General features: G+C 59.3%; 99 protein-coding genes, 2 tRNA genes, 1 other RNA gene and 5 pseudogenes (2 of these 107 only partly in view). 67 read left to right on the top strand and 40 right to left on the bottom strand.

What is annotated here, in order from left to right; genetic code table 11:
- From AC0T4W_RS16505 to AC0T4W_RS16490, 4 genes are all read left to right on the top strand, one after another.
- Positions 1-129, top strand: the end of a protein-coding gene (locus AC0T4W_RS16505; protein WP_476320786.1) for an HlyD family secretion protein. 942 nt of this gene lie to the left of the window's left edge; 129 of the gene's 1,071 nt are visible here — the last part of the coding sequence; its start codon lies beyond the left edge, outside the window; the stop codon is at positions 127-129.
- Positions 126-2,855, top strand: coding sequence for a ribosome-associated ATPase/putative transporter RbbA (gene rbbA, locus AC0T4W_RS16500; protein WP_476320784.1), 2,730 nt, complete (start codon positions 126-128; stop codon positions 2,853-2,855). The genes AC0T4W_RS16505 and rbbA overlap by 4 nt, the downstream gene beginning before the upstream one ends.
- 1 nt (position 2,856) lies before the next feature.
- On the top strand, positions 2,857-3,981 hold the full coding sequence (locus AC0T4W_RS16495) for an ABC transporter permease (protein WP_476320782.1): 1,125 nt from the start codon (positions 2,857-2,859) through the stop codon (positions 3,979-3,981).
- 207 nt (positions 3,982-4,188) lie between these two features.
- Positions 4,189-5,088, top strand: a complete 900-nt coding sequence (locus tag AC0T4W_RS16490) for a DMT family transporter (RefSeq protein ID WP_476320780.1) — start codon at positions 4,189-4,191, stop codon at positions 5,086-5,088.
- Between the two features lie 93 nt (positions 5,089-5,181).
- On the opposite strand, the gene AC0T4W_RS16485 is transcribed toward AC0T4W_RS16490, so the two are convergent.
- Both AC0T4W_RS16485 and AC0T4W_RS16480 read right to left on the bottom strand, forming a co-directional pair.
- The gene (locus tag AC0T4W_RS16485; protein ID WP_476320778.1) at positions 5,182-6,342 is read right to left on the bottom strand and encodes an AAA family ATPase; all 1,161 of its coding nucleotides are present in this window, start codon (positions 6,340-6,342) and stop codon (positions 5,182-5,184) included.
- A gap of 129 nt (positions 6,343-6,471) precedes the next feature.
- Positions 6,472-8,841 (bottom strand): DNA polymerase II, encoded by a 2,370-nt coding sequence (locus tag AC0T4W_RS16480; protein WP_476323729.1) that lies wholly within the window; start codon positions 8,839-8,841, stop codon positions 6,472-6,474.
- Positions 8,842-9,118: 277 nt separating this feature from the next.
- On the opposite strand from AC0T4W_RS16480, the gene AC0T4W_RS16475 reads away from it, so the two are divergent.
- From AC0T4W_RS16475 to AC0T4W_RS16465, 3 genes are all read left to right on the top strand, one after another.
- On the top strand, positions 9,119-11,116 hold the full coding sequence (locus tag AC0T4W_RS16475) for a peptidase U32 family protein (protein WP_476320776.1): 1,998 nt from the start codon (positions 9,119-9,121) through the stop codon (positions 11,114-11,116).
- A gap of 294 nt (positions 11,117-11,410) precedes the next feature.
- On the top strand, positions 11,411-11,662 hold the full coding sequence (locus AC0T4W_RS16470; protein ID WP_476320774.1) for a type II toxin-antitoxin system Phd/YefM family antitoxin: 252 nt from the start codon (positions 11,411-11,413) through the stop codon (positions 11,660-11,662).
- Positions 11,659-11,913 (top strand): Txe/YoeB family addiction module toxin, encoded by a 255-nt coding sequence (locus AC0T4W_RS16465; RefSeq protein ID WP_476320772.1) that lies wholly within the window; start codon positions 11,659-11,661, stop codon positions 11,911-11,913. The genes AC0T4W_RS16470 and AC0T4W_RS16465 overlap by 4 nt, the downstream gene beginning before the upstream one ends.
- Before the next feature lie 74 nt (positions 11,914-11,987).
- Here the strand turns inward: AC0T4W_RS16465 and AC0T4W_RS16460 are convergent, their stop codons facing one another.
- From AC0T4W_RS16460 to yaaA, 4 genes are all read right to left on the bottom strand, one after another.
- Positions 11,988-12,374: a hypothetical protein gene (locus AC0T4W_RS16460; protein WP_476320770.1), complete on the bottom strand. Its 387-nt coding sequence runs from the start codon at positions 12,372-12,374 to the stop codon at positions 11,988-11,990.
- An 11-nt stretch (positions 12,375-12,385) separates the two neighbouring features.
- Positions 12,386-13,216, bottom strand: coding sequence for an SDR family oxidoreductase (locus AC0T4W_RS16455; RefSeq protein WP_476320768.1), 831 nt, complete (start codon positions 13,214-13,216; stop codon positions 12,386-12,388).
- A gap of 231 nt (positions 13,217-13,447) precedes the next feature.
- Complete coding sequence (locus tag AC0T4W_RS16450) at positions 13,448-13,912, bottom strand: multidrug transporter (protein WP_476320766.1); 465 nt, start codon at positions 13,910-13,912, stop codon at positions 13,448-13,450.
- A gap of 3 nt (positions 13,913-13,915) precedes the next feature.
- The gene (yaaA, locus tag AC0T4W_RS16445) at positions 13,916-14,695 is read right to left on the bottom strand and encodes a peroxide stress protein YaaA (RefSeq protein ID WP_476320764.1); all 780 of its coding nucleotides are present in this window, start codon (positions 14,693-14,695) and stop codon (positions 13,916-13,918) included.
- Positions 14,696-15,368: 673 nt separating this feature from the next.
- On the opposite strand from yaaA, the gene AC0T4W_RS16440 reads away from it, so the two are divergent.
- The 4 genes from AC0T4W_RS16440 (at position 15,369) to moaE (ending at position 18,309) form a co-directional block, all read left to right on the top strand.
- Positions 15,369-16,760 (top strand): PhoH family protein, encoded by a 1,392-nt coding sequence (locus AC0T4W_RS16440; RefSeq protein WP_476320762.1) that lies wholly within the window; start codon positions 15,369-15,371, stop codon positions 16,758-16,760.
- A gap of 214 nt (positions 16,761-16,974) precedes the next feature.
- Entirely contained in the window at positions 16,975-17,463 is a 489-nt protein-coding gene (gene moaC, locus AC0T4W_RS16435) for a cyclic pyranopterin monophosphate synthase MoaC (protein ID WP_476320760.1), read from the top strand.
- Entirely contained in the window at positions 17,460-17,702 is a 243-nt protein-coding gene (locus AC0T4W_RS16430; RefSeq protein WP_476320758.1) for a MoaD/ThiS family protein, read from the top strand. Before moaC ends, AC0T4W_RS16430 begins: the two co-directional genes overlap by 4 nt.
- Before the next feature lie 148 nt (positions 17,703-17,850).
- Positions 17,851-18,309 (top strand): molybdopterin synthase catalytic subunit MoaE, encoded by a 459-nt coding sequence (gene moaE / locus AC0T4W_RS16425; RefSeq protein ID WP_476320756.1) that lies wholly within the window; start codon positions 17,851-17,853, stop codon positions 18,307-18,309.
- Here the strand turns inward: moaE and AC0T4W_RS16420 are convergent.
- The 7 genes and pseudogenes from AC0T4W_RS16420 to AC0T4W_RS16390 form a co-directional block, all read right to left on the bottom strand.
- Positions 18,301-21,535 (bottom strand): annotated as a pseudogene (locus tag AC0T4W_RS16420) (EAL domain-containing protein). The gene moaE and the pseudogene AC0T4W_RS16420 overlap by 9 nt on opposite strands.
- Complete coding sequence (locus AC0T4W_RS16415) at positions 21,528-21,989, bottom strand: response regulator (RefSeq protein WP_476320754.1); 462 nt, start codon at positions 21,987-21,989, stop codon at positions 21,528-21,530. Before AC0T4W_RS16415 ends, AC0T4W_RS16420 begins: the two are co-directional and overlap by 8 nt.
- Complete coding sequence (locus AC0T4W_RS16410) at positions 21,986-25,405, bottom strand: PAS domain S-box protein (RefSeq protein WP_476320752.1); 3,420 nt, start codon at positions 25,403-25,405, stop codon at positions 21,986-21,988. The genes AC0T4W_RS16415 and AC0T4W_RS16410 overlap by 4 nt, the downstream gene beginning before the upstream one ends.
- A gap of 68 nt (positions 25,406-25,473) precedes the next feature.
- A complete protein-coding gene (locus AC0T4W_RS16405; RefSeq protein ID WP_476320750.1) occupies positions 25,474-26,025 on the bottom strand; it encodes a response regulator in 552 nt (183 codons plus the stop codon).
- The gene (nosR, locus tag AC0T4W_RS16400) at positions 26,025-27,374 is read right to left on the bottom strand and encodes a response regulator c-di-GMP phosphodiesterase, NosR family (protein WP_476320748.1); all 1,350 of its coding nucleotides are present in this window, start codon (positions 27,372-27,374) and stop codon (positions 26,025-26,027) included. Before nosR ends, AC0T4W_RS16405 begins: the two co-directional genes overlap by 1 nt.
- A complete protein-coding gene (locus AC0T4W_RS16395; protein ID WP_476323726.1) occupies positions 27,371-28,270 on the bottom strand; it encodes an ATP-binding protein in 900 nt (299 codons plus the stop codon). The genes nosR and AC0T4W_RS16395 overlap by 4 nt, the downstream gene beginning before the upstream one ends.
- A gap of 165 nt (positions 28,271-28,435) precedes the next feature.
- A pseudogene (locus tag AC0T4W_RS16390) lies at positions 28,436-28,654 on the bottom strand (PAS domain-containing protein); the annotation flags it as partial.
- A 147-nt stretch (positions 28,655-28,801) separates the two neighbouring features.
- On the opposite strand from AC0T4W_RS16390, the gene AC0T4W_RS16385 reads away from it, so the two are divergent.
- Complete coding sequence (locus AC0T4W_RS16385; protein ID WP_476320746.1) at positions 28,802-29,506, top strand: DUF6901 family protein; 705 nt, start codon at positions 28,802-28,804, stop codon at positions 29,504-29,506.
- Between the two features lie 92 nt (positions 29,507-29,598).
- Here the strand turns inward: AC0T4W_RS16385 and AC0T4W_RS16380 are convergent.
- A pseudogene (locus AC0T4W_RS16380) lies at positions 29,599-29,879 on the bottom strand (IS1595 family transposase); the annotation flags it as partial.
- Positions 29,880-30,127: 248 nt separating this feature from the next.
- Here AC0T4W_RS16380 and AC0T4W_RS16375 point away from each other — a divergent pair.
- The 5 genes from AC0T4W_RS16375 to AC0T4W_RS16355 all read left to right on the top strand — a co-directional run bounded on the left by AC0T4W_RS16375 (position 30,128) and on the right by AC0T4W_RS16355 (position 35,009).
- Positions 30,128-30,787, top strand: a complete 660-nt coding sequence (locus tag AC0T4W_RS16375) for a paraquat-inducible protein A (protein ID WP_476320744.1) — start codon at positions 30,128-30,130, stop codon at positions 30,785-30,787.
- Positions 30,774-31,397, top strand: coding sequence for a paraquat-inducible protein A (locus tag AC0T4W_RS16370; RefSeq protein ID WP_476320742.1), 624 nt, complete (start codon positions 30,774-30,776; stop codon positions 31,395-31,397). Before AC0T4W_RS16375 ends, AC0T4W_RS16370 begins: the two co-directional genes overlap by 14 nt.
- A complete protein-coding gene (locus AC0T4W_RS16365) occupies positions 31,390-33,702 on the top strand; it encodes a PqiB family protein (RefSeq protein WP_476320740.1) in 2,313 nt (770 codons plus the stop codon). Before AC0T4W_RS16370 ends, AC0T4W_RS16365 begins: the two co-directional genes overlap by 8 nt.
- 102 nt (positions 33,703-33,804) lie before the next feature.
- On the top strand, positions 33,805-34,188 hold the full coding sequence (locus tag AC0T4W_RS16360) for a nuclease-related domain-containing protein (RefSeq protein WP_476320738.1): 384 nt from the start codon (positions 33,805-33,807) through the stop codon (positions 34,186-34,188).
- Positions 34,189-34,211: 23 nt separating this feature from the next.
- Positions 34,212-35,009 carry a 3'-5' exonuclease gene (locus tag AC0T4W_RS16355; protein WP_476320736.1) on the top strand — a complete coding sequence of 266 codons (798 nt, stop codon included), beginning with the start codon at positions 34,212-34,214 and terminating at the stop codon, positions 35,007-35,009.
- On the opposite strand, the gene istB (AC0T4W_RS16350) is transcribed toward AC0T4W_RS16355, so the two are convergent.
- From istB (AC0T4W_RS16350) to AC0T4W_RS16330, 5 genes are all read right to left on the bottom strand, one after another.
- Positions 35,006-35,761, bottom strand: coding sequence for an IS21-like element helper ATPase IstB (gene istB / locus AC0T4W_RS16350; protein ID WP_476316371.1), 756 nt, complete (start codon positions 35,759-35,761; stop codon positions 35,006-35,008). The genes AC0T4W_RS16355 and istB (AC0T4W_RS16350) overlap by 4 nt on opposite strands.
- Before the next feature lie 16 nt (positions 35,762-35,777).
- Positions 35,778-37,298: an IS21 family transposase gene (gene istA / locus AC0T4W_RS16345; RefSeq protein ID WP_476315505.1), complete on the bottom strand. Its 1,521-nt coding sequence runs from the start codon at positions 37,296-37,298 to the stop codon at positions 35,778-35,780.
- Between the two features lie 185 nt (positions 37,299-37,483).
- Positions 37,484-38,101, bottom strand: coding sequence for a hypothetical protein (locus AC0T4W_RS16340; RefSeq protein WP_476320734.1), 618 nt, complete (start codon positions 38,099-38,101; stop codon positions 37,484-37,486).
- Positions 38,102-38,197: 96 nt separating this feature from the next.
- Positions 38,198-38,274: transfer RNA gene (locus AC0T4W_RS16335), tRNA-Met, on the bottom strand.
- Between the two features lie 228 nt (positions 38,275-38,502).
- Complete coding sequence (locus tag AC0T4W_RS16330) at positions 38,503-39,360, bottom strand: hypothetical protein (RefSeq protein ID WP_476320732.1); 858 nt, start codon at positions 39,358-39,360, stop codon at positions 38,503-38,505.
- Between the two features lie 151 nt (positions 39,361-39,511).
- On the opposite strand from AC0T4W_RS16330, the gene AC0T4W_RS16325 reads away from it, so the two are divergent.
- From AC0T4W_RS16325 to AC0T4W_RS16310, 4 genes are all read left to right on the top strand, one after another.
- Positions 39,512-40,882: a hypothetical protein gene (locus AC0T4W_RS16325; RefSeq protein WP_476320730.1), complete on the top strand. Its 1,371-nt coding sequence runs from the start codon at positions 39,512-39,514 to the stop codon at positions 40,880-40,882.
- Positions 40,883-40,938: 56 nt separating this feature from the next.
- Positions 40,939-41,169, top strand: a complete 231-nt coding sequence (locus AC0T4W_RS16320; RefSeq protein WP_476320728.1) for a helix-turn-helix transcriptional regulator — start codon at positions 40,939-40,941, stop codon at positions 41,167-41,169.
- 494 nt (positions 41,170-41,663) lie between these two features.
- Positions 41,664-42,362, top strand: coding sequence for an inovirus Gp2 family protein (locus AC0T4W_RS16315; protein ID WP_476320726.1), 699 nt, complete (start codon positions 41,664-41,666; stop codon positions 42,360-42,362).
- A gap of 98 nt (positions 42,363-42,460) precedes the next feature.
- Positions 42,461-42,994 (top strand): hypothetical protein, encoded by a 534-nt coding sequence (locus AC0T4W_RS16310; protein WP_476320724.1) that lies wholly within the window; start codon positions 42,461-42,463, stop codon positions 42,992-42,994.
- 29 nt (positions 42,995-43,023) lie between these two features.
- Here AC0T4W_RS16310 and umuC read toward each other — a convergent pair whose 3' ends face one another.
- Positions 43,024-44,298, bottom strand: a complete 1,275-nt coding sequence (gene umuC / locus AC0T4W_RS16305; RefSeq protein ID WP_476320722.1) for a translesion error-prone DNA polymerase V subunit UmuC — start codon at positions 44,296-44,298, stop codon at positions 43,024-43,026.
- On the bottom strand, positions 44,291-44,728 hold the full coding sequence (locus AC0T4W_RS16300) for a LexA family protein (RefSeq protein WP_476320720.1): 438 nt from the start codon (positions 44,726-44,728) through the stop codon (positions 44,291-44,293). Before AC0T4W_RS16300 ends, umuC begins: the two co-directional genes overlap by 8 nt.
- Positions 44,729-45,182: 454 nt before the next feature.
- Between AC0T4W_RS16300 and AC0T4W_RS16295 the strand changes: the two genes are divergently transcribed.
- Both AC0T4W_RS16295 and AC0T4W_RS16290 read left to right on the top strand, forming a co-directional pair.
- Positions 45,183-45,626 (top strand): hypothetical protein, encoded by a 444-nt coding sequence (locus AC0T4W_RS16295; protein ID WP_476320718.1) that lies wholly within the window; start codon positions 45,183-45,185, stop codon positions 45,624-45,626.
- 115 nt (positions 45,627-45,741) lie between these two features.
- Complete coding sequence (locus AC0T4W_RS16290; protein ID WP_476320716.1) at positions 45,742-46,419, top strand: uracil-DNA glycosylase family protein; 678 nt, start codon at positions 45,742-45,744, stop codon at positions 46,417-46,419.
- 81 nt (positions 46,420-46,500) lie between these two features.
- Here AC0T4W_RS16290 and AC0T4W_RS16285 read toward each other — a convergent pair whose 3' ends face one another.
- Complete coding sequence (locus AC0T4W_RS16285; protein WP_476320714.1) at positions 46,501-47,376, bottom strand: helix-turn-helix transcriptional regulator; 876 nt, start codon at positions 47,374-47,376, stop codon at positions 46,501-46,503.
- A 186-nt stretch (positions 47,377-47,562) separates the two neighbouring features.
- On the opposite strand from AC0T4W_RS16285, the gene AC0T4W_RS16280 reads away from it, so the two are divergent.
- Positions 47,563-47,919 (top strand): hypothetical protein, encoded by a 357-nt coding sequence (locus AC0T4W_RS16280; protein ID WP_476320712.1) that lies wholly within the window; start codon positions 47,563-47,565, stop codon positions 47,917-47,919.
- A 65-nt stretch (positions 47,920-47,984) separates the two neighbouring features.
- Here the strand turns inward: AC0T4W_RS16280 and AC0T4W_RS16275 are convergent, their stop codons facing one another.
- Complete coding sequence (locus AC0T4W_RS16275) at positions 47,985-49,076, bottom strand: hypothetical protein (protein ID WP_476320710.1); 1,092 nt, start codon at positions 49,074-49,076, stop codon at positions 47,985-47,987.
- A 121-nt stretch (positions 49,077-49,197) separates the two neighbouring features.
- Between AC0T4W_RS16275 and AC0T4W_RS16270 the strand changes: the two genes are divergently transcribed.
- The 5 genes from AC0T4W_RS16270 to AC0T4W_RS16250 all read left to right on the top strand — a co-directional run bounded on the left by AC0T4W_RS16270 (position 49,198) and on the right by AC0T4W_RS16250 (position 58,284).
- Entirely contained in the window at positions 49,198-51,336 is a 2,139-nt protein-coding gene (locus AC0T4W_RS16270; RefSeq protein WP_476320708.1) for a nuclease-related domain-containing protein, read from the top strand.
- Positions 51,337-51,627: 291 nt separating this feature from the next.
- The gene (locus AC0T4W_RS16265) at positions 51,628-52,848 is read left to right on the top strand and encodes a DNA cytosine methyltransferase (RefSeq protein ID WP_476320706.1); all 1,221 of its coding nucleotides are present in this window, start codon (positions 51,628-51,630) and stop codon (positions 52,846-52,848) included.
- Positions 52,849-53,050: 202 nt separating this feature from the next.
- Positions 53,051-54,571, top strand: coding sequence for an IS21 family transposase (istA, locus tag AC0T4W_RS16260; protein WP_476315505.1), 1,521 nt, complete (start codon positions 53,051-53,053; stop codon positions 54,569-54,571).
- Positions 54,572-54,587: 16 nt separating this feature from the next.
- Positions 54,588-55,343: an IS21-like element helper ATPase IstB gene (istB, locus tag AC0T4W_RS16255; RefSeq protein WP_476316371.1), complete on the top strand. Its 756-nt coding sequence runs from the start codon at positions 54,588-54,590 to the stop codon at positions 55,341-55,343.
- A gap of 397 nt (positions 55,344-55,740) precedes the next feature.
- Positions 55,741-58,284 (top strand): hypothetical protein, encoded by a 2,544-nt coding sequence (locus AC0T4W_RS16250; RefSeq protein WP_476320704.1) that lies wholly within the window; start codon positions 55,741-55,743, stop codon positions 58,282-58,284.
- A gap of 649 nt (positions 58,285-58,933) precedes the next feature.
- On the opposite strand, the gene istB (AC0T4W_RS16245) is transcribed toward AC0T4W_RS16250, so the two are convergent.
- Positions 58,934-59,689 (bottom strand): IS21-like element helper ATPase IstB, encoded by a 756-nt coding sequence (gene istB / locus AC0T4W_RS16245; RefSeq protein ID WP_476317799.1) that lies wholly within the window; start codon positions 59,687-59,689, stop codon positions 58,934-58,936.
- A gap of 16 nt (positions 59,690-59,705) precedes the next feature.
- The gene (gene istA, locus AC0T4W_RS16240) at positions 59,706-61,226 is read right to left on the bottom strand and encodes an IS21 family transposase (protein WP_476318161.1); all 1,521 of its coding nucleotides are present in this window, start codon (positions 61,224-61,226) and stop codon (positions 59,706-59,708) included.
- A gap of 172 nt (positions 61,227-61,398) precedes the next feature.
- Here istA (AC0T4W_RS16240) and AC0T4W_RS16235 point away from each other — a divergent pair, with 172 nt between their 5' ends.
- Complete coding sequence (locus tag AC0T4W_RS16235) at positions 61,399-61,767, top strand: 3'-5' exonuclease (RefSeq protein ID WP_476320701.1); 369 nt, start codon at positions 61,399-61,401, stop codon at positions 61,765-61,767.
- Positions 61,768-61,931: 164 nt separating this feature from the next.
- On the opposite strand, the gene AC0T4W_RS16230 is transcribed toward AC0T4W_RS16235, so the two are convergent.
- Positions 61,932-63,401 carry a Fic family protein gene (locus AC0T4W_RS16230; protein ID WP_476320698.1) on the bottom strand — a complete coding sequence of 490 codons (1,470 nt, stop codon included), beginning with the start codon at positions 63,399-63,401 and terminating at the stop codon, positions 61,932-61,934.
- Between the two features lie 399 nt (positions 63,402-63,800).
- Positions 63,801-64,191, bottom strand: a transfer-messenger RNA (tmRNA) gene (gene ssrA, locus AC0T4W_RS16225).
- A gap of 146 nt (positions 64,192-64,337) precedes the next feature.
- Here ssrA and AC0T4W_RS16220 point away from each other — a divergent pair.
- Entirely contained in the window at positions 64,338-67,253 is a 2,916-nt protein-coding gene (locus AC0T4W_RS16220) for a hybrid sensor histidine kinase/response regulator (RefSeq protein ID WP_476320696.1), read from the top strand.
- A 28-nt stretch (positions 67,254-67,281) separates the two neighbouring features.
- Here AC0T4W_RS16220 and AC0T4W_RS16215 read toward each other — a convergent pair whose 3' ends face one another.
- The 3 genes from AC0T4W_RS16215 to AC0T4W_RS16205 all read right to left on the bottom strand — a co-directional run bounded on the left by AC0T4W_RS16215 (position 67,282) and on the right by AC0T4W_RS16205 (position 73,074).
- On the bottom strand, positions 67,282-70,089 hold the full coding sequence (locus AC0T4W_RS16215; protein WP_476320693.1) for an FAD-binding and (Fe-S)-binding domain-containing protein: 2,808 nt from the start codon (positions 70,087-70,089) through the stop codon (positions 67,282-67,284).
- A gap of 69 nt (positions 70,090-70,158) precedes the next feature.
- Positions 70,159-71,304: an FMN-dependent L-lactate dehydrogenase LldD gene (gene lldD, locus AC0T4W_RS16210; protein ID WP_476320690.1), complete on the bottom strand. Its 1,146-nt coding sequence runs from the start codon at positions 71,302-71,304 to the stop codon at positions 70,159-70,161.
- A gap of 75 nt (positions 71,305-71,379) precedes the next feature.
- Complete coding sequence (locus AC0T4W_RS16205) at positions 71,380-73,074, bottom strand: L-lactate permease (RefSeq protein WP_476320687.1); 1,695 nt, start codon at positions 73,072-73,074, stop codon at positions 71,380-71,382.
- 325 nt (positions 73,075-73,399) lie between these two features.
- Here AC0T4W_RS16205 and AC0T4W_RS16200 point away from each other — a divergent pair, with 325 nt between their 5' ends.
- The 4 genes from AC0T4W_RS16200 (at position 73,400) to AC0T4W_RS16185 (ending at position 76,150) form a co-directional block, all read left to right on the top strand.
- Positions 73,400-74,170 (top strand): FCD domain-containing protein, encoded by a 771-nt coding sequence (locus tag AC0T4W_RS16200; protein WP_476320684.1) that lies wholly within the window; start codon positions 73,400-73,402, stop codon positions 74,168-74,170.
- Positions 74,171-74,330: 160 nt separating this feature from the next.
- Positions 74,331-74,744 (top strand): hypothetical protein, encoded by a 414-nt coding sequence (locus AC0T4W_RS16195; protein ID WP_476320681.1) that lies wholly within the window; start codon positions 74,331-74,333, stop codon positions 74,742-74,744.
- Positions 74,745-75,024: 280 nt separating this feature from the next.
- Positions 75,025-75,606 (top strand): DJ-1/PfpI family protein, encoded by a 582-nt coding sequence (locus tag AC0T4W_RS16190; RefSeq protein ID WP_476320678.1) that lies wholly within the window; start codon positions 75,025-75,027, stop codon positions 75,604-75,606.
- 241 nt (positions 75,607-75,847) lie between these two features.
- Positions 75,848-76,150 (top strand): ribbon-helix-helix domain-containing protein, encoded by a 303-nt coding sequence (locus tag AC0T4W_RS16185; protein ID WP_339412767.1) that lies wholly within the window; start codon positions 75,848-75,850, stop codon positions 76,148-76,150.
- Here AC0T4W_RS16185 and AC0T4W_RS16180 read toward each other — a convergent pair.
- Together AC0T4W_RS16180 and AC0T4W_RS16175 are read right to left on the bottom strand one after the other, a co-directional pair.
- Positions 76,147-77,157: a DUF4917 family protein gene (locus AC0T4W_RS16180; RefSeq protein WP_476320674.1), complete on the bottom strand. Its 1,011-nt coding sequence runs from the start codon at positions 77,155-77,157 to the stop codon at positions 76,147-76,149. The two genes, AC0T4W_RS16185 and AC0T4W_RS16180, sit on opposite strands and share 4 nt — an antisense overlap.
- 26 nt (positions 77,158-77,183) lie before the next feature.
- Positions 77,184-78,089, bottom strand: coding sequence for a DMT family transporter (locus AC0T4W_RS16175; RefSeq protein WP_476320672.1), 906 nt, complete (start codon positions 78,087-78,089; stop codon positions 77,184-77,186).
- An 81-nt stretch (positions 78,090-78,170) separates the two neighbouring features.
- Between AC0T4W_RS16175 and AC0T4W_RS16170 the strand changes: the two genes are divergently transcribed.
- Positions 78,171-78,683: a MarR family winged helix-turn-helix transcriptional regulator gene (locus tag AC0T4W_RS16170; RefSeq protein WP_476320669.1), complete on the top strand. Its 513-nt coding sequence runs from the start codon at positions 78,171-78,173 to the stop codon at positions 78,681-78,683.
- A gap of 48 nt (positions 78,684-78,731) precedes the next feature.
- Complete coding sequence (locus AC0T4W_RS16165) at positions 78,732-79,073, top strand: FKBP-type peptidyl-prolyl cis-trans isomerase (RefSeq protein WP_476320666.1); 342 nt, start codon at positions 78,732-78,734, stop codon at positions 79,071-79,073.
- A 117-nt stretch (positions 79,074-79,190) separates the two neighbouring features.
- Here AC0T4W_RS16165 and AC0T4W_RS16160 read toward each other — a convergent pair.
- The 3 genes and pseudogenes from AC0T4W_RS16160 to AC0T4W_RS16150 all read right to left on the bottom strand — a co-directional run.
- Positions 79,191-79,424, bottom strand: a pseudogene (locus tag AC0T4W_RS16160) (tyrosine-type recombinase/integrase); the annotation flags it as partial.
- Complete coding sequence (locus tag AC0T4W_RS16155; RefSeq protein WP_476320663.1) at positions 79,391-79,576, bottom strand: Arm DNA-binding domain-containing protein; 186 nt, start codon at positions 79,574-79,576, stop codon at positions 79,391-79,393. The pseudogene AC0T4W_RS16160 and the gene AC0T4W_RS16155, both read right to left, overlap by 34 nt.
- A 193-nt stretch (positions 79,577-79,769) precedes the next feature.
- A tRNA-Leu gene (locus AC0T4W_RS16150) sits at positions 79,770-79,853 on the bottom strand.
- A gap of 113 nt (positions 79,854-79,966) precedes the next feature.
- Between AC0T4W_RS16150 and queA the strand changes: the two genes are divergently transcribed.
- The 6 genes and pseudogenes from queA (at position 79,967) to AC0T4W_RS16120 (ending at position 86,028) form a co-directional block, all read left to right on the top strand.
- On the top strand, positions 79,967-81,016 hold the full coding sequence (gene queA / locus AC0T4W_RS16145) for a tRNA preQ1(34) S-adenosylmethionine ribosyltransferase-isomerase QueA (protein ID WP_476320660.1): 1,050 nt from the start codon (positions 79,967-79,969) through the stop codon (positions 81,014-81,016).
- A gap of 14 nt (positions 81,017-81,030) precedes the next feature.
- A pseudogene (tgt, locus tag AC0T4W_RS16140) lies at positions 81,031-82,145 on the top strand (tRNA guanosine(34) transglycosylase Tgt).
- Positions 82,146-82,184: 39 nt separating this feature from the next.
- Positions 82,185-82,520, top strand: coding sequence for a preprotein translocase subunit YajC (gene yajC, locus AC0T4W_RS16135; RefSeq protein WP_476320657.1), 336 nt, complete (start codon positions 82,185-82,187; stop codon positions 82,518-82,520).
- Between the two features lie 62 nt (positions 82,521-82,582).
- Entirely contained in the window at positions 82,583-84,451 is a 1,869-nt protein-coding gene (gene secD / locus AC0T4W_RS16130; protein WP_476320654.1) for a protein translocase subunit SecD, read from the top strand.
- A 9-nt stretch (positions 84,452-84,460) separates the two neighbouring features.
- A complete protein-coding gene (gene secF, locus AC0T4W_RS16125) occupies positions 84,461-85,366 on the top strand; it encodes a protein translocase subunit SecF (RefSeq protein WP_476320651.1) in 906 nt (301 codons plus the stop codon).
- 125 nt (positions 85,367-85,491) lie between these two features.
- On the top strand, positions 85,492-86,028 hold the full coding sequence (locus AC0T4W_RS16120; protein ID WP_476320648.1) for a glycine zipper 2TM domain-containing protein: 537 nt from the start codon (positions 85,492-85,494) through the stop codon (positions 86,026-86,028).
- Between the two features lie 60 nt (positions 86,029-86,088).
- On the opposite strand, the gene suhB is transcribed toward AC0T4W_RS16120, so the two are convergent.
- Positions 86,089-86,904, bottom strand: coding sequence for a type III secretion system regulator SuhB (gene suhB, locus AC0T4W_RS16115; RefSeq protein ID WP_476320645.1), 816 nt, complete (start codon positions 86,902-86,904; stop codon positions 86,089-86,091).
- 144 nt (positions 86,905-87,048) lie between these two features.
- On the opposite strand from suhB, the gene trmJ reads away from it, so the two are divergent.
- The 21 genes from trmJ to AC0T4W_RS16010 all read left to right on the top strand — a co-directional run bounded on the left by trmJ (position 87,049) and on the right by AC0T4W_RS16010 (position 105,679).
- Entirely contained in the window at positions 87,049-87,819 is a 771-nt protein-coding gene (gene trmJ / locus AC0T4W_RS16110; RefSeq protein WP_476320642.1) for a tRNA (cytosine(32)/uridine(32)-2'-O)-methyltransferase TrmJ, read from the top strand.
- On the top strand, positions 87,812-88,588 hold the full coding sequence (gene cysE / locus AC0T4W_RS16105; protein ID WP_476320639.1) for a serine O-acetyltransferase: 777 nt from the start codon (positions 87,812-87,814) through the stop codon (positions 88,586-88,588). The genes trmJ and cysE overlap by 8 nt, the downstream gene beginning before the upstream one ends.
- 155 nt (positions 88,589-88,743) lie before the next feature.
- Positions 88,744-89,235: a Fe-S cluster assembly transcriptional regulator IscR gene (gene iscR, locus AC0T4W_RS16100; RefSeq protein ID WP_476320636.1), complete on the top strand. Its 492-nt coding sequence runs from the start codon at positions 88,744-88,746 to the stop codon at positions 89,233-89,235.
- A gap of 48 nt (positions 89,236-89,283) precedes the next feature.
- On the top strand, positions 89,284-90,498 hold the full coding sequence (locus AC0T4W_RS16095) for an IscS subfamily cysteine desulfurase (protein ID WP_476320633.1): 1,215 nt from the start codon (positions 89,284-89,286) through the stop codon (positions 90,496-90,498).
- A gap of 47 nt (positions 90,499-90,545) precedes the next feature.
- Complete coding sequence (iscU, locus tag AC0T4W_RS16090) at positions 90,546-90,932, top strand: Fe-S cluster assembly scaffold IscU (RefSeq protein WP_090442874.1); 387 nt, start codon at positions 90,546-90,548, stop codon at positions 90,930-90,932.
- Positions 90,933-90,944: 12 nt separating this feature from the next.
- The gene (gene iscA, locus AC0T4W_RS16085) at positions 90,945-91,268 is read left to right on the top strand and encodes an iron-sulfur cluster assembly protein IscA (protein ID WP_090248639.1); all 324 of its coding nucleotides are present in this window, start codon (positions 90,945-90,947) and stop codon (positions 91,266-91,268) included.
- An 8-nt stretch (positions 91,269-91,276) separates the two neighbouring features.
- Complete coding sequence (gene hscB, locus AC0T4W_RS16080; RefSeq protein WP_476320630.1) at positions 91,277-91,798, top strand: co-chaperone HscB; 522 nt, start codon at positions 91,277-91,279, stop codon at positions 91,796-91,798.
- Positions 91,799-91,849: 51 nt separating this feature from the next.
- On the top strand, positions 91,850-93,715 hold the full coding sequence (gene hscA, locus AC0T4W_RS16075) for a Fe-S protein assembly chaperone HscA (protein WP_476320627.1): 1,866 nt from the start codon (positions 91,850-91,852) through the stop codon (positions 93,713-93,715).
- A gap of 2 nt (positions 93,716-93,717) precedes the next feature.
- Positions 93,718-94,059 carry an ISC system 2Fe-2S type ferredoxin gene (gene fdx / locus AC0T4W_RS16070; protein ID WP_476320624.1) on the top strand — a complete coding sequence of 114 codons (342 nt, stop codon included), beginning with the start codon at positions 93,718-93,720 and terminating at the stop codon, positions 94,057-94,059.
- 14 nt (positions 94,060-94,073) lie between these two features.
- Positions 94,074-94,274 (top strand): Fe-S cluster assembly protein IscX, encoded by a 201-nt coding sequence (gene iscX, locus AC0T4W_RS16065; RefSeq protein WP_476320621.1) that lies wholly within the window; start codon positions 94,074-94,076, stop codon positions 94,272-94,274.
- 94 nt (positions 94,275-94,368) lie between these two features.
- Positions 94,369-94,800 (top strand): nucleoside-diphosphate kinase, encoded by a 432-nt coding sequence (ndk, locus tag AC0T4W_RS16060; protein WP_476320618.1) that lies wholly within the window; start codon positions 94,369-94,371, stop codon positions 94,798-94,800.
- A gap of 23 nt (positions 94,801-94,823) precedes the next feature.
- Positions 94,824-95,987 (top strand): dual-specificity RNA methyltransferase RlmN, encoded by a 1,164-nt coding sequence (gene rlmN / locus AC0T4W_RS16055; protein WP_476320615.1) that lies wholly within the window; start codon positions 94,824-94,826, stop codon positions 95,985-95,987.
- Between the two features lie 13 nt (positions 95,988-96,000).
- Positions 96,001-96,759 (top strand): type IV pilus biogenesis/stability protein PilW, encoded by a 759-nt coding sequence (gene pilW, locus AC0T4W_RS16050; RefSeq protein ID WP_476320612.1) that lies wholly within the window; start codon positions 96,001-96,003, stop codon positions 96,757-96,759.
- A complete protein-coding gene (locus AC0T4W_RS16045; RefSeq protein ID WP_476320609.1) occupies positions 96,759-97,757 on the top strand; it encodes a RodZ domain-containing protein in 999 nt (332 codons plus the stop codon). The genes pilW and AC0T4W_RS16045 overlap by 1 nt, the downstream gene beginning before the upstream one ends.
- A 1-nt stretch (position 97,758) precedes the next feature.
- Positions 97,759-98,868 (top strand): flavodoxin-dependent (E)-4-hydroxy-3-methylbut-2-enyl-diphosphate synthase, encoded by a 1,110-nt coding sequence (gene ispG / locus AC0T4W_RS16040; RefSeq protein ID WP_476320606.1) that lies wholly within the window; start codon positions 97,759-97,761, stop codon positions 98,866-98,868.
- 18 nt (positions 98,869-98,886) lie between these two features.
- Positions 98,887-100,176: a histidine--tRNA ligase gene (gene hisS / locus AC0T4W_RS16035; protein WP_476320603.1), complete on the top strand. Its 1,290-nt coding sequence runs from the start codon at positions 98,887-98,889 to the stop codon at positions 100,174-100,176.
- A 100-nt stretch (positions 100,177-100,276) separates the two neighbouring features.
- Positions 100,277-100,858: a tetratricopeptide repeat protein gene (locus tag AC0T4W_RS16030; RefSeq protein WP_476323723.1), complete on the top strand. Its 582-nt coding sequence runs from the start codon at positions 100,277-100,279 to the stop codon at positions 100,856-100,858.
- Positions 100,851-102,002: an outer membrane protein assembly factor BamB gene (bamB, locus tag AC0T4W_RS16025; protein ID WP_476323720.1), complete on the top strand. Its 1,152-nt coding sequence runs from the start codon at positions 100,851-100,853 to the stop codon at positions 102,000-102,002. Before AC0T4W_RS16030 ends, bamB begins: the two co-directional genes overlap by 8 nt.
- Before the next feature lie 127 nt (positions 102,003-102,129).
- The gene (gene der, locus AC0T4W_RS16020; protein WP_476320600.1) at positions 102,130-103,602 is read left to right on the top strand and encodes a ribosome biogenesis GTPase Der; all 1,473 of its coding nucleotides are present in this window, start codon (positions 102,130-102,132) and stop codon (positions 103,600-103,602) included.
- Between the two features lie 120 nt (positions 103,603-103,722).
- On the top strand, positions 103,723-104,871 hold the full coding sequence (locus AC0T4W_RS16015) for a pyridoxal phosphate-dependent aminotransferase (RefSeq protein ID WP_476320598.1): 1,149 nt from the start codon (positions 103,723-103,725) through the stop codon (positions 104,869-104,871).
- Positions 104,872-104,959: 88 nt separating this feature from the next.
- The gene (locus tag AC0T4W_RS16010) at positions 104,960-105,679 is read left to right on the top strand and encodes an amidohydrolase (RefSeq protein ID WP_476320595.1); all 720 of its coding nucleotides are present in this window, start codon (positions 104,960-104,962) and stop codon (positions 105,677-105,679) included.
- Between the two features lie 174 nt (positions 105,680-105,853).
- Here AC0T4W_RS16010 and leuA read toward each other — a convergent pair whose 3' ends face one another.
- The 4 genes from leuA to xseA form a co-directional block, all read right to left on the bottom strand.
- On the bottom strand, positions 105,854-107,524 hold the full coding sequence (gene leuA / locus AC0T4W_RS16005) for a 2-isopropylmalate synthase (protein ID WP_476320592.1): 1,671 nt from the start codon (positions 107,522-107,524) through the stop codon (positions 105,854-105,856).
- A 366-nt stretch (positions 107,525-107,890) separates the two neighbouring features.
- Positions 107,891-109,147, bottom strand: a complete 1,257-nt coding sequence (locus tag AC0T4W_RS16000) for a mechanosensitive ion channel family protein (protein WP_476320589.1) — start codon at positions 109,145-109,147, stop codon at positions 107,891-107,893.
- Between the two features lie 106 nt (positions 109,148-109,253).
- Positions 109,254-110,078, bottom strand: a complete 825-nt coding sequence (locus tag AC0T4W_RS15995; RefSeq protein WP_476320586.1) for a peptidoglycan DD-metalloendopeptidase family protein — start codon at positions 110,076-110,078, stop codon at positions 109,254-109,256.
- A 52-nt stretch (positions 110,079-110,130) separates the two neighbouring features.
- Positions 110,131-111,510 carry an exodeoxyribonuclease VII large subunit gene (xseA, locus tag AC0T4W_RS15990; RefSeq protein ID WP_476320583.1) on the bottom strand — a complete coding sequence of 460 codons (1,380 nt, stop codon included), beginning with the start codon at positions 111,508-111,510 and terminating at the stop codon, positions 110,131-110,133.
- Between the two features lie 100 nt (positions 111,511-111,610).
- On the opposite strand from xseA, the gene AC0T4W_RS15985 reads away from it, so the two are divergent.
- The 3 genes from AC0T4W_RS15985 to guaA all read left to right on the top strand — a co-directional run.
- Positions 111,611-112,162, top strand: coding sequence for a sugar ABC transporter ATPase (locus tag AC0T4W_RS15985; RefSeq protein WP_476320580.1), 552 nt, complete (start codon positions 111,611-111,613; stop codon positions 112,160-112,162).
- Positions 112,163-112,278: 116 nt separating this feature from the next.
- Positions 112,279-113,748, top strand: a complete 1,470-nt coding sequence (gene guaB, locus AC0T4W_RS15980; protein ID WP_476320577.1) for an IMP dehydrogenase — start codon at positions 112,279-112,281, stop codon at positions 113,746-113,748.
- Between the two features lie 78 nt (positions 113,749-113,826).
- Positions 113,827-114,509, top strand: partial view of a glutamine-hydrolyzing GMP synthase gene (gene guaA, locus AC0T4W_RS15975; RefSeq protein WP_476320574.1) — the start only. 895 nt of this gene lie beyond the right edge of the window; only the first 683 of its 1,578 coding nucleotides appear in the window; the start codon lies at positions 113,827-113,829; the stop codon falls past the right edge of the window.

Below are 114,509 nucleotides of genomic sequence, written 5' to 3'. Positions count from 1 at the left end.
CGGATTGATCCAGAGCTGCTGCAGCGCCACCTCACCCAAGTAAAAACCGGCGTGCCCGGCGTGGCTTATCTACGGCTTGAGCCACAGGCTGAGTGGCCTGCAGAACTGGCGATCAAGGTTCCGCAGTGAGCGCGCCTGCAGCGCCAGTCGCGCAGCTGCATGATGTCAGCCTGCAGTACGGCAAAACCTGCGCCCTCAATGCCGTCAGCCTGGACATTCCCGCGCAGTGCATGGTTGGCTTGATCGGCCCCGACGGTGTGGGCAAATCCAGCCTGCTGGCACTGATTGCCGGCGCACGCAAAATCCAGAGCGGGCAGATCGAGGTGCTCGGCGGCGACATGGCCAGCCGCGATCATCGCCGGCAGGTGTGCCCACACATCGCCTATATGCCCCAGGGGCTGGGCAAGAACCTCTATCCGACGCTCTCGGTGATTGAGAACCTGGACTTCTTTGCCCGCCTGTTTGGCCAGGCCGAGGCCGAGCGCAAAACCCGTATTGCCGAACTGCTGCGCAGCACGGGCCTCAGCGAGTTTGGTGAGCGGCCGGCGGGCAAGCTGTCCGGCGGTATGAAGCAAAAACTTGGGCTCTGTTGCGCGCTGATCCATGATCCTGACCTGCTGATCCTCGATGAGCCCACCACCGGCGTCGATCCGCTGTCGCGTAACCAGTTCTGGGAGTTGATCGAACGCATTCGCCGGCAGCGCCCGCAGATGAGTGTGCTGGTGGCCACCGCTTACATGGAAGAAGCAGAGCGCTTTGACCATTTGTTCGCCATCGATGAAGGCGCTGTATTAGCCGCAGGCAGCCCGGCCGAGTTGCTGCAGCGCACTCAATGCACAAGCTTGGAAGATGCGTTTATCGCCTTGATGCCGGAAGCCAAACGCCAGGGCCATAAGCAACTGGTTATCCCGCCACGCCCGGCTGGTGAACAGGAAGTTGCCATTGAGGCGCGCGCCCTGAGCATGCGCTTCGGCGATTTTGTTGCGGTCGACCACGTCGACTTCCGTATCGAGCGCGGGGAAATCTTCGGTTTTCTCGGCTCCAACGGCTGCGGCAAAACCACCACCATGAAGATGCTTACCGGCTTGTTGCCCGCCAGCGAAGGGCAAGCCCTGCTGTTCGGTCAGGTGGTCAATGCTAACGACATGGCGACACGCAAGCGGGTCGGCTATATGTCGCAGTCATTCTCGCTGTACGGCGAGCTGAGTGTGCGGCAGAACCTGGCGCTGCACGCCCAGCTGTTTCACGTTGCGACCGAGCAGATTGACGCGCGAGTGGCTGAAATGGCCGAACGCTTCAACCTTGGCAGCGTCATGGAGCAGCTGCCCGAGCGCTTGCCGCTGGGCATTCGTCAGCGTCTTTCACTGGCTGTAGCGGTCATTCACAAGCCAGAAATTCTGATCCTCGATGAACCGACGTCGGGCGTCGATCCGATTGCTCGTGATGTGTTCTGGCAGCTGATGCTCGATCTGTCACGCGATGATGGTGTGACGATTTTTATCTCCACCCACTTTATGAACGAAGCCCTGCGCTGCGACCGTATTTCCTTGATGCATGCCGGCAAGGTGCTCGACAGCGACACGCCCAAGGCGCTGATGGCCAAGCGCGGCCTGCCAACCCTGGAGGCGACCTTTATCGCTTACCTGCAGGATGCCGTAGGCGAGCAAGCGCAACAGCCCGCACCAGAAGCGGCGGCTCCAGCACCGCAGGCCAATACGCAGAAACGCAAGCGCTTCAGCCTGTTGCGTCTGTTCAGCTATACCCGGCGAGAAACCCTGGAGCTGCGCCGCGACCCGATTCGCGGGAGCATGGCGTTGCTCGGCAGTTTGTTGCTGCTGTTTATCATCGGCTATGGCATCAGCCTGGACGTTGAGAACCTCACCTATGCGGTGCTCGATAGGGACCAGACCACCACCAGCCAGGCCTACGCGCTCAACCTGGCCGGCTCACGCTACTTTATCGAGCAAGCGCCGCTGCACGATTACGACGAGTTGGACCGGCGCATGCGCAGTGGTGAGATCAGCCTGGCGGTGGAAATCCCGCCCAACTTCGGCCGTGACCTCAAGCGCGGCGGTGTGCCGCAGATCGGTATGTGGCTCGACGGTGCGATGCCGATGCGCGCCGAAACCATCAAAGGCTATGTCATGGGCCTGCATGCCGGCTACTTGCAGGAGCTGGCTCGCAAGGACAGTGCGTCAACCCGCAGCACCCTGCCGACCCTGGAAGTGCGCTACCGCTACAACCCGGATGTGGAAAGCCTGAATGCCATGGTGCCGGCGGTGATTCCGCTGCTGCTGATGCTGATTCCGGCAATGCTTACCGCCCTTGGTGTAGTACGCGAAAAAGAGTTGGGCTCGATCATCAACCTGTATGTCACCCCGGTCACCCGCCTGGAGTTTCTGCTTGGCAAGCAACTGCCCTATATAGCCCTGGGTATGCTCAATTTCGTATTGCTGGTGATCGCGGCGGTGTGGGTGTTCGATGTGCCGCTCAAGGGCAGCCTACTGGCCTTGCTGACGGGTGGTCTGCTGTACATCAGCTGCGCCACGGCCATGGGTTTGCTGATGTCGACCTTTACCCGCAGCCAGATTGCTGCGGTATTCGGCACGGCTATCGTCACCCTGATTCCGGCCATCCAGTTCTCCGGGTTGATCTACCCGGTGGCGTCACTCGAAGGCTTTGGCGCGCTGGTTGGCCAGATTTATCCCACCTCGCACTTTCTCATCATCAGCCGTGGGGTGTTCTCCAAAGCGCTGGGTTTCACTGAGCTGTACAGCTATTTCATCGCGTTGCTGATTACCATCCCCGTCCTGCTGGCACTGTGCACCAGCCTACTGAAGAAACAGGAGGCCTGAGATGGAGCAGCTGGCGAATATCTTTCACCTGGGGCTCAAGGAACTGCGCAGCCTGCAACGTGACCCTGCGCTGCTGTTGCTGATTGTCTGGGCCTTTACCCTGGGCATCATTACGGCCGCCACCAGCATGCCGGAGAGCCTGCACAATGCCTCGATTGCAGTGGTCGACGAAGACCGCTCACCGCTCTCGGCACGCTTGATTGATGCCTTCCAGCCCCCGTTTTTTCGCACGCCGCAACGTATCGACCTGAGCGAAATGGATCACGGCATGGACTCCGGGCAGTACACCTTCACCCTCAATATCCCACCAGATTTCCAGCGCGATGTACTGGCCGGGCATAGCCCCGCGATCCAGCTCAACGTCGATGCCACGCAGGTGAGCATGGCCTTCACCGGTGCGGGCTATATCCAAATGATCGGTGCCGAGGAAGTCAGCGCGTTCTTGCGCCACTACCGGGCCGACCTGCCGCAGCAAGCGGAGTTGGCCGTGCGCGTCGCGTTTAACCCAAACCTGACGCGCAGCTGGTTTGGCTCGGTGATGGAGGTGATCAACCAGATCACCATGCTGTCGATCATTCTTACTGGCGCGGCATTGATCCGCGAACGCGAGCACGGCACCATCGAGCACCTGCTGGTGATGCCGGTGACGCCGCCCGAAATTATGCTGGCCAAGGTCTGGTCGATGGGATTGGTGGTGTTGCTGGCCACTGCGTTGTCGCTGTTGCTGGTGGTGCAAGGCTGGCTGCAAGTGCCGATTGCCGGCTCGCTGCCGCTGTTCTTGTGTGGTGCGCTGTTGCACCTGTTCGCTACCACCTCAATGGGCATTTTCTTCGGCACCATCGCGCGCTCGATGCCGCAGTTGGGCCTGTTGATCATTCTGGTGCTGATCCCGCTGCAGATCCTTTCTGGCGGCACCACGCCGCGTGAGAGCATGCCCGAACTGGTGCAGAACATTATGTTAGTGGCGCCGACCACCCATTTCGTCGATTTGGCGCAGGCGATTCTCTATCGCGGCGCAGGGCTTGCGACTGTCTGGCCGCAGTTCCTGGCCATCACTGCAATCGGCGCGCTGTTCTTTGCCGGCGCACTGCTGCGCTTTCGTAAGACGCTGGCACAGATGTCCTGAAGGCTGGTTGCACCGAGCAGCTGCCGCTGCGCTCAACGCCAACCTACCTCGTATGCAGCATCAAGTGGTGTAGTCATGTTTAATGTCGTGCCGCGATGGCCCGCAGGGTGGCCGCCAAGGGTGGCAGGCCATAATAAGCGCAAGTTTATGCAAGAGCGTCATGGCTGATCGGGCGCAGACTCTTATCCATCTACTGGGAGTCTGTTGATGAACCTGTCGCTCTATCTGTTGACCGTGCTGATCTGGGGTACCACCTGGATCGCCCTCAAGCTGCAACTCGGCGAAGTGGCGATTGCCGCCTCCATCGCCTATCGCTTCGCCCTGGCCGCTGCCGTGTTGTTCGCCATCCTGCTGCTTAGCGGCCGTCTGCAAAAAATGGACAAGCGCGGCCAGCTGATCTGCCTGGTGCAGGGGCTGTGTCTGTTCTGCATCAACTTTATGTGCTTCTACACCGCCAGCCAGTGGATACCCAGTGGTCTGGTGGCGGTTATTTTTTCCACCGCAACGCTGTGGAATGCGATCAATGCGCGGCTGTTCTTTAAGCAGCGGATCGCCGCCAATGTGCTGGCTGGTGGTGCGCTGGGGCTGGCCGGGCTTGCGTTGTTGTTCTGGCCGGAACTGGCCGGGCAGGAAGCCAGCCACGAAACCCTGCTGGGCATCGGCCTGGCGCTGATCGGTACCCTGTGTTTTTCCGCCGGCAATATGCTCTCCAGCTTGCAGCAGAAAGCTGGGCTCAGGCCCCTGACCACCAACGCCTGGGGCATGCTCTATGGCGCGCTGATGCTGGTGGCGATCTGCCTGGTCAGCGGCACGCCGTTCGGCTTCGAGTGGAATACCCGTTACGTCGGCACTCTGCTGTACCTGGCGATTCCCGGTTCGGTGATCGGCTTTACCGCTTACCTGACCCTGGTCGGGCGTATGGGCCCGGAGCGCGCGGCCTACTGCACCGTGCTGTTCCCTGTGGTGGCGCTGAATATCTCGGTGTTTGCCGAGGGCTACCAATGGACGGCCCCGGCGCTGTTTGGCCTGGTGCTGGTGATGCTTGGGAATGTGTTGGTGTTTCGTAAGCCAAAGGCCATGCCGATGGCAGTGGTGCGTGAGGCGTAGGGTGGATGACGCTTTTTTCATCCACCAAGGGGGAAGCAGTTGGTGGATGGGTGAAGCGTCATCCACCCTACAAACTGCCCTGGCTGCGAAGGCTTAATCCGGCCATTTCCAGGCGGGTTCATCCAGCATGCCCTGGCCTCTGATCACGGTTTGCCCCAGCTGTTTTTCCAGGACGATGGCGTTGCACTCTGGGTGTTGTTCCAGGGTGGCGATCAGGCGGCTGGCGTGGGATACCACCCAGACCTGGGTGTGCTGCGAGGCGGCGATAATTAGCCGGCCGAGGGCGGGCAGCAGGTCGGGGTGCAGGCTGGTTTCTGGCTCGTTGAGCACCATCAGCGATGGTGGCCGTGGCGTGAGCAGGGCGGCGACCAGCAGCAGATAACGCAGAGTGCCGTCTGACAGTTCGCTGGCCGACAACGGCCGCAATAAGCCTTCCTGCTGCAGTTCGACGGCAAAGCGTCCGCCGGCCTGCATATCGATGCGCAAACGCGCGCCGGGGAAGGCATCGCTAATGGCCGCGTTCAGCGCCTCTGGGTCGCCAATTTCGCGGATGGTCTGCAGCGCCGCTGCCAGGTCGCGGCCATCGTGGTGCAAAACCGGGGTGCGGGTGCCCAGTTGCGGCAGGCGTGCCGGCGCTTCGGCATCGCTGCGAAAATGATCGTAGAAGCGCCAGCGGCGGATATGTTCGCGCAGCTGGAACACTTCCGGGCAGGCGGGGTCATTGCCGATCTGGTCGAACAGGCTGTCGAAATGCGGCAGGTGCTGGGCCATTACCTGCCAGCTGCGGCCCTCACGTATACGCACCATCGGCCCGGCGCGATCCACCAGCAGCGAGGCGGGGCGATAGCTGGCACCAGCCCAGATGCATTCGCGCTTGATCTGCGGGTCGAGGGCAAAGGCCGACAAGCTCGGCTCGGGCAGCCCAAGGGAAATGGCATAGCTGAAGTCATCACCGGCAAAGCCCAGGCGCAGGCGTTTGGCCTCTTTGCGCGGACCGCCCTGCACCGGCACCTCGCCGCTGAGCATGTGCCGGCTGATGGTTTCCGGCCCGGCCCAGAAAGTGGAATCCAGCCCGCCTTCACGGGCCAGAGCATTGACCACGCCACCCTGGGCGGTTTCCGCCAGCAGGCGCAGGGCGCGATAAAGGTTGGATTTGCCACTGCCATTGGCCCCAGTGACCAGATTGAGCCGACCCAGCGGCAGCACCAGATTGTTGATTGAGCGGTAGTTGGCGACGGCAAGGGTGTGCAGCATGGGAGTCGTCCTGACGGTTGAAGAAGAAATGTTAGCCGGGTAACCGGGTAGGGTGGATGATGCTTTTTTCATCCACCATGGGGTCGCAACTGGTGGATGGGTGAAGCGTCATCCACCCTACAAACGTCTCTAAAACAACCCCAACTGCCCACCGATCAAGGTGGCGAAATCATCATCGACAAACGGCAGGATGGCGTCGGCCACCGGCTGTAGCTGGCGGGTCAGGTAGTGGTCGTAGTCGATGGCGGCGCTGCGGGCTTCCAGCGGTTGTGGGCCGGCGGTGGTGATCACATAGCTGATCCAGCCGCCACGCTGGTATTGCAGCGGGCGGCCGTGGGCGGCGTTGTATTCATCGGCCAGGCGTGCGGCGCGCACATGGGGCGGCACGTTGCGTTCGTAGTCGGTGAGGGTGCGGCGCAGGCGCTTGCGGTAGACCAGCAGCTCGTCCAACTCGCCATTCAGGGTGCGCTCGACATAGTCGCGCACGTAGGCCTGATAGGGCTGGTTGAGAAAGATCCGTTCATACAGCTCACGCTGAAACTGCTGGGCCAACGGCGACCAATCGCTGCGCACGGTTTCCAGGCCTTTGTAGATCATCTCGTGGCTGCCGTCGGCATGCGTCACCATCCCGGCATAGCGCTTCTTGCTGCCTTCTTCGGCACCGCGAATGGTCGGCATCAGAAAGCGGCTGTAATGGGTTTCGAATTGCAGTTCCAGGGCGCTTTCCAGGCCGTATTCATTGTGCAGATGCTCGCGCCACCAGGCATTGACCTTGGCCACCAGGGCGCGGCCGATCTGCGCGGCATCCTCCTGGGAATGCGGGCGTTTCAGCCAGACAAAGGTGGAGTCGGTGTCGCCGTAGATCACCGCATAGCCTTCGGCCTCGATCAGCGCGCGGGTACGGGCCATGATTTCGTGGCCGCGAAGGGTGATGGACGAGGCCAGGCGCGTGTCGAAGAAACGGCAGCCGCTGGAGCCGAGCACGCCGTAGAAGGCGTTCATGATGATCTTCAGCGCCTGGGACAGCGGCGCGTTGTGCTCGCGCTTGGCCGCCTCGCGGCCCTGCCATACCCGCTCGACAATCGCCGGCAGGCAATGCTGAGTGCGGGAGAAGCGCGCACCGCGAAAGCCCGGCACCGAGTGCGCGTCGTCCGGCTGGCGCAGGCCCTCGATCAGCCCCACCGGGTCGATCAGAAAGCTGCGGATAATCGACGGATACAGGCTCTTGTAGTCGAGTACCAGCACCGACTCATAAAGCCCCGGCTGCGACTCCATGACAAATCCGCCGGGGCTGGCTTGCGGCGGGTTGTCGCCCAGATTCGGCGCGACAAAACCGCGGCGGTGCATCAACGGCAGATACAGGTGCTCGAAGGCCGCCACCGAGCCGCCGTTGCGGTCGGCGGGCAGGCCGGTGACGGTGGCGCGCTCCAGCAGAAAGTCGAGGATTGCAGTTTTAGCGAAGATCCGCGTGACCAGCTCGCAGTCGCGCAGGTTGTAGCGTGCCAGGGCGGGTTTATCCTCGCGGAACATGCGGTCGATTTCGTCCATGCGCTGGTAGGGCGTAGAAATATCCTTGCCCTCGCCGAGCAGGGTTTGCGCGACGTTTTCCAGGCTGAACGAGGGGAAGCTCCAGGTCGCCGAACGCAGCGTTTCGATGCCATCGATAATCAAGCGGCCCGCCGCATCGGCAAAGAAATGGCCGTTGCCGCTGCCATGTTCGCGCCACTGCATCTCGCTGCCATCGCGGCCCAGGCGCAGCGGGATGGCCAGGCTGCGCGCATGTTCATGCAGCACGCGCAGGTCGAACTGCACCAGGTTCCAGCCGATGATCGCGTCCGGGTCGTGCTGCGCCATCCACTGATTCAGACGTTCAAGCAACTGGCCACGGCTGGTGCAGTATTCCAGCTGAAAATCCACCTCCGGCGGCTGTTCCGGCGTGCGGCCAAGCATATACACGTCGCGCTGGCCGCAGCCCTCGATGGCGATGGAGTACAACTCGCCAAAGGCATTGGTTTCAATATCCAGTGATGCCAACTTGAGGGTAGGGCGGTAGTCGCTACAGGGCTTGATCTGCGCATCCAGCAGCAGGCCATTGCCGCTTGGGTCCGGCGTGCCGGCAAACAGCACCGGCGCGGTGATAAACCGCTCCATCAGGTAGCGCTCCGGCGGGCGCACATCGCTCTCGTACACCTCGATGCCTGCGCGGCGCAGCAGTTTGCTGAGGTCGATCAACTGGTGATGCTGCTGGCAATACAGGCCCAGCACCGGGCGTTGGTGAAAGTCCTTAAGGCTCAGCGTACGCAACTCGAAGCCGCGTTCATTGCCGAGCAGCGCTTCGGCCTGCTCGCGCTGCGCCGCCGGAATAAAGGCCACGGATGGTTGATAGGGCAGGCGGATATGCCGTGGGCCGTTATCGGTAGCCAGCCAGAACTCCACCTGCGTGCCGGCCGGCGTATCACGCCAGTGCCGGGTCAGCAGAAAGCCCTGTTGTAAGTCCACCATGTATTTCTCGATTCAGTTTGATCGGACAATCCTAAGCGTTATGCCGCTCACTTAAACGTCGGTTGGTCGCTATCCGTCCCCTCTCCCTTCCGGGGAGAGGGTTAGGGAGAGGGGGCAGGGCGCATGGAATCTAAGTGAATAAATAGCCTGCGGATTCTACGCAGGCTTTGTCTGTATGCCTATACAGTGTTTGAGGTGACTGCCAAGCGGGCACAGACAAACCCGGTATAAGAGGTAAAATGCCCGCCCTGATTGACTGCCTGATACCCAAACCATGTCCCTGCCCAAGCACCACCTCGAACTCCTGAGCCCGGCGCGCGATACCGCGATTGCCAAGGAAGCCATCCTGCACGGTGCCGATGCGGTGTATATCGGCGGGCCAGGCTTTGGGGCGCGGCACAACGCCAGCAACAGCGTGGCGGAGATCGCCGAGCTGGTGCAGTTTGCCCACCTGTTCCATGCGCGGGTGTTTGTCACCCTCAACACCATCCTCCATGAGGATGAGCTGGAACCTGCGCGGCAGATGATCTGCCAGCTGTACGAGGCCGGCGTCGATGCGCTGATCGTGCAGGACATGGGCGTGATGGAAATGGACATTCCGCCCATCGAGATCCACGCCAGCACCCAGTGCGACATCCGCACCCTGGAGAAAGCCCGCTTCCTCGATAACGCCGGTTTCTCGCAGCTGGTATTGGCCCGCGAGCTGAACCTGCAAGAGATCAACAACATCTGCCGCAACGTCGATTCGGCGGTGGAGTTCTTTATCCACGGCGCGCTGTGCGTGGCGTTTTCCGGGCAGTGCAATATCTCCCACGCGCAGACCGGGCGCAGCGCCAACCGCGGCGACTGCTCCCAGGCCTGCCGTTTGCCCTACACCTTGAAGGACGATCAGGGCCGCGTGGTGGCGTTTGATAAGCATCTGCTGTCGATGAAGGACAACAATCAGACCGACAACCTGATCCATCTGGTGGATGCCGGCGTGCGCTCGTTCAAGATCGAAGGGCGCTACAAGGACATGAGTTACGTGAAGAACATCACCGCGCACTACCGCCGCGAGCTGGATGCGATTCTCGAACAGCGCCCGCACCTGGCCCGCGCTGCCAGCGGTCGCACCGAGCATTTCTTCACCCCGGACACCGACAAAACCTTCCACCGTGGTAGCACCGACTATTTCGTCACCGACCGCAAGGTGGACATCGGCGCGTTCGATTCGCCGACCTTTACCGGTCTCTCTGTTGGTTATGTTGAGAAAGTCGGCAAGCGCGACCTGATCGCCGTGACCGACACGCCGCTGTCCAACGGCGATGGCCTTAACGTGCTGATCAAGCGCGAAGTGGTGGGCTTTCGCAGCAATATCTGCGAGCTGAAAGGCGAGTTCGATGAGGACGGCGAGAAGCGCTACCGCTACCGCGTCGAGCCGAATGAAATGCCCGAGGCCATGCACCGCGCTCGCCCGCAGCAGCCACTCAACCGCAACCTCGACCACAACTGGCAGCAGGCCCTGCAGAAAACCTCCGCCGAACGACGTATTGCAGTCAGCTGGCAGGTTGCTGTGCACGGCGACCAGCTGAACCTGAGCGTCACCAGTAATGAAGGCATCAGCGCAACTGTCAGCCTGGCCGGCCCGTTTGCCGCCGCCAAGGATGCCGAACAGGCCCGCGAGCAGTTAGCCGATGGCTTGAGTAAGCTGGGCACTACCATTTATTACAGCACTGGCGCGCAGATCGACTGTGAAAGCGTGCCCTTTATCCCCGGCTCACAACTCAAGGCTCTGCGCCGCGAAGCCATCGAAGCCCTGACCCAGGCCCGCGTTGCCGCTCACCCACGTGGCGGGCGTAAACCGGTCAGCGTGCCCGCGCCGGTTTACCCGGAATCGCACCTGACCTTTCTCGCCAACGTCTACAACGACAAGGCCCGCACCTTCTACAAGCGCTACGGCGTGCAACTGATCGACGCCGCCTACGAGGCCCATGAAGAAAGCGGCGAAGTGCCGGTGATGATCACCAAGCACTGCCTGCGCTTCTCCTTCAATCTGTGCCCGAAACAGGCCAAAGGCGTTACCGGGGTGCGCACCAAGGTTTCGGACATGCAGCTGATCCATCAGGACGAAGTGCTGACCCTGAAGTTCGACTGCAAGCCTTGCGAGATGCACATCATCGGCAAGATGAAGGGCCATATCCTCCATCAGCCGCAGCCGGGCAGCGCCCAGAGCAGCGGCGGCGCGGTGGGCTATATCACCCCGCAAGATTTGCTCAAGACCATCAAGCGTTAAAGCCGATCAACGCCTCGTAGATGGGTTGAGCGCAGCGATACCCATCAGGCTTTCCATCAGGGCATCGGGCTGTGTTGACCTCGCGATTATCGATGGGTATCGCACTGCTCAACCGATCCTACGGGCTGCGCGGTCCGCCCCATCCGGGCTGGTGGACAAGCTTCGCGTTGTCCATACGCATATCCCCATGAATATTCTGGCTACGCCCTCCGCTCATCGGCGCTGAAGATAATCCCTAGACAGGCTTTGCTCTGTTTATGTACGGTATCGCGTACATAAACAGAGGGTATCTCCATGGACGCCATCAGCTACACCAACGTGCGCGCCAATCTGGCCCAGACCATGGACCGCGTATGCGAAGATCACGAGCCGCTGATCATCACCCGCAACCGCCAGCAGTCGGTGGTGATGATCTCGCTTGAGGATTACAAGGCCCTGGAGGAAACCGCCTACCTGCTGCGCGCGCCGAAGAATGCCAGGCGCCTGCTTGATGCAGTCGCCAGCCTGGAAAGCGGCCAAGGCCAGGAGCGGAGCCTGGCGCAGTGAGGCTGATCTTCGCCGAACAGGCCTGGGAGGATTACCTCCACTGGCAGGACAGCGACAAGAAGATCCTCAAACGCATCAACGCCCTGATCCAGGAAGCGGCGCGCAGCCCCTTTACCGGCACCGGCAAACCGGAGGCACTCAAGCACGCCCTGGCGGGTTATTGGTCACGCCGTATCAATGACGAGCATCGGATGGTTTATCGGGTGGAGGGTGATGCGCTGTTGATTGCGCAGTTGCGTTATCACTATTGAGTCGCGTCGGTTGCCAGCAATGCGCAGCAAGATGGGTATCGCGATGCTCAACCCATCCTACGGGTTATGGCTTCTTAGCTGCGAGTGCCGAATCCCTTGGCAAACACCACCCACGCCATCAGCGGATAACAAAAATAATGCATGCCGAAGATCAGCAGTCCCATCGGGCTGGGGTCATCCTGCAGCGCCATCATTGCCAATAAACCCAGATAGAGCAGGGCCAGGATGCCGCCATATAGCGCGAGCAAACGGCGGCGTTCGCCCTGCAGGGGGGCGCGGCGGTTGCGCCAGGCAAACCACAGGGCCATGCCACTGGCCACAACCGCAGCAACGACGAGGGTGCTGAGTACGCCGCCGAGTTTGACGAAGGTGCGCAGTAGCAGGTTAAGCACGATAACCGCCACCACGCCGCCAATGGCCAGGCGGGTAACCGGGACGCTGTGCACGCTTGGCTCGCTCATTGGGTGTGCTCCTAGAGGCTGCGATTAAGGCCGAAACGTTTTTTCAGTACCATCTCTAGCAATGCCTTGGGCACCAGGGCGGCCAGCAACGGCATGCTGCGGCTACCATTGCCGATGCGCAGTAGGCGCGGTCGGTTTTTTTGCTGCACAGCGGCCAGCAGGTTGCGGGCAAAGTGGCTGGTGGGCGTAGGGTTGTTCTGGGAGGCATTGGCACGGGCGCGGATGCCGTCGCGGATTGGCCACCAGGGCGAGGCTTCGTCAATCAGCTGTTCGGCCTGCTGGCTGGCGTTGGCGCCGAAGCTGGAGGCAATCGCACCAGGCTGCACTTCCATCACATCGATGGAAAAGGGCGCCAGCTCCAGGCGCAGGGCATCGCTAAGGGCATGCACGGCGGCCTTGGAGGCGCAGTAGGCGCCGGCAAAGGGGGTGACCAGCACGCCGGACACGCTGCCGATATTGACCACCAGGCCTTTGTTCTGTCGCAGCAACGGGAACAGCGCGCGGGTCACGCCGATGATCGAGAACACGTTGGTTTCGAATTGCTTGCGCATAGCTTCAACGCCGCCATCGAGCAGAGGGCCCATGGCGCCGTAGCCGGCGTTGTTGATCAGCACATCAAGGCCGCCGATCTCGGCCTTCAGGCGTTCGGCCAACTGACCCAGGCCCAGGCCATCGTTGACGTCCAGCTGCACGGCGTGAAAGCCGGCGGCGTTCAGGGCTGCCAGGTCTTCGGCTTTGCGCGCGGTAGCCCAGACTTGGTAACCGGCGCGCTGAAACACGTTGGCCAGGGCGCGGCCAATACCGCTGGAGCATCCGGTGATCAGTACGCTGGGCTGGGTCATGCAGGATTCCTTGTTGTGTTATAGCGTTTAAATATGACTATGCATCTGTTACGTGTTGTGAGGCGATAAGTCGTAGGTTGGCGTTGAGCGCAGCGAAGCCCAACAGGCAGCGGCATGTCTCTAGCCATTCGCCTGCATTCCCCACCCTCACCCCCAGCCCCTCTCCCGGAGGGCGAGGGGAGCAAATCGCGTCTGGCAATACAACGCGTAACGGGTACATAGCCTTAAATCTCAGCGGCTAAAGCTGCCGTGCAGGCGCTCGGCGCGAAACTCCAGGGTGCTGGCGCGGTAGCCGCTGCGCAGGGTGGGTAGTGGCAGGCAGCTTTGCCACTCGGCGCCGGGTAGCAGTTCGCCGGGACCGCTGTAGCGCGGCGATTCATACAGGCGCTCGGCCAGGTTGACGCTGTTGCCGGGTCGGTAGGCGGCAATCTGCCAGCGCAGTTCGAGCAGCGCGGCCTCACTACCGTTCTTCAGCTTCAGGGCCAGCGGGCGATCCGCCGGGCAATTGTCCGGGGCGTAGTCGAGGCGTAGTTCGAGGTGGGCCAGGTGGCGGTTTTCGCGGCTTTCCTGCCAGAGCACCCAACTTGTGACCAAGCCTAGGCCGATCAGCGCGCCGAGGGAGACCGGTAGGGCTTTGCTCGGGTAGCGGATCAGCAGGATCAGCCAACTCAGTACCAGGATTGCGCCAATCAGCATCACTCAGGCCTCGGGGTCGTCACGCAGGAACACCAGACTATCAGGCTTGGAGTGCTCGGCTGAATAACGATAGCCCTGGTCGTTGAAATCCTTGAGGCCGGCTGGGTCGCTCAGACGTTCCTTGATCACATAGCGGGCCATCAGGCCGCGGGCTTTCTTGGCGTAGAAACTGATGATCTTGTACTGGCCGTTCTTAAGGTCCTTGAACTCGGTGTCGATAATCCGCGCATTCAGCGCCTTGCGTTTCACTGCGCTGAAGTATTCGTTGGACGCCAGGTTGAGCAGCACCTCGTCGCCCTGGGCCGCCAGCGCTTCATTGAGCCAGCCGCTGATGCGCTCGCCCCAGAAGTCATAGAGGTTATTGCCGCGCGGGTTGGCCAGTTTGGTGCCCATTTCCAGGCGGTAGGGCTGCATCAGGTCGAGCGGGCGCAGCACGCCGTAGAGGCCGGAAAGCATGCGCAGATGCTCCTGGGCGAAGTCGAAATCGGCTTCGCTGAAATCCTCGGCGTTAAGCCCGGTGTACACGTCACCCTTGAACGCCAGCAGCGCTTGTTTGGCGTTGGATGGGTTGAATGGCCGCTCCCAGCTGCCAAAGCGCGCGGCATTGAGGCCGGCGAGCTTATCCGAGAGGTGCATCAGCTCGGCGATCTGCGCCGGGGTGAGGTCGCGCAGTTGTTGGATCAGGTCCTGGGCATGGTCGAGGTGCTCGGGCTGGGTAAAGCGCGGGGTCGCAGGCGGGGTGTCGTAATCGAGGGTCTTGGCCGGGGAAATCACCATCAACATAAGCTGTGCTCCTGAAAGTCTGCGGCGATTCTAGCAGGCCGTTGAAAATCGTTGGCGAGGCAGCCAGTACAAGGCCAAAACCGGCGAAAAGCGGAGTTTACGAGCTGTAAATGAGCATGTTGAGCCTGTTTCTAACGCCGCAATGGCAACGCAGATAGTTTTTCAACCGCCTGCTAGAAGCTGCTGGCGCTTGAGACTCCCTATAAGGGTGATTGGCAATACTGGCCTGAGCCCTGTTATCGGGCGTGAGGGCGCGCTTGGCGGTGGGTGTGGTCACTGAAGCGAGTCGTGCGGCGCTGTTAAACGCAACGCAGCCCAAGCCTGATAGAGCTTGTACATTCTGTGGGGAGGAGGTGCGCTGGAGCAGAAAGGAAAAAATATGTTGGCTCGAACGCCGGCGTGACTTCCGACTTTAACGGCGACCGCGCAGTGCGCCAAGCGCTATTTGTCGCGCCGACAAATAAACCTGTAAATGCTGAAAAATACGTTTTTCTGTCATCTTTTTTGGAGTATCTAAAAGGCAAGACCGCCGAACCCTGCAGACAGGTGGCGGCCATTGGCCCTCACCTTTTTGCAGCCTTCTCAGCCCCCCGTCCTGAGGAGTCGACAGTCCCTCTGCGGCGCAGACTCGCCCCTGCGTTGCTTGGCTGCTTAGTAGAAAAGGTGACCGAGTATGGATGACCACGGACGCTCCAAGCCCACCGCTCCAACCCTGTACGCCCTTGATACCAATGTGCTGATCCACGACCCCAACGCGCTGCTGAATTTTCAGGAGCACCACGTTGCCATTCCCATGACCGTACTGGAGGAACTGGACAAGCTTAAAACCGGTAAACAGGGCGTGGCCGCCGAGTGCCGCCAGGCCATCCGCCTGATCGACAAGATCCTCGGCAGCGCCAACCCGGAGGAAGTGGAGCACGGCGTGGCCATCCAGCGCGACAAGAGCGGCCCGTGCGGCTTCCTGTCGATTCTTATGAGCAAGAGCGCAGCCCCGGTGACCTGGCTGCCCGAAGACCTCAACGACAACAAGATCATCAACCAACTGGTTGAGCTGAAGTCTCGTCGCCCCGGTCTTAACGTGGTGCTGGTGACTAAAGACATCAACATGCGCCTCAAGGCGCGCGCCTGTGGCATCGATTCGGAGGATTACCACACCGACCAGTTGGTCGACGACGTCTCCTTGCTGTCGCAGGGTTACCACAACATGGACGGCTCCTTCTGGGACCGCGTGAACAAGGTGGAAACCCGTCAGGATCACGGCCGCACCTGGCACCGTGTGCAACTCATCGACAACCTGCCGGCGGTGCACATTAACGAGTTCATCATCGACGAACAGGGCTTTGTCGGCTGGATCAAGGGCATCAATCACGGTGAGCTGCTGATTCTCGACATGCACCAGGAACCGCTGATGCACCAGGAAGCCTGGGGCTTGCGCCCACGGGATATCTACCAGTCGCTGGCGCTGTTTGCCTTGCTTGATCCGGACATCCACCTGGTTAATCTGTCCGGCGCGGCAGGCTCGGGTAAAACCATCCTGGCTCTGGCGGCGGCCATTGAGCAGACCATGGTCAGCAAGCGCTACCGGCGCATTATCGCCACCCGCAGCGTGCAGGGGCTGGATCAAGAGATCGGCTTTCTGCCCGGCACCGAAGCCGAGAAGATGGAGCCCTGGCTCGGCGCGATCACCGATAACCTCGAAGCCCTGCACATGGACGACGAGAATACCCATGGCAGCGTCGACTACATCCTGCAAAAGGTCCCGCTGCAGTTCAAATCCCTCAACTACATCCGTGGCCGTAGCTTCCAGCAGAGCCTGATCCTGATCGACGAATGCCAGAACCTCACCCCGCACCAGATGAAAACCATCATCACCCGTGCCGGCAGCGGCTCAAAAGTGGTGTGCCTGGGTAACCTGGCGCAGATCGACACCCCTTACCTGTCGGCGCCCAGCTCGGGCCTGACCTACCTGACGGAGCGCTTCAAAGACTTCGAGCACGGCGTGCATATCACCCTGCAGGGCGTGCCGCGTTCGATCCTCGCCGAGTACGCCGAAACCCATATGTAATGGTCGTGACCGCCCTGCAGCGTTCAGCGCTGCAGGGCGTTTACCTGTAGCCCGGATGTAATCCGGGGATAGCTACAACCGTAAAACTGTCCCGGATTGCATCCGGGCTACGCGCCATTGCGCATAACCTCCCGTCTGAATCCCCTGGCATTCACAGGTGCCGAAACCTGACCCCTGGGTTTACAATCGCCGGACACCTGTCAGGAGCTTGCCCGTGTTAACCCATCTCGATTCTCAAGGCCGCGCCAATATGGTCGATGTCAGCGATAAAGCCCTGACCGTGCGTGAAGCCGTGGCCGAAGCCCGTGTGCGTATGCGCCCAGAAACGCTGCAGATGATTGCCCAGGGCGATCACCCCAAAGGCGACGTGTTCGCCGTGGCGCGCATTGCCGGCATTCAGGCGGCGAAGAAAACCAGCGATCTGATCCCGCTGTGCCACCCGCTGATGCTTACCAGCGTCAAGGTCGAGCTGACACCTGAGGGCGCGGACGCCGTGCGCATTACCGCGCGTTGCAAGCTGACCGGGCAGACCGGGGTGGAGATGGAAGCCCTGACTGCCGCCAGCGTCGCTGCGCTGACTATTTATGACATGTGCAAGGCGGTGGACCGTGGCATGGTGATCGAGAGTGTGCGTCTGCTGGAAAAAGTCGGCGGCAAGAGTGGCGCCTTCAAGGCAGAAAGTGCTGTGGGGGAAGACGCATGATTCGCGTGCAGTATTTCGCCCGTTACCGCGAGACTCTGGGTCTGGATGGCGAGCAGTTGAGCGGTGAGTTCGCCAGCCTTGATCAGCTGCGCCAACACCTGTTGAGTCGCGGCGGCGTGTGGGATGTACTGGCCGAGCAGAACCTGATGTGCGCGCGCAATCAGGAGCTGTGCAGCCTGGACGAACCATTGGCGGCTGGCGACGAAGTGGCATTCTTTCCCACTGTTACCGGCGGTTGAGTGAGTAGGATGGGTTGAGCGCAGCGATACCCATGCCGCCACTTACGTCCATGGTGGGTTACGCGGCGCACTAATTGCGCGGTAGTTTTGCCAGTCTGGCTTTGCGTCGCTAACCCACCCTACGCCCCTCCCACACGAGAGCATTTGCATGAGTATTCGCGTCCAGTCGCAACCCTTTGATCCGGGCATTGAGCTTAACGCCCTGCATGCCGCTAACCTAGGCATTGGCGCGGTGGTGAGCTTTGTCGGCTATGTGCGCGACTTCAACGAAGGTCGCGAAGTTGGCGGCATGTTTCTCGAGCATTTTCCCGGTATGACCGAAAAAGCCCTGGGCAAGATTGTCGAGGAAGCCACGCAGCGCTGGCCGCTGCTGGGTATTGAGGTTATCCACCGTACTGGCCGTCTGGAACCGGGTGAGCCAATCGTGTTTGTCGGCACCAGCAGCGCCCACCGCCAGGCGGCGTTCGATGCCTGCAACTTCGTCATGGATTACCTGAAAACCCGCGCGCCGTTCTGGAAGAAGGAAGACACCAGCGAGGGCCCGCGCTGGGTCGAAGGGCGTTGCTCTGATCAGGCCGCAGCCGAACGTTGGTTTTCCTCAAACTGAGCGGTGCTCGGGCGTCTGGCCGTCGCGCGTTATATCCTTGCTGCGGTACTCGCGAAAGGCCTGGGTAATAATTTGGCGCAGTTGTTCGTCGTCCCAGGGCTTGGTTAGGAAGCGATAGATGGCTCCTTGATTGATCGCGTCGGTGACTGATTTCAGGTCGGTATAGCCCGAGAGCACGATGCGCATGGTTTCAGGGTGCAGGTCCTTGACCCGGCTGAAGAACTCGGTGCCGCTCATCTCCGGCATGCGCTGGTCGGAAAGGATCACCTGCACCTCGTGCTTGGCCAGCAACTCGAAAGCATCTTGGGCGCGGGTCGCCATCAGGATCTTGTAGCCGTCGCGGCGCAGCAAGCGGGCCAGGGAGCGTAGGATGTTTTCCTCGTCATCGAGCAACAGCAGGGTCTGCGCCGGTTCGCTACCACTTAGCTGCGGCATGCTAGGGGACTGGGTCAGCATACGCTCGCGGAGAAACCCCTCGAGTTCCGCGAAGGGCATAGGTTTGGCGAAGTAATAGCCCTGGAATAGATCGCAGTGGCTCTTTTTCAGAAAGGCGAATTGCGGTTCGGTTTCCACACCCTCGGCGATCACCTTGAGGCGCAGGTGGTGGGCCATGGAAATGATCCCCTGGGTGATAGCGGCGTCGTGCTGGTCGCTGATGATTTCCTCGACGAAGGAACGGTCGATCTTGACCTTGTCGATGGGCAAGCGCTTGAGGTAGTTGAGGCTGGAAAAGCCGGTGCCGAAGTCGTCGATGGCGATCTTTACCCCGAGTTCTTTTAGTTGGTGCAGGGTGCTGATCGCTTGTTCGGCATGGTTGAGCAGCACCCCCTCGGTGATCTCCAGCTCCAGCCGTTCGGCATCGAGCTGATGCTTGTGAAGCACCGCCTGGATGGCCTCGACGAAGTTGCTGCGCTGGAAGTGGACCGAGGAGATATTCACCGCCACCGTCGGCCCGCTCATGCCCTGTTCACAGAGCTGGCGCATCTGCCGGCAGGCGGTGTCCAGCACCCAGACGCTGAGCGGGATGATCTGCCCGGTGTCTTCGGCGATGGGAATAAACAGGGCCGGTGGAATAAAGCCGCGCTCTGGATGGTTCCAGCGCAACAGGGCTTCGACCCCGACCACGCGACCGGTGCGGCCATCGATCTGTGGTTGGTAGTAGAGCTCGAACACTTGGTTGTCCAGGGCCTTCTGCAGCTCGTTGCGCAGGGTCATCCGCTCGCCGACCCGCTGGTTGAGATCGTTGGTGTACCACTGGTAGTTGTTGCGCCCTTCCTGCTTGGCCTTGTACATGGCCAGGTCGGCCTGCTGGATCAGCTGCACCGGCTGCTCCAGCAACCCGTCGCTAAGGGTGATACCAATACTGGCGGTAATATGCAGGTCGAGGCCGTCCACCCGATAGGGCCGGGCGATGTCGCTAAGCAGGCGCTCGGCCACCTGTAGCACGTCTTCTTCGCGGGCCAGGTCCGGCAGCAGCACGAGGAATTCGTCCCCCCATGCGCGCCACGGTATCGCCTGGGCGCACCTGGGCGCACATGCGCCGGGCTACTTCGATCAGGATCTGGTCGCCGGAATGGTGGCCGATTGAGTCGTTGATTGGCTTGAAGCCATCCAGGTCGATAAACATCACCGCCAGGCTGCGCTGATAGCGCTGGGAAATCTGGCAGCCCTGGCGCAGGCGGTCTTCCAATAGGGCACGGTTGGGTAGGCCGGTGAGCACGTCATGACTGGAGTTGAAGCTCAGCTCGGCCTGGTAGCGCTTTTGCTCGCTGATGTCGTTCTGTACGCCAATAAAATGGCTGACCTGGCCCTGTTCGTCGAGGACTGGAGAGATATACAGATCGTTCCAAAATGGGCTGCCATCCTTGTGGTAATTGCGCAGCACCACATGCACGTCGATCTGTTGCGCCAGGCTGTGGCGGATCAACGCCAAGGCTGGTTGATCGTGTTCGGCGTTCTGCAGAAAGCGGCAATTGCGCCCTAGAGCCTCGGCCTCGGTATAGCCGGTGATGCGCTCGAACGCGGGGTTGATGTAGATGATCGGCTGATCCTCGGCCAGGGCGTCGGTGATGATGACCCCGTTATAGCTGGATGCCAGGCCGCGCTTGAGCAGGCGCAGCTGTTGTTCCGCTTCTTTGCGTTCGCGGATATCGCGCAGCGACAGCAAGCGTACTTGGCGACCCTCCCAGTCGGTGTCGGATAGGTGGATTTCCACGTCCAGATGAGCGCCGGCCGGCGTGGTCAGGTGCCACTCGAAGAGTTCGTCGGCGTTTAGCGGCAGGTCGAAGACCTGTTCTTGCAGCTGCGCCTGGCTGGTCTTGAACAACCGCTCAGCCGCCGGGTTGGCGTAACACAGATGCCCTTTTTCATCGACCACCAGCAGGGCGTCGCGGGTGTCGTTGAGCAGCTTACGGAACGATTGTTCGCGGCGGGCCGCTTGCTGGCGGATTTTGTGCTTTTCCGTGACGTCAATGGCCAGCACCAGGCAGCTGGGCTGCTTGTCGAATTCGAAGTCATGCACCAGAACTTCGGTGTACAGCTCATGGCCGGCCTTGTGCAGGTAGGTCCAGACCCCGGCTTGCGGATCGCCAACCGGGAGGTTGCGTAAATTGACGTTGAAGTAGTCGAGAAAGCGCTGCTGCTCGTCCTGACTGCGAATATCCAGCACGCTCATGGTCATGAACTCGGCTTGGGAGTAGCCGAGCAGGCGGCTGGCGGCGAGGTTGGTAGCCTGAAAGCGCAGGGTTTTCTTGCTGAACACCCACATGGCTTCAGGGTTGGCTTCGAACAGCAGGCGGTAGCGGTGTTCGCTGTCTGCCAGTTCGGCGCTGGCCAGGCTGCGGTCGATGGCGTAGTGAATGCTGCGCAGCAGTTGTTGATTGTCGAACTGGCCCTTGACCAGGTAATCGGCGGCGCCCAGTTCGATGGCGCTGGCATCCAGGTGCGAATCGCCCTGGCCGGTCAGCAGGATGATGGGTTTGACCACACCCTGCTGCAGGGCGTTGTCGATTAACTCCAGGCCGGAATCCGCGCCCAGACGGTAGTCCACCAGATACAGGTCGTGCTCCTGGCGTAGCACCAGCTCCAGGCCCTGTTGGAAGTTGTTGCACCACTGCAGCTCGACCTGGATGTCCGGGTTCTGCCGCAGAATATCGCGGGTGATGATGAAATCGTCCTCATCGTCATCGATCAGCAGCAGTTTCCAGCCGGGTGCGGTTCTAATCATTGCGGGCTCCGTTCGTGGGCAGCTTGACGGTTTCTAACCAATAGCGCCCCAGGGTTTTCACCATTTCAAGTAGGCCGCTGAAACTCGCGGGCTTGGTGATAAAGGAGTTCACGCCTACTGAGTAGCTATGCCGGATATCTTCGTCGGTCGAGGAGGTGCTGAGGATCACCACAGGAATGCTGCGCAGCAGGGCGTCACTCTTGATCGCCAGCAGCGCTTCGCGGCCGTCCATGCGTGGCATGTTGAAGTCGAGCAGGATCAGCCCCGGCAATGGATAGCGCGCCTTATCCTCGTAGGGCGGGTGATGCTTGAGGTAGTTAATCAGCTCTTCACCGTCATGGACGAAGTGCAGTGGGTTATTGATACGGCACTCCTTGAAGGCTTCACGGGTCATCAGGCAGTCGTCCTGATCGTCGTCAGCAATCAGGATAGGCACCAACTGAGCAGTGGTCATGGGTTGGCCTTGTCTAAAGAGGGAAAGGTGATGCGGAATACGCTGCCCTGGCCGGGTGCGCTGCTGGCCGTGATGTGCGCGCCGTGGCGCTCGGCGATCTTCTTGACGATGGCCAGGCCGATGCCGGTGCCGGCATAGGCCTCACGACCGTGCAGGCGCTGAAAGGGTTGGAAGATGCGGTCGAGGTATTTCTCGTCGAAACCGATGCCGTTGTCGGCGATACATAGGGTCCAGTGTGCGCTGTCCTGCGCTTCTATATAGAGCCGGATCAGCGGTAGGTTGCCGGGGGCCTGGAATTTCAGAGCGTTGCTCAACAGGTTTTGCAGCAGCTGGCGCAACTGGCTGGGGTCGCCCAGCACTGCTGGCAGTGGCGGGTATTCGATGTGTGCCTGGCTCTGTTCGATGGCGGTTTCCATGTCACTGAGTACTTCAAGCAGCAGTTGGTTGAGGTCCAGGGGCTGTAGAGGCTGGCCGCGGGTATTGACCCGCGAGTAGTTGAGCAGGTCGACAATCAGTGCCTGCATGCGTGCCGCAGCCGAGGTCATGCGTTGCAGGTAGTCGCGGTCTTCGTCATCCAGCGCTGTGCTGTGGCTGGCCAGGCGTTCGGAGAAGGTCTGGATCTTGCGCATGGGTTCCTGCAGGTCATGGGAGGCGACAAAGGCGAACGCCTGCAGCTCCTTGTTGCTGCGCTCCAGTTCGAGCAAGGTTGCCTGCAGCGCCTGCTGGGCCTGCTGACGTTCGCTAACGTCCTTGGCGATGCCGAATACTCCGACTATCTGTGCATCGACCATGATCGGCAGGTTGGTCACGTCCAGGATCAAGGGCTTGTGCTGGCGGTCCTGCAGTCGCATTTCATAGCGTTGTGGCGTGCCGGCGCTGGCTGCCTGCAGATGCTCGCGGATCTGCGTCTGTTGGTCGCTGGCGATCAGGCGGGTGAAATGCTGGTCGATAATCTGCGCTTCAGTCAGCCCCAGTAACTGCTGACCAGCATCGTTGATGCTGAGAAAATTGCCCTGCAGGTCGAAGGAAAATACCGGGTCTGGATTGAAGGCGAACAACGAGCGAAAGCGTTGCTGGCTCTCCTGCAGGTTGCGGTGGTCGGCCGCTCGGGCGATACCAATAGCCGCCAGTTGGGCGGCGGTAGCCAGGTTCTGGATCTGTTCGTCGCTCGGTATCCGGGGCTCAGGGTAATACACGCCGAAGGTGCCCAAGCCCTTGCCGTCGTGGGAGATCAGCGGGAACGACCAGCAAGCTTGGAGGTCGTGGGCCAGCGCCAGGTCGCGGTAGTCCTGCCAGATTGGGTCGCTGCGGATGTCTGCGCTGATCACCAGTTTCTGTAAGAACGCCGCCGTGCCGCAGCTGCCAGTGTTGGGGCCAATACGTAAACCATCGACAATCTGGTTATAGGCGGGCGGCAGGTTGGGTGCCGCCCCGGTGTGCAGGTGCTGCCCCGTTTCGTCGAGCAGCAGCACTGAACACAAGGCTTCGGGTTGCTGGGCCTCTATCATCAGGCAGAGCGCCTCAAGGGTTTCGCTCAGCGGTCGGTCGCTGGAAATCATGCTGAGGATATCGCGCTGGTTTTCGGTGTAGGCCTCACTCTTGATCAGGGGTGTGATGTCATGGGCGACGGCGAATAGGGTCTCGTCTTGTGCGGACCAGTCGATCGTCCAGAGAATATGCAGGTAGCTGCCGTTCTGGTGCCGGCAGCGGTTGCGCAGGGTGTGGCTGGCGTGCGCGTGCATGCAGGCGGCTATTTCTTCCTGGGTCTGTTGGCGGTCTTCGGTCAATACCAGGTCGATAAAGGCCCGGCCGATCAGGGCCTTGGCCGGGTAGCCGAAGAGCTTTTGGCAGGATGGGCTGAGTTCGTGAAAGCGGCCCTGGCGGTCGATTGAGCAGAACACGTCATGGGTAAACTGCATGATCCGCTGGTTCAGGTTCTGCGTATGCAGCTGCAGAGCCAGACTTTGCTGCAGCTCATGATTAGCATTTTGCAGCTGCTGCGAGCGTTCGGTGGCCAGCCAGGCCAGGCGCTGGCTGAGCAGCAGGAAGAAGCTCAGGGTCAGGCCGAACAATAGGGTCAGGGTGGCCAAATGCTTGGCTGCACTCAGGACCTGGGGATTATCGACATAGGCGCTCAGCTGCCAGGGTTGGCCATGGGGCAGCTGCAGGTCGTGCTGGCTGATCGGGGTGGCGTAGTGAGGGGTGGTGTCGCTTGAGTCGTACAGCAGCCGATGCCCTTCGCTAACGTGCACGATAAAACCCTTCAGGTCGTTGCCTCGCAGGCTAGCCAGCACGCCGGGTACGTTGAGGCTAGCGACCAGCAATAGCGGCGGCTGATCGGGCAGGTGCAGCGGGGCGGCAATCAGCGTATTGCGCACGCTGGCATCGCCGTAGTCGCGGGTTTGGCCGATTTTCGCGTGGTTGCCGTCGCGCACCTGTTGCAGCCAGCTGTGCTGTTCAGTATCAGCAACAAACTGCTTCAGCCAGGCGCTCTGGACCGGGTTGCGGGCTTGGAGTCGACTCGGCTCAAGGTTGTGATCGAGCAGTGTTAGTAGCTCTAGGTTGGGGAAGTCGTGTAGGTAGCTGTGCGTTTCCTGTTGCCAGAGGCGGGTGCTAGGCACGCGCCCAATTGCCTGCCAACGGTCGGCCATGCGCTGTATCAGCGCCAGATGGCTCTGCAGAGACTGGGTGGTGGCGCTGGCTGTCCTTGAGAGCAGCAGGTCGCCTTCGCGAGTGATGATGTTGATCGCCTGCGTGCTCAGCAGGTACCAACTGCTGCAGGCGAGCAGGGTGCCGAAGACGCCGGCGCTGAGGGTGCGCGGGTCGAGCAGGTCCTGTTCTGCGCGTGGGCTCAGGCCGAGCAAAATGATGCTCAGACCTATGCACAGGACGAATAGGTTGGCTACATGGGTCGAGTCGTACTTGAAGCCCAATCGGAAGAGACCTAACGCCGGCCAGTTGTCGGCCAGGTGCGAAAGCACGGCCAGGGTCATCAGGGCGCCGCCAATTAGTAGGGCGCCGCGTCTGGCCGTGCGTGTACCGCCGCTCAGGCACAGCGCCAGGGTGGCTAGCAACATACTCAAGGCCAGGCTGCTGCGCATGCGCAGGAAGCCGCTGAGCCAGGATTGGTCGATATCCGCGCCGCCTGCCAGCAGGTTGTGCAGCAGGCTGTAGAGCGTCAGTGTGGCCAGCAGGACGGCCAGTAGGTTGCGGGCTGCTATGGCTTGTCGGGTGACGGCGAGAATCAGCCCGCCCATCAGCACCGACATCAGCGCGCTGTCGGGGAGCAGCACCACGCTGTGGCGGGTTGTTTGTTCGAGCAGCAGGTAACCAATCAGGCTGATCGCCCCCATGCCGAGCATGGCGAATGCCAGCACGTGCAGGTAGGCGGCGGCGATCAGCTGGCGGGTGTGCATGGTTGCTCCTGTAGTGGCTGGGCAAGCTCGCGGGGCTCTGTTTAGCAGGGGCTATGCGCCGCACCTGGCTAGTCGCTGTGCTTGCTTTCATCCTGCTCGTCGAGGTCGAGCAGGATCATGCCTTGGGCGTCGCGTTTGACTCGCGTAAGGCCTGGGTTTTCGTTTTCCAGGCGCAGCAGTTCTTGTTCTTGGCGGTCGATGGCCGATTGCTGGCTGCGCACCTGGGCCAGCAGGCGCTGGTTTTCGACGCGCAGCCCGTAGAGATCGATGGCTGACTTTATCGCGGCCTCGAGTTCGTAGTCGTCCCAGGGTTTGGAGAGGAAGCGGTAGATCTCCGCCCGGTTGATGGCCTGCATCATCGATTGGCGATCACCGTGGGCGCTGAGCATCATGCGGATGGCATAGGGCTGGCGCTGCTTGGCAAATTGTAGGTAGGTGACGCCGTCCAGGTTTGGCATCTGGTAGTCAGAAATGATCACCGCGAAGTCGTGTTCGGTGAGCGCTTCCAGCGCCGCCGGGCCATCACTGTAGCTGTACACCTCCCAGCGATGCGGGCGCAGCACGCGCTGCAGGGCACTGAGGATATGCGGGTCGTCATCTAGCAGTTGGATTTTAATCATCAGGGCTTTTCCTCAGGTGCCGCCTGTGCGACTTCAGGTTTGTGCACGAACAGGGTGTAGTGCCCCCCTTCGGTGGCCTCGAAGGCGATCAGTTTGTCGATCAGCGCGCGGGTCAGGGGTTTGCCCTGGTTGAGTAAGAGCATGCCGTTTTCCGCATGGAGGTTGCGCGCCAGGACCATGCCCGGTTCCAGGCGCCGGGTGTCCAGGGCGAGAATGCTGGCGTCGGCCAGGGCCAGATCGGGTGTCAGGGTGGTGCAAAGGGCGACAAAGTGTTCGCACAGCTGTGGGTCGTAGAGGCGGCCGGCGTATTTCTGCATCAGCAGCAGGGCTTCGTCGCGGTTGAGCCGGCGTTCCAGCACCAGGCCGCGCTGCAGCTCGATAAAGTCCACCGCCAGTTTGAGGATGCGTGAACCGAGGGGAATGGCCGTTCCGGCCAGGTGGTCGGGGTAGCCCTGGCCATCCCAGCGTTCCTGGTGATGGCGGATCAGGCGGCCGGCATCCTGCACCGGCTCCAGGGTCATCAGCAGGCTTTCGCCGACCACCGGGTATTGCCGATAGCGCGCCCGTTCTTCCTTGTACATCAGGTCGGCGGGGCGCTGCAGCAACTGGTCGTCCCAGGCCAGCTTGCCGATGTTGTACATGGCAGCCGCCATGGCCAGGTTATTGCTGCTGTTCTCGTCGAGTTGCTGGAACTCGGCAAAGGCCTTGGCCAGGGCAATCACCTGGGTGTTGGTTTGTTGCTCCTTGCCCAGGCGCTGACCGACCAGGTTGGCGAACACTTCGGTGGCGGTGACATAGCTTCTGCGCAGCTCGGAGTAGGCCAGGTCGAGCATGTCGGCGGTTTGCTCAAGCTCGGCGGTGCGGTCGCGTACGCGTTGTTCGAGGGAGGCGTTGAGCGTCTGCAGGCTGAGGTTCTGTTCGCGGGTCAGGGCTTCGAGGCGCAGCCGCTCACGTTCTGAACGTTGGAAGGCCAGGGCTTGGCCGATGATCAGGCGCAGTTCGTTATCGTCCCAGGGTTTGCTGATATAGCGGTAGATCTGCCCTTGGTTGATCGCCTTGACCGTGGTGGTCAGGTCGGCGTAACCGGTCAGCAGGATGCGCAGGCAGCCCGGCCAGTGCTGTTGCACTTGGGCCAGCAGCGTCGCGCCGTCCATGCCGGGCATGCGCGCATCGGAAATCACCAGGTCGATAGGCTGCTCGGTGAACAGCTGCAGGGCTGCTTCGCCGCTGTCGCAGGTCAGGATTTTGTAGGGTTCGTTACGCAGCACCCGGCGCAGGCTGTTGAGGATGTTCTCCTCGTCATCGACCAGCAGCAGGGTGGTGAGTGGTGGACTCTCAGCGGCATTCATGGCTGGGCTCCATCCGGTTGTGGCCTGGCATTGGCCTGACGAATGGGCAGGATGATGCGAAAGCGCGTGCCGATATTCGGCTCACTGTGCACCTCGATACGGCCGTTGTGTTTCTGCACGATGTTATAGGACAGCGCCAGGCCCAGGCCCGTGCCTTTGCCGACCGGCTTGGTGGTGAAGAAGGGCTCGAAGATGCGGTTGAGCAGCTTGGGATCTATGCCCTTGCCGTTGTCTTCGACCTCAATCCAGGCCCAGTCGCTATCGCAGCCGGTGCGTAGGGTGATGCGGCCGAACTGCTCAATGGCGTGGGCGGCATTGACCAGCAGGTTCATCGCCACCTGATTGATCTGCGACAGGATGCACTCGACCTCGGGTAGTTTGCCGTACTCCTTGATCACTTCGGCCTTGTACTTGAGCTCGTTGTTGACCACGTTGAGCGTGGTGTCCAGGCCTCGGTGTAAATCGGCGGGGCGGAACTCATCCTCTTCGATATGAGAGAAATCTTTGAGTGCGCTGATGATCCGGGTGACCCGGTCGATGCCGTCCTCCGACTCGCTGATCAGGGCTGCCACATCGCCGCGAATATAGTCGTATTCCAGCTGGCGCTTGAGCTGGTGCAGCTCATTGAGATCACCGGCAGTGTCCACCGCATCGACGATCTTCAGCAGGTCGCGCACATAGCCGTCGAGGGTCTTGAGGTTGGAAAATACATAGCCGATGGGGTTGTTGATTTCGTGGGCGACCCCGGCCGCCAACTGGCCGATGGCGGCCATTTTTTCTGATTGCAGCAGTTGGCTATTGGCGGTTTCCAGCTTGCGCAGCAGCTGATCTTGTTCGGCCTGTTTGCTGCCCAAGGCCTTTAGCGCGGCCCGCAGTTGCTCGTTGCCCTGGGCCATGGCGCTGGTGTCATACACCATCAAACCAAAATGGGTGGCTGCATCCGGGGTGGCAAAGGGAAACAGCAGCGTGCTTTGCAAGGCCAGCAGGTTGGGCTCGCTACCTGCGGTTTGCAGCTGTAGCGGCGGCATTTCCAACCAGTGATTGTAGACATGCTGGGCCTGGTCACGGGCCAGCGCGATGCTGCGGCTGAAATCGGCCGAACTGGTTTCCGGGAATACTTCGGTTAGCAGTCGTCCGCGTGCTTGTTCAAGGGTGGAGGCACAGCGCTCGACAACAAAACGGTTCCAGTACTGAATCCGTAGATCCTCATCCAGTACGATGATGCCAAGATGGATATTGCCGATCAGAGCACAGAGCAGTTGAGCGGTGAATCCTTCCATTGCAAGCTCCTTTGCCGCATGTCTGGACGCTTGGGCTAGAGTATTAGTCGAATCACCCAAGGTAGCCAGAATCTAGACGCCATAAATATGCCAAATGTGGCACATGCTACCGTCTGCGTTGTTCAGCCAATTAAGTCAGGTTAGACCATGTCGCATGCCGCAACTGACAGACTAATTGCCTACAGCTTCACTTTTGCGGACGGGCAGACGCTTGAGCACTGCGTCGATCTGCAGGAACAGCACGCTCCAAGCGAAGCTGCGGCGTGGACCCGTTTGGACTTTCAGCAATGTGCGCATTGCCCCTTGTCAGTCGAGGACACTCCGTTCTGCCCATTCGCTGCGGCCTTGCAGCAACCGATCAGCATGCTTTCCACTCATGCCTCTTTTGAGCCTGTGAACGTAGTGGTGCGCTGGCGCGACCGGGAAATCACGCAGACCACCACGTTGCAGCGCGCGGTCGGCTCGTTGCTGGGGGCCATCGGTGCGGCCAGCGGTTGTCCGCATACCCGTTTACTCAAAGCCATGGCTTGGTTTCATCAGCCGTTCAGCGGTAGCGATGAGACCCTATTCCGGGTGTTGGGCAGCTACCTGCTGGGCCAGTACCTGCGCACGCAGCATGGGCAGACTGCAGATTGGGATCTGCAAGGGCTGCGCACGGTCTATCGCAACCTGCGCCAGGTTAATCTGGGTATGGCTCAGCGCCTGCGCAGCGCCGCCGAGGAGGACTCCAGCATCAATGGCCTGATCCTGCTTGATCTGTTGGCCGCCGACACCCTCTACAGCCTTGACCAGTACGACGGTCAACTCGACCGATTTTTTGCCGAGTACCTGCAAGACAGCCCGACGGGTTAGCCGCGCAGGGCAGCCATTGGGCCCGTTTGTGCGCTGCCCGGCGCAGATAGTTCGTCAGGTATTGTGTGGCCACACCATGAAAAGGAATCATCCAGTTCTTGAGCCGGCAACCCGCGTCGCTCGGCACTTCCACCGCGCTTACGCGGTGGGCGGGGCAGCTCTCGCTGGCGCTTGAGGGACTCTAGGAAGAAGGTCTCATCCGCCTCGACAATACCCGACGCATGCCGGGCCTGGTGATCGGCAATCCGAGAAAGAAACCGGTGCCGCCACAGGAAAGCCGTGTTCTTGCTGACGCCACATGGATTGCGCCCTTGCGTACGCTCAGGCTTTGGGTCAACGTCTCGGCATAGTTTTGCCAATGGTGTGAAAGCCTCGATTCTACCGCTGACTGGCTCTCTGCCAATGGTTTCAAACGTTGCACTTATTCTATGGATTCAGGCCCCCAGTTATCCGTACGGGTTTTGGTCGTCATCAATGACTATTTGAGTGGTTGAGGTTTGTTGTTGCACCAAGGCAAGATTATTAAGTGGCTTCAGTTCTAAGTGTGCATGCGCAAGTTTTTAAACAGTCAACCAATATTGCATTTAGCTAACCAAATATATTTACCCTCAGGGTTTCCCCATGCGCGATCCGGCAACGTTTGAATCACTTTCTAAGCATGGGCTTGACCAGCTGATTGCCTGCCATGAATGTGATCTGCTAATGCGCAAACCGGTTGCGGAACAGGGCGAACGAGTGGAATGCCCACGTTGCGGTTACGAGTTGTACACCCACCGCCCCCAGGTTATCCGGCGCAGCATGGCGTTGGTGATTGCTGCTTTGTTGTTGTACGTGCCAGCCAACTTCTTGCCAATCATGCAGCTCAACCTGCTAGGACAGGCGACTGAAGACACCGTCTGGACGGGCGTGCTCGGGCTGTATAACAGCGGCATGCAAAGCGTCGCTGTAGTGGTGTTTCTCTGCAGCATGGCGGTGCCGCTGCTCAAGTTGTTGTGTCAGTTTGCTGTGCTGCTGAGTATCCGCCTGGATATTGGTCGCAGCTATGGCCTGCTGCTCTATCGCATTTATCACCATATGCGCGAGTGGGGCATGCTTGAGGTCTATCTGATGGGGATTCTGGTGGCGATTGTGAAACTGGTCGATATGGCCGATCTGAGCCTTGGTCTGGGCTTGCTGTGTTTTGTTGCGCTGTTATTGGTGCAGGTCTGGCTGGAAGTGACGATGTCGCCGCATCAGATCTGGGAAGCTTTGTCGGGAGAAGATACGCATGCGGGCGATTGATGCCGGGCTGTTGATTTGCCATGAATGTCACCAGCTCAATGCGCAGCAGGCGGGCAGCGACAAGCAATTCTGCACGCGCTGCGGTGGGCACTTGCATGCGCGTCGCCCCAATAGCCTGGCGCGTACCTGGGCGTTGCTGCTGACGGCAGCGGTGCTGTATATCCCGGCCAATTTGCTGCCGATCATGACGGTCAACTCGTTGGGTAAAGGACAGTCCGATACCATCATGTCGGGCGTTATTGAGTTGGTGAACTACGGCATGTTGCCGATTGCTGCGGTGGTATTTATCGCCAGCATTGTGGTGCCTACGTTTAAGCTGGTCGGTATAGCCCTACTGCTTTACTCGGTGCAGCGCCATCAACCGATGTCTGCGCGTCAGCGCGTGCTGATGTACCGCTTTATTGAGTGGATCGGACGCTGGTCGATGCTGGATATTTTCGTCATCGCGATACTGGTGGCGGTGGTCAATTTCGGCAGCCTGGCCAGTATTGTTCCCGGTTATGGAGCCACCGCGTTTGCCAGTGTAGTGGTGTTGACCATGCTGGCCGCTTTAACCTTTGACCCTCGCTTGATTTGGGATAACACGGACTCGGATGACCCCCATGAATGATTTGCCGTTGGCTAAAGCGCGCCCTGCTTCGAATTGGTCGGCTATCTGGGTATTGCCGCTGATTGCGCTACTGATCGGTGGGTGGCTGGGTTGGCGTGCCTATAGCGAAGCCGGTATCGAGATTCAGGTGATGTTCGCCAGCGGCGATGGCATTCAGCCGGGCAAGACTGAGGTGATCTTCAAGGGCATGCCGATTGGCAAGGTCAAGGCTTTGGAGCTGGATGACAGTGGCGAGCGACGTGGTGTGCGCGCGACTCTGGAAATGGATAAACGGGTTGAGCAGCATCTGCTCACCAATACCCGCTTCTGGTTGGTCAAACCGAGCGTTTCGCTGGCAGGCATCACGGGGCTGGAAACCCTGGTGTCGGGTAACTACATCACTGCCAGCCCTGGTGATGGCGAACCTACGCGTAAATTCACCGCGCTGAGCGAGCCGCCACCATTAGCCGATACCGAGCCTGGTTTGCATCTGACCCTCAAGGCAGAGCGGCTTGGCTCGCTTAACCGAGACAGCCCGGTGTTCTACAAGCAGATTCAGGTAGGGCGGGTGAAGAGTTATACCTTGGTTGAGGAGCAGAACCTGATCGAGGTGAAAGTATTCATCGAGCCGCAGTTTGCCTCTCTGGTGCGCAAACACTCGCGGTTCTGGAACGCCAGCGGCGTCTCCATCGATGCCGGGTTGTCAGGTGTGACGGTGCGTACCGAATCATTAGCAAGCATTGTTGCTGGCGGGATTGCCTTTGCCACGCCAGAGCATCGTAAGGACAGCCCGCCAACCGATCCGACTCTGCCATTTCGCCTGTATGAAGACTTCGACAGCGCCCAGGCCGGCATCCGCGTATCGCTCAAGCTGCATGAATTCGAGGGGTTGGAGCCGGGCCGTACGCCGGTGATGTACAAGGGCATCCAGGTCGGCCATATGAAGGCTTTCAAGGTTGATCAGGATCTCAGCGGCGCACGGGTGGAGTTGATGCTGGACCCGCGTACCGAAGACTACCTGGTTGAAGGCACCGACTTCTGGGTGGTCAAACCGTCGATTTCCCTGGCCGGAATAACCGGCCTGGAGGCGCTGGTTAAGGGCAACTACATCGCTATTCGGCCAGGTGATGCCGGCAACCCAGCGCTGCGTGATTTTGTCGCCAGAGCCAAAGCTCCGCCGCTCGACCTGTCCGCACCGGGTTTGCACCTGGTGTTATTCAGCGACACGCGCGGCTCTCTGGAAGTGGGCAGCCCGATCCTGTTCAAGCAGGTCAAAGTCGGCACGGTGCAGAGTTTCCAGCTGTCGCGTGATGATAAACAGGTGGCGTTTGGCGTGCATATCTTGCCTGAGCACGCACATCTGGTGAACAGCAGCACGCGTTTCTGGAATGCCAGCGGTATCACGCTCAAAGGCGGGCTGTCGGGGATTGAGGTCAAGAGCGAGTCATTGCAGACCTTACTGTCGGGCGGCATCGCCTTTGAAACGCCAAACCCTAATGCGCCCAAAGGCAATAAGCGGGTCGAGCGCTTTAACCTGCACAGCAGTCAGGAGCTGGCGCTGCAGAAAGGCGTAGAACTGACTATTCGCGTGCCCAGTGGCGACGGTCTCAGTCCAGGTACGGCGATTCGCTATAAGGGGCTGGAAGTGGGCAAGGTGGAGCGCATAGAGCTGACAGATGACTTGCGGGCGGTGATTCTGTATGCGCGGATTACCCAGGCGACGCAGCAGATTGCCCGTGTCGGTACGCAGTTTTGGGTGGTCAAGCCGGAGGTCAGCCTGACCCGCGCGGCCAACCTAGAAACCCTGGTCACCGGGCAGTATCTAGAAGTTCAGCCAGCAAACCAGAAGGGCGCTGCGCAGTTGAGTTTTACTGCCGCCGAAGCACCGCCTAAGGCCAATGCGCGCGAGCAAGGTTTGCGCCTGGTGCTGAGCGCGGCTCGGCGTGGTTCGATCAAGCCCGGTGTTGTGGTCAGCTATCGCGAAGTGCCGGTGGGTAAGGTGACGGATTTCGAGCTGGGTCCGACCTCGGATCGAGTATTGATTCATATCCTGATCGAGCCGCGTTATGCGCCGCTGGTGCGCAGCGGTAGCCGCTTTTGGAATGCCAGTGGTATCGGTGTGGATGCCGGCCTGTTCAGCGGCGTTAAGGTGCGCACCGAATCGCTGGAGGCCTTGCTGGAAGGTGGTATCGCCTTCGCCTCACCGGATAACCCGCAGATGGGCGGGCCGGCGCAGCCAGGGCAGACCTTTGCCTTGTTCGACGAAGTTAATGAAGAGTGGCTGCGCTGGGCCCCGAAGATAGCGCTGCAGCTTTCTACTCAGTAGGTCGTTGACGAAATCCACGTAGATACTTGTCTGCGCGGCGTCCGGCATCATCAATTGGCGAATATCCCGTGCCCTCGGCACGCCAAGGAACAGGCAACCCATATGGCCCAATTCTTCCCCACCCGCACTACCTGCCGTTTCGACTCTCCCGGCGAGCGCCGCTTGGCCGAGCGCCTGGAGAAGAAGCTCGAAGACGACTACCTGTGCTGGTTCAATGTTCCGGTGGGGCCAAAGGCCCGGCAGCCGGATTTTGTACTGATGCATCCCCTACGCGGCGTGCTGGTGCTGGAGGTCAAGGACTGGAAGCTGGACACCATCCAGAGCATGGATCGCGGCCAGGCGAAGATCTTTGCCGATGGCGTGCTGAAAACTCAGGCAAATCCGATGTTGCAGGCGCGGGCCTACGCCATGGAAGTGGTGATGATGCTGCAGCGCGACCCGGCGCTCAAACAGCCCGCAGGTTCGCCGCGCCCCTGCCCAGCCTGATCAAGGTGATGGACTTGCAGTAGGTGCTGGCCGAGCGTGGCCTGAACGAGAAGGTGGTGGTGCGTAATTTCCACGCCTGGTGTTCGGACATGCTCACCGCCTTTAACGTAGACCGCCCGGACCATAAGTTGTCGATCAACGCCAAGATGGCGCAAATGGTGGAGAACACCATCGACGGCGTCGACCGTGGGCAAATCCCCCGTGCGCAATATGCGGCGGTGCTGATCGACGAGGGCCATGACTTCCAGCCCGAGTGGTTCAAGCTGGTGGTGCAGATGATCGACCCGGAGAGCAATTCGCTGCTGGTGCTGTACGACGATGCGCAATCGATCTATCGCGGCAAGGGCGGTAAAAGTGGCATGGATTTCAGCTTTGCCAGCGTCGGTATCCAGGCCCAGGGCCGTACTACCATCCTCCGTTTGAATTACCGCAATACCGTGGAGGTGCTGTCGGTGGCGCGGGCCTTTGCCATGGAACTGCTGACTGCCCGCGATGCCGCCGAGGATGGCGTGCCCATTGTTGCGCCGCAAAGCGCGGGGCGACGTGGCGCGTTCCCCGAGCTGTTGCCTTGTGAGTCGGATTGGCAGGAACACAACTGCATCGTCGAGCGCATCCGCGACGAACAAGGCCACGGCCGCGGCCGCGCGCTGAATGACATGGCGGTGATCTACCGCAGCACCGCCCAGGCGCAGCGCATCGAGCGGGCTTTGAGTGCGGATTCCACGCCATTCGGACACTCAGCCCACGCTGATCCGGACACCTGTTCCACGGTCATCCGGACAGGCAGTCGGAGCGCAGCGACGCAGGATATGCATTGTTAGTCTGAGGTGCCCGGCGTCGTCAATTTCTTCGCCCGCCTGCGCATCGACTCTCCCTTCAGGTTGATCCGGTAGGCGTTGTGCACCAGGCGGTCGAGGATGGCGTCGGCCAGGGTCGGATCGCCGATCAGTTCGTGCCAGTTGTCCACCGGCATCTGACTGGTCACGATGGTTGAGCGTTGGCCGTAGCGGTCGTCCAGCAGCTCCAGCATGTCGCGGCGCTGTTCGTTGGTGAACGGTGCCAGGCCCCAGTCATCGAGGATCAGCAGGTCGGTCTTGGCGTAGCTGCTCATCAGCTTGACGAAGCGGCCGTCGCCATGTGCCAGGCCCAGTTCTTCCAGCAGCCGTGGCAGGCGCAGATAGCGCACGCTGCAGCCGTCCCGGCAGGCCTGGTGGGCCAGGGCGCAGGCCAGCCAGGTTTTGCCGACGCCGGTGGGGCCGCCGATGATCAGGTTGAGGCCGTCGCGCAGCCACTGGCCGCTGCGCAGTTGCAGGATCAGCGCCTTGTCCAGCCCGCGCGGGGCGCGGTAGTCGATGTCTTCGAGGCAGGCGTTGTGCTTGAGCCGGGCCTGGCGTAGGCGGTTGCTCAGGCGCTTGTCGTCGCGCTCGGTCAGCTCGCGATCGACCAACAGGCCGAGGCGTTCTTCGAAGCTCAGGCTGTCGATGTCGGGTGTTTTCAGTTGCTCGGCGAGGGCTTTGAGCATGCCGTGCAGGCGCAGGGTTTGCAGCTTGTCCAGGGTCGGGTGAGGCAGCATGGTGGGATTCCTTTGTTCAGTGGTAGTAGCCGGGGCCGCGCAGGTTGGCGTGGTCGTCCGGTAGTAGGGGTAGGTTCTGTTGAGCCAGCGGCAGGTTTTCCAGGCCTTGGCGCAGAATCGATTCGAGGCTTTTGTAGCTACAGGCACCGAGGCTTAGGGCGCGCTGGCAGGCGGCTTCCAGCCGTTCTTCGCCGTGGTGCTTGCCCAGGCGCAGGATGCCCAGGCAAGCGCGGTAGCCATGCTGCGGATGCACGCGCCGTTCGAGGATGTGGCTGATTACGCCGGCGGTGTTCGGGCCGGTCTGCTCGGCCCAGCGGATCAGCCGTTGAGGCGTCCACTCGGCATGCTCGCGATGGCTCTTGGGCATGTGCTCGGTCTGCGTGCTGTGCCGGCCTTTGTGCAGGGAGCGTACGTGGCTGGCCACCCGCTGGTTGGCGTGGAAGCACTCCACGGTGCGGGCCGTCAGACGCACCTCCAGCTGCTTCTTCACCAACTGGTAGGGCACCGAGTAGTAATGCCCATCGACCTCGACGTGGTAGTCGATATGCACCCGCGCCTTCTTCCACTCGGCATAGACGTAGGGCTGCTCCGGCAACGGGCGCAGAGCCGGGCGATCCAGGCTGGCGAAGGCCGACTGCCGGGAGCCCGGCAGCTTCTTGAACGGCCGTTGGTTGAGCCGCTCCAGCAGCACGGCGATGGCCGTGTTGAGCTCGTCCAGGGAGAAGAACTGGCGATGGCGCAAGGCGGCGAGGATCCAGCGCTCGACCACCTGCACGCCGACCTCGGCCTTGGCCTTGTCGCGGGGCTTACGCGCCCGCGCCGGCACCACCGCCACGCCATAGTGCTCGGCCAAGTCGCGGTAGCTGGGGTTGATGTCCGGTTCGTAGCGATGGGCCTTGCTCACCGCACTGCGCAGGTTGTCCGGCACCACGATCTCCGGCACCCCGCCGAGGAAGGCGAAGCAACGGGCATGGGAGCCCAGCCAGTCCGGCAACTGCTGCGACCAGGTGGCCTCGGCGAAGGTGTAGCTGGAGGCACCGAGTACCGCGACGAATACCTGCGCCTGGCGGATCTCGCCGCTGTGACGGTCGATCACCGGCATCGTCTGACCTGCGTAGTCGACGAACAGCTTTTCGCCGACGCGGTGCTCCTGGCGCATCACCACATCGACCTTGCCGGCCCAGGCCCGGTAGTGCTCGCAGAACCAGCTGTACTGGAAGCCCTGTGGCTGGCCCAGCCGATACTCCTGCCAGAGCAGCGCCAGGGTCACGCCTGGTCGGCGCAGCTCGGCATGCACCCAGGCCCAGTCGGGAGTTGGTCGTTGCTCAGAGGGGATCTCCGGCGGTGGCGGGAACAGGCGCCGCTCCAGCTCGGCGTCGGACAACTCAGTAGGGAGCGGCCAGGAGAGGCCGCAGGCCGTGAATCGGCAAAGGTAATCACCGGCACTGCTGTGACCTATGCCCAGACTGCGGGAGATCTTACGGACAGACAGCCCGCAATCGAACTTGAGGCGCAACACCTCACGGATTTTACGCATGGATAAACGCTCCACGACGACCTCTCTGCTTCGAAAAAGAGGCCAATGGTAGTGAATAAATCCTGCGTAGCTGCCTGCCAGAAAGTGTCCGGATGGCTGTGGAATCAGTGTCCGGATGCTCGTGGAATGGGTGTCCGGATCAGCGTGGAATCACTGTCCGGATGTGCGTGGAATGGGTGTCCGAGTCAGCGCGGAATCCGCAGCGGAGTAGGGCACCCCCTTCCGGGGTGTTTGCTTTGGAAGCTGGTGCGGCTACTCCATAAAATAATTGGGTTTCTTCCGTGGGCTTTCTCTGCCGAAGCCATCAGTACACCCTCTTTTACCCTCCAGACCATCAGTCCCTTTTCGAATCTTGCCCATGGGCTCTTATCCATACGTGGATAGGCGACAAGGCTTTTAGATAGATAGTCCTGTAGTTCATCAAAGCTGCTGCTCGCAAACTCGATGCGTACGTGGTTTAGCTTTCCTTTAGCAAAGAAGAAGGTTACTAGCCGAGCTTGGATGTTGTTGTAAGCGGTACTGATATGAGCGGAGCATAGATAGTCGTCATTCTTATCAATGCGCTCGCGATCACCCAGATTGCCGTAGCACTTTAGCTTGTGGCCGCGTGCCTGCATGTCGCTGATAACCGATGCTTGGTCACGCTCTGAATAGAGATCTGGCGCTTCGACGTAGTGAGGCGTTCCAATCCGGTTATACCAGTTAGAAATGATGTGTTTGTACTGCAGAGGTAGTCTGTCGTAGGTCGTGAAGCCTGCTGCGAATAACGCTGCACCGAGCAAGGCTGCTTTCAGGTATCTCATTTGGCTTCCATTCCACATGTGGGCACGCCGTAGTCACTTTGTAGTCACTAGCGCGCACAAAAAAGGGCTTAGCTTTCGCTAAACCCTTGTTTTGTTTGGTGGCTACGCAGGGACTTGAACCCCGGACCCCAGCATTATGAATGCTATGCTCTAACCAGCTGAGCTACGTAGCCGAGTGGCGCGCATTATTCGCGTCTTGGGGTTGGGTGTCAACCCTGTTGAGTGAAAATTTCTGCGCGCGATCAAGCGCTTACACGTTAGGCGGTAAGTTTAGGCTGGCTCCCCTTTGTTTCTTCAGTCTTCTCTGATTTCGCTATTCTAGGTACCCGGTTCCATACCCGGTTTTTATGAGACCGGGACTTCAGCAGCGTTTATCTCAGGTCCTGCTCACTTTGGAAGGCTTAATTCTGCTCATCGCTTCGAGTTGTCGGTGGTGAACCTGCTTCTGTGGCGGTTGTCGCGATCTGCTTTGAGGGTGGGGAGGGCGGTCTAGCCTTTTCCGCTCTGGCTGCTTTGTTTACGGCTTTCAGGGTGAGCACTTCGCTCATGGATTGCTTTGCCCGCTCAGCGCTTAAAGCAAGTTCATCGTCCTTTGGTGTCTGGGCTTGTGGGTTATCGATTTGTTCGTGCGTGTCGGGTGTTGACTTGCCGCCCCGCATTTCTCGCTCTTGGTTGTCTGCGGTAGTAATTTGTTCGGGAGCGCTGATTGCATCGGTCAAGCTCCCTTCTGGGTGGGGATTTTGTATAGCCTGCTCGCCATCTAGTACGGAGTTTCCACTTAGATGGTCATAAATGTCGTCAAGTGATGGGCGCTGATCAACCTGAGGAGGCTGCTCCTTCTTTTTTGTAGCTGTTTTGGGTTGCTCGGCTTTGTACGCCCTTGCTATCAGCTTTTCCAGCAGTGCTGTTGCGTTAGTTCCTTTCTTTTGGGCCATTTCTTGAAGATTGGCCTTGCTGGTTGCGCTGAAGGTGAATGCACACACCTGGCGGCCTGATTCCTTTTTCTTATTCCTGCTTTTCTCTTGTCGCCACGCATCCTTCATGTCGCGGAATAGCTCGCGCGCGCCAGCTTCCTGTTCGATCTCCATGCCTGCATTCAGCATTTCTTGGTGCAAAGGAAGCTCTGTCGGCAGGACCTTATCCCTGAAATGGAAAAGTTTCTCGAAGCCTTTTGTCCGCAGGTACGCCCTAGCCCAGAGGCGCTGCTCTGTATTTATAGGATCAAGCCACTCTAGGCCGACTATTCGTTTGCGTCCCATCCCGTCCACTCTCATTTGGGTGCTCGAGGGAGAAGCTTAGTCCGATTTATTATCGTGATAAAAGCGTTTTCATGACGTTATTCAATAACGTTATATGTCATGTTTTTAAAAATATAGGGTATATTTAGCTGGAGTTATCCTAGGATTCGTCATGCTGATTAGCATTTTGTCACTGTCTTTTTGTGCGCTTGACTCAAAGGCTAGATTTGCTTTCGCTGCGTTTTACTTGCGCTACAGGTTCAAGAGTACCGGGCCGCTCACCGTTGATGAGTTAGCTGGGTGCCTCCGAATGCCTGCGGGAGAGTGCGCTGCTGCACTTTCCAGGCTTCTGAGGGAGTCGGTGCTCATCGCTTTAACAGAGCCTGGTCGATATGCAGGTCGCCCCAAAAGATCCTTCCGCCTTCATGATGATGTGGCTCTTAAACTTGCTATCGCGAGGCCAGGTCCGAAGCCCTCCGCAATTACAGCTCACCTTGGTGTGGTCGAGCACCTCATCAAGGGGCCTTTCATTCACGCCACTAAGCCAGACGTGGAAGCCCCTTCGATCCCAGTTAAAGCAGTGAGTAGAGCTGATGGCAGCGCTGCAGTGCCGAAGCGCAGTTCGCTGCTCAGCCGTTCCAACAGGCTGCTTTTGGCAATGCTATATGGTCATGCGGATGGCTTTGGAGTTGTTCGCGGCCTAAGCAATGCGGGTCTGTGCACGCTCACTGGGCTCGATCCCATTAGCGTTAAACAGCGAATCAGAAAGCTCATTGAGCTAGGGTTTATCCGACGGCATGTGCCGGGTGTTGCAAGCCCTATTTTTGCGGAGAAGCTCAAAAGCAGCTACGTGCTCAATTTGAACCATCGGCAAGTCGCGCCTGCTGGAGACATGATTGCTTTCGCGGTACACGAGATATTGGACAAGTCGGCTGATGATCCGGTGTATTTGGATGAGGTCTGGTATGACATCGGACGTTACAGGAGACCGTCTGGCAGGCCTGCGCCTTGTGATGTTCGAACCCCGGATTTTGTTTTCTGGCTTTTCGGGAATGCTCCCAAGCATGTCTTGCAGCAATTCGAGCTTTTCTTGAGCGACTGTGTGACCGACCTGCTTACGAAGCACTGGGAGCAAGTTGGCGTAGAAAAGTTAGATTTTGACCTTGGTGTCCGAGACCGCATCAGTGCATTTTTCCGCAAACCAATGAAGCATGTGGCTGACGGTAGTCCGCTCGATGAAAACGCGATCCTCGACTTCTTATGTCTGATGACAAATCTGTTCGCTGTGGATTGCAAAAGACGTCTATCACAATTCGGCGGGCTTTTAATCTCAGGCCTGAACTTCAGGCTTCTGCCTGGCGATTTGGAGCAGGGCTATGCGAGTTTAGGCGTCTTGATTGAAAGTGCTGGCGATGGCGGTTGGCTGGTGACGCAAAGTGATGAGGGCTCTGTGATGAAGAAACTTCCCAGTGAAGCAGCATGCCCTATTGGGTTGAGGGAAAAGTCAGGGTTGCTAGCTCTGCCAAGCCGAGGGGCTTCCTAGTCAGTTTTTTCATACCTCATCTGCACATCCTCTGAGCCATACAGAGGAGCCCGCTCATGCGAATTATCCGACTGAAAGAAGTCATCGACTCGACCGGCCTAGCTCGGTCGACTATCTACAAGTACATCTCGGAAGGCACCTTCCCGAAGCCGGTATCTCTGGGCGACCGTTGTGTCGGTTGGGTCGACATCGAGGTGCACGAATGGATCCTAGCGCGGATTGAGGAACGCGACGTGGCAGAGGGAACTGCGGGGCGCTCCACTGGCCACTTAAGCATGGCCAGCTAGAACTATCCGCTTTCGCCATGACTGGCTACGGCTGGTCATGGCGTTTATGCCGGGGCGTTGTTGCTCCCATCGCCCCGGCAGATTTCATTTAGAGACATGGCTTATGGCCTTTCGGTCTGATCTATCTCCGGAATTCGGATTCAGCAAAAATTGCCGCTGCGGCAGGGCGATCGAGGCGGAATTTCCCGAGCCAGCCGGAGCGGTCAGTTGCGGTGCGGGTATTATGCTTTTACTAGCCCTACCACCCGAAGGGTTCCTATCCAGCGGGTCTGTAGCAAGCATCACCCGAAGAAGGTCCGCTCACTTAATCCACCGGCGCTGTTACCACAGTTATTAAGTGCCTACTACGCCAAGGTAGATCGGCGACCTGCTCAACACGTATGGGCTACAGCACTAGGCATCATTCAGGTGTGACCAGGTAAGCAAAAGGTAACGGTTAAGAAAAACACGTTGGACAAAAAGTTATGAAACTCAACCACTAAGAGATCATAACCATGTCCAACAACACCGATACCACTACCCGCAACCCACTCCGTCATCCCGACAATAACAACCTCAGCCTGCACTACGCTGACACCTTCGACGGCTTCCCTGTTCAGAAAGACAAGGGGCCGTTCATCCGGGAGTACCTAGCTGCTCTCAAGCACACCATCGAGCTTGCTATGGCTGAATACCCTAGGATGTTGGCATTCAGGGTGGATCTACGATTGCCTCAAGGTATCGAGCTGCCTGAACACGCCTATACCAACCAGGTCATCAGCCGGTTCTTTGAGTCTTTCACGAAGAAGATCCAGTACCACCAGGAGAAGGTGGGTGAACGTGGCTACGCTCGTGGCTGCAAGGTCCGTTACGTCTGGTCGAAGGAGATCGGTCAGGGCGGTAAGCAGCATTATCACCTGCTGATCCTGTTGAACCGCGATGCCTACTACACCATTGGGCGTCTGGGTTCAGGCCGGGTGAACATGATCAGCCGTATAGAAGAATCCTGGGCTGGTGCATTGGGGGTGGCAGTCGACCAAGTGGAGGGGCTGGTACACATTCCGAAGAATGCTGAATACCGAGTCGACCGGCACGTCCGTCGTGGTGACGTAGATGAGCTACCAGTGCTATTCAATCGAGCCAGTTACCTGTGCAAGGTGGCTACGAAGTCCTTCGGTGATCGTCAGCGTGGATTTGATACCAGCAGGGGATAAAACCCTACTGATACTGCAAGTGCGAGCCAGTGATGCTTTGCCATCATTGGCTCGACGTTCTAGGATCGGGCATGCTCCCTTATCGAGTTGGAAGGCTTATGCATCAGCAGTCGAAGTCGGATTCCACATTGCGTTCAATCACTGGGCTGGTGCGAACTATCGTCGGCACAAGTGAGCCTGGCTCCCTGATCTCAAACGCTGGTGGTACAGACGCCGTGCTGGCTTCATCCAAGCCCGGTGGTTTCTACTCTGCTTTCCCAGACACTGTTGTTTGGAATCAGCTTTACATGCAGGACTTTGGCACATCCCAACATATCGACGTCTTCTGGAAAGCTTGCCTAGATGTCGGGTTTGAGTTCAGCCCGCTGCTCGGTGTGGCTGGCTATGACGAAGATCTCGATCGTCCCCTTTCCACGCACCAAGCCTTCGATGAGCTGATTCGGAGAATTCATTTTCATTGGTTCTACTCGAACTCGTCAGGGTATGACGTAGCAACGCCAGCAGATGAGTGGACTATTCAGTTAAGCATGCCCGCAGGACTAACCCTTGCGAATAGTCCTGCGGGTCCGCGCTCGTTTGTCCAGCGTGGAAATCTCCGGCAGCCAATCTGTGGCTTCGGTCGCCGGTCTTAGGGCTGGACGGGGCTGTTATGGACGCAGCTTTATCGAGCCTTCGCTACTAATAACGCCTTCCACTGAGTGGTGTACGCAGGCGAAAGCAATTCCCTGCGCATACCCCATTCTGTCGGCTTGGCTATTCGGCCAGGCTGCAGTGTTCCGCGTCCCCATCTCCCATTGATCGCATCCAGCGTGCTCATCAGTCGTTCAGTCTTTACTGGTTGCTCAGGTGCAAATAGATCCTGCGTGTACTCATCCCGTCGGCACAGATCCAAAAGCAACACCTGAGCCTTGGCGTAGCTGAATCCATCCCGGTACAGCCTGCTGATGCCTTCTCGTGCAGCGGTAATGATCAAGCGGGTGTCGTCGGTCTGGTAGGGCAGTTGGCAAAGCAGGCCATTGGCATATTTGGCCTCAGTGGGGTTGAACATGCCGGTGCGCAGGCTGACGCGAATCTGCCGGCACAGTGAGCCCTGCTGGCGCAGTTTCTCAGCTGCTCGGGTGGCGTATGCGGTTACGGCTTCCTGAATCGGCTCGATGGTCTTCAAGCGTTTTCCAAACGATCTACTGCAGCAGATTTCCTGCTTGGCCGGCGCGGCCTCTTCAAGTTCTAAGCAGTCAGTACCGCGCAGCTCGCGTGCGGTTTTCTCGACGATCACATTGAAGCGCTTGCGCAGTTCCCAGTCGTCACTACTGGCTAGATCCCAGGCGGTTTTGATGCCCAGTGCGTTGAGGTGTACTTGCATGCGCCTGCCGATGCCCCAGACATCCTCTACTGGTATGACCTTGAGCAGTTTGTCGCGGCGTACAGAGTCTCTTAGATCAACCACACCGCCGGTTTGTCGTTGCCAGCGCTTGGCCGCATGGTTAGCTAGCTTGGCCAGAGTTTTAGTGCCGGCAATACCGATGCCCACGGGGATGCCGGTTTTCTGTTTGATCTCGGTTTGCAGTGTTCTGGAAAGATTCTCCAGTGATTCCGGCATGCCGGTCAGGTCGGCAAATGCCTCATCGATGCTGTACACCTCTATCGCTGGCAAGCGCGCCTCAATGATGCTCATCACCCGTTCGCTCATGTCACCGTAAAGCGCATAGTTGCTGCTGAACGCCACGACACCCTGGCGTTTGAGGTCGCCACGGATCTCATGGAACAGGGCACCCATCTTCACGAAGGGTTTGGCATCGGCGGAGCGTGCAATCACACAGCCGTCGTTGTTGCTCAGCACGACTATCGGCGTGCGCTGCAGGTCTGGCCGGAATACCCGCTCGCAGCTTGCGTAGAAGCTGTTGCAATCGATAAGGGCAAACACCGGCTCATGCATGGGGGCGGTGATTACGCAGGCTATGGCTCACGACGCCCCAGATCATCAGTTCGTCACCATCCAGTACGTAGCGCGGCGCGTAATCAGGGTGCTCGGATTGCAGCACATACGACTTCTGGCATCTGCCCAAGCGTTTGACGAATACGTCGCCATTTAAACAGGCCACCACGACGTCTCCAGGCTTCGCTTCCAAAGCGCGACTCACGATCAGGTGGTCACCATCGAAGATACCCGCCCCGGTCATGCTGTCACCGCTGACCAGCACGACGTAGGTGTGCGGTGCATTGATATCCAGCAGCTCATCCAGCGACAGCTTGTGTTCCATGTGATCCAGCGCCGGGCTGGGAAAGCCGGCCGGAATGTGCGCGTCAAAGAAGGGGAGGCGTGTGCTGCTGGCGTGAAGTGCGCCAAGGATCAGGGCGTTGCTCATGGGGAAATGCCGATAACTGTATTTATGTACAGTATCCGGCAATTTTGAGATCCAACAAGGCGCGTCCGTCGGCGTAGATAGGCATGTGCTTTAAATGTTTACGGGTGAAAAGTTTACGTATCGCCTCCAGCGGTACAGTTGCCTATGGTTGAGTCATCTCAACCCGAGGAGGTTCGCCATGATCATGCTGAGTTCGCTGACTGAACATCTTGTACTGATAGCTGCCTTGACCCTGATGCTGGGTTTGGCTCGTATTGCCTATGGCGGGCGACAAATCTGAAGGCCAATGCTAGGTCATGCATCGGCAAATAAGTCGACCGGTTTTTGTGGGGATATCGCGAAACTTCTTTGCGTGATTTGAGTGCAGCGTCACGTTATCTGCGGATCTTAAAACGACTTAAAGCCTGTAGGTCTTCCGGCCAATGTCATGGCTGTACATCAGGAGGATCACTTAATGTTAAACAAGCTCATCTGGCCAAGTGAAGCTACGCCTACTCAAGATCAATCAGATCAAGTTGCGGGGCCCATTCCAGATTACGTAACGATTGTGATCATGCAGCAAGTCGCTGACGCCATAGCTGCCCGCGTATCTGGGGAAATGTTAGCCGGTGCCGCACAGTCACTCTGTAAAGCACTGCTTGAGTCAGCGTCTCAGCTGGCTTGTACTGACCAAGCTCAACGCATTTGCGAAAATCACGGTGCCGTTTTCACCAGTGCCTTAGATCGCTCATTCAGCGCTGCGGAGGGCATCTATTTCTACGGCGAAGATTTTCTAATCGAGCACTACAGTGCGACTGGTCACTGGATCGAAAGCAGGCTTGGCGAGCTGGACAGTGTTTGCCTGGACTTCGTCGAGGCAAACACCTCTCAGCCATTTGCAGTATGTGTGTGCTACTGATGGGTGGCGTAAGCGCCGTGAGTAATCGCTGCGCTATTGGCTTTTCAACACGACCTGTTGTGTGGCGTGTAGATTCGCTCTAAACGACGTCAGGCCTTAATTGGGCAGTCTTTTGATGAACGTTCATTGGATGGAAGTGCTTTATGATAAGCAAGGAATACTCGCAGTTGCCCAAAGCTCACTGTCAGGCCTGATGTCTCTGCCAGGCGGGATCTTGTACAGCAGTTACAACACCCTGAAGCCGGGTGATGTCTACTTCTTGGGATACAACCCAGGTGGTGAAGGTCCTGATGGCCCTACCGTTGCAGATCGTCTTGCAGCCTTGCCGTCGAAAACGTGCAACGACTTTACGGATTTGGAGTGGACGGCAGCAGCAGGCCAATCAACGCTGCAGTTGCGGGTCAAGTGGTTGCTCGACAGTCTTGGATACAGGGTCGAAGACGTCTGCAGCAGTAATCTGATTTTTGCCCAGAGCCGAGACGCGAAAGGTGTGCCCGAGCATTACGCTGATGTTTGCTGGCCAGTACACGACGCGATCTTGGCGCTTGTAAAACCCAAGCTGATTCTGTGCTGCGGTAATTCGCAGGTATCGTCCTTCGGTTATCTGCACCGGAAATTTGATGGCGATATTCAGTACTCACCAAAAGGCGTTGCTCTGCATGGGGACTGGGCAATTAAAGCATTTCGAACTGAGCTGAATGGTCAGCCGGTTTTGGTTGTAGGGTTTCCTCACTTGTCCCGATACAACCCCATCGGCAAGCCACAGATAATCGAGTGGATTAAGCAGCTGTAAAGAAATCAGGGCTGATCATCGCCATTGAGTTTGTGGCCATGATCGTCCCTTTTTGTCTGCTATCGCCCCATGGCTTTCGCTTCAGTGATAAAGCCACCCCTGCAGCTCATCCAAATTCACCACCACAATCTGCTGCGCTGTCGCCTTGGCATGCACCTTGGTCGTGTCGATTTGATAGCGCTGCAGCACGTACTGCACCAGCGCGCCACGGGTCTCGAGCACCAGGCGACCCTCCTGCATGCCGTAGTCGATTTCGATGATGGCTTGCTGCTCGGGTTTCAGGCGTGAGTCCGGTTCGATGATGACCTGCACCTGCGTGCTCCAACCCGAATCTTGCTCGCGAGTATTTTCGGTCTCATCGTCTATCAACTCCGGCACACCGCGAAAGCGGCTGAGTACGAAGTCGCGGTAATCTCTGTTCTTCTCGCAATACGCACGCACATGCCAGCGCATGCCGGTATAGATCAGTGTGTGCGGGGCGATCAGTCGTATTTCGGCGTCCGGTGTAGTGAAGGACACATACTCACACTCCAGGCGCAGGCCTTCGCGGCAGGCGCGTAGAAGAGGGCGCAGCAGTTCTGGGCGCACGGTACGATCCGGCACTTGCAGCACCTCGGTATGTGCATAGGCCAATGCCAGGCCGTCCACATGCGGGGCGCGGTCATGGTTTTGGTTAAGCAGGTGCAAGTAGGCGCTGGCGCTGTCGTCGATGAACAGCGGCTTGAACTGTTTGCTCGGCACGTACCCCTTCAAATACTTGTCATATTCCAGGTTCTTTGGCGCGTGCTCGTTGATGTAGGTGTTGATGTCTTTTGACGCCTGCTGGCGGCTGATGCCGAAGCTCTGCATCAGGTGGTTCGTGGTTAGTCGGCCTTCCCACCACACCACGGTTTCGATCAAGCGGTAACGCAGCGCCAGATCCCAGCGCACAGACTCGATTTCTTGCTTGCGTTTCATAGCCACTCCATCTGCACGAAAACTTTACCTGTACAGGCAAACACTCTAGATACGTCTACTTACGCTACATATCTTGAGCCTCGACGACAAGCGTGGTGAGTGGCCTTGGCCAGCCCGTGTTGAACCCGATGGCTGAGCGTTGGCCAGGTGCAAGGCAATGCTCGCGGCTGACAAGGAAACGTGAACATGTGTGAGCAAATCCAAATGGAAATGGCCGGTGTAATGCTTACGGCGGACGGCGAGGGGCTTCACTTACAAGCACCCTGTTACGTGGCACGGCAGGAGCGGGTTGCCCAATGCATGGGCAGCCTGGAAATTGGCATGCAGCGCTTCCCGCAGGCGATCCTCGGCGCACAACTGCTGGTTCTACCTTGGTATGAGGGTATCGAGCGCGATATGGAGGCTGCCAACCTACACCCGTTTGAAGATGCCGCCGCCTACCTGCCCAGTGGGCACCGTTTTAGCGTCCCCGGCGTACACCTGCGTTTGGAGGCCGGCCGCGTGGTGGTGCGGCGTGAGCGTATTAGCCTGACTCAGCATTGACCCGATCATCAGCTGAGAACCTTCGAACACTCATTACTGCGGCTGCAGCGATCCGCAATAGATTTTCAGATATCCGGCCTTACAACGAGATTGGGGACCGCTTTTACCGACATGCTCGGCTTGGCAGAACAGTACATTCGCTTGTGAATGTTTGCTGGTAGGTCGGGTGATACGTTTGTTTCAATTAGCCCGCGCCCTTCGACAGCGCAGTACGTGCAGAATCGCGAGCCTGGTGCGCTGAGCAGGAAGCAGGCTTTGCATTCCGCTGCCTTTCCGTTCCAGTCACGCAAAGCTTTCAGCATCGTTGCCGCGATGAGTTCAGATCTACCGTTTGCAGTGGCGTCTTGTGGCTGAGGTTGCCGATGGGCTGCCATTTCAGCTTGCATGGCGCGATGCGTCTTCAACGCTAAATCATGCTCGGCCGCTTCATTTGCGATGGCAAGCTGTCGGGCCTGTTCTTCAGCTTCACGCTCGGCCTGTTCTTTTAGCCAGGTAGCGTTCAGCTCAGAGGCCCGTGATTGGAGCTGCTGCAGCTTCAAGGTTTTTAACGCTTCGCCACGAAGACATCTGATCCAGGAGCGATTCGAGGGATCCTGCAGCACGGCATGCATGAAGCTGTCAGCATCATTGATCTGCTCAAGGGTTAGGCGGTGCAGGTCAATCTCCATGCTGGAGTGTTCGAGAGCTTGAAGCTGACGGTAAAGCTCATGCTCCATCCTGGAGGACATCTTGACGCGTACGATCAACTGTCGCCTAGATAGGTGAAGGACCGCGTGGCCCCTCATGCCATCTAGTTCAACAAACCTTTCGACTGAGTCTGCTGTGACTGCTACGGGTGGTAGTTCGACCTTTTCTTCCAGCACTCTGCCGCTTGCTATGGCAATTCGGGCCATGTCGAGGAAGTTAGGTAGCAGGAGCTGCTTGTGCTGCACGATCAGTGCAACTGCAGCGCGTCTGACTCCCTCGCGAAAGCCCGTGGTGCAATCATTTGATTGAGCGTGGCGAAAGTGAGGAGCAACTTTTTCGCCATTGTTGGCAGCATTCAGTGGCTGCCGGCAACCTGGGCAAATGCAGTTGCAGCGAAGACCATTCTCGACTTCAAAGGCGCGGAATAGGGCTCCATCACGCTCACCAAAAGGAATTTTGTTTTCGTGCATCATCCATGCTCCACGGTTTACATCGCCCGGCCGGATGATAGCCGGTGAGCGTGCGCTCAAGAAGATCGGGTTACAACAATCCCGTATGATCACAGCACTATTGGGCGAAGGATGATCAGTTGTGCAGAATCAGGATCTGCGGTGCCAGGAGTATTACCAGACTCGCTTTACTGGTTATCTAAATCAGTTCGCCCCAGGCAGAGCACTCGACGAGTGCCTGCATGATTTTCTGGATCAGCGTCCGCAAGGCAAGTACACCGCGCGCAATCGAGCGGCTGGATTGGTTGCTGCTGATTTCTGGTTGGTGCCCACCAACCTTGAGGGGGCTCAGGTTGCAAGCTTGGCGCTGGCGCGCGTTCTGCATTTCGATGATGTGATCAGCACGCAACTGCTGGATCATTTGGCAGCTCATCATCCAGATGTTCTGCGCTGGGCCATTCGCTACTCGAAGCTGTTTACCCGCAGCGGATCACCGCTCTGGAAGCATCTTCGGGAGACGCTGAGCGGCGATGCGTGGCAAGAATTCTTTGGCGTCTGTGATCGCCTTCTGCAGCAACTCGAACCTTTTGATGAGGTAATCGTTCAGGCTGAGAGTCAGCTTAAGTCGCTCTCCCTGCTTGAGCTGCTTTCCTACCTCAGTGTGTTGGCCTATGACCGTCTGGACGAGGTAGATGATGATCCTGCTGGCAAGGATTGGGGCGTCTACGAACGGATCGTTCTGCGCAAGCTTAAAGTCTGCACCGAATCTGATTTTCGAGTATCCGAGGATGTACTCGGGCGCTCGCTGAAACGGCATCTGTCGCCAATGCTCTTCCCTCAGCCTAGCGGGGGGACTGAATGCGCAACTCATTTGAAAGCTTTGGCTGTATTGGCCGCTGCGATGCGTGAACGCATTGACTACGAAGGATCCATCGACTGGTTCTGCTACGACAGTGAGTGTGATTACCAACTCAGGCCTGGGCAGTCAGTCATCTTCAATAAGACCGATGAGGGCACGCAGCGTTGGCAGCGTACCGAGCGCAAAAGCCAGTTGTTCTGGTGTTACTGGATGCGCCGTGCAGTTGAGGTGTTTGCTACTTCAGGTATGGCGGGGAAGATTATCGGCAGCCCTGAAAACCATGAGGCCAACCAGCTCGCGTATATAAAAGCCGTTCGTAGCCAGCTCTACTTAAAGGTTGTCTTCGGGCTAGGTGAGCGTGTCAGGCTCAACGATGGTGCTGAAGTTTCGCTGCATCACGCCATGCTTGCCAGCGAGTTGACGATGGCGTTTTTCGAGCAGGCATACCTGCAGCCTTATCAGCGCCACCTAGACGACCTGGGAGATCCTTTAGCAGCACTCGGGCGTTTGGCCTTTGAGGGGTTGCTGCAGGGAGAGAATCGCTTTCCTATGACCTGGTCGGAGCTGCCAGATAAAGTTCGGCGGATCCGTGCATGGACGGTCAGTGATGAGCATCCTGCAGGTGACGCTGATGCAGCCAAGGCAATTTTACAGTTTTGGACCAGTGATCTGCAGGTGCTGTCTACACAGCTCAAGCAGGCGCCAAGCATGCCAACGCCAAGGCTGTACGAACGGCCATTTTACAAGATCGGCCGCTACAGCTTTCAGTTTCCCTGGGTTGCTGGCCGGCAGAACAGTTTGACTGCAGCGGTGAATAACCTGCGTCGTGTTGAGCAGCGTCGGCCTGAGCTGCGCGGCGAAACCGAGCGTGTGGAGCACGAGCTCGCCGAGGCGCTCAGGCAGAGGGGGTTCCATGTGGTTGTAGGCTATCAGCCTCTCTGCAGTGAAGAGCCTGACGCCGGTGAGATAGATCTGCTGGCATACCTGAACGGTGTGATGCTCTTGCTAGAGGTCAAGTCCGGATTTATCCGCTCAACACCGCACGAAGTCTGGCTGCATCGGACAAATACCCTGCGAAAGGCTGCCAGGCAATTGGAGCGAAAGCAGCCGGCTGTAATCAAGACCTTGCAAGCTGACTCAGATTTACGCGCCCGGCTTGGGGTCAGCGAGCACGAATCGATTTCAGCTCTGCATGCTTGGGTTGTCGACACGTCGATTGAGCTTGATGGTGAGGTTGTTGATGGCTTTCGTGTCGTGTCGCGCGAAGTCATTGAAGTGGCCTTGCGCGATGAGCAGCATTACCTGAGGGCGTTTGATCAAGGAGAAGAGGAAGAGCCTGCGTCGCTTTATAAGCATGGGTTCAGCGCACGGGCGTTTGTCCAGGTTATTGAGCGCAACGAGATTTGGGAGAGAGTGCTTTAGGACGCGGGGATTTTAGTAAGTCATAATTGCGGGCTACTAAATTAGCGTATTGTGCGCTGTGTTTTAGCGATCACTCAGAGTCTGCCAGGGTACGCCGCAGCTAGGAGTTTAGGATTTCATCGAAGCTCAGTAAAATAGCAATTATGCAAAAGCCTAGGATTTAAGGGCTGATTTAAGTTACAGCCACGTTTAAGTGAGTGTAAGTACGATTCTCAGTCTTAAACTAAATAACCGTGTTGCACTCAGCTCCTGCGGCCGTCGACTAATTATAGGAATCTGAGATTCATTTCGATGTTCAATACCAAGAAAAAATTAAAAGAAGAATTTAAATTTTTCGAATTCTTCGCCGGAGGAGGTATGGCCCGAGCGGGCCTTGGCAATCAATGGCAATGTTTGTTTGCAAATGACATTGATAAGGTAAAAGCATCTACATATATAAATAACTGGGGGGATGGCCATTTTGACGGGCGCGATATTCGAGAGGTGAAATCAACTGACCTTGAAGGTAATGCTGATCTGGCGTGGGCCTCATTTCCATGTCAAGACTTGTCTGTCGCTGGAAATGGTTTGGGTATCGGTAGCTCGAGCGCCGACAGAGTTACAAGGTCGGGGGCGCTTTGGCCTTTTCTTGATCTAATTAGTGAGTTACGCCAGGAGTCGCGACAGCCACCGCTGCTGGTTTTGGAGAATGTGGTCGGACTACTTACGTTGGAGCGAGGTCGAGATTTTTCAGCCATATGCTCAAGTCTTGGAGAAATGGGGTATCGTTACGGTGCAGTTATAATTGATGCAAAAAATTTTCTTCCTCAATCCAGGCCTCGTGTATTTATTGTGGCGGTAAATCGAGAGGTTGATATTCCGTCAAGTCTTGTTAGTGACGCCCCCCAAAACTCTTGGCATACCCCGACGTTACTGCGCGCCTATCAGTCACTACCAGAAAGTACTCATTCTAATTGGGTTTGGTGGGACTTAGGGCTCGCGCCAGTTCTGAAAGAAAATGCACTCGAGCAGATTATAAAAATCGAAGATGTTGAGTGGAACACGTCAGAGGAAACTAAAAGGTTCATCGATATGATGGTGCCTATTCATGTTGCTCGCCTTGAGGAAGCGATGTCTTCTGAGCGTTTCCGTGTGGGTAGCCTTTACTTGCGGATGCGTCGAGATGGTGCTCTAAACAAGCAGCGTGCGGAGATAACTTTTTCACCAACTTTAGGCTGCTTAAGAACTCCTAGGGGTGGAGGGTCGCGACCAAGAATTATTGTGGCAGGCGGGGGGCAGGTGAGGACGCGCCTACTTTCCATCCATGAAGCTGCAGCGTTGATGGGGTTAGAAAACACCTACAAGCTACCTGAAACCTATCAGCATGCTTTTAAGGTTATAGGGGATGGTGTTGCTGTTCCCCCTGTTCGCTTTCTTGCAGATCGCCTGCTTGAACCGCTCGCCCTGGCTGCCCGTAAGGGAATAGCGCTTCGAGCGGAGAGGATGGCTGCCATGCTGTCCGAATGTACATGATGCGGATTCCGCGCTGACTCGGACACCCATTCCACGCACATCCGGACAGTGATTCCACGCTGATCCGGACACCCATTCCACGAGCATCCGGACACTGATTCCACAGCCATCCGGACACTTTCTGGCAGGCAGCTACGCAGGATTTATTCACTACCATTGGCCTCTTTTTCGAAGCAGAGAGGTCGTCGTGGAGCGTTTATCCATGCGTAAAATCCGTGAGGTGTTGCGCCTCAAGTTCGATTGCGGGCTGTCTGTCCGTAAGATCTCCCGCAGTCTGGGCATAGGTCACAGCAGTGCCGGTGATTACCTTTGCCGATTCACGGCCTGCGGCCTCTCCTGGCCGCTCCCTACTGAGTTGTCCGACGCCGAGCTGGAGCGGCGCCTGTTCCCGCCACCGCCGGAGATCCCCTCTGAGCAACGACCAACTCCCGACTGGGCCTGGGTGCATGCCGAGCTGCGCCGACCAGGCGTGACCCTGGCGCTGCTCTGGCAGGAGTATCGGCTGGGCCAGCCACAGGGCTTCCAGTACAGCTGGTTCTGCGAGCACTACCGGGCCTGGGCCGGCAAGGTCGATGTGGTGATGCGCCAGGAGCACCGCGTCGGCGAAAAGCTGTTCGTCGACTACGCAGGTCAGACGATGCCGGTGATCGACCGTCACAGCGGCGAGATCCGCCAGGCGCAGGTATTCGTCGCGGTACTCGGTGCCTCCAGCTACACCTTCGCCGAGGCCACCTGGTCGCAGCAGTTGCCGGACTGGCTGGGCTCCCATGCCCGTTGCTTCGCCTTCCTCGGCGGGGTGCCGGAGATCGTGGTGCCGGACAACCTGCGCAGTGCGGTGAGCAAGGCCCATCGCTACGAACCGGACATCAACCCCAGCTACCGCGACTTGGCCGAGCACTATGGCGTGGCGGTGGTGCCGGCGCGGGCGCGTAAGCCCCGCGACAAGGCCAAGGCCGAGGTCGGCGTGCAGGTGGTCGAGCGCTGGATCCTCGCCGCCTTGCGCCATCGCCAGTTCTTCTCCCTGGACGAGCTCAACACGGCCATCGCCGTGCTGCTGGAGCGGCTCAACCAACGGCCGTTCAAGAAGCTGCCGGGCTCCCGGCAGTCGGCCTTCGCCAGCCTGGATCGCCCGGCTCTGCGCCCGTTGCCGGAGCAGCCCTACGTCTATGCCGAGTGGAAGAAGGCGCGGGTGCATATCGACTACCACGTCGAGGTCGATGGGCATTACTACTCGGTGCCCTACCAGTTGGTGAAGAAGCAGCTGGAGGTGCGTCTGACGGCCCGCACCGTGGAGTGCTTCCACGCCAACCAGCGGGTGGCCAGCCACGTACGCTCCCTGCACAAAGGCCGGCACAGCACGCAGACCGAGCACATGCCCAAGAGCCATCGCGAGCATGCCGAGTGGACGCCTCAACGGCTGATCCGCTGGGCCGAGCAGACCGGCCCGAACACCGCCGGCGTAATCAGCCACATCCTCGAACGGCGCGTGCATCCGCAGCATGGCTACCGCGCTTGCCTGGGCATCCTGCGCCTGGGCAAGCACCACGGCGAAGAACGGCTGGAAGCCGCCTGCCAGCGCGCCCTAAGCCTCGGTGCCTGTAGCTACAAAAGCCTCGAATCGATTCTGCGCCAAGGCCTGGAAAACCTGCCGCTGGCTCAACAGAACCTACCCCTACTACCGGACGACCACGCCAACCTGCGCGGCCCCGGCTACTACCACTGAACAAAGGAATCCCACCATGCTGCCTCACCCGACCCTGGACAAGCTGCAAACCCTGCGCCTGCACGGCATGCTCAAAGCCCTCGCCGAGCAACTGAAAACACCCGACATCGACAGCCTGAGCTTCGAAGAACGCCTCGGCCTGTTGGTCGATCGCGAGCTGACCGAGCGCGACGACAAGCGCCTGAGCAACCGCCTACGCCAGGCCCGGCTCAAGCACAACGCCTGCCTCGAAGACATCGACTACCGCGCCCCGCGCGGGCTGGACAAGGCGCTGATCCTGCAACTGCGCAGCGGCCAGTGGCTGCGCGACGGCCTCAACCTGATCATCGGCGGCCCCACCGGCGTCGGCAAAACCTGGCTGGCCTGCGCCCTGGCCCACCAGGCCTGCCGGGACGGCTGCAGCGTGCGCTATCTGCGCCTGCCACGGCTGCTGGAAGAACTGGGCCTGGCACATGGCGACGGCCGCTTCGTCAAGCTGATGAGCAGCTACGCCAAGACCGACCTGCTGATCCTCGATGACTGGGGCCTGGCACCGTTCACCAACGAACAGCGCCGCGACATGCTGGAGCTGCTGGACGACCGCTACGGCCAACGCTCAACCATCGTGACCAGTCAGATGCCGGTGGACAACTGGCACGAACTGATCGGCGATCCGACCCTGGCCGACGCCATCCTCGACCGCCTGGTGCACAACGCCTACCGGATCAACCTGAAGGGAGAGTCGATGCGCAGGCGGGCGAAGAAATTGACGACGCCGGGCACCTCAGACTAACAATGCATATCCTGCGTCGCTGCGCTCCGACTGCCTGTCCGGATGACCGTGGAACAGGTGTCCGGATCAGCGTGGGCTGAGTGTCCGAATGGCGTGGAATCCGCATACATGACACGTTATTGTGACGTGCACTATCTTTCGATAGTAGATAGCGCCGTTATGGCGACACAGTGGGGAGGCTTTGATTGTCAGTGAGGCGGTCGTTTGGGTGTTGCCTTTCACAAGGTAGAAGTGCCAGTCTCAAGCGCACAGATAAAAGTGCCGTAATGGCGGTTGATTTCGCAGATGATTGTCTGTGAGTTTAGGGATCTAGGGCGACGACAAAAACTTAGTGCAACACCTGACCTTGGATCTTGGGCTGACAGGGATATTACGTTTTCTACAAGGATGGACTGCTGTGGACTTTCCACGCACTTTTGACGCATGGGAAAAGAAGCTCGTCGATTTTTTCTTGGTCATTGGCCCAGACGGTGACGCTAGCCCTATCCGCACCTTTGAAGTTACTACACGCGTGCTGGCACAGGTCTGCGGTGCCCCTCAGGGGGCTGAAAATAGCGCAGAAGACGCTTTCCGCCTCATGCTCGCGCGCGATCCATTGCTGATGGACTCACTGCGGTTGGGCTCACAGCGCTTTGAAAAACCAGATGTGCCTAACTGTTTTTCCTATCTTGTTTTCACTTTGCTAATCGATAGTTTCCTCGACGGGAATACGACCCAAAGCGGTGAGTTTCGTCAAAAGCTTGTGGCTTGGCTGGGTGGGAGCAACGCCACAGTATCTAATCTTCGCGGTGTTGCATTGATGTGGGAAAGCCTGGCGCGCTGGCTCGATGTGCGTGTTCGTTCCGGGGAGCCATTTAGACGCTTGATCCTGCCCGATCCCGGCGCTTGGTCGCATATTGGATACACGCGACGTCTGTCGTTTCCGAGCCGGTCTGATCTGCGTTTAGTGGTCAAGTTTTGCCAAGAACATCCGAGCGCTCATCGCGACCCACATGTCGCTATTACTGCTTTTGAGAGGGAGTTGATAGGCGGTCGTGATTCTTGGGGGCTGCGTCGTGCATTCGAAGAGTTTCGTGCCGCTTACTATAGACAGCGCCGCGCTTTGGGTGACCTGTGTTTTTGGCGCCTGATGGAGCAAGCTTCAGCACTGACAGGGCGTCCGACACGCAGCAGTGTCACGGTCGAGATGCTGTTCGATGTGGATCAGCGTGCCCTCTTCTTTGCCAAGCCCGATGTAGACGGCGAGGCAGAGCCGTTCGTATCACTAAACGCTGCGCTGGTAGCGGCAGATGTCGAGAAGAGCGATAACCTCGCGACGGCTGCTGCTCTAGGCATTATGTTTTTCCGTCTGGTCGGTACAGGACGTTGGCGCGCGGAGCCTGATGCCAAGGATTCCTTATACGGCCTGCATGTGGCTGTGGCAGAACGGCATCTACGGAAAATCGGCGATCGATTGGGTGCTCTTGCTGTTAGCGATTCATGGGCGATTACAACGTTGCCCCTGACTCTTGAGTCCATCAAGGCCGCGCTCCGAATAGCCAAATTACTGGGTACTCAACAGGAGCGGATCGTGCGCCCCTGCCTGTCTGGCGGCGTGCGTAGCGATGGTATTTGGCTTGGCCGTCCTCGGTTTCTACCAACTCTCGAATCCGACACATCTGACTATGTTATTCAAAATGCCTCGTTAGGCACAGCGAGTGACGTGTTAGGTATTGAGCATGCTCAGTTAAAGGCCTCAGAGCCTTTTGAAGGGGCCTTTTGCATTCATCCGACTCTCCTGGGTGGTGAAGAACAAGCCCCTTGGAGCATTCGCCTGGAATTTGTCAGAAATGCTTTCGTGCATACAACTCTTGCGAGTGCGCGCTATAAGTTGCGGCCGCTGCACGACTGGGTGCCGAACACCTCGGTGCGAGTAGCTACCAACACGCACGCGACGCTGGTGTGGGAGCCGGGTGAACTCGCCTGTGCAGATCTTCTCGAGGTTGTTTACGCAAACGGTCGCAGTGGATGGGAGGAGGCTCAGATCATCTCTCTCCTGAAATGCGCCGACGACGCGGTAAAGCCATGGCATCTTCTGCGCAGCCTTCAGGATGCGGGTATTGTCGAACCACGTCTGCGCGCTGGTTGGAAAGGACGCGTTTGGACTCTGAAGGAGCCGAGCATCATCGAGATTCATCACCAGGGAAAGATTCTTGCTGTGGTCGAAGGTGGGCTTTGCGAACGCTTAATCGAGGATTTCAAACTTGCAGTTGAAGGTCTTGGTGGGACCCCTTTTCGGCGCATAGGTGTGTCCCCATGGGCTGCTCCACTGTTTGGCGCTCAAGATGTTTTAGCTTCAGAGCTCGCCGAACGTCTGGGATGGCGTTTCGTGGCCGAACCAACAGCTTCAACTGAGAAACCATTGTCATTTGCCGAAACGAGGCATCAAGCGCTGCACTATGTCCCGAAGGATATTTGGTCTTGGACAGCAAAGCGCTTCATCCCCGGTGAAGTGGCTAACGATGATGTTCGTCTTTTGCGACTGACCCACATTGGCGAGCGAGACCACGATGTTTACCGCATCGAGCATGGCAACGAAACGCACCATTATCTTTCGCGTACGGCCGCCATCGTTTCTGCCCATGCCTTAGCTCGAGCACCATTGTTTGCATGGTGCCCCGAAGATAGGGTGATTACCGTTAGGGGGCGCGAAGGTGGCCTTCCTGATGCTTTAGCAACTGAAACGCGGCGTCGCATGCTTTGTAACGGGGGGCCACGGGGGAGTGATTACGTTTATCCCGCTAGCGATGAAGTGGTGCATTGGCTGGCAGGGCAACTACCTGGTTGTTTTGTTGGTCAGCCCCCTGGTTTGCAGCATGAGGTGCCGACCATGGTTGGTCTCGCTCGCCGATCGTTCGGCCGCTTGCGCTTGCAATGGCGTAACGGGTCGATCGTGCTCTAGCATTTAATTATTTGGAAGTTGGGTTATCTATGGCAGCAAACTTGGCGTGGTATGCCGGTCAATGTGTGAAAAGAAATGATGTCAACATTACTGTCCGAGTCACTGCTGTTCGGTTGTCAGAGGCGTGGTCGCTGCTTGATAACCCACAAAAGCTTTTCCCTAAGGCGGGGGAGGTAGAGGTTCGCCTATCAAATCCCTCGGGGTATCACCCTAACGATTGGGTTACTTTCCAAATGGCTCCAAAAGAGCCCAGGGGGAAATGGAAGGCATCCACTTATCGTGCCCTCATACCCTTTCTTGACCTGGAGAGCATTGGAGATCTTGCATCTCTGCGCAGGTGCCTGACTGAAGATGGAGTGGACGGCCTTTCTCAGGCCGGAGCATGCGCGATTCGATTCAGTGAAGATCGCATCATCATGCTCAACCTGGCGGTTTCACCGGACAACCGATACCGGATGGCGCCTGTCAGCAACTTTTATGTGTATGCCTATGACCATGAGTGCGTGCACCACATTCCGTCAGATGCGACCGACGTGTCTCTATATGCGGATTCCACGCCATTCGGACACTCAGCCCACGCTGATCCGGACACCTGTTCCACGGTCATCCGGACAGGCAGTCGGAGCGCAGCGACGCAGGATATGCATTGTTAGTCTGAGGTGCCCGGCGTCGTCAATTTCTTCGCCCGCCTGCGCATCGACTCTCCCTTCAGGTTGATCCGGTAGGCGTTGTGCACCAGGCGGTCGAGGATGGCGTCGGCCAGGGTCGGATCGCCGATCAGTTCGTGCCAGTTGTCCACCGGCATCTGACTGGTCACGATGGTTGAGCGTTGGCCGTAGCGGTCGTCCAGCAGCTCCAGCATGTCGCGGCGCTGTTCGTTGGTGAACGGTGCCAGGCCCCAGTCATCGAGGATCAGCAGGTCGGTCTTGGCGTAGCTGCTCATCAGCTTGACGAAGCGGCCGTCGCCATGTGCCAGGCCCAGTTCTTCCAGCAGCCGTGGCAGGCGCAGATAGCGCACGCTGCAGCCGTCCCGGCAGGCCTGGTGGGCCAGGGCGCAGGCCAGCCAGGTTTTGCCGACGCCGGTGGGGCCGCCGATGATCAGGTTGAGGCCGTCGCGCAGCCACTGGCCGCTGCGCAGTTGCAGGATCAGCGCCTTGTCCAGCCCGCGCGGGGCGCGGTAGTCGATGTCTTCGAGGCAGGCGTTGTGCTTGAGCCGGGCCTGGCGTAGGCGGCTGCTCAGGCGCTTGTCGTCGCGCTCGGTCAGCTCGCGATCGACCAACAGGCCGAGGCGTTCTTCGAAGCTCAGGCTGTCGATGTCGGGTGTTTTCAGTTGCTCGGCGAGGGCTTTGAGCATGCCGTGCAGGCGCAGGGTTTGCAGCTTGTCCAGGGTCGGGTGAGGCAGCATGGTGGGATTCCTTTGTTCAGTGGTAGTAGCCGGGGCCGCGCAGGTTGGCGTGGTCGTCCGGTAGTAGGGGTAGGTTCTGTTGAGCCAGCGGCAGGTTTTCCAGGCCTTGGCGCAGAATCGATTCGAGGCTTTTGTAGCTACAGGCACCGAGGCTTAGGGCGCGCTGGCAGGCGGCTTCCAGCCGTTCTTCGCCGTGGTGCTTGCCCAGGCGCAGGATGCCCAGGCAAGCGCGGTAGCCATGCTGCGGATGCACGCGCCGTTCGAGGATGTGGCTGATTACGCCGGCGGTGTTCGGGCCGGTCTGCTCGGCCCAGCGGATAAGCCGTTGAGGCGTCCACTCGGCATGCTCGCGATGGCTCTTGGGCATGTGCTCGGTCTGCGTGCTGTGCCGGCCTTTGTGCAGGGAGCGTACGTGGCTGGCCACCCGCTGGTTGGCGTGGAAGCACTCCACGGTGCGGGCCGTCAGGCGCACCTCCAGCTGCTTCTTCACCAGCTGGTAGGGCACCGAGTAGTAATGCCCATCGACCTCGACGTGGTAGTCGATGTGCACCCGCGCCTTCTTCCACTCGGCATAGACGTAGGGCTGCTCCGGCAACGGGCGCAGAGCCGGGCGATCCAGGCTGGCGAAGGCCGACTGCCGGGAGCCCGGCAGCTTCTTGAACGGCCGTTGGTTGAGCCGCTCCAGCAGCACGGCGATGGCCGTGTTGAGCTCGTCCAGGGAGAAGAACTGGCGATGGCGCAAGGCGGCGAGGATCCAGCGCTCGACCACCTGCACGCCGACCTCGGCCTTGGCCTTGTCGCGGGGCTTACGCGCCCGCGCCGGCACCACCGCCACGCCATAGTGCTCGGCCAAGTCGCGGTAGCTGGGGTTGATGTCCGGTTCGTAGCGATGGGCCTTGCTCACCGCACTGCGCAGGTTGTCCGGCACCACGATCTCCGGCACCCCGCCGAGGAAGGCGAAGCAACGGGCATGGGAGCCCAGCCAGTCCGGCAACTGCTGCGACCAGGTGGCCTCGGCGAAGGTGTAGCTGGAGGCACCGAGTACCGCGACGAATACCTGCGCCTGGCGGATCTCGCCGCTGTGACGGTCGATCACCGGCATCGTCTGACCTGCGTAGTCGACGAACAGCTTTTCGCCGACGCGGTGCTCCTGGCGCATCACCACATCGACCTTGCCGGCCCAGGCCCGGTAGTGCTCGCAGAACCAGCTGTACTGGAAGCCCTGTGGCTGGCCCAGCCGATACTCCTGCCAGAGCAGCGCCAGGGTCACGCCTGGTCGGCGCAGCTCGGCATGCACCCAGGCCCAGTCGGGAGTTGGTCGTTGCTCAGAGGGGATCTCCGGCGGTGGCGGGAACAGGCGCCGCTCCAGCTCTGCGTCGGACAACTCAGCAGGGAGCGGCCAGGAGAGGCCGCAGGCCGTGAATCGGCAAAGGTAATCACCGGCACTGCTGTGACCTATGCCCAGACTGCGGGAGATCTTACGGACAGACAGCCCGCAATCGAACTTGAGGCGCAACACTTCACGGATTTTACGCATGGATAAACGCTCCACGACGACCTCTCTGCTTCGAAAAAGAGGCCAATGGTAGTGAATAAATCCTGCGTAGCTGCCTGCCAGAAAGTGTCCGGATGGCTGTGGAATCAGTGTCCGGATGCTCGTGGAATGGGTGTCCGGATCAGCGTGGAATCACTGTCCGGATGTGCGTGGAATGGGTGTCCGAGTCAGCGCGGAATCCGCAGCTTTGAGCGAGGCCGGTATCGCCTTCGCCTCGGGGCAGTCGGCCAAGGGACGTGGCGCGTTGTATGGCAGCGAGGATGCGGTCAAGATCGTCAGCATGCATTCGAGCAAGGGCTTGGAGTTCGGCCTGGTGCTGATCCCCAACCTGGGTGAATTGCCGAAGAAAGGTGAAGACGAAGCCGATGAGGCGCGCCTGCTCTATGTGGCCATGACCCGCGCCATTGATCGGCTGGTGATGACCTACCGGGAGCCGTCCAGCTTTACCCGCAGAATTGCAGACTCAATCGGCAGCGTGCGCCAGCACCTGGATCAGATGGACTCACAGAAGGAGGCCGGTTGATATGAGTCCATCCTCCGAGTGTTTCAGGCGACTCGTTTCTGAAACATGATTCGTAGGATTTCACACAATCGTTTCGCAGCATATAAACCTTACGCCTTTCGCCAAGATCGAATCCAAAACGGCGCCTTGTGCAAAGCGTGCAGTGATGGCGTTCTTTGAACTAATCAGTATCCATGCTGCGATTTCCAAGACATGAACTCCGATGGTCGTAGCCCGTAGCGCGCTAGAACGCCTTCGTGCAGTCGACGGAGTTCTTCAACGATCAGAGCCTGCACCTCTGGCTGCTCACCTTCTGAAACGTGCTCTGCTACAGAGCTCTGAATGCAAGACAGTGGATCAAGCTCTGGGTGTGTGACGACCTCGCGAATAATCGTTCTGATGAGGTCTCGCCAAGTCAGACGTAGAGGGTCAGGCTCGACAAGGTCTTGCTTGATTGCCAGGTACTCCTGCGTGGAGCGTTCGTAGGCCCAAAGGTACAAGTCACGCAGTAGCTCTATCCGAGTCATTTCATAGACGCCCAACGTGGCGAGGCTGTAGGCCTGCTCGGGTACATCCAGAAATGTCAGCGGACAAAGGTTGGCCCGGAACAATGGCAGGTTCGCTGCCAGTCGGGAGGTGCGTTTATTGATGTCGGCAAACGGCTGCAAGTAAGGCAGGTGCACCATCATGAAAAAGGACTGCTCGAACGGATCAGTAATCTGATTGGCCTTGCTGAGCAGAACGTCGAGTGCATCCTCAATCTGCTGTGGCGTTGATAGTGGGCGGTAGGTGCTTTTCCCGATGTCGACGGCATGCTGACGAATTCGACCTTCATCTGCTGGGTTTGGGAGCAGGTTTTCGGCCAGGGCGCTGTGTATGTTCATCAAGGTGTAGCGGTTGAACTCAGCGATTTCGATGTTCTCGACCAGCAGCTCGATTGCCGTCTTATGGTTAAAGATCATCTGTGTTTCGATAGATGCTTTGCCTCGTGCGGCCTTGCCATTTTCAATGAGCTGTCGCGTGTCTAGCCGCGAGTACGTGTTTCCTTCCAGGTGGCTGGATGCCCACGACAAATCAATCAGCAGGCGATTTAGAACTGCACGGCTGTATGTGCCTGCCGGCTCCACTGCATCTGTAGTTTTACCCATTCTGTGCAGTTGGCGCCGCAAAGACTCGGATAAGTAGCTGGTTTCGTTCGGCTGGTAGGAATGCAGAAAGTCACGCTGGTAGCCAACGGGCTTGCGCGCCTCCGTTGGCTGATTGATATAGGCGAGTATGTCCCGGCTATCTGCGGACAACGGAATAAAAGACGGGAAGCTATCGGTGCCCGTATTCAATGTGCTGGCGTCAGCCTGGACAGCTGCGCCGAAATAGCGTCGAGCTCTGCCTTCACCGCTCGCGGTGATTTGACTGCTCTCGATCAGCTTTGCAATTAACCGCTGTGCTGTTCTCCGAGCAATACCAGGGTGTATGGCTAGGAGCTCTGCCAGCGTCAACCCGTTTCCGGATGCCTGGATGCTGTTCAGTATTTCAGTGCTTAAAGGCATTGCTGAGTTGGCGCCGTCTAAATGCTGTTGGCGCAATATTGGCGCAGTTTTCAGAACTGCGCCATTTTTGATTGCGAATGTGGCGCAGTTCTTGATGATCGGCGCCACATCTAGAAGTGCAAAGCATGTCAGGGAATTGCCAAAGGCTAGATGTGTTTGCGCTTCGGATATGGGTACGTCCGGTCAAGATGAACCAAAGCCCAGTACATGTGGAGCCAACTTGAGATCGAGTGCTAGCAAGTGACTATTTGACCGGCTTCATTGCCTTCACACTGTGTGTAAGCCGACACAGATTTAATACCCCTGACAGACCGCTGTGACGCGTTTTCAAATCGGAAAAGCGACGGAAAACGTTTTATTGGTTTTGGAGGTAAAGGCGACAGCCGCAGATGAGCTTCGCAGGCGAGAGGCTGTCATAAAGCTGGCATTACCCAGCCAAGCCGGCCCTAAAAGACACAAAAAAGGCACTGTAGCTATTCGCTAAGTGCCTGATTTATAAAGCTAAAATGGTGGAGCCGGGGGGATTTGAACCCCCGTCCGCCAGTTCTCCACTTTCGGTACTACATGCTTAGCCGTGTCTATTAAGTTAATCCGCAGCCGCCCGACGGGCAGGGTGCTTTGGACGAGTTGTGTAAGTTTTAGCCGCTTTGTCCACAACGTACTACGCGGCGATCCTGTTCTGCATGACAATCACTTCAGGTTTACAGGCATCCCCTAGTGATCGCTGGAGCCGAAGCTACCAGAAGGACTAGTCGCGCCGCTTACGCAGCGAGAGCGTAGCCCTCGTAGTTTTCGTCATTGGCAACTATAAAAGTTGCAACAGTGGATTTACGACTTCTGTTACCAAGTCGGCATGCACCTAGAGCTTCGCTACCGGCGTCGAATCCTAATCGGCCCCGAAACTGTGTTGCTGGTACTGGGACGCGAGTTTACGCCAAAGGTTCCACAACGTCGACCAGGCAATTGCCGTTCGGGCGCTAAAGGGGCTTGCCGGCTGCGATTGCATCCTGCACATTCGCTATGTCTTCTGGATGAGACTCTCGTATGCCGCGCGCGTCGCGTTACCCTTTGCGTCAGTGGATCTGGCGCGCCTTTGTGCAGAGTGCGCTGATTCCGCTGATTCTGGTCGAGTCGGTGTTGATCACTGTGTACCTGCTGAGCAACGCGGCGATTCGCGATGCGCAGATCGAGCATTTGCAGCAGAGCGCGCTGGATGATCTGTCGGCGGCGGTGGCGCGTGAAGGCCAGGTGATTGATGGCCGTCTGCGTTCGGTGGAAGCGCAGGTGCAGATATTCCGTGACGCGGCGCTCAATGCCTTGGATAACCCTACGTTTCAGCCCGATGCGCTGGAGCGCCAGCGCCATGTGCTGACCGAAAACGGCGTGTTTTACAGCCGTAGCGATGATGGCCGGGCGGCCTCTTTTTATGCCAACAGCACGCCGTTGGCCCAGCAGGACCACGCCAAGGCTCTGCGCCTGTCGCAGCTCGACCCGTTGATGCGTTCGATCCAGGCGGCCAACCCGCGAGTGGCAGCGGCCTATTTCAATACTTGGGACAGTTACAACCGCATTTATCCCTTCTTTATGACGCCCGAGCAGTATCCCCATGACATGGTGATACCCGATTACAACTTTTATTACCTGGCGGACGCCAAGCACAATCCTGAACGCAAGGTGGCTTGGACCGATGTCTACCTCGACCCGGCTGGCATGGGGTGGATGATGTCGGCGGTAGCGCCGGTGTATCGCGGCGACTTCCTTGAAGGCGTGGTGGGGCTGGATATCACCATCGAGCAGATGCTCAGTGAAATCGGCGAGCTGGATGTGCCCTGGCAGGGCTACGCCATGCTGGTCAGTCGCGATCACAACATCATGGCCTTGCCGAGTGCCGGTGAAGAAGATTTCGGCCTGCGTGAGTTGACCGAGTATTCCTATGCCGAGGCGGTGCGCCGTGAGGTGCTTAAACCTGAGGATTTCAGTCTGGCCAAGCGCGCCGAGATGCAATCGCTGTTGCAGGCCATGGCTGCCGGGCAGGGTAATGTGCAGGAAGTGCTGCTGGGCGGTCGCAATCGGTTGATCGCCTGGAGCGAGATTCCGCAAACCCGCTGGCAGCTGCTGTTGGTGGTGGATGAGGAGCACATCTTCAGTGAGACCAATCGCCTGGCCGAGCGCTATCTGCATATCGGTTACCTGTTGATCGTCGGTCTGGCGCTGTTCTATCTGCTGTTCTTTGCCCTGATGTGGGTGCGTTCGCGGCGCCTGAGCGAGCAGCTGGTGCAGCCGATTGATGGGATTGTTGGGATGATGCGCGAATTGGGCCAGGGCAACTATCAGCCTGCTGCGCCGAGTAGCCAGATCGATGAGTTGGTGAGCATGGCGGTAGCGGTGCAACACACCGGCGAGCAGTTGCAGGCCAGTGAAGTGCAGCGGGTGGAGGCGCAGCGGATTCTTCAGTTGGTGCTGGAAAGCACTACGGAAAGCCTTTGGGAGGTCGAGGCGCAGAGCATGAGCATCATCCTCAGCGAACGCTTCCTCAAGCGCTTCGGCCTGACTCATCCGCGCATGAGCTTCAGTGAATTCAACCTGCGTGTGCACCCCAATGATCTGGAACGCATTCGCCATCTGCGCCAGTTATTCGCCAGCAGTGGCGAAGACCGTTTCGAAGCGGAGTACCGCTACGCCGATGCCCATGGTCAATACGTCTGGTTGCTGAGTCGCGGCAAGGTGTTGGAGCGGGACAGCGAGGGCAGATCCCTGCGCGTGGCCGGCACCCATGTCGACATCACCCGGCTCAAGCAGGTGCAGGAAGACCTGCGTCGCGCCAGCCTGGATGCCCAGGCCGCCAGCCAGGCCAAGAGCCGCTTTCTGTCGAGCATGAGCCACGAACTGCGCACCCCGCTCAATGCGATTTACGGCTTTGGCCAGTTGATCGAGATGGAGGCGCAGGACAAGCCCGAGGCCAAGCTGGAAGCCGATTACGCCCGCGAGATCGTCAATGCCAGCCGTCATCTGACCTCTCTGGTGGACGACATTCTCGACCTGTCGAGCATCGAGAGTCGCCGTCAGCAGCTCAAGTTACAACCCGTGGAAGTCGGCGCGCTGCTGCATGGCTGCGCCGAGCTGGTGCAGCCGGAAGTGCAGCAACGCCAGTTGCAGTTGCAGGTGCTGGCTGAAGCCGACGCTGGTTTGTACGTGCAGGCGGATATGCGCCGGGTGCGTCAGGTAGTGCTCAACCTGCTGTCCAACGCGATCAAATACAACAGCCCGCAGGGCCTGATCCGCATGGGCTATGAGGTGCGCTCGAACTGCGTGCGCTTATGGGTTGAGGACAACGGCGCGGGGCTGACGGCCGAGCAGCAGGCCAATCTGTTCCAGCCGTTCCAGCGTCTGGGGCGGGAAAATTCCAGCATTCCTGGCACCGGGATCGGTCTGGTGCTGTGCCGTGAGCTGGCCACTTTGATGGCCGGCGAAATGGGCTTTAGCAGCAGCACAGGTATGGGCAGCCGTTTCTGGATTGACCTGCCCGGCGCTGCTGCACCGGCAGCACTGGCTGCTGCTGATGTGGAGTCCGTGTCAGCGCAGCCCAAGCAGCTGGCCGAAGTGCTGTGTGTGGAAGATCACCCGGCCTGCCTCAAGGTGGTCCAGGAGGCGCTACGTGAGTTTGCCGATGTGCGTGGTGCGGGCTCGGTGCAGCGAGCGCTGGCTGAGCTGGAGCAATGCACGCCGACCTTGTTGTTGCTCGATCTGGATTTGCCCGATGGCGACGGTATGCAGGTGCTTGATGCCATGCGCCTTAACCCGAGACTGCAGGCAGTGCCGGTGTTGGTGATCAGTGCGGCGGCGGATGATGCGGTGTTTGCCGAAGCGCGGCGGCGCGGCGCTCAGGCTTGCCTGGCCAAGCCGATTGACCTGGCCCAGGTGCGCCGTGTGGCGCTTAGTCTGCTCGGACAGGCGCTTTAAACAGCGCCTTGGCTGGGCCGTTGGTCACTCAATGCTTGGCGCTGCTGACCCGATCAACCAGATAAACCAGCCCGTGGTAGTCGATACCGCCGTGCTGGCTCAGGCCGATCTCGCAGGTGCGGCTGGTGCTGATGCCTTCCTCGCAGTACTGCACGGCGGACTTCAGGCTGCGCAGGGCGTGGCTGTTCAGCTCGGGGGTGGTAAAGCCCTTGTCGCCGGCAAAGCCGCAGCAGTGGATGCCTTCGGGAATCACCACCGCTGAGGTGCAGCGACGGACGATATCGATCAGACTCTGTGCCTCGCCTAGATGCTGAGTGCTGCAGGTGACATGCACGGCCACCGGTTTGTTCTGCGGGGTGATCTGCAGGCGGTCGAGCAGGTGTTCGCGGATAAACTTCACCGGGTCGTGCAATTTCAGCCGTGCGTCCAGGCCGTCCTGCAACAGGCGTAGGGTGCATGGGCTGGTGTCGCAGTAGATCGGGTCGAGGCCGCCACGGCTGGCCTTGAGCAGCGCGTCGATCAGCTCCTGCTTCTTGCGCTCGGCCTGCTCGCTGTAGCCCTTGGATGCAAACGGCTGGCCGCAGCAGAGGTTGTCCAGCTCAGCCGGGAACACCACCTGAAAACCGCCTTTCTCCAGCAGTGCGCGGGTCTTGTCGAGCAGCGGAATTTGCTCGCTATCGCCAGCTGCCGGACCCATGGCGCGGGACACGCAGGCGGCCAGATAGACCACCCGTGGCCGTGCATCGGCATTGGTCTTGGGCAGGTGCAGGCGTTGCACGGGTTGCGGCATGGCTGGGGTCCATTGCGGCAGGCGGCCCTGGCTGGCCTTGCTCAGCGCCGCCGAGGTGCGGCTAAGCAGCGGTGCGCCCATGATCATGCGCGCACCGTTGGCCACATGCAGCATCACTCTCGCGCCCTGCATGGCGCGGCGGAAGTTGTTGGCCAGCCAGTCGGCGCTGCGCTGGCTGTTGGCGTCGCGGCCGCGCAGCTGGCGCACTAGATCGCCGGTATTGATGCCCACCGGGCAGCGCTGGGCGCACAAGCCGGTAGCTGCGCAGGTGTCGATGCCCTGGTATTGATAGGCCGCTTCCAGATCAAAGGTGTCGATGCCCGCGCGTTTTTTCGCCTGAATATCGCGCCAGATCACGATGCGCTGACGCGGGCTCAGGGTCAGTCCCTTGGACGGGCAGACCGGCTCGCAGAAGCCGCACTCGATGCATTTGTCGACAATCTCGTCGGCGGCCGGCAGCGGCTTGAGGTTTTTCAGGTGGATGTCGCGGTCTTCGGAGAGGATCACATCCGGGTTGAGAATGCCCTGGGGGTCGAGCAGGCGCTTGATCTGCCACATCAACTGGTAGGCATCGTTGCCCCATTCCAGCTCGACAAAGGGGGCCATATTGCGCCCGGTGCCGTGCTCGGCCTTGAGCGAGCCGCCAAACTCCACGGCCACCAGTTGCGCCACCTCAATCATAAAGGCCGAGTAGCGGGCGATCTGCTCGGGCGTTTCGAAGGCCTGGGTAAAAACAAAGTGCAGGTTGCCCTCCAGAGCGTGGCCGAAAATGATCGCCTCGTCGTAGCCATGTTTGTCGAACAGTGCGAGCAGGCGATTGACGCCCTCGGCCAACTGTTCGATGGGGAAGGTCACGTCCTCGATAATCACCGTGGTGCCGGTTTGACGCACCGCGCCGACGGCGGGGAAGGTGTCCTTGCGGATCTTCCACAGCAGGTTGTAGACGGCTGGGTCTTCGCTGAAATCCACCTGCTTTTCCAGGGGGAAGTCGGCGATGGAGGCCATGATCAGCTGCAGTTGCTCATGCAGCAGGCTCTGGCTGGCGGCGCGCGATTCGATCAGCAGGGCGCAGGCGCTGTCGGACAGGCCCTTGACCCACTCCGGCATGCCGGGCTTGTCCTGCACCGAGCGCAGGCTGCGGCGGTCCAGCAGCTCCACGGCGGACACCGGCTGCTGCTTGAGCACCGTTACCGCGCGGCAGCAACTCTCCACATCGGGGAACACCAGCAGGGCACTGGCCTTGTGCGGGTGGTCGGGCACGGTGTTGTAGGTCACCGCGCTGATAAAACCCAGGGTGCCTTCGGAGCCCACCAGCAGGTGGCTGAGGATGTCGATGGGCTGGTCATAGTCGACCAGTGCATTCAAGGACAGGCCGGTGGTGTTCTTTAGCCGGTACTTGTGGCGAATTTTTGCGGCCAGCGCGCTATTGGCGCGGGTCTGCCGGCCCAGCTCGGCGAGCGCTTCGAGCAAGTCGGCATGGGTGGCGAAAAAGCGCGTGACGCTGAGCGGGTCTTCAGTGTCCAGCACCGAACCGTCGGCCAGCACCAGGCGGATGCCGGCCAGGGTGTGGTAGCTGTTTTGCGCCGTGCCGCAGCACATGCCGCTGGCGTTGTTGGCGACGATGCCGCCGATCTTGCAGGCATTGATCGACGCCGGATCGGGGCCGATCTTGCGCAGGAACGGCGCCAGCACGGCGTTGGCCGCAGCGCCTATCACCCCGGGCTGCAGACGGATCTGGCTGCCCTGGCCACGCACTTCCCGGCCGTTCCAGTTATCCCCCAGCACGATCAATACCGAGTCGCTGATGGCCTGGCCGGACAGGCTGGTGCCGGCGGCGCGAAAGGTCACGGGCATCTGATGGGCGCTGGCCAGTTTGAGCAGGTCAACCACTTCCAGCTCCGCCTCGACGCGCACCACCAGTTTTGGGATCAGCCGGTAGAAGCTGGCATCGGTGCCAAAGGCCAGGGTGGATAGAGGATCGTCGAAGCGCCGCTCGGCAGGGATCAGGCGTTCGACGGCGGTGAGAAAGGCGCTGGGCAGGCTCATAGGTGCTCCGGAGATCGAGTTGTCTCCCCTCGCCATTTGGGAGAGGGGCCGGGGGTGAGGGGCGGCGCTTTAGCGGCCCAGTTCACGCACCAGCGAGTCGGCATTGATCTCGCTGATCGATTTGGCCCCGGTCAGCACCATGGCTACGCGCATTTCCTTCTCGATCAAATCCAGCAGGTTGCTTACCCCCGCGCCACCGTCGGCAGCCAGGGCGTAGATAAAGGCGCGGCCGATCATCACCGTGTCGGCGCCTAGGGCGATCATGCGCACCACGTCCAGGCCGGTGCGGATGCCGGAGTCGGCGAGAATCGCCAGATCACCTTTTACCGCGTCAGCAATCGCCGGTAGGGCACGGGCGCTGGACATGACGCCATCGAGTTGGCGGCCACCGTGGTTGGACACGACGATACCGTCGGCGCCGAAGCTCACCGCGTCCTTGGCATCCTGCGGGTCGAGGATGCCCTTGATCACCATCGGGCCGTCCCAGAACTCGCGAATCCATTCCAGGTCCTTCCAGCAAATCGACGGGTCGAAATTGTTGCCCAGCCAGCCGATATAGTCGGCCAACCCAGTTGGATTACCACGATAAGCAGAGATATTGCCCAGGTCATGGGGCTTGCCGAGCAAGCCGACATCCCAGGCCCAGCGCGGGTGGGTCATGGCTTGCAGCATGCGGCGCAGCGGCGCGTTCGGGCCGCTCATGCCGGAATGGGCATCGCGGTAACGTGCGCCGGGTACCGGCATGTCGACGGTAAACACCAGGGTGGTGACGCCAGCGGCCTTGGCGCGCTCCAGGGCGTTTTTCATAAAGCCACGGTCTTTCAACACATAGAGCTGAAACCACATCGGCCGGTCGATGGCCGGCGCGACTTCTTCAATCGGGCACACCGAAACGGTGGACAGGGTAAAGGGGATGCCCTTGGCAGCGGCGGCTTTGGCGGCCTGCACTTCACCGCGACGGGCATACATGCCGGTCAGGCCGACTGGGGCCAGGGCCACCGGCATGTTCAGGGTTTCATTGAACAGGCGGGTTTCCAGGCTCAGTTCCGACATGTTACGCAGCACGCGCTGGCGCAGGGCAATGTCCGCCAGGTCGGCGACGTTGCGCTTGAGGGTGTGCTCGGCATAGGCACCGCCGTCGATGTAGTGAAACAGAAACGGCGGCAGCCGGCGTTGCGCGGCGGCGCGGTAGTCGGTGGAGGCAGAAATGATCATGGAATCACCCAGGTGGAGAAAGAGGGTTGCTACAAGGGTTGGGCGCGCCTAGTTGTCCGCGCGCCCACTCGGCTATCAGCCTGCCATCAGCGGGTCGCTAACGCCCAGCACATACACGGCAAACAATGCGATCAGGCCGGTAAACAGCACGTAGTACAGGGTAGGCCAGATGGTTTTGCGCAGGATGCTGCCTTCGCGGCCCAGCAGGCCAACCGTGGCCGAGGCGGCGACGACGTTGTGGATCGCCACCATATTGCCGGCGGCGGCGCCAATCGCCTGCACCGCGACGATCAGCGCACTGGAGATGCCCAGGCTGCTGGCGACGCCGAACTGGAACTGGCTGAACATCATGTTGCTGACAGTGTTGGAGCCGGCGATAAAGGCACCCAGCGCGCCGACGCTCGGCGCCAGCAGCGGGTAGATGCCGCCCACGCTATCGGCCACCCAGCGCGCCATCAGAATCGGCATGCTCGACAGCTCGGCAGCGTTAACCCCGGAGTTGATCAGGATGCGCACCATAGGCACGGTAAACAGCAGCACAAAGCCGGCGCTGAGCAGCACGCCCGAGGATTCCTTGACTGCCGAACCGAGGTCGCGCAGCTTCATGCCGTGGAAGAAGAAGGTGGCGATGACCACCGCCACCAGAATCCCGCCCGGCAGGTACAACGGCTGGAAGTTGGCGCTGATCCCGGTTTCGCCGAGCAGGTCGGGGAAGTTCAGCATCACCGCTTTCAGCGCGGCGCTGACCTCGGGGAATACCCGGCTGATCACCAGCAGCACGCCGACCAGCACATAAGGCAGCCAGGCGCGCAGGGCGCTCATCGGCTTGGCGGTGAGTTGGTCGAGTTTCATCTCGATGGTGCCCAGCCATTCGCTCGGCCATTTGTCCGCCGGGGCGAAATCCCAGGTGGTTTTCGGCAGCAAAAAGCCCATGCGTGCGGCGCTGGTCACAATCGCCAGGCCAACCAAACCGCCGCCCAGCGACGGAAATTCCGGGCCGAGGAATACACCGGTCAAGGCGTAAGGGATGGTAAAGGCCAGGCCGGCGAAGATGGCAAACGGCAGCACTGCAAAGCCGGCTTTCCAGCTTTTCTCGGTGCCGAAGAAGCGCGTCAGCATCAGCACCATAATCAGCGGCATCACGGTGCCGACAATCGCGTGGATGATCGCTACTTCACTGGTGATCAACTGCAGAAACTGCGCCCAGGAAGAACCCTGCGCAACCAGTTGTGCGCCGATGGTGGCTGAGTCCAAACCGGTATTGACCCCGACGATAATCGGCGTGCCCACCGCGCCGAAGGACACCGGCGTGCTCTGTACCAGCATGCCCATCAGCACGGCGGCCATGGCCGGGAAGCCGATGGCCACCAGCAGCGGGGCGGCGATGGCGGCAGGTGTACCAAAGCCGGACGCGCCTTCGATAAAGCAGCCGAACAGCCAGGCAATGATGATCGCCTGAATGCGCCGGTCCGGGCTGATGGTGGCAAAACCGGCGCGAATCGCGGTGATGCCGCCGGAATGCTTGAGGGTGTTGAGCAGCAGAATCGCACCGAAGATGATCCACAGCAGACCGAGGGTAATCAGCAATCCCTGCACGGTGGAGGCGAGTACGCGGTTAAAGCTCATATCCCAGGCAAACAGTGCAACGCCAGCGGTGACCAGGTAAACCAGGGGCATGGCATGTTTGGCTGGCCAGCGCAGGCCGATCAGTAGCACAGCGGCCAGCAAGATGGGCGAGAACGCCAGTAGGGCAAGAAGACCCGTCGACATGGTGGTCTCTCCTTAGCGCTGCGCGGTGCGCATGGGTGAATGCGGATGTGCGTCGGCGTGCAGCGCTGCGGCGGGGATAAGCAATAGAGCCGGCATGGGGAGACCTCGTTGGATTCTTGGAATTGTTTTGGCTTGGTTAATTGGTAATACCAATTTACAAGGTTGCGTCGTCAGGGTAGAAGTGCGGCCTCTAGCCTGTCAATTAGCTGCCTTACGACTTTGGTCGTAAAGCATAGCCTTGCTAGGCCGGGACGGCGGCGATAGGCTTGCCGACAGCGGGCCGCTAAGGCCCATGGCAGGTGGTCAAACCAGTGGAGTGCTGGCTATGGAAGTGGGATCGGTGCGGCAGCGCCGTTTGTCGGACGATATCGTCAGCCAACTGGAGACCATGATCCTCGAAGGCACGCTCAAGGCCGGCGAGCGCCTACCGGCTGAGCGGGTGTTGGCCGAACAGTTCGGCGTATCGCGGCCATCGCTGCGTGAAGCTATCCAGAAGTTGTCGGCCAAGGGCCTGCTGGTCAGCCGTCATGGTGGCGGCAACTATGTGGCCGAGACCTTGGGGGCGACCTTTAGCGACCCGCTGCTGCACCTGCTGGAAAGTAACCCCGAAGCGCAGCGCGATCTGCTCGAGTTTCGCCATACCCTGGAAGGTTCCTGCGCCTTCTATGCCGCGCAGCGCGCCACCGAGCTGGATCGCCAGCGCCTCGCTGACGCCTTTGCCGCGCTGCAGGATTGCTACAGCCGCAGCGGCAAGGTGACTCGCGCCGAAGAGGGCACCGCCGATGCCAACTTCCATCTGGCGATTGCCGAAGCCAGTCACAACGCCGTGCTGCTACACACCATTCGTGGGCTGTTCGACCTGCTCAAGCGCAACGTGGTGACCAATATCGGCGGCATGTACGCCCAGCGCGACGAGACCCGCGACATGCTGATCGAACAGCACCGCACCCTGTACCAGGCGATTATCGAAGGCCGCGCCGAAGACGCCCGCGCGCTGTCCAACCGGCATATCGACTATGTGCAGGAAGTGCTCGCCGAAGTGCAGCAGCAGGCCCGCCGCGAAGAGCGCGCGCAGCGCCGGGGCAGTACGCGCTAGCATCTGGGTATACGCGGGCCATGTTCCGCTGTGTGGTGACAAATGGTTTCCGTGGGTAGGTTTTTACTCGCTAAGAGTGAACAAACCCGGCAAGCTCCAAAACGCTGTTGTAGCAACCCTTCTGTCAGACACTTAAGTGCCAAAACGCTCGGAGATAGCTATGCCCCCTATGGATACTGAGCAACAACTGGCGGCCCGTCTGGCCATCCTGGAAAACCCTGAGGCGCAGGACTGCACGGTCTACCGCGCCGACGAACAGGACCCGGAAGCCGAGGAAGTGGATCTGGGTGATGCCAAGGTGCTGTTCTGCGGCCCGTTCGAGGCTCCCACCGATTGGGATGCAGCAGAGCGTGAAGATTACTTCGGCGAAAGCGCGCCTGAGCTGTTCGTCAATGCGCGCATCGAGTGCGAAGCCAAGCCGGGCTCCAAGAGCCATTTCACCGTGGACATCGGTGACTACGTAGCCGCCCAGCCTGGCGAGGGGGAAATCGTGATGTTCTATGTGCACGACTACCTGGAAGACGACACAGGCTGCACCTATGTGTTGCTGCGCGATGAGGAAGTGCTGGAGTAATCCAGCATCGCGCTGGGCTTCTTGATCAAGCCCGGCTTTTCCCTTCGGCTATGTCCCCCCTTAGGTGCTGCATGCAATGGGAGTGTGCGCGCAGGTAGGTTGGTGTTGAGCGCAGCGAAGCCCAACGGGCAGTGGCATGCCTCGTTGGGCTTCGTCGCCTTGCTCCTCAACCCAACCTACTCGCTAACCCGCTATCTGCTCTGTAGTACCGGGTTATTACCCGCACCGGGCTGATCTGAACAACACTCTGTGCTTCTCAACCCATAAAGGGAGCAGGCACATGGCAGCGAAGAAGATTCTGATGCTGGTCGGCGACTACGTCGAAGACTATGAAGTGATGGTGCCGTTTCAGGCACTGCTGATGGTTGGTCACCAGGTGCACGCGGTGTGCCCGGATAAGACCGCCGGGCAGAGCGTACGCACCGCCATCCATGACTTTGAAGGCGAGCAGACCTACAGCGAAAAGCCCGGGCACAACTTCGCCCTCAACTTCGACTTCGCCCAGGTCAAGGCTGACGATTACGACGCCCTGTTGATTCCCGGTGGCCGCGCCCCGGAATATCTGCGCCTGAATGCCCAGGTGCTTGTACTGGTGCAGGCCTTCGACAAGGCCGGCAAACCGATTGCTGCTGTCTGCCACGGCGCGCAGTTACTTGCCGCCGCCGGCGTGCTTGAGGGTCGTGAATGCAGCGCCTACCCGGCCTGTGGCCCGGAAGTAACCCTGGCGGGCGGGCGCTATATCGATATCGCCGTGGATCAGGCCCATGTGCAGGGCAATCTGGTCACCGCTCCGGCCTGGCCGGCGCATCCCAATTGGTTGGCGGCGTTCCTTGGCCTGCTCGGTACGCAGATCACGCTATAACCGTCCGTAGATCCTGTGTGCATGTGCAAGGTTTACAGCCTCGTAGGGTGGACATGGCGAAGGCTTGTCCACCTTCCGGATACCAGTGGTAGACAAGGCTGCGCCATGTCCTCCCTACCAACGCGCACCCCGTAGCCCGGATGCAATCCGGGGGAGTGCCTACAAGTGAGGGTCCTGGATTGCATCCGGGCTACGATGGTAATCGGGTCTGCTGGTCGGACCCTGTTGCCGAGGAGTCGCCATGTGCGAGCTGTATGTCAAAGCCGATCCGATTCTCTACGAATCCCGCGCCCGCTCGCTGCGCATTCGGGGCGTGGTCACCACCCTGCGCCTGGAAAACCAGTTCTGGGACATCCTGCGCGAGATTGCCGAAGTCGATGGCATGACCACCAATCAGCTGATTACCAAGCTGTATGACGAGGTCATGGACTATCGCGGCGAGGTGGTGAATTTCGCGTCTTTTCTGCGCGTCAGCTGTACCCGCTACCTGAGCCAGCGCCGTGCACCGGCTGAGCTCAGCCTGGTGCGGGCGATTCAGTCCTAAGCAGCAACTGAGATGCGTAGTACAGGGTCACCCAACGGATGGCTGAGCGCATCGAAGAAGCGCAGCTCGACATTCTGTTCGGCAAACAGGCTGGCGTAGTGCTGCTTCTGCTGCGCGATAAACAGCGGGTTGTGCGGGTAGATCGAGATCGCTAGGGTTTTTAGCTCGGCCTGTTGCAGCGCCTGGACCAGATGCTGATCCTGCGCCGCGAGGCTGTGGCCGAAGATGCACAGCCTGTCCTTGGGCTGCGCCAGCTGGCTGTAGCAGAACGACAGATAGTCGCAGCTGCGAATGGCCTTGAGCTTGTCCGCGCTGCTGCCTTCGTTGACGAACAGCGGAATATCGCCGAGCTGGTTGATGGCGAAACTGGCCAGCAAGGTGCTTTCCGATGAATTGAGGATGCGCGTGCTGCCGTCGATGTTCTTTACCAGGTGCATGCCGCCGTGCAGGTAGAGTAAACGCGTAGCGTTGCCTTGGCGTTGGCTGTTGCCTGGATCGAAGGTTGAATCCGCGCCTCTGAACATATCTTCAAACGCGCCTGGGGCCTGCATCACGGCCCAGTAGTTGAGCAGGTCGTAATTGCCGGAATACACCGTCTGGTACTGACTCAGCGCGCTGTTGATCCGCGCCAGGCTGGCGGCCTGCATCTGGCTCCAGGGGATATGCACGGCGCGCACGGCGTGGATCAGCGCTTCCTTAACGGCAAAGTAGCGATGGCGCGGCGAGGAAGAATTGATGGTCAGCGCGGCATTGACCCGGATGCTGTTCTTCAGCGCGCTGAGCACCTGCTCGAAGTTGCTGGTATCCAGGGCGCGGAACACGCTGAGCTCGGTCGCGCTAAGCGGACGATTGCGTGTGGTCTGCGCCTCATCGAACAGCGAGAAGTAGGCGAACTTGCGCCATACCGCCAGGCTCGCGCCATTGCCGATCAGCAGCTCGGGGAAGCCGATGCTGCTGTTCAGGGTGCTCCAGTCTTCCAGTTCGCCATTAAATGCCGGGGTTTGCATAATCGCTAGTTGTCGCCTTGGCCGTATCAGGGCGCGACTTTAACATGGGGCGCGATAACTGCCGGCTTGGCTGACGCAGCCCATTGCACCGCCAGGATGCTGCCTAGCACCGCAATCAACCCCAGCAACGCCACGCCGGTGATGCTCTGCCCCAGCAACGCCCAGCCCAGCAGCACCGCCACCAGCGGGCTAAGCAAGCCCAGGGAAGACACCGCCACCGGTGCCAGCCGAGCGATACCGCGAAACCACAGCACATAAGCCAGCAGCGCGCCGAACAGCGATAGATAGGCATAGCCCAGCCACTGCACTGGGCTTAATTGCGGCAGCGGCGGGTCGATCAGCCAGGCCACCGGCAGCAGAAACAGGCCGCCAATCAGCAACTGCCAGCCGGTAAAGGCCAGCAGCGGCACAGTCGGCCGCCAGCGTCGTGTCAGGTAAGTGCCGCTGGCCATGCAGGCTGTGCCGATAAAGGCGGCGGCAATGCCAATTGGGTCCCAAATGGCCCCAGGCGCGAGCAGCAGGGCAGCCATCCCGGCAATACCCACCACGCTGGCAGCAACCGCCACGGACGCCGGTCGCTGGTGATCCATCGACCACACCAGGCCCATCACCAACAGCGGTTGAATCGCCCCAACTACCGCCGCCAGTCCGCCCGGTAAACGGTACGCGGCGACAAACAGCAGCGCCTGAAAGAAGCCGATGTTCAGCGCCGCCAGCACCAGCAAGCGCGGCCATTCGCTACGCTTGGGTAAGTAGCGGCTGTACAGCACCAACAGCAGGCCGGCAGGCAGGGCACGCAGCAGCGCGGCGGTAAACGGCCGGTCCGGTGGCAGGATCTCGGTGGTGACGATATAGGTCGAGCCCCAGATGGCCGGTGCCAAAGCCGTGATCAACACATCCAGCCAGGTGCTACGCGAAGGTGAGCGGTCCATGCATTTGTCTCGCATTCAAGATAAAATACTAGGCTAATAGCAACTTGTCTTGAGTTCAAGATAAATTTCAGGGGTAAACCAATGGCAGTCCAGCGACAGATGGATGCGGTCGATGCAATTCTTCAGCAGTGGCACCGCGAAAGGCCGGATCTGGATGTTAGCCCGATGGGGGTAATCGGCCGGCTTGGGCGCTGCGCATCGCTACTGCGGCGTGAGCTGGACAAACTGTTCAGCACCTTTGGCCTGACCTCCTGGGGGTTCGACGTGCTGGCCACCTTGCGCCGCTCTGGCGAGCCCTACCGCCTGGCCCCGACGACGCTGTTCTCGACCCTGATGGTCACCTCCGGCACCATGACCCGGCAGCTGCAGCAACTTGAAGCCTCTGGACTGGTCAGTCGTATAGCCAACCCCAGCGACGCACGCAGCTTGCTGGTGCAGCTGACTCCGGCCGGATTGGAGTTGATCGACCGCGCGGTAACCGCGCATGTGGCCAACGAAGCGCGCCTACTGGCGCCGATTGCCGCCACCGAACTGGCGCAACTGGAGGCGCGGCTATCCGAGCTGCTGGCGGTGCTGGAGCCGGCCGGCGAATGAGTTTTCTGTAACCCAGGCCGTAAGCAGGCCAGTTAGACGAGGTGCATGATGAGTGGCGAATTGGTGATCGAAGATATTCAGCTGGGCGACGGCAAGGAAGTGGTCAAAGGTGCGCTGATCACCACCCAGTACGACGGTTTTCTCGAAGATGGCAGCAAATTCGACTCCTCCTATGATCGCGGAAAAGCCTTCCAGTGCGTGATCGGCACCGGCCGAGTGATCAAAGGCTGGGATCAAGGCCTTATGGGCATGAAGGTTGGCGGCAAGCGCAAGCTATTTGTGCCCTCGCATCTGGGTTACGGCGAACGCCAATTCGGTGCGCATATCAAACCGCACTCCAATTTGATCTTTGAGATTGAGCTGCTGGAAGTGCTGACGCGGGATGATTGAGTGGCGCAGCTACGGTCGCGGGCAGGCATGGGGAAGCGTTGTGAGGCGCGATAGATCGGCTGATCAGGCGGATGGGTGTCTGCTTTTCGCCCCGTCGGGCTAGGCCAGCCAAAACCGTTAAGCCTTGCGCTTGATGCTTACCACGTTAGCGCCAGAAAACTGCGCATCTATCGAATCAGTCCATGCCTGCATCATTTCCCGGCGCTGTTTCAGGTAGGTGGCCTGGTTGTAGATGTCGCGTATTTCGTCGGCTTCACCGTGGGCTAGCTGGCGTTCGATCCAGTCGCGGTTATAGCCGCGTCCGTTAAGTTCCGTGCTTAGCAGATGACGGAAGCCGTGGCCGGTTTGCTTATCCTTTTAGCTTTGCCGTTGAAGCGGTAGCGGTAGCGCCACAATTTAGAGCCGGTCGGGGCGACCTCCAGGCACAGGCCGTTGCTGTCGGCCAGGCGATACAGCTTGTCTTTGGGTTTGGCTGTTTTGATGGCGGAATCGGTCAGCGGCATTGCGCCCCGTGTGAGCCACGCCGGCGGCGTTTGGCTGCTCAGGTGTGAGTAGATTTAATGACCAGACTCGATCTACTCACAAAGTAATGGGCTTATAAGGAAAGGGTAGGGAATTGCAGGCAATAGAAAACCGGCTCAAAGGCCGGTTTTCTTGGGGTTTCAGGTCGTTTCGGTACGTCCTGAGAAGATCTAATGGTGCCCGGGGGAGACTCGAACTCCCACTTCTTTCGAAAACGGATTTTGAATCCGCCGCGTCTACCGGTTCCGCCACCGGGGCACAATGGCGGCGCAGTATAGGGATGGTATTGAGGTTGGTCAATCCACTTGCGTGGTCAGCATGCATGATTTCCGGTAAGCTTTGCCGCCCTGTTAAACGACCTCCTTCCGACCATGCGTGTTGCCGACTTCAATTTCGAGCTGCCTGACGCCCTGATTGCCCGCCATCCCCTTGCCGAACGCCGTGCCAGCCGTTTGCTGGTGCTTGATGGGCCGACGGGTGAGCTGGCGCATAAACAGTTCAGTGATCTGCTGGATTACCTGCGTCCTGGCGATCTGATGGTGTTTAACAACACTCGGGTTATTCCGGCGCGGCTGTTCGGCCAGAAGGCGTCGGGCGGCAAACTGGAGATTCTGGTTGAGCGCGTGCTGGACAGCCATCGTGTGCTGGCCCATGTGCGTTCGAGCAAATCGCCGAAGCCGGGCTCGATGATTCTGATTGATGGCGGTGGCGAGGCCGAGATGGTTGCCCGTCACGATGCCTTGTTCGAGCTGCGTTTTAGCGAAGACGTGCTGCCGCTGCTGGAGCGGGTTGGGCATATGCCGTTGCCGCCTTATATCGATCGCCCGGATGAACAGGCAGACCGCGAGCGCTATCAGACGGTGTATGCCGACCGCGCTGGCGCCGTTGCGGCGCCGACCGCTGGGCTGCATTTTGATCAGCAGTTGCTCGCGGCGATTGCCGAGAAGGGCGTTGAGCAGGCGTTCGTCACCCTGCACGTCGGTGCGGGCACTTTTCAGCCGGTACGTGTGGAGCGCATTGAAGATCACCACATGCACAGCGAGTGGCTGGAGGTCAGTCAGTCTGTTGTCGATGCCGTGGCTGCCTGTCGTGCGCGCGGCGGTCGGGTGATTGCTGTTGGCACCACCAGCGTGCGCTCGTTGGAAAGCGCGGCGCGCGATGGCGTGCTCAAGGCCTTTAGCGGCGACACCGACATCTTTATCTATCCAGGTCGGCCGCTGCATGTGGTCGATGCGCTGGTGACTAATTTCCATTTGCCGGAATCGACCCTGCTGATGCTGGTGTCGGCGTTTGCCGGTTATCCGGAAACCATGGCGGCTTATCAGGCGGCGATTGCCGGTGAATATCGTTTTTTCAGTTACGGTGATGCCATGTTTATCACCCGCAACCCCGCACCGCGCGGGCCAGAGGAACAGCTATGACGCGCACCTGCCGCATGTCTTTCGAATTGTTGGCAACCGAGGGCAAGGCGCGCCGTGGTCGGCTGACTTTTCCCGTGGCGTGGTCGAGACGCCGGCGTTTATGCCGGTGGGCACCTATGGCACGGTCAAGGGCATGCTGCCGCGTGATATCGAGGCGACTGGTGCGCAGATCATCCTCGGTAACACCTTCCATTTGTGGCTGCGCCCCGGCACTGAAGTGATCAAAAAGCACGGCGATCTGCATGATTTTATGCAGTGGCAGGGGCCGATCCTCACCGATTCCGGCGGTTTCCAGGTGTTTAGCCTCGGCGCCATGCGCAAGATCAAGGAGGAGGGCGTGTACTTCGCCTCGCCGGTCGATGGCGCCAAGGTGTTTATGGGGCCGGAGGAGTCGATGCAGGTGCAGCGCGACCTGGGCTCCGACATCGTGATGATTTTCGACGAATGCACGCCGTATCCGGCTGAGTTCGATGTGGCCAAGCGCTCGATGGAGTTGTCGCTGCGCTGGGCCAAGCGCTCGAAAGAGGCGCATGGTGACAGCACGGCTGCGCTGTTCGGTATCGTTCAGGGTGGCATGTATGAGGAGTTGCGCAAAGTCTCCCTGGATGGGCTGGAGCAGATCGGCTTTGACGGTTATGCCATTGGCGGTCTGTCAGTCGGCGAGCCGAAAGACGAGATGATCAGGGTGCTGGATTACCTGCCCGCGCAGCTGCCTGCTGATAAGCCGCGTTACCTGATGGGCGTCGGTAAGCCGGAGGATCTGGTCGAAGGCGTGCGCCGTGGCGTGGATATGTTCGACTGCGTGATGCCGACCCGCAACGCGCGCAACGGCCACCTGTTTGTCGATACCGGCGTGCTGAAAATCCGCAATGCCTTCCATAAACAGGACAATTCGCCGCTGGACCCGACCTGCGACTGTTACACCTGTAAACATTTCTCCCGCGCCTATCTGCACCATCTGGATAAATGCGGCGAAATGCTCGGTAGCATGCTCAATACAATCCATAACTTGCGGCATTATCAGGTGCTTATGGCTGGTTTGCGCGAGGCTATTCAACAGGGTACATTGGCCGCCTTTGTCGATGCCTTCTATGCCAAACGCGGGCTGCCAACGCCGCCTCTGGATTGATCCCCAACTTTTTAAAGACCCTTGCAACAGGAGTGTTACATGAGCTTTTTTATCCCCGCTGCTTTCGCTGACGGTGCCGTACCGGCTGCCGGTCCTGCTGGTAGTGGCTTTGAATGGGTGTTTCTGGTCGGCTTTCTGGTCATCTTCTATCTGATGATCTGGCGTCCACAGGCTAAGCGTGCAAAAGAGCACAAAGGTCTGATCGGTGGTCTGCAGAAAGGTGATGAAGTGGTAACCAGCGGCGGTATCGCTGGCAAGGTGTCGAAGGTTTCCGATGACTTCGTGGTAATCGAAGTGTCCGACACCGTCGAGCTGAAGATTCAGAAAGTGGCGATTGCCGCCTCGCTGCCTAAGGGCACGCTGAAAGCGATCTAAGCCACACACCTTTACCATTCGACGGGGCGCTTAATGCGCCCCGCGTCATAACGGGCGGCGTCATGCTCAACAAGTTCCCTCTCTGGAAGTACCTGCTGATTCTGGCTGTGCTGGCAATCGGTTTCCTTTATTCCGCGCCCAATCTGTACCCGGATGATCCGGCGATCCAGATCAGTGGCAACAGCTCCGCTATGCGCGTCGAGCAGGCTGACCTGGACCGCGCCAGTCGCGCACTGGAAGCGGCCGGTATTAGCGTAAAAGCGGTCAGTCTGGCCAATCAGGGCCGCGCTGGCTTGCTGCGGTTGAACAGTGCTGAAGACCAGTTGCCCGCTAAAGAGCTGGTGCGCAAGGCGTTGAGCGATGAGTTCGTAGTCGCCCTGAACCTGGCGCAAACCACGCCAAATTGGCTGCGCAACCTGGGCGGCAGCCCGATGAAGCTGGGGCTGGATCTCTCCGGTGGCGTGCACTTCCTGATGGAAGTGGATATGGACAAAGCCCTGGATGCGCGTCGCAAGGTTTACGAGGGCGAGGTTAAGAGCCTGCTGCGTAAAGAGCGCGTGCGCTACCGCAGCCTGCCTGAGCTCAATGGTGCCATTCAGCTGGGCTTTACCGATGAAGCCGCGCTGGAGAAGGCCGAGCGCCTGATCCGCAAGGATTTCAATGATTTTGATATGACCACTGTGCAGCGCAGCGAGCTGCAGGTGCTGCGCCTGACGCTGACCCAAGCCAAGCTGGTCGAGATTCGCGAATACTCGATCAAGCAGAACCTGACCACCGTGCGTAACCGGGTCAACGAGCTGGGTGTGGCTGAGCCGCTGGTGCAGCGCCAGGGCGCCAATCGCATCGTGGTTGAGCTGCCGGGTGTGCAGGACACTGCCGAAGCCAAGCGTATTCTCGGCAAGACCGCCAACCTGGAGTTCCGTTTGGCCGCTGAGCCGGATGCGGCCAAGGCTGCGACCGAAAGCTTCGAGTTCCGCCAGGAAGGCCGTCCGCCCGCGCAGTTGGAGCGTGACCTGATCATCACCGGTGACCAGGTCACCGATGCGCAGGCTAGCTTCGATGAGAACGGCAGCCCGCAGGTGAATATCCGTCTGGATGGTCGTGGCGGTGACCTGATGAACCGCGCGACCCGCAACAATGTCGGGCGCAGCATGGCGGTGATCTTTATCGAGCAGAAGCCGGTAACCCGCTACGTGCGTCAGGTGGTTGATGGCGTTGAGAAGGAAGTCGAGCTGCAGACCTTCGTCGAAGAGAAGAAGATCATCAGCCTGGCTACTATCCAATCGCCGCTGGGTAGCCAGTTCCGCATCACCGGTCTGGATGGTCAGGGCGAGTCGTCCGAGCTGGCCCTGCTGCTACGTGCTGGTGGTCTGGCGGCGCCGATGTACTTCGCGGAAGAGCGCACCATCGGCCCGAGCCTGGGTGCTGACAATATTGCCAAGGGCGTCAATGCGTCGCTGTGGGCGATGCTGTTCGTTTCGCTGTTTATCATCGCCATCTACCGCTTCTTCGGTGTGCTGGCGACCGTTGCCCTGGGTCTGAACATGGTGCTGCTGCTGGCACTGATGTCGCTGCTCAGTGCCACCCTAACCCTGCCGGGTATCGCCGGTATCGTGTTGACCATGGGTATGGCGGTGGATGCTAACGTGCTGATCTTCTCGCGTATTCGTGAGGAGATTGCCAATGGCATGTCGATCCAGCGCGCCATCCATGAGGGTTTTGATCGGGCTTACTCGGCAATTGTCGACGCCAACCTGACCACCTTGTTGGTGGGCGGCATCCTGTTCGCCATGGGCACGGGGCCGGTTAAAGGCTTTGCGGTGACGCTGTCGCTAGGCATCATCACGTCGATGTTTACCGCCATTCTGGTTACTCGTGCCATGGTCAACCTGACCTGCGGCGGGCGTGACTTCAAGAAGTTGTGGATTTAAGGGGTTGTGATGAATCGTACGATCAACTTCATGGGGGTTCGCAATATTGCGTTCGCCCTCACCGTGGTCCTGACGCTGCTGTCGCTGGCGAGTCTATTTACCAAAGGTCTGAACCTGGGCTTGGACTTTACCGGTGGTACGCAAATCGAGCTGAGTTACGAGCAGCCGGCGGACCTCAGTAATATCCGTGCGCAACTGGCCGGTGCCGGCTATGCCGACGCCGTGGTGCAGAGCTTTGGCGCTACCACCGATGTGGTGGTGCGGATGCAGGGCAATGACCCGGATTTAGGCAATAAAGTAGCCACAGCACTGCGTCAGGCCGGTGAGCAGCTTGAGGTGAAAAAGGTCGAGTTCGTCGGCCCGCAGGTGGGTGAAGAACTGCGTGACCAAGGCGGACTTGGTCTGTTGCTGGCGCTGGCTGGGGTGATGCTCTACCTGGCCTTCCGCTTCCAGTGGAAGTTCGGCGCAGGGGCGATTGTTTCGCTGATCCACGACGTAATTGTCACGCTCGGTGTCCTGTCGTTCTTCCAAATCACGTTCGACCTGACCGTGTTGGCGGCGCTGCTGGCGATCATCGGCTACTCGCTGAACGACACCATCGTGGTCTTCGACCGGGTCCGTGAGAACTTCCGCGTGCTGCGCAAGGCGACGTTGATTGAGAACATCAACATCTCCACCACGCAGACCCTGCTGCGTACTTTGGCGACGTCCATCTCTACTCTGATGGCGATTGCTGCGCTGCTGCTGTTTGCCGGTGACAACCTGTTTGCCTTCTCGGTGGCATTGTTTGTCGGCGTGGCAGCGGGTACCTACTCGTCGGTCTATATCGCCAACGTTGTGCTGGTGTGGCTCGATCTGACGGTCGATGACCTGATTCCCCCAGTGGTGGAAGAAGAGGTCGATGAGCGCCCCTGATTCTGTGCGCGTTATCGCAAGCGGCTGAATGAGCCGGGCGAGTGTTGAACTTGCCCGGTTTTTTTATGCTCCAAGGCAGGCAATAAGGTGCGTTGAGCGCTAAGCAGCGGTTTCAGGAGGTATGCATGAATAAGTCAATGTTGGTAGGTGCGGTGTTGGGTGCGGTGGGTGTGACAGCGGGCGGCGCAGTAGCGACTTACAACATCGTCAGTGCGCCGGAATATGCCGAAGTGCTTGCTGTGAAGCCGATCAATGAAACCATCAAAACCCCGCGCGAGGTCTGCAAGGATGTGGCGGTCACGCGCCAGGCGCCGGTCAAGGATCAGCATCAAATAGCCGGTACGGCGATTGGTGCGGTGGTGGGCGGCTTGCTGGGTAATCAGGTCGGTGGCGGTAACGGTAAGAAGCTGGCGACGGTTGCCGGTGCGGTTGGCGGTGGTTATGCCGGCAACAAGGCGCAAGAGCATCTGCAGAATCGTGATACCTACACCGCCACCGAAACCCGTTGCAGCACAGTGACTGACACCAGTGAGAAGTTGGTGGGCTACGACGTGAAGTACGAGTTGGATGGCAAGGTGAGCCAGGTGCGTATGGCCAATGATCCGGGTCGGCAGATTCCGGTCAAGGATGGTGAGCTAGTGCTGGTGGATCAGTCCAACTGATCGCCGGGTTCAGCAGGTACAAAAAAGCGCCTCGTGAGGCGCTTTTTTATTGCGGCTTGATCAGCGCTTCAATGAGGCCGACAAGTGCGGCTGAATGGCCGTCAGTACGGCTTTGAAGCACTTGGTGTTGCCGGCAACGATCTGGCCTTTTTCCAGGAATTCATGGCTGCCGCTGAAGTCGCTGACCAGGCCGCCTGCTTCTTGAATCAGCAGTGCGCCGGCCGCCATGTCCCATTCGGACAGGCCGAATTCCCAGAAGGCATCGAAGCGGCCGGCGGCAACGTAGGCTAGGTCCAGGCTGGCTGCGCCTGCGCGGCGAATGCCTGCGGTCTGGCCGACCAGGCTGCGGAACATGCCGATGTAATTCTCCAGATTGTCCATCTGGCTGTCGCGGAACGGGAAGCCGGTGCCGAGCAGTGCGCCTTCCAGGCTCTTGCGATTGCCAACGCGCAGACGGCGGCCGTTGAGTGCAGCGCCACGGCCGCGACTGGCGGTGAATTCTTCCTGGCGCACCGGGTCGATGATCACTGCGTGCTCAAGGCGGCCACGGTATTTGCAGGCGATGCTCACGGCGTAATGCGGAATACCACGGATAAAGTTGGTGGTGCCGTCCAGTGGGTCAATGATCCACAGGTAATCGGCGCCGTCGCCGCTGCCTTCGCTCAGGCCGCTTTCCTCGCCGAGGATGCCGTGGTTCGGGAAGGCTTTGCGCAGGGCCTGAATGATCAGCAGCTCAGCGGAGCGATCTACTTCAGTTACATAGTCCTTGGCTTCTTTCTCGTCGACCGAGATGACGTCCAAGCGTTCGGTCGAGCGGAAGATCATTTCGCCGGCGCTACGGGCTGCGCGCAGCGCGATATTCAGCATGGGCTGCATGGATGTTCACCTGGGTCGTTAAAGAAAGCCGGCCATTCTAGCAGAAAAGCCCAGCGGTTGAAGTGCAACCTGTGGCTTGCGTGGCGTAAGGCGGGTGGCTTCTGTAAGATTTGTCCCTCTAAACCTTGTCTGTGAGCGTTTGCGTTGCTGGAAAATATTCGCGTTGTGTTGGTCGGCACCAGTCATCCGGGCAATATCGGTGGCGCGGCGCGGGCCATGAAAAACATGGGCTTGTCGCAGTTGGTGCTGGTTGATCCGCGGGATTTCCCAAGCGAAGAAGCGGTGGCTAGGGCCTCTGGAGCTACTGATGTTCTGGATGCGGCTCAGGTGGTGGCCACGCTTGAGGAGGCGCTGGTCGGTTGTCGCCTGGTGATGGGGACCAGTGCACGAGATCGCCATATCCCCTGGCCGATGCTGGAGCCGCGCGAGTGCGGTGTTGCTGCGTGTGAGCAGGCGCAGCAGGGCGCGCACGTTGCCTTGGTGTTTGGGCGCGAGTATGCCGGCCTGACGAATGAGGAGCTGCAGCGTTGTCACTACCATGTGCACATTCCCTCTGATCCGGCGTTCAGCTCGTTGAATTTGGCGGCGGCTGTGCAGGTGTTGGCTTACGAAGTGCGCATGGCCTGGTTGGCCACAGAAGGTCAGCCGGTTAAGCAGGTTGTAGAGGTGGGTCCGGATGAGGAGCCGGTTGCTGCAGATGAGCTGGAATCGTTTTATCGTCATCTGGAGCAGGCACTGGTTGAGATCAGGTTCCTTGATCCGGCCAAACCGCGACATTTGATGAGTCGCCTGCGTCGTCTTTACGGGCGTAGCGCTGTTAGCAAGCTGGAAATGAATATCTTGCGCGGGATCTTGACGGAAACCATCAAGGCGGCGCGTGGCGAGCACCCTAGGCAGGAGAAGGTAGATGTTTGAGCGCATGCAAGAGGATATCCAAAGCGTATTTCATCGCGATCCAGCGGCGCGTAATGCCTTTGAGGTGGTCACTTGCTATCCCGGCTTGCATGCGGTCTGGCTGCATCGCGTGGCGCATGCGCTGTGGGGCAGTGGCTGGAAGTGGCTGGCGCGGGTGGTATCGAACTTCGGCCGCTGGCTGACCGGCATCGAAATACACCCGGGCGCGAAGATCGGTCGACGCTTCTTTATCGATCACGGCATGGGCATCGTGATTGGTGAAACCGCCGAGATCGGCAATGACGTCACGCTGTATCAGGGCGTAACCCTGGGCGGCACCAGCTGGAACAAGGGTAAGCGCCACCCCACGCTGGAAGATAGCGTAGTGGTTGGGGCGGGCGCCAAAGTGCTAGGGCCGTTCACGGTCGGTGCGGGTGCCAAGATCGGCTCCAATGCCGTGGTAACCAAGGAAGTGCCGGCGGGCGCTACGGCGGTCGGTATTCCGGGGCGGGTCATCGTCAAGGTCGACGATGAGCAGGAAGCCAAGCGCCAGGCGATAGCTGAGAAGCTTGGTTTCGATGCCTATGGCGTGAGCCAGGACATGCCGGACCCGGTGGCGCGTGCCATTGGTCAGCTGCTCGATCACCTGCATGCGGTGGATGGGCGCCTGGAGGGCATGTGCGGCGCGCTCAAGTCTCTGGGCAGTGACTACTGCGCCAAGGATTTGCCGCAACTGCGTGACGAGGATTTCGCCGGCGTGGTCAAAGACGCAGACACGCCTGCTGCTTGATGGTCCTGCTGTTTGATGGTGCGGGGGCGTGCATTTTGCTATGCTGCGCGCCCTCCATCTTGGCTAATCCCGACTAAAGCACTAGGTCTTATAGTTGACTTAAATGCTCGGGAATTGCATACTCGCGGCATATTGCGATCACGCGGTAATCCCTTATGCGACTAACCACCAAAGGCCGTTACGCTGTCACCGCCATGCTCGACCTGGCGCTGCACGCGCAGCGTGGGCCGGTGTCTCTGGCTGACATCTCCGAGCGGCAGGGTATTTCCCTTTCCTATCTGGAGCAGCTGTTTGCCAAGCTGCGACGTGGCAGTCTGGTGTCCAGCGTGCGCGGTCCGGGCGGTGGTTATCAGCTGTCGCGTGATATGCAGGGCATTCAGGTGGCTGAGGTGATTGATGCGGTCAACGAATCAGTCGATGCCACGCGCTGCCAGGGGCAGGGCGATTGCCATGCCGGTGATACCTGTCTGACCCACCATTTGTGGTGTGATCTCAGCCAGCAGATACACGAATTTTTAAGCGGCATCAGTCTCGCTGACTTGGTGACCCGCCGTGAAGTACAGGAAGTTGCCCAGCGCCAGGACCAGCGCCGCTGCAATGGCAGGACGCCGTACCTAGATAAGATCGAAACGTCCGCCGTCGATTGAGCGCAAAGCGCTGGCTAGCTGGCCTGATACCTGATTAGGAGAGAATTGATGAAGTTGCCGATTTACCTCGATTATTCCGCCACCACACCGGTTGATCCGCGTGTTGCGCAAAAAATGAGCGAATGCCTGCTGGTTGACGGCAACTTCGGCAACCCAGCGTCGCGCTCTCACGTGTTCGGCTGGAAGGCTGAAGAAGCGGTAGAAAACGCTCGCCGCCAGGTGGCTGAGCTGGTTAATGCCGATCCGCGTGAGATTGTTTGGACCTCCGGTGCGACCGAGTCCAACAACCTGGCGATCAAGGGCATCGCTGACTTCTACAAGACTAAAGGTAAGCACCTGATCACCTCGAAGATCGAGCACAAAGCGGTGCTGGATACCATGCGCCAGCTTGAGCGCGAAGGCTTCGAGGTTACTTATATCGAGCCAGGCGAAGATGGCCTGATCACGCCGGCCATGATTGAGGCGGCGCTGCGCGAGGACACCATTCTGGTGTCGGCCATGCACGTGAATAACGAGATCGGCACCATCAACGATATTGCAGCGATTGGCGAGCTGACCCGCTCGCGTGGGGTGTTCTTCCATGTGGACGCCGCACAATCGACCGGCAAGGTGGCAATCGACCTGCAGTCGCTGAAGGTTGATCTGATGTCCTTCTCCGCGCACAAGACCTATGGTCCTAAAGGTGTCGGTGCACTGTATGTGTGCCGTAAGCCGCGTGTACGCCTGGAGGCTCAGACCCATGGCGGTGGTCACGAGCGTGGCATGCGTTCCGGTACCCTGGCGACACACCAGTGCGTTGGCATGGGTGAGGCGTTCCGCATTGCCAAGGAAGAAATGGTCCAGGAAAACCAGCACATCCTGGCCCTGCGTGATCGCTTCTTTAAGCAGGTCGATGGTTTGGAAGAGCTGTACATCAACGGCAGCATGACCGCCCGTGTGCCGCACAACCTCAACCTCAGCTTCAACTATGTTGAGGGCGAGTCGCTGATCATGGCGCTTAAGGACCTGGCGGTTTCCTCCGGTTCGGCCTGTACCTCGGCCTCCCTGGAGCCGTCCTATGTATTGCGCGCCCTGGGCCGTAATGACGAACTGGCACATAGCTCCATCCGCTTTACCTTCGGCCGCTTCACCACCGATGAAGAAGTCGATTACGCCGCGCAGAAAGTCTGCGAGGCGGTCACCAAGCTGCGCGAATTGTCGCCGCTGTGGGATATGTACAAAGACGGTGTCGACATCTCCAAGATCGAGTGGGCGGCGCACTAAGTAGTCGCCAAGCAAGAGCGGCTCTCTGATGAGGAAGGAATACCAGCATGGCTTACAGTGAAAAGGTTATTGATCACTACGAGAACCCGCGCAACGTCGGCAAGATGGACGCGCAAGACCCAGACGTTGGTACCGGCATGGTTGGCGCACCGGCCTGCGGTGACGTGATGCGTCTGCAGATCAAGGTCAACGAGCAGGGCGTGATTGAAGATGCCAAGTTCAAGACCTATGGCTGCGGTTCGGCGATTGCCTCCAGCTCCCTCGCCACCGAGTGGATGAAGGGTAAGACCCTGGACGAAGCCGAAACCATCAAGAACACCCAGCTGGCCGAGGAATTGGCTCTGCCACCGGTGAAAATTCACTGCTCGGTACTCGCCGAAGACGCCATTAAGGCCGCTGTGCGCGATTACAAGCAGAAGAAAGGCTTGCTCTAAGGAGGTTTGTCGATGGCTATCAGCATGACCGAGGCTGCCGCTCAGCACGTGCGTCGCTCTCTTGAGGGGCGCGGCAAAGGCGAAGGTATTCGCCTGGGTGTGCGCACCACGGGCTGTTCCGGCTTGGCCTATGTGCTGGAGTTTGTCGATGAGGCCGCCAGCGAAGATCAGGTGTTCGAGAACCATGGCGTCAAGGTGATCATTGATCCCAAGAGCCTGGTTTACCTCGACGGTACCGAGCTCGACTTCGTCAAAGAGGGGTTGAACGAAGGCTTCAAGTTCAACAATCCGAACGTGCGCGGCGAATGTGGCTGCGGCGAAAGCTTCAATATCTGAGGCCGCTTGTGGGTAGTCCCTGTCACTTCGCGTTATTCGAGCTGCAGCCCGATTTTCGCCTGGATCTTGACCTGCTAGCCGTGCGTTATCGCGAGCTGGCGCGCAATGTCCATCCGGACCGCTTTGCCGATGCATCCGAGCGTGATCAGCGTCTGGCTCTTGAGCAGTCCGCGAGCCTCAATGAGGCTTACAGCACGCTCAAGAGTGCGCCGCAGCGTGCCCGCTATTTGCTGGCGCTGCGCGGCCCTGAGCTGCCGTTGGAAGTGACGGTGCAGGACCCGGATTTCCTGCTGCAGCAGATGCAGCTGCGCGAAGAGTTGGAGGATTTGCACGACAGTGCAGATCTGGCAGGCGTGGCGCAGTTCAAACGGCGTTTGAAAGTGGCTCAGGATGAGCTTAACGAAAGTTTTGCGGTTTGTTGGGATGATGCTGCGCAGCGCGAGCAGGCCGAACGGCTGATGCGCCGCATGCAGTTTCTCGACAAGCTTTCTCACGAGGTCCGCCAGCTGGAAGAGCGCCTCGACGATTAACACGGGCATGCCCCAGAGGCGTGCCCGAGTCTAGATAAGCATTGATTAATCATGGCCTTACTGCAGATCGCTGAGCCCGGACAAAGCCCCCAGCCACACCAGCGTCGTCTGGCTGTGGGGATTGATCTGGGTACCACCAATTCGCTGGTCGCCGCCGTGCGTAGCGGCCTTTGCGCGCCGCTGGCTGATGCTGCGGGGCAGGTTATTCTGCCGTCCGCAGTGCGCTATCACGCTGATCGGATCGAGGTGGGGGAAGTCGCCAAGGCGGCCGCATCAAGCGATCCGCTCAATACCGTACTGTCGGTCAAGCGCCTTATGGGGCGCGGCCTGGCGGACGTCAAGCAGCTTGGCGAGCAGCTGCCGTATCGCTTTGTTGGCGGCGAATCGCATATGCCGTTTATCGAGACCGTGCAGGGGCTGAAAAGCCCGGTCGAGGTCTCGGCCGATATTCTCAAGGTGCTGCGTCAGCGTGCTGAATCGACCCTCGGTGGTGAGCTGGTAGGTGCAGTAATCACGGTGCCGGCCTATTTCGATGACTCGCAGCGCCAAGCCACCAAAGACGCTGCGCGTCTGGCCGGCTTGAGTGTGCTGCGCCTGCTCAACGAGCCGACAGCTGCTGCCGTGGCCTACGGCCTGGATCAGCATGCCGAAGGTGTGGTCGCCATTTATGACTTGGGCGGCGGTACCTTCGATATTTCCGTGCTACGCCTGACCGGCGGCGTGTTTGAAGTGCTGGCCACTGGCGGCGACAGCGCGCTGGGTGGTGACGATTTCGATCACGCGATTGCGGGTTGGATCGTCGAGCAGGCAGGTATTTCCTCTGATCTCGATCCAACTCAGCAGCGCCTATTGCTGGAAGCCGCCTGCGCCGCCAAAGAGTTGCTGACTGAGAGCGCCAGTGCGCCGCTCAGCTATGCCGGCTGGCAAGGTCAGTTGAGTCGTGAGCAATTCGATGCGCTGATCGAGCCCATGCTGGCGCGCAGCCTCAAGGCCTGTCGGCGCGCGGTGCGTGACGCGGGCATTGAGCTGGAAGAGGTGGAGGCTGTGGTTATGGTTGGCGGCTCCACCCGCGTGCCGCGCGTACGCCAGGCGGTCGCCGAGTTATTCGCCCGTGAGCCGCTGGCTGATATCGACCCCGATCAGGTTGTGGCCATCGGTGCGGCGATCCAGGCCGATGCCTTGGCGGGTAATAAGCGCGGCGATGGCGAAGAGTTGCTGTTGCTGGATGTGATTCCCCTGTCGCTCGGTCTGGAAACTATGGGCGGGTTGATGGAGAAGGTGATTCCGCGTAACACCACCATTCCCGTGGCCCGCGCTCAGGACTTCACCACCTACAAAGATGGCCAGACGGCCATGATGGTGCATGTGCTGCAGGGTGAGCGCGAGCTGATCAGCGATTGCCGCTCCCTCGCGCGCTTTGAATTGCGCGGTATTCCGCCGATGGTCGCTGGCTCGGCGAAGATTCGTGTGACCTTCCAGGTCGATGCCGATGGCCTGCTCAGTGTGGCGGCACGCGAGTTGGCCTCGGGTGTCGAGGCGAGTATCCAGGTTAAGCCGTCCTATGGGCTGACCGATGGCGAAATCGCCCGCATGCTGCAGGATTCTTTCAAAAATGCCAGTGATGACAAGGTTGCCCGTGTATTGCGTGAGCAGCAGGTCGATGCCCGGCGTCTGTTGGAGGCGGTCGAGGCGGCGTTGCTGGCCGACGGCGAGCGCTTGCTGGATGCCGATGAGCGCCTGGCCATTGATGCGCAGATTGAGCAGTTGCGTGACTTGATGGCTGGCAGTGATGGCCTGGCGATTGAGCAGCAAACCAAACGTTTGACCCAGGTGACGGATGCTTTTGCCGCGCGTCGCCTGGACGCCACGGTCAAGGCCGCACTGGCCGGCCGTAGTCTTGATGAGATTGAGGAATAAGCATGCCGCAGATCATATTTCTGCCTCACGCCGTGCTGTGTCCGGAAGGTCTGGTGGTTGATGTTGCGCCGGGTACTTCGGTGCTTGAAGTGGCGCATGAGCATCATATCGAGATCGAAAGTGCCTGCGGCGGTGTCTGCGCCTGCACCACCTGTCACTGCATCATTCGTGAGGGCCTCGATTCGTTGGCTGAGGCCGATGAGCTGGAAGAGGACATGCTCGACAAGGCCTGGGGGTTGGAAGCGCAGTCGCGCTTGTCCTGCCAGGCGATTGTGGGTGACGAAGACCTGACCGTCGAAATCCCCAAGTACTCGCTCAACCATGCCGCCGAAGCGCCGCACTGATTCAAGGAGCTGTTATGAGTCTGAAGTGGGCTGATGTGCTGGAAATCGCCATTCAATTGGCAGAGTCCAAGCCTGAGGTAGACCCTCGCTACGTGAACTTTGTTGACCTGCATAAGTGGGTTCTGGCGTTGCCGGAGTTCAGCGACGATCCACGGCGTGGCGGCGAGAAGGTGCTTGAAGCCATTCAGGCGGCCTGGATCGAAGAGGCGGATTAGTCGGCCTTTTGGCCTGTGCTACGCATTTAACCGGAACCCGCGTATAATTCGCGGGTTTAATTTTTCGCTTTAATCATTGTTTCTGGAGTTTCACATGGCTGTTCAACGCACTTTTTCCATCATCAAGCCCGATGCAGTTGCTAAAAACGTTGTTGGCGAGATCACCAGCCGCTTCGAAAAAGCCGGCCTGCGCGTCGTTGCTTCGAAAATGGTTCAGCTGTCCGAGCGCGAAGCTGCTGGCTTCTACGCTGAGCACAGCGAGCGTGGTTTCTTCAAGGACCTGGTTGCTTTCATGACCTCCGGTCCGGTTATCGTCCAGGTTCTGGAAGGCGAAAACGCTGTTTTGGCTAACCGTGATCTGATGGGCGCAACCAACCCTAAAGACGCTGCTGTCGGCACCATCCGTGCTGACTTCGCAGTTTCCATCGACGAAAACGCTGTTCACGGTTCCGATTCGGAAGCCTCTGCTGCCCGTGAAATTGCTTACTTCTTCGCTGCCACCGAAGTTTGCGCACGTATTCGCTAAGCGAATCGGGTGAGGGTGAAGCCATGACTGAAGCTGTCGGTAAAATCAATCTGCTGGGTCTGACCCAGGCAGAAATGGAACAATTCTTCGAGCGCATCGGGGAAAAGCGTTTCCGTGCCGGTCAGATGATGAAATGGATTCACCACTTTGGCGTCGATGATTTTGACGCCATGAGTAACGTCAGCAAGGCTTTGCGCGAAAAGCTCAAGGCCTGTGCTGAAATCCGCGGCCCGGAAGTGGTCAGCGAAGATATTTCTACTGATGGCACGCGCAAGTGGGTTGTGCGAGTGGCGTCAGGCAGTTGTGTAGAAACCGTGTATATCCCCCAGGGCACGCGTGGCACCTTGTGTGTGTCGTCGCAGGCCGGCTGTGCGTTGGACTGCAGCTTCTGCTCGACTGGCAAGCAAGGCTTCAATAGCGATCTGAGCGCCGCCGAAGTGATCGGTCAGGTGTGGATCGCCAACAAGTCGTTCGGCAGCGTGCCGGCGAAGATCGACCGTGCCATCACCAACGTGGTGATGATGGGCATGGGTGAGCCGTTGCTGAACTTCGACAACGTCGTTGCCGCCATGAAAATCATGATGGACGACCTCGGCTACGGCATCTCTAAACGCAAGGTGACGCTGTCGACCTCAGGCGTAGTGCCGATGATCGACAAGCTCGGCGAAGTCATCGACGTGTCCCTGGCGTTGTCACTGCATGCACCCAACGATGAACTGCGTAACCAGTTGGTGCCTATCAACAAGAAGTATCCGCTGGAGATGTTGCTGGCGGCGTGTAAGCGTTATGTCTCGCGTCTTGGCGAGAAACGCGTGCTTACAATCGAGTACACCCTGCTCAAGGATGTAAACGATAAGACTGAGCACGCTGAGGAAATGATCGCACTTCTCAAAGATGTGCCTTGCAAGATCAACCTGATTCCGTTTAATCCCTTCCCCCACTCGGGGTACGAACGGCCGAGCAACAATGCTATTCGCCGTTTTCAGGACCTGCTGCACAAAGCCGGGCACAATGTCACCGTACGCACCACGCGGGGCGAAGACATTGACGCGGCGTGTGGCCAGTTGGTCGGTCAGGTTATGGACCGTACCCGCCGTAGTGAACGCTATATTGCTGTGCGTGAACTTGCAGTGCGCGATGTAAGTAGCGAGGCCGAAACGCCGAGTTCCGCCGCCAATCGAACCTGAGGGGAGGATACCCATGACCTTGCGTCCCACGTTATTGCTGTTGGCCGCCAGTCTGTTAGCCGGTTGCGTGACAACCGGTAATGTTGACCCGATGAAAACCGATAAGGGTCGCGATGAAGCGCGAGATGCCTATGTGCAGTTGGGTATCGGTTACCTGCAGCAGGGGGATACTGAGCGCGCCAAAGTCCCTCTCAAGCGAGCGCTTGATCTTGATGCCTCCAATCCGGATGTGCATGCGATTTTGGGTATTGTTTTTCAAACTGAGATGGAACCCGAACTAGCGGATATGCACTACCGAAAGGCTATTTCGCTACGTAAAGGGGATGCGCGACTATTAAATAACTACGGAGGCTTCCTGTTTGAGCAGAAACGCTACTCGGAAGCCTTGGGGTTTTATCGGCAGGCTTCCCAGGACACCTTGTATCAGGAGCGGTCACGGGTTTTCGAAAATCTCGGATTAACTTCACTGCAACTTAAGCAACGTGAGCAGGCCAAAGCCTATTTTGAACGTTCGCTGCGTTTGGATAGTCGTCAGCCTCGCGCCCTGATGGAAATGGCGCAGCTGTACTATGAGGACAAGCAATACGTTCCGGCCCGTGGCTATTATGAAAGCTATATCGCGCTAGCTAATCATGACGCTCGCAGCCTGCTGCTGGGTGTGCGCTTGGCGAAGATTTTTGAAGAGCGCGACAATGCTGCGAGCCTTGGTCTGCAGTTGAAGCGACTCTATCCGGGCACGCCGGAATATCAGCAATACCTGTCGGAGCAATGATGAAAGCGGCGCATCCAGAAGTGCTAGCAGTTCCCCGTGTCAATCCGGGTGAGACTTTGCGCAAGGCTCGTGAGAGCCGGGATTGGACCATTGCCGAGGTTGCCGCGCAGTTGAATCTGACCCCGCAGCGCTTGAGTCAGGTCGAGCAAGGTGCCTTTGACAAGCTGCCGGGGCATACCTTTGCCCGTGGTTATGTCCGGGCTTACGCCAAGTTGTTGGAGCTCGATCAGAACCGTCTAGTGCTGGAGTTCGATCAGTTTACCGGCAGCGATGCAGCGGGCAGCAGCGTGCACAGCTTGGGGCGCATTGAGGAGCCTGTGAGCTATTCGCAGCGCATTCTACGTATGGTCAGTTTTGTCCTGCTGTTGGCCTTGGCTGGTTTGAGCTTCTTTTGGTGGCAGGAACAGGCCGAGCGCCGAGCCGAAGATCTGGCTTCAACCAGCCTTGAGCATGTTGAAGTAGATGGCGCCGACGGTACCACGCAAATCCATCCGCTGGATGAACCGGAAGACCAGGCGGTGGACGCTGCCCAACTGGATGTAGAAACTGTGCTGCCGTCACTGTCAGAGGGTGCTGCTGAACTGCCAGGCGCTGTCGGCAGCGAACCCGCAGTCGTGGCTCCACAAGCGGAACAGCCGCAAGCACTCAGCGAAACGGCAAGCGCTCTAGCAGCGTCCGCTGCTCCCGCCGAGGCTGCGCCTGTTATTGCTGACGTTGCGCCCGCGTCACCTGCTTCTGTGCAGGCCTCCGCAGGTGAGGCAGTAGTCAGCCTGACCTTTATTGCTGATTGCTGGACGCAACTGACCGATGCCAATGGCAAGGTGCTGTTCAGCGCCCTAAAGCGCAAAGGCGATAGCCTGCAATTGGCTGGTAAGGCTCCGCTGGAGCTGCGTCTGGGCTATGCCCGAGGTGTGCAGGTCAGCCTAAATGGCAATCCGGTCGATGTGGCGCCGTTTATCTCCGGTGAGACCGCGCGTCTGAAGTTGGGTGGGCAGTAGCATGCATTGCGAGTCACCAATCAAACGCCGTATTTCACGCAAAATCTGGGTTGGTTCTGTGCCGGTGGGGGGCGATGCGCCCATCGCCGTACAGAGTATGACCAACAGCGACACCAATGATGTAGCTGCCACCGTGGCGCAAATCCGTCGCTTGGAAGATGCCGGCGCGGATATTGTGCGCGTCTCGGTGCCGGATATGGATGCCGCCGAAGCCTTCGGCAAGATCAAACAGCAGGTCAAAGTGCCGCTGGTTGCCGACATCCACTTCGATTACCAGATCGCCTTGCGCGTTGCTGAACTTGGCGTCGATTGCCTGCGTATTAATCCGGGCAATATTGGCCGTGAAGATCGTGTGCGCGCGGTGGTCGAGGCGGCGCGTGACAAAGGCATTCCGATTCGTATCGGGGTAAACGCCGGTTCGCTGGAAAAAGACCTGCAGAAGAAATATGGCGAGCCGACCCCGGAGGCTCTGGTCGAGTCGGCGCTGCGTCATGTCGAGCATCTGGATCGCCTGAATTTCCCCGACTTCAAGGTCAGCGTTAAGGCCTCTGATGTGTTTATGGCCGTGGCCGCCTACCGCCTGCTGGCCAAGCAGATTGAGCAGCCGCTGCACCTTGGCATCACCGAAGCCGGCGGTTTGCGCTCCGGCACGGTCAAGTCGGCGGTGGGGCTGGGCATGCTGTTGGCCGAAGGCATCGGCGACACCATCCGCATCTCCCTGGCTGCTGATCCGGTTGAAGAAATCAAGGTTGGCTACGACATCCTCAAGTCGCTGCGCCTGCGTTCCCGTGGCATCAACTTTATCGCCTGCCCGAGTTGCTCGCGGCAGAACTTCGATGTGGTGAAAACCATGAACGAGCTGGAGCAGCGCGTCGAAGACCTGTTAGTGCCGCTGGATGTTGCGGTTATCGGCTGTGTGGTCAACGGCCCTGGCGAAGCCAAGGAAGCGCATATCGGCCTGACTGGTGGCTCGCCCAATCTGATCTATATCGATGGCAAGCCAGCGCTTAAGCTGGGCAATGACAACCTGGTCGATGAGCTGGAAAAGCTGATCCGCCAGAAAGCGGCCGACAAGGTCGCAGCTGACGCCGCTCTGATTCTGCGCAGCTAACACCGTTAAGGAATTGAATTGAGCAAGTCCCTGCAAGCCATCCGTGGCATGAACGATATCCTGCCCGAGCAGACTCCGCTTTGGCGCTACTTCGAAGGCACCGTGGCCCGCCTGCTGGATGGCTACGGCTATCGGCAGATCCGTATGCCAATCGTTGAGTTCACCGAGTTGTTTAAACGCTCGATTGGTGAAGTCACCGATATCGTTGAAAAAGAGATGTACACCTTCGACGACCGCAACGGCGACTCCTTGACCCTGCGTCCTGAAGGCACCGCCGCTTGCGTACGCGCCGTGCTTGAGCATGGTCTGGCGGGCGGTGGGCAGACCCAGAAACTCTGGTACATCGGCCCGATGTTCCGTCACGAGCGCCCACAAAAAGGCCGTTATCGCCAGTTCCATCAGATTGGTGTGGAAGTCTTCAATATTGATGGCCCGGATATCGACGCCGAGCTGATCGTGCTGACCTGGCGCCTGTGGGGCCTGCTGGGTATCCGTGATGCGGTCAAGCTGGAACTCAATAGCCTGGGCACCAGCGCCGCGCGTGCGGTGTATCGCGATGCCCTAGTCGAGTTTCTGACTGCTCACGCTGATCAGTTGGATGAAGACAGTCGCCGCCGTATGGGCAGCAATCCGCTGCGTGTATTGGACAGCAAAGTGCCGGAAACCCAGGCCCTGCTGGTCAATGCTCCGAAGCTGGCGGACTACCTGGATGAAGAATCGCGCGTGCATTTCGAGGGGCTCAAGGCCCGTCTGGATGCGGCCGGTGTGCCGTACGTGATCAATCCCAAGCTGGTGCGCGGTCTGGATTACTACAGCAAAACCGTATTCGAGTGGGTAACCGATCAGCTCGGTTCCCAAGGCACGGTTTGTGCCGGTGGCCGTTACGACGGTCTGGTCGAGCAGATGGGTGGCAAGCCGACGTCGGGCGTGGGTTTTGCCATGGGCATCGAACGTTTGGTGCTGTTGCTTGAAACTCTAGGTAAAGTACCGGCTGAAATCGCCCGTACGGTCGACGTTTACCTGTGCGCTTTCGGTGAGCCCGCTGAACTGGCGGCGCTGGCTTTGAGCGAGCGTCTGCGTGATCAGTTGCCAAACCTGCGTCTGCAGGTGAATGCCGGGGCAGGTAGCTTCAAAAGTCAGTTCAAGAAGGCCGACAAGAGTGGCGCGTTGTACGCCCTGATCTTGGGTGAAGACGAATTGGCCCAGCAAGTGGTAGGTTGCAAGCCGCTGCGCGGTCAGGGCGAGCAACAAAGTATTGCGTGGTCGGCATTGGCCGATCATCTGGCGACATGCGCCGATCAGGCCTGAGCGCCTGTTAAGTGATTTAGAAAATAGGAGTGTTGGGGTGGTTTCGCGTACCGATGATGAAGAACTGGCGGTAATCAAGGACTGGTGGCAGCGTAATGGCATGCCATTGCTGACCGGTGTTGCGCTGGCATTGGTCGTGGTGTTCGGCTGGCAGGGCTGGCAGAAATACCAGGCTAATCAGTCCCAGGGCGCTTCGCTGGTGTATCAGCAATTGCTCGAAGCTGCGCTGGACCCGAGCGGTAAGCCTGATGCGAGCAAGGTCGCCGAGCTGGCTGGTACCCTGAAAAAAGATTTCGCCGGCACCCATTACGCTCAATACGGCAGTCTGTTTGTGGCCAAGGTTGCGGTCGAGGCAGGCAAGTTGGATGACGCTGCCAGCGAGCTGCAGGCGATTGTCAACAAACCAGCCGATGACAGCCTGGCTGAGCTGGCCCGTCAGCGTCTGGCGCGCGTGCTGGCTGCGCAAGACAAGGCCGAAGACGCCCTGAAACTGTTGGATGCCAAGGTTGCGCCGGCCTTTGCCGCCAGCCGTGAAGAGCTCAAAGGTGATCTGTTGGTGCAACTCGGCCGTGCCGAGGATGCGCACACCGCCTACGAAAAAGCCAAGGCCGCGCTCGCTGAAGATGCCGCTGTCGGTGGTCTGCAAATGAAGCTGGATGATCTGGCAAAAGGGGATGCGTGACGTGATGCGCTGGAAGAATGCAGCACTGCTGGCCTTGGCCGTTTTGGCCGTAGGTTGCAGCAGCAATAGCAAGAAGGAACTGCCGCCGGCCGATCTGCCCAAGTTCGAGGAAGAGGTGAGCCTGCAGAAACAATGGAGTCGCTCGATTGGTGACGGCCAGGGCAAATCGTTCAACATGCTGGTGCCGGCGGTTGATGGCGAGCAGATCTATGCCGCCGACGTCGAAGGCCTGGTCGTAGCCATGGACCGCATGACCGGCAAGATCATCTGGAAGGCTGATCTGGAGCTGCCGGTGTCCGGCGCAGTCGCCGCCGGCTATGGCCTAGTGGTGGTCGGTACGCTGAAAGGCGAAATCATCGCCCTTGATACCGCTAACGGTGAAGAGAAGTGGCGCGCCCGTGTGACCAGTGAGGTGCTGGCTGCGCCAGCGCTAAACGGCGACGTGGTGCTGGTACAGACCCAGGATGACCGTCTGATTGCTCTGGATATGAACACTGGCGAGCAGCGCTGGATCTTTGAAAACACCCCGGCGGTACTGACCCTGCGCGGCACGGGCAGCCCAGTGCTGACCAACCGTTTGGCAGTAGCCGGCCTGTCCACCGGCAAGGTGATTGCGCTGGATGCTCAGCGCGGAATTCCGGTGTGGGAGCAGCGTGTGGCTATTCCACAGGGCCGCTCCGAGCTGGAGCGTGTGGTCGACATCGACGGCGGTTTGCTGCTCTCGGCGGGCACGCTTTACGCCGTCAGCTACCAGGGCCGCGTTGCTGCGCTGGATCTTGAAAGCGGTCGTATCCTCTGGCAGCGCGAAGCGTCCAGTTCGGTTGGTGTTGCCCAGGGTTACGGCAGTGTTTACGTAAGCCTGGCCAGCGGTACCGTTGAAGGTATCGACGAGCGTTCGGCTTCGGCCTTGTGGAGCAACGATGCCCTGGCTCGCCGCCAGTTGTCGGCCCCGGAAGTGTTCTCCAGCTATATCGCGTTCGGTGATCTCGAAGGCTACCTGCACTTGGTTAGCCAGGTGGACGGTCGTTTTGTCGGCCGTACGCGTATCGACAGTGACGGCTTGCGTGCCCGTCCGCTGGTAGTGGGTGACTGGCTGTATGCCTTTGGTAATGGCGGCAATCTGGTGGCGTTAACCATTAAGTAATTGTTTGTCCAGTGCTGGCGTTATCGCACACCTGTTAAGGGCGTGAGGTAACGCCAACGCGTTGAATTCTGGCCGCTGCCCCTGCAGCGGCTTTTGTATTTTCTGAAATAACGAAGTGGAGAGCCTAATGGTTCCCGTAATTGCCCTGGTGGGCCGCCCTAACGTCGGCAAGTCCACCCTGTTTAACCGCTTGACCAAGTCCCGTGACGCGATTGTCGGCGACCTGTCTGGTCTGACCCGTGATCGTCAGTACGGCGAGGCCAAGTGGCAGGGGCGAACCTATATCGTCATCGACACCGGTGGTATTTCCGGTGACGAAGAAGGCATCGACGCGAAGATGGCCGAGCAGTCGCTGCAGGCTATCGAAGAAGCTGATGCCGTGTTGTTTCTGGTAGATGCCCGTGCGGGCCTGTCTGCTTCCGATCAGATGATTGGTGAGCACCTGCGTCGTCGCAACAAGCGCAGCTTCCTGGTCATCAACAAGGTCGACAACATCGACACCGACCTGGCCCGCGCCGAGTTTTCCAGCATGGGCATGGGTGAGTCCCTGGCGATTGCCGGTGCCCACGGTCGCGGTATCACCCAGATGCTCGAAGCCGTACTCGGTTCCTTCCCCAAGGATGCCAGCGAGCCGGAAGAGGGCGAGGAAGAGGAGGTCGTCCTCGAAGGTCAGGAAGCCAAACGTATTCCCGGCCCGAGCGAGAAGGACGGCATCAAGCTGGCCATCATCGGCCGTCCCAACGTCGGCAAGTCGACCCTGGTCAACCGTATGCTCGGCGAAGACCGGGTTATCGTCTATGACCAGCCCGGCACTACCCGCGACAGCATCTATATCCCGTTTGAGCGCGATGATGAGAAGTACACCCTGATCGACACCGCCGGCGTACGTCGTCGCGGCAAGATCTTCGAGGCGGTGGAAAAGTTCTCGGTGGTGAAAACCCTGCAAGCGATCCAGGACTCTAACGTTGTGGTGTTCGTTATGGATGCTCGCGAAGGTGTGGTCGACCATGACCTCAACCTGCTTGGTTTCGTGTTGGAAAGCGGCCGCGCGTTGGTCATCGCCCTGAACAAATGGGATGGCATGGAGCCGAGCGAGCGCGACTATGTGAAGGTCGAGCTGCAGCGCCGACTGTTCTTCGTCGACTTTGCCGATATCCACTTTATCTCGGCGCTGCACGGCACCGGCGTGGGCAATCTGTACAAGTCTGTGCAGGCTTCGTTCAAGTCGGCGATCACCCGTTGGCCGACCAACCGTCTGACCACGATTCTTGAAGACGCCGTCAGCGATCACGCGCCGCCCATGGTCAACAACCGCCGTATCAAGTTGCGCTATGCGCACTTGGGTGGTGCCAACCCACCGCTGATCGTGATTCACGGCAACCAGGTCGATGCGGTGCCTAAGTCGTATATCCGCTACCTGGAAAATACGTATCGTCGGGTGCTTAAGCTGGTCGGTACGCCGATCCGCATTGAGTTCAAAGGTGGCGATAACCCGTACGAGGGCAACAAGAACACCCTCACCGATCGCCAGGTGAACAAGAAACGCCGCCTGATGACTCACCATAAAAAGGCTGAGAAGAAGCGCAAAGACAAGCGCTAAGCTTGTGCTTTAACGCGCTATAAAGGCACCTTCGGGTGCCTTTTGCGCTTCTGGGTGTTGGGCTATTCTGCGCCATCGATAGCGTTCAAGCCCGGCGCTTAGTTCAGGAATATTGCCTCGATGCTTATCAGCAAGTTGCCGAATGTCGGCACCACCATCTTTACCCGCATGTCGCAACTGGCTATGGAAGCAGGTGCTTTAAATCTGTCTCAGGGCTTTCCTGACTTCGATGGTCCGCAGGCGCTGCGTGATGCGGTCTGCCGGCATATTGCCGCCGGGCATAACCAGTACGCGCCGATGACCGGCTTGCCAGCGCTGCGCGAGCAGGTGGCAGCGAAGATCGCCCGTAGCTATGGCCGTGTGGTCAGCTTCGAAACTGAAGTCACCATCGTTCCTGGCGCGACCCAAGGCATCTTCTGCGCTATCCAGGCGTTGATTCAGTCGGGCGATGAAGTCATCGTCTTTGACCCCTGTTACGACAGCTACGAGCCTTCGGTAACGCTTGCCGGCGGGCGCTGTGTACATGTGCCGCTGGCCTTTCCGGGGTTCGCCATCGACTGGCAGCGCCTGCAGGATGCGCTGAGCGCCAAGACCCGCCTGATTATCCTCAACAGTCCGCATAACCCTAGCGGCGCGTTGATCTCCCGCGCCGAGCTGGACCAACTGGCGGCGTTGATCCGCGAGCGTGATATCTACCTGATCAGCGATGAGGTCTACGAGCACCTGGTATTCGATGGCGTTCAGCACGCCAGCGTTCTGGCCCACGAAGAGCTGTATCAGCGTGCCTTCGTAGTCAGCTCCTTCGGCAAGACCTACCACGTCACCGGCTGGAAGACCGGCTATGTGGTCGCGCCGCCGGCCTTGAGCGCCGAGCTGCGCAAGGTCCATCAGTACGTCAGCTTCTGCGGCGTGACTCCTCTGCAATGGGCCCTGGCCGACTATATGGCTGAGCATCCGCAGCACGTCGAAGAGCTGCCGGCGTTTTATCAGGCAAAACGCGATCTGTTCTGCGACCTGCTGGCCGGCTCGCGCTTTAGCTTTACTCGCGCTGCCGGCACCTATTTCCAACTGGTCGACTACTCGGCCATTCGCCCTGATCTGGATGATGTGGCCATGGCCGAATGGCTGACCCGCGAACATGGCGTGGCGGCGATTCCGGTGTCGGTTTTCTACCAAAGCCCACCTGCGGATTTGCGTCTGCTGCGCTTGTGCTTTGCCAAACGTGAAGAAACCCTACGTCAGGCGGCGGATAAACTATGCGCGGTGTAGGGTGTACATGGCGAAGCCTTGTCCACCGCGCGTTGCAATGGCGGACAAGCCTGCGGCATGTCCGCCCTACGGTTATTGAGTCCTTGAAATGAATGAAAAACCCGACCTCGACCTGGCGCTGATCCAGACCTCCCTTGCCTGGCAGGACCCCGCCGCCAATCGCGCGCATTTCGCAGCCTTGCTGGAGCAGGCGCGCGGCGCCGATCTGATCGTGCTGCCGGAGATGTTCAGCACTGGCTTTTCCATGGACTCTGCCGCGCTGGCTGAGCCTGAGGACGGCCCGACCAGCCAATGGCTGCGCGAGCAGGCTCAGGCGCTGCAGGCGGTGGTCTGCGGCACGCTGATTATCCAGGCCGCCGATGGCTCGTACCGCAACCGTCTGCTTTGGGCGCGGCCGGATGGCACTGTGGCGCACTACGATAAGCGCCATCTGTTTCGCATGGCAGGTGAGCACAAGCACTACAGCGCGGGCACTGAGCAGGTGTTGCTTACAGTGAAGGGGTGGCAGGTACGCCCGCTGATCTGTTACGACCTGCGTTTCCCGGTGTGGAGTCGTGATCCGCAGAGCACCGATCTGTTGCTCTACACCGCCAACTGGCCGGCCGCGCGGCGCAATCATTGGAATCGCTTGCTGCCGGCGCGGGCCATCGAAAATCTTTGCTATTTAGCAGCGGTCAACCGTATCGGCGAGGACGGCAAGGGCCACGCCTACAGCGGCGACAGCCAGGTGCTGGACTTTCAGGGCGAGCCGCTGCTGGAGCCCGGCGCGGCGGATGGCGTATTTCGGGCAACCCTCAAAGCGGCGTAGTTGGCCGCCTACCGTGAGCGTTTTCCGGCTTACCGGGATGCGGATGACTTCGAACTCAAGTAGCCCGGATGCAATCCGGGACGGTGTCATAAGCGCCATCGCCGCCCCGGATTGAATCCGGCTACATAAGCAAACGCCGAGCAATGCCCGGCGTTGTGGTTTGCGGCCAGAGGTTCAGGCCGCTTGCGCCTCGGCCTGGGTCAGCGCCCGGTTCAGTGCGCTAAACAGCGCGCGGAAACTCGCAGTGGTGAGGTTTTCATCGATGCCCACGCCATGCAGGGCGCGGCCGCCGTTAACCCGCAGTTCGATATAGGCCGCCGCCTTGGCATTGGTGCCGGCACCGATGGCGTGTTCGCTGTAGTCCATGATCTCCACGGCCACCGGCAGGCCGGCCACCAGGGCTTCCAGCGGGCCTTTGCCGATACCGCGCCAGTGCTGGGTTTCGCCCGCGTTGACGACTTCGACATCCACCGCGCTGGTGCCATTTTCTTCCTGCAGGCGATGGCCTTTCAGGGCGTAGGGTGTGGTGGCTTGCAGGTACTCGCGCTCCAGCAACTGGTGGATCTGCTTGGCGCTCATCTCCAGGCCGAGGCGGTCGGTTTCCTTCTGCACCACCTGGCTGAACTCGATCTGCATGCGTCGCGGCAGGTTGATGCCGTATTCCTGCTCCAGCAGGAAGGTAATGCCGCCCTTGCCGGACTGGCTGTTGACGCGGATTACCGCCTCGTAATCGCGGCCGATATCGGCCGGGTCGATCGGCAGGTAAGGCACTTCCCAAACGGCGTCGGCCTGCTGCTGGGCGAAGCCCTTACGGATCGCATCCTGGTGCGAGCCGGAGAATGCGGTGTGCACCAAGTCGCCCACATAGGGATGGCGCGGATGAACCGGAATCTGGTTGCAGTCCTCGACTACCTTGCGCACGGTGTCGATATCGGAGAAATCCAGTTGTGGGTCGACACCCTGGGTGTAGAGGTTCAGCGCCAGGGTCACCAGGCAGACGTTGCCGGTGCGCTCGCCGTTGCCGAACAGACAGCCTTCGACGCGATCCGCGCCGGCCATTACCGCCAGCTCGGATGCAGCGACGCCGGTGCCACGGTCGTTGTGGGTGTGCACGCTGATCAGCACGCTGTCGCGGCGATCAACGTGGCGGCCGAACCACTCGATCTGGTCGGCGTAGTTGTTCGGTGTAGCGCACTCGATGGTCGCCGGCAGGTTGAGGATCAATTTGTTCGCTGGGGTCGGCTGGAATACGCCAATAACGGCGTTACACACCTCAACGGCGAAGTCGATTTCGGTGCTGCTAAACACTTCTGGCGAATACTCGAAGCCCCACTGGGTGTCCGGCTGAGCGGCGGCCAGGCGGGTTATGATTTTCGCCGCGTAGGTGGCGATCTCGATCACGCCGGCTTTGTCCTGGTTGAAAACGATCTTGCGAAAGCTCGGCGCGGTGGCGTTGTAGTAGTGAACGATGGCCTTTTTGGCGCCCTTGAGCGACTCGAAGGTGCGGGTGATCAGGTCTTCGCGCGCCTGGGTCAGCACCTGGATGGTCACGTCATCAGGAATATGCCCGCCTTCGATCAGTTCGCGGACAAAGTCAAAGTCGGTCTGCGAGGCGGACGGGAAGCCCACTTCTATTTCCTTCAGGCCCACGGCCAGCAGGCACTTGAAGAAGCGCATTTTCTTCTCGGCATCCATCGGCTCGATCAGCGACTGGTTGCCGTCGCGCAGGTCGGTGGACAGCCAGATCGGCGCCTTGTCGATAATCTTGTCCGGCCAGGTGCGATCTGGAATCTGGATCTGGATGAACGGGCGGTACTTGCTGGAGGGGACTTTAAGCATGCTCATGGGGCAATCCTTTTAGCGCGGCGGCAATCGGCGAGCCGGGCGGAATTTGAAAATAGGGCAGGGCGTGGGCGTAAGAATTAGCAGCGCAGTCGCTGGCTGACCAGGCAGAGTGCCGCGCCCGCTCCCGGCGGGCTAGCGGCATTTCCCACATCCTTGTGGGTCTTGGCTGTTGGCGCAGCAGGATAAGGGTGTGATGGCTATTCATGGCCTCAACCCTAATCTTTGAGGTCAAAGCTGGCAAGCAATGCGAAAAAATTGGTGTTACTGCGCGTCTTTTAAGAGTTTTGGTGATTTAAATCGCAAAAAGCACCGCTGTGCTTTGTGCGGATTGCGGGTGACGATATTGGGGCGTCACCCGCAGCTCGCTCAGTCCTGAGCGGCAGCTAGCAGGCTGCTTTTCAGTTCGCGCATATCGGCTCCGCTGGGGTGCTGGAACACCCGCAGGCCGAATTCGGGGAGAATCGCCAGCAGGTGGTCGAAGATATCCGACTGGATCGCCTCATAACGTGCCCAGGCGATGGTGTTGGTGAAGCAGTACAGCTCCAGTGGCAGACCATCAGCGGTCGGGTGCAGTTGCCTGACCAGTTGGGTCATTTCCTGATGGATGCCCGGGTGCTGGCGCAGGTAGTGTTCGACATAGGCGCGGAAGGTACCGATGTTGGTGATGCGGCGGGTATTCGCCGGCTCCTGGCTGGCTTCGGCCAATTCGGTGTTCCAGCTGAGCAGCTCGCTCTGTTTGCTGCTCAGGTACTTGCCAAGCAGCAGAAAGCGCTGCAGGCGGGCAATCTGTTCCGGGCTGAGGAAGCCGATGCTGGTCTGGTCGAGCAGCAGGCTACGCTTGATCCGTCGCCCACCGGACTCCTGCATGCCGCGCCAGTTCTTGAATGGATCGCTGATAAAACGCTTGGTCGGAATGGTGCTGATGGTCTTGTCCCAGTTCTGCACCTTGACCGTGTGCAGGGCGATATCGATCACATCGCCATCGGCGTTCAGCTGCGGCATTTCGATCCAGTCGCCAACGCGCACCATGTCGCTGGAGGAGATCTGCACGCTGGCCACCAGCGACAACAGGGTGTCCTGAAATATCAGCATCAGCACGGCGGCCATGGCCCCCAGGCCCGACAACAGAATCAGCGGGGAGCGGTCGATCAGGGTGGCGACCATGAGGATCGTGGCGACGGCGAACAGGCCGATTTTCAGCACCTGCAGATAGCCCTTAATTGGCCGCAGGTGAGCGTCATCACGCAGGTTGTAGAGGGTGTTGGCAATATCCAGCAGGAGGCTCAAGGCCAGGGCAACGGTTAGCACGATAAAGGCGCTGCAGACGTTGCGTGTCACGCTGACCAGGCTTTCCGGAAGACCAGGGATCAGTCCAATGCTCGCGCTGATCAGCAGTGCCGGGACAATGTTGGCCAGGCGTTTGATCAGTTCGTTATCCAGATCCTGTGCGTTACGCCCCAGGGCGGTGGCGTCGATCAGGTGGCTCAGGGCGCGCACGAGTATCCGTTTGACCAGCCAGTTGCTCAGCCAGGCGCTCAGCAGGAGCAGGCTCGCGCTGATCAGGGTAAAAATTTCGGCATGTTGTTGCAGCCAGTCAAGCCATGAGGCAAGCGCTTGCGGCATATCAAGCTCCCTAGTTCGGACGATTGAAGACCCTAGCACGGGCTCCGTCGGTTGCAGATGGGCAGACCATAACAAAGCAGCGGCGGTGAACCCAGGCGCAATCCCTTCAGGGCTTGAAAGCGCCGATAAAGATCGCCGGATCGACCCGTGCATCATTCAGGCTGACGTTCCAGTGCAGGTGCGGCCCAGTGGCGCGGCCGGTGGCACCGACCTTGCCGAGTACGCCGCCGCGGGGCAGTTCATCGCCGACTTGTACGCCGATGGCCGAGAGGTGGCAGAACATGCTGATCAGGCCCTGGCCGTGGTCGATAAACACGGTTTTGCCGTTGAAGAAATAGTCGCCGATCAGGATCACCTTGCCGGCGGCCGGGGCCTTGATCGGCGTACCGCTGTTGGCGGCGAAATCCAGCCCCGAGTGCGGATTGCGCTCCTCGCCGTTGAAGAAACGGCGCAGGCCGAAGGGGCTGGACAGCGGGCCGTTGACCGGCTTGTCGAACAGCAGATTGCTCGGCTGGCGGGCGCTGAACTGCTGGTAGGCGCGGGTCTGCTCGGCCAGCTCGCGTTCGATGCGGGCAAGGTTCTTGGCGTTCGGATTGACCTGCTGCTGGTTTTTGATGCGGATGCGCTGTTCGACGTAATGCTTGCTGCCCACTTGAAAGCTCAGGCTCTGACTGCCGTTGACGTTGATCTGCTGGCTGCCAGGTTTGATGCTCAGGGGGATGCCGACAATGGCGATCCAGCGTTGCTGGTCTTCATGGATCACCAGCACCGGTTTGTTCTGGTAGCGCACGCTGGGCGCGCTGGCGGCCGGTCCCAGGTCGACTACGGCTACGCCGCCGGGTACGGGTTTATTGAGCAGTCGGCTGATAAAGCCTTCGGCGTAAACGGGCAGGGTGAACAACATAATCAGCAGAATCGAGAAAAGGCGCATGAGTAGCCCTGTGTAGGGTGGATGACGCTTTTTTCATCCACCGTGTTTATGGTCAGTCGAGCAGCGAAAGGGTAACCGGCTGCACATGGTTGTCTTCGACCCGCACATCCAGTTCGCCGTTGCTTAGGCGCGCCCTCAGGCGTTGACCGGGTTGGGTGTCGGCGGCGTTGCGAATGGCGCGGCCAGTGTCATCCAAAAGAATGCTGTAGCCACGCCCCAGGGTGGCCAGGGGGCTGACCGCATGCAGCGTCTGCACCTGGCTGTGCAGCTGTAAGCGGCGCGCCTTGAGGCCCTCGGCCATGCTGCGTTGTAGGCGCTCGGCCAGGGCCTGCAGGCGTTGATTGAGTAGCTTGAGGTTGCGCTCCGGGTGCAGGCTGAGCAGGCGGGTCTGCAGATGATTCAGACGTTCGCGGCGGCTAGTCAGTTGCCGCTCGAAGGCGCGGGTCAGGCGTATCTCCAGGTCATCCACGCGCTGGGCGTGCTGGCGCAGGCGTTCGCCGGGGTGGCGCAAGCGCCGCTGCAAACCTTCTAGGCGCATGCGTTCGCGCTCCAGGCGGTGCTGCATGCGCAGGTTCAGGCGACGCTTGAGGTTGTGCAGGCGTTGCACCAGCTCGCTGCTGTCGGGGGCCAGCAATTCAGCGGCGGCCGAAGGTGTCGGCGCGCGGATGTCGGCAACAAAATCGGCGATGGATACATCGGTCTCATGGCCCACGGCGCTGACGATGGGCGTGACGCAGGCGGCAATGGCGCGCGCCACCGGTTCTTCGTTAAAGCACCAGAGGTCTTCCAGCGAGCCGCCGCCACGGGCCAGGATCAGCGCGTCGAAGCCCTTGCGGTCTGCCACGCCCAGGGCGCGGACGATCTGCGCGGTGGCTTCGCGGCCTTGTACGGCGGTGGGGATCAGGCACAGTTCGACCTGCGGCGCGCGGCGGCGGAATACGCTGATGATGTCGCGGATTACCGCACCGGTGGGCGAGCTGATAATGCCAATGCGTTTCGGGTGGGCGGGCAGGGCAACTTTATTTTCAGCCGAGAACAACCCCTCGGCACTGAGCTTTTCTTTCAGGGCTTCGAAGGCCAGGCGCAGTGCGCCATCACCTGCCGGTTCCACGGCATCGAGAATCAGCTGGTAGTCGCCACGCCCTTCAAACAACGAAACCTTGCCGCGCACCTTGACCGCCAGGCCATCACGCAGCGCCTGACGCACCTTGGCAGCGTTCTGCCGGAACAGCGCACAACGCACCTGGGCCTGACTATCTTTAAGGGTGAAATAGATATGCCCGGACGCCGGCTTGGCCAGGTTGGAGATTTCCCCCTCGACCCAGATGCCGCCGAATACATCTTCCAGCAGCAGGCGTGCGCGGTTGTTCAGTTGGCTGACGCTGAGCACCTCGCGGTCGAGGTTCAGGCGTTGGAAGGGGTCTTTGATCATGGGGTGGCATAGTAAAGGCTTTGACTCTGCAACTATAGAGCCTTGACCCGCGTAGCCAGCCCATTAAGCTGCGCGTCTTTAGTACAAACCGAGTCCCGTTATGAGTGAACAGCAAGCCATTATCGTGCCGCAGATTTCCAGCTTTCCCGGCCATGAGGCGAGGGCGCGGTTGATCGTGCGTTGGCTGGTCAAGCAGAACATCATCGAAGAGCAACTCACCACCTGCGGGCGTACTTTCAAGCATATGGGCTACGGCATTGCCGAGGGCGCGCGGCGGGTGGTCGAGCGGCCGGAGTTGTTACCGTTTGGCCAGGCGGTGCATGGCCTGGAGATTATCTACAAGCGCTGCATCTATACCCCGACCAGCGGCTTTCTTGAGGAAGCTGGTTGCGCCAAGTGTCGTAAAGAAGTGGGGGAGGCGTTGTTCGATAGCCTGGATGAGTGGATGCCGGGGCATACCGACAACTTCACCTGCCCGCGCTGCGGCCATGAAGATGACATCAACGGCTTTCTGTTTCTGCAGCCCTGCGGGTTTTCCAACCTGGGTTTTATCTTCAACAACTGGGCGGATGCCGGCTTAAAGCCGAGCTTTATCGACGAATTTGCTGCGCGTTTGGGCTATCCGGTGTCCGTTGTGCGGGTCGATTTATAGTGTTGCTGAGTCAAGGCCGCTAATCAGCGTGTTGTCTGGCACTTCTTTGCGTTGAGTGCGGGGGGGCGTCTGGGTATAATGGCGCGCTTCCAATTTCCCGCTCGGGAGCCCCCGCCATGCTGCGTATCAGTCAAGAAGCTCTTACCTTCGACGACGTTCTACTTATTCCAGGTTATTCCGAAGTTCTGCCGAAGGATGTCAGCCTCAAAACGCGCCTGACCCGTGGTATCGAGCTCAATATTCCGCTGTTGTCCGCTGCAATGGACACCGTCACCGAAGCGCGCCTGGCCATTGCCATGGCTCAGGAAGGCGGCATCGGCATCATCCACAAGAACATGACCGTCGAGCAGCAAGCTGCCGAAGTACGCAAGGTCAAGCGTTACGAGGCGGGCGTGGTCAAAGACCCGATCACCATCGAAGCCGACGCCACCGTGCGTGACCTGTTCGAGCTGACCCGCATGCACAACATCTCCGGCGTACCGGTGCTGTGTAATGGCGACCTGGTCGGCATTGTCACCTCCCGCGATGTGCGTTTCGAGAACCGCCTGGACGCCACCGTGCGTGAGGTGATGACGCCCAAAGAGCGTCTGGTCACCGTTCCAGAAGGTGCCGACAAAGACCTGGTGCGCGATCTGCTGCACAAGCACCGCATTGAGAAAGTCCTGATCGTCGACGCGGCCTTCCACCTGAAGGGCATGATGACCGTCAAGGACATCGAAAAAGCCAAGGCCTACCCGCTGGCCAGCAAGGACGATCAAGGTCGTCTGCGCGTCGGCGCAGCTGTAGGCACTGGTGCTGATACCGCCGACCGCGTCGCTGCGTTGGCCAGCGCCGGCGTTGACGTGATCATCGTCGACACCGCCCACGGCCACTCCAAAGGCGTGATCGACCGCGTGCGCTGGGTCAAGCAGACCTTCCCGGACGTCCAGGTGATCGGCGGCAATATCGCCACCGGCGCTGCAGCCAAGGCTTTGGCCGAAGCCGGTGCTGATGCGGTCAAGGTCGGTATCGGTCCAGGCTCGATCTGCACCACCCGCATCGTCGCCGGTGTTGGCGTGCCGCAGATTTCCGCCGTGGCCAACGTGGCTGCTGCGCTGGAAGGCACTGGCATTCCGCTGATCGCCGACGGCGGCATCCGCTTCTCCGGTGACCTGTCCAAAGCCATTGTCGCTGGCGCGTCCTGCGTAATGATCGGTTCGATGCTCGCCGGTACTGAAGAGGCGCCGGGCGAAGTCGAACTGTTCCAGGGTCGCTCCTACAAGGCTTATCGCGGCATGGGTTCGCTGGGCGCCATGGCGCAGGCGCAAGGTTCTTCGGATCGTTACTTCCAGGACTCCTCCGCCGGTGCCGAGAAGCTGGTGCCAGAAGGCATCGAAGGCCGCGTGCCGTACAAGGGCGCAATGGCCGCCATCGTGCACCAGCTGATGGGCGGCCTGCGTGCCTCCATGGGCTACACCGGTTGTGCAACGGTTGAAGAAATGCGCAGCAAGCCTGAGTTTGTGCGCATCACCGGCGCTGGTATGGCCGAGTCCCATGTACACGATGTGCAGATCACTAAAGAAGCGCCGAACTACCGGGTAGGTTGATGCTTCGGTAATACCTGTAAGCGGGGCTGTTATCGACAGCCCCGCGTTGTTTCTGCTTACCACTGACGAGAACTAGTCATGGCCCTCGACATTCACGCTCACCGCATCCTGATCCTCGACTTCGGTTCCCAGTACACCCAGCTGATCGCTCGCCGCGTGCGTGAAATCGGCGTGTACTGCGAGTTGCACCCGTTCGATATGGACGAGGACGCGATCCGCGAATTCGCCCCTAAAGGCGTCATCCTCGCTGGTGGCCCCGAGTCTGTGCACGAAGCCAACAGCCCGCGCTGCCCGCAGGCGGTGTTTGACCTGGGCGTGCCGGTGTTCGGCATCTGCTACGGCATGCAGACCATGGCCGAGCAACTGGGCGGCAAGGTTGAAGGCTCCGAACTGCGTGAGTTCGGCTATGCCCGTGTTGATGTAGTCGGCAAGAGCCGCCTGCTCGACGGCATCGAAGACCACATTGACGCCGACGGCCTGTTCGGCCTCGACGTGTGGATGAGCCACGGCGACAAAGTCACCAAGATGCCTGCAGACTTTCACGTCCTGGCCAGCACCCCGAGCTGCCCGATTGCCGGCATGTTCAACGACGAGCGCCGCTACTACGGCGTGCAGTTTCACCCCGAAGTGACCCACACCAAGCAGGGCGGTCGCATTCTGTCGCGCTTCATCCTCGACATCTGTGAGTGTGAAGCCCTGTGGACGCCGTCGAAAATTGCTGAAGATGCTATCGCCACTGTGCGCGCCCAAGTGGGCAGCGC

This window comes from Pseudomonas sp. C7.1 (assembly GCF_056312395.1).
This window is presented reverse-complemented; position numbering and strand designations above follow the sequence as displayed.

Bases quoted from the DNA above. Each gene is read 5' to 3' on its own strand.
- AC0T4W_RS16385 (WP_476320746.1), top strand. From the start codon at position 28,802: ATGTCGCATGCCGCAACTGACAGACTAATTGCCTACAGCTTCACTTTT.
- AC0T4W_RS16120 (WP_476320648.1), top strand. From the start codon at position 85,492: ATGAATAAGTCAATGTTGGTAGGTGCGGTGTTGGGTGCGGTGGGTGTG.
- AC0T4W_RS16275 (WP_476320710.1), bottom strand. From the start codon at position 49,076: ATGCACGAAAACAAAATTCCTTTTGGTGAGCGTGATGGAGCCCTATTC.
- AC0T4W_RS16360 (WP_476320738.1), top strand. From the start codon at position 33,805: ATGGCCCAATTCTTCCCCACCCGCACTACCTGCCGTTTCGACTCTCCC.
- umuC (WP_476320722.1), bottom strand. From the start codon at position 44,298: ATGCATGAGCCGGTGTTTGCCCTTATCGATTGCAACAGCTTCTACGCA.
- istA (WP_476315505.1), top strand. From the start codon at position 53,051: ATGCGTAAAATCCGTGAGGTGTTGCGCCTCAAGTTCGATTGCGGGCTG.
- nosR (WP_476320748.1), bottom strand. From the start codon at position 27,374: ATGAATGCCGCTGAGAGTCCACCACTCACCACCCTGCTGCTGGTCGAT.
- AC0T4W_RS16180 (WP_476320674.1), bottom strand. From the start codon at position 77,157: ATGCAAACCCCGGCATTTAATGGCGAACTGGAAGACTGGAGCACCCTG.
- suhB (WP_476320645.1), bottom strand. From the start codon at position 86,904: ATGCAGCCCATGCTGAATATCGCGCTGCGCGCAGCCCGTAGCGCCGGC.
- istB (WP_476316371.1), top strand. From the start codon at position 54,588: ATGCTGCCTCACCCGACCCTGGACAAGCTGCAAACCCTGCGCCTGCAC.
- AC0T4W_RS16290 (WP_476320716.1), top strand. From the start codon at position 45,742: ATGAACGTTCATTGGATGGAAGTGCTTTATGATAAGCAAGGAATACTC.
- yaaA (WP_476320764.1), bottom strand. From the start codon at position 14,695: ATGTTGATGGTGATTTCCCCGGCCAAGACCCTCGATTACGACACCCCG.
- AC0T4W_RS16215 (WP_476320693.1), bottom strand. From the start codon at position 70,089: ATGAGCCTGCCCAGCGCCTTTCTCACCGCCGTCGAACGCCTGATCCCT.
- AC0T4W_RS16450 (WP_476320766.1), bottom strand. From the start codon at position 13,912: ATGCTGATTGGCGCAATCCTGGTACTGAGTTGGCTGATCCTGCTGATC.
- AC0T4W_RS16470 (WP_476320774.1), top strand. From the start codon at position 11,411: ATGGACGCCATCAGCTACACCAACGTGCGCGCCAATCTGGCCCAGACC.
- AC0T4W_RS16205 (WP_476320687.1), bottom strand. From the start codon at position 73,074: ATGTCGACGGGTCTTCTTGCCCTACTGGCGTTCTCGCCCATCTTGCTG.
- iscX (WP_476320621.1), top strand. From the start codon at position 94,074: ATGAGTCTGAAGTGGGCTGATGTGCTGGAAATCGCCATTCAATTGGCA.
- guaB (WP_476320577.1), top strand. From the start codon at position 112,279: ATGCTGCGTATCAGTCAAGAAGCTCTTACCTTCGACGACGTTCTACTT.
- AC0T4W_RS16410 (WP_476320752.1), bottom strand. From the start codon at position 25,405: ATGCACACCCGCCAGCTGATCGCCGCCGCCTACCTGCACGTGCTGGCA.
- AC0T4W_RS16285 (WP_476320714.1), bottom strand. From the start codon at position 47,376: ATGAAACGCAAGCAAGAAATCGAGTCTGTGCGCTGGGATCTGGCGCTG.
- AC0T4W_RS16300 (WP_476320720.1), bottom strand. From the start codon at position 44,728: ATGAGCAACGCCCTGATCCTTGGCGCACTTCACGCCAGCAGCACACGC.
- AC0T4W_RS16265 (WP_476320706.1), top strand. From the start codon at position 51,628: ATGTTCAATACCAAGAAAAAATTAAAAGAAGAATTTAAATTTTTCGAA.
- AC0T4W_RS16175 (WP_476320672.1), bottom strand. From the start codon at position 78,089: ATGGACCGCTCACCTTCGCGTAGCACCTGGCTGGATGTGTTGATCACG.
- AC0T4W_RS16095 (WP_476320633.1), top strand. From the start codon at position 89,284: ATGAAGTTGCCGATTTACCTCGATTATTCCGCCACCACACCGGTTGAT.
- AC0T4W_RS16415 (WP_476320754.1), bottom strand. From the start codon at position 21,989: ATGACCACTGCTCAGTTGGTGCCTATCCTGATTGCTGACGACGATCAG.
- AC0T4W_RS16455 (WP_476320768.1), bottom strand. From the start codon at position 13,216: ATGACCCAGCCCAGCGTACTGATCACCGGATGCTCCAGCGGTATTGGC.
- pilW (WP_476320612.1), top strand. From the start codon at position 96,001: ATGACCTTGCGTCCCACGTTATTGCTGTTGGCCGCCAGTCTGTTAGCC.
- queA (WP_476320660.1), top strand. From the start codon at position 79,967: ATGCGTGTTGCCGACTTCAATTTCGAGCTGCCTGACGCCCTGATTGCC.
- AC0T4W_RS16485 (WP_476320778.1), bottom strand. From the start codon at position 6,342: ATGCTGCACACCCTTGCCGTCGCCAACTACCGCTCAATCAACAATCTG.
- istB (WP_476316371.1), bottom strand. From the start codon at position 35,761: ATGCTGCCTCACCCGACCCTGGACAAGCTGCAAACCCTGCGCCTGCAC.
- hscA (WP_476320627.1), top strand. From the start codon at position 91,850: ATGGCCTTACTGCAGATCGCTGAGCCCGGACAAAGCCCCCAGCCACAC.
- AC0T4W_RS16220 (WP_476320696.1), top strand. From the start codon at position 64,338: ATGCCGCGCGCGTCGCGTTACCCTTTGCGTCAGTGGATCTGGCGCGCC.
- AC0T4W_RS16045 (WP_476320609.1), top strand. From the start codon at position 96,759: ATGAAAGCGGCGCATCCAGAAGTGCTAGCAGTTCCCCGTGTCAATCCG.
- lldD (WP_476320690.1), bottom strand. From the start codon at position 71,304: ATGATCATTTCTGCCTCCACCGACTACCGCGCCGCCGCGCAACGCCGG.
- AC0T4W_RS16460 (WP_476320770.1), bottom strand. From the start codon at position 12,374: ATGAGCGAGCCAAGCGTGCACAGCGTCCCGGTTACCCGCCTGGCCATT.
- AC0T4W_RS16340 (WP_476320734.1), bottom strand. From the start codon at position 38,101: ATGAGATACCTGAAAGCAGCCTTGCTCGGTGCAGCGTTATTCGCAGCA.
- AC0T4W_RS16280 (WP_476320712.1), top strand. From the start codon at position 47,563: ATGTGTGAGCAAATCCAAATGGAAATGGCCGGTGTAATGCTTACGGCG.
- iscR (WP_476320636.1), top strand. From the start codon at position 88,744: ATGCGACTAACCACCAAAGGCCGTTACGCTGTCACCGCCATGCTCGAC.
- AC0T4W_RS16295 (WP_476320718.1), top strand. From the start codon at position 45,183: ATGTTAAACAAGCTCATCTGGCCAAGTGAAGCTACGCCTACTCAAGAT.
- AC0T4W_RS16165 (WP_476320666.1), top strand. From the start codon at position 78,732: ATGAGTGGCGAATTGGTGATCGAAGATATTCAGCTGGGCGACGGCAAG.
- AC0T4W_RS16490 (WP_476320780.1), top strand. From the start codon at position 4,189: ATGAACCTGTCGCTCTATCTGTTGACCGTGCTGATCTGGGGTACCACC.
- iscA (WP_090248639.1), top strand. From the start codon at position 90,945: ATGGCTATCAGCATGACCGAGGCTGCCGCTCAGCACGTGCGTCGCTCT.
- AC0T4W_RS16010 (WP_476320595.1), top strand. From the start codon at position 104,960: ATGAATGAAAAACCCGACCTCGACCTGGCGCTGATCCAGACCTCCCTT.
- AC0T4W_RS16310 (WP_476320724.1), top strand. From the start codon at position 42,461: ATGCATCAGCAGTCGAAGTCGGATTCCACATTGCGTTCAATCACTGGG.
- AC0T4W_RS15985 (WP_476320580.1), top strand. From the start codon at position 111,611: ATGAGTGAACAGCAAGCCATTATCGTGCCGCAGATTTCCAGCTTTCCC.
- AC0T4W_RS16190 (WP_476320678.1), top strand. From the start codon at position 75,025: ATGGCAGCGAAGAAGATTCTGATGCTGGTCGGCGACTACGTCGAAGAC.
- AC0T4W_RS16200 (WP_476320684.1), top strand. From the start codon at position 73,400: ATGGAAGTGGGATCGGTGCGGCAGCGCCGTTTGTCGGACGATATCGTC.
- AC0T4W_RS16000 (WP_476320589.1), bottom strand. From the start codon at position 109,147: ATGCCGCAAGCGCTTGCCTCATGGCTTGACTGGCTGCAACAACATGCC.
- AC0T4W_RS16320 (WP_476320728.1), top strand. From the start codon at position 40,939: ATGCGAATTATCCGACTGAAAGAAGTCATCGACTCGACCGGCCTAGCT.
- AC0T4W_RS16030 (WP_476323723.1), top strand. From the start codon at position 100,277: ATGCCATTGCTGACCGGTGTTGCGCTGGCATTGGTCGTGGTGTTCGGC.
- der (WP_476320600.1), top strand. From the start codon at position 102,130: ATGGTTCCCGTAATTGCCCTGGTGGGCCGCCCTAACGTCGGCAAGTCC.
- secD (WP_476320654.1), top strand. From the start codon at position 82,583: ATGCTCAACAAGTTCCCTCTCTGGAAGTACCTGCTGATTCTGGCTGTG.
- xseA (WP_476320583.1), bottom strand. From the start codon at position 111,510: ATGATCAAAGACCCCTTCCAACGCCTGAACCTCGACCGCGAGGTGCTC.
- AC0T4W_RS16170 (WP_476320669.1), top strand. From the start codon at position 78,171: ATGGCAGTCCAGCGACAGATGGATGCGGTCGATGCAATTCTTCAGCAG.
- AC0T4W_RS15995 (WP_476320586.1), bottom strand. From the start codon at position 110,078: ATGCGCCTTTTCTCGATTCTGCTGATTATGTTGTTCACCCTGCCCGTT.
- istB (WP_476317799.1), bottom strand. From the start codon at position 59,689: ATGCTGCCTCACCCGACCCTGGACAAGCTGCAAACCCTGCGCCTGCAC.
- AC0T4W_RS16440 (WP_476320762.1), top strand. From the start codon at position 15,369: ATGGATGACCACGGACGCTCCAAGCCCACCGCTCCAACCCTGTACGCC.
- bamB (WP_476323720.1), top strand. From the start codon at position 100,851: ATGCGTGACGTGATGCGCTGGAAGAATGCAGCACTGCTGGCCTTGGCC.
- AC0T4W_RS16015 (WP_476320598.1), top strand. From the start codon at position 103,723: ATGCTTATCAGCAAGTTGCCGAATGTCGGCACCACCATCTTTACCCGC.
- yajC (WP_476320657.1), top strand. From the start codon at position 82,185: ATGAGCTTTTTTATCCCCGCTGCTTTCGCTGACGGTGCCGTACCGGCT.
- AC0T4W_RS16375 (WP_476320744.1), top strand. From the start codon at position 30,128: ATGCGCGATCCGGCAACGTTTGAATCACTTTCTAAGCATGGGCTTGAC.
- cysE (WP_476320639.1), top strand. From the start codon at position 87,812: ATGTTTGAGCGCATGCAAGAGGATATCCAAAGCGTATTTCATCGCGAT.
- AC0T4W_RS16365 (WP_476320740.1), top strand. From the start codon at position 31,390: ATGAATGATTTGCCGTTGGCTAAAGCGCGCCCTGCTTCGAATTGGTCG.
- AC0T4W_RS16430 (WP_476320758.1), top strand. From the start codon at position 17,460: ATGATTCGCGTGCAGTATTTCGCCCGTTACCGCGAGACTCTGGGTCTG.
- AC0T4W_RS16475 (WP_476320776.1), top strand. From the start codon at position 9,119: ATGTCCCTGCCCAAGCACCACCTCGAACTCCTGAGCCCGGCGCGCGAT.
- AC0T4W_RS16235 (WP_476320701.1), top strand. From the start codon at position 61,399: ATGGGTGTCCGAGTCAGCGCGGAATCCGCAGCTTTGAGCGAGGCCGGT.
- fdx (WP_476320624.1), top strand. From the start codon at position 93,718: ATGCCGCAGATCATATTTCTGCCTCACGCCGTGCTGTGTCCGGAAGGT.
- AC0T4W_RS16395 (WP_476323726.1), bottom strand. From the start codon at position 28,270: ATGGCCCAGGGCAACGAGCAACTGCGGGCCGCGCTAAAGGCCTTGGGC.
- secF (WP_476320651.1), top strand. From the start codon at position 84,461: ATGAATCGTACGATCAACTTCATGGGGGTTCGCAATATTGCGTTCGCC.
- rlmN (WP_476320615.1), top strand. From the start codon at position 94,824: ATGACTGAAGCTGTCGGTAAAATCAATCTGCTGGGTCTGACCCAGGCA.
- moaE (WP_476320756.1), top strand. From the start codon at position 17,851: ATGAGTATTCGCGTCCAGTCGCAACCCTTTGATCCGGGCATTGAGCTT.
- istA (WP_476315505.1), bottom strand. From the start codon at position 37,298: ATGCGTAAAATCCGTGAGGTGTTGCGCCTCAAGTTCGATTGCGGGCTG.
- AC0T4W_RS16155 (WP_476320663.1), bottom strand. From the start codon at position 79,576: ATGCCGCTGACCGATTCCGCCATCAAAACAGCCAAACCCAAAGACAAG.
- iscU (WP_090442874.1), top strand. From the start codon at position 90,546: ATGGCTTACAGTGAAAAGGTTATTGATCACTACGAGAACCCGCGCAAC.
- AC0T4W_RS16315 (WP_476320726.1), top strand. From the start codon at position 41,664: ATGTCCAACAACACCGATACCACTACCCGCAACCCACTCCGTCATCCC.
- ndk (WP_476320618.1), top strand. From the start codon at position 94,369: ATGGCTGTTCAACGCACTTTTTCCATCATCAAGCCCGATGCAGTTGCT.
- AC0T4W_RS16195 (WP_476320681.1), top strand. From the start codon at position 74,331: ATGCCCCCTATGGATACTGAGCAACAACTGGCGGCCCGTCTGGCCATC.
- istA (WP_476318161.1), bottom strand. From the start codon at position 61,226: ATGCGTAAAATCCGTGAAGTGTTGCGCCTCAAGTTCGATTGCGGGCTG.
- AC0T4W_RS16405 (WP_476320750.1), bottom strand. From the start codon at position 26,025: ATGATTAAAATCCAACTGCTAGATGACGACCCGCATATCCTCAGTGCC.
- AC0T4W_RS16330 (WP_476320732.1), bottom strand. From the start codon at position 39,360: ATGGGACGCAAACGAATAGTCGGCCTAGAGTGGCTTGATCCTATAAAT.
- leuA (WP_476320592.1), bottom strand. From the start codon at position 107,524: ATGAGCATGCTTAAAGTCCCCTCCAGCAAGTACCGCCCGTTCATCCAG.
- AC0T4W_RS16495 (WP_476320782.1), top strand. From the start codon at position 2,857: ATGGAGCAGCTGGCGAATATCTTTCACCTGGGGCTCAAGGAACTGCGC.
- AC0T4W_RS16370 (WP_476320742.1), top strand. From the start codon at position 30,774: ATGCGGGCGATTGATGCCGGGCTGTTGATTTGCCATGAATGTCACCAG.
- AC0T4W_RS16325 (WP_476320730.1), top strand. From the start codon at position 39,512: ATGCTGATTAGCATTTTGTCACTGTCTTTTTGTGCGCTTGACTCAAAG.
- ispG (WP_476320606.1), top strand. From the start codon at position 97,759: ATGCATTGCGAGTCACCAATCAAACGCCGTATTTCACGCAAAATCTGG.
- AC0T4W_RS16185 (WP_339412767.1), top strand. From the start codon at position 75,848: ATGTGCGAGCTGTATGTCAAAGCCGATCCGATTCTCTACGAATCCCGC.